Genomic DNA, 87,612 nt, shown 5'->3' with positions numbered 1-87,612 from the left:
GCACTTTGGCTTGCTGATACAGATGCTGAAGCTGATTGGCTTGAGCTTACAGAAGCCGAAGCTGAGCGACTTGCGCTAAGTGATGCACTCTGACTAGCACTCAAGCTTGCTGAGTGAGATTGACCGGCGCTAAGTGAAGCACTCGCTGAAGCACTTTGACTTGAACTTACTGAAGCTGAAGCACTTTGACTTGCAGATACAGAAGCTGAAACTGATTGGCTAAGGGATCCGCTTTCTTTAACATTTACTTGAATGTCCTTAAAGTTAAGCTGTCCCGCTTCGTCAGTGATCTTATATTTGAGTGTTACAGATCCTGTTCCAGTAGGCGTTCCAGAAATTTGGATAGATGGGATATAGCCAGTTTTACCAGCCCCTGGTTCATTGCTTTTAGTAGTAACTGTTAATCCAAGAGCTTCTAGTTCTTTCTTACCATGAATCAGTTCAACTGCTTGATCCGCAAGGTAAGAACTTTGCCAAGAACCAACAGACTTATCTCCTTTGTTATTACCATCATGAACATATAAAGTTTCATTAACTCGTTTACCGACTTCAATCTCAGGAACTAGTGGTTCAGGGGAAGGAATTAGTGAGTCTTTGCTCTTGTTGATAATTGACTCCTGCGCAGCCTCAGTTACAACTTCTTCTGGACGGCCTAGATAGGTAAAGAAATCAGCATCCTTACCTCCCGATCCATTAGTATGTCTGACGAGCATATTAGGATTTTCAGTTAAAACCGTCCCTGTAATAGTGAGTTTTGGAACATAGGTGAAATCAGCACGCCTTTCCACCCCTGGAACATACCTCAAACCACTATATTTGGTTGTACCACCATTACCAGTGTACAAAACCATAGAATTTTTAGCATCTTGCTCATATCTATACTGTTTATCATTATGGAAATATAAAGTTTCATTAACTCTATCGCCTACTTTATATTTTGCAAGAGGAGCCAATGCTTCTTTTTTCCCCTCAGCATCATACGTTACAGCAGGTCCCTTAAACTGAGTAGTAGTAAGGTTCATGAATATGCTGGTTTGAGGAAAGCTACGTCCATCAAAGGTCACATCCAGATTGACACTACTATTAAATGCTTTTGGATTATCACTCTTGAAAGTTACATATGGAATATAACGTCCAGGAGCCACTTCCACACGACCTGTTTCCGAGGTAATATTATATTTCTCTTGTGCTTCTTGCCAGTTTCGAGTCTCTAGAGTTGTTCTTGCAGAAAGTCCTGCAAACTCACTATCCTTATATGAACCGTAAGGATATTCGTCCGCATCAAATTGAGACTTATGCATGTAATATGTTACCGAGAAAGGAACACCTGCTCGTCCCAGAAAGACCCGTTGTCTATTTAAACGACCACTTGTTTCTGGAGAGTTGATGCTATATGGATCGGTATTTAGAAAGAAAGGTTCTTTTGATCCAGTATCGATCGGATTTGCTCTAAATCCAGAATACCCTGTCTTTGGTGCAGTCGCTACAGTATTGTCAACCTTTTGGTTTTTCTCAGCTTGCTTGGTTGTATCCTTACCTTGGGCTTGGTTCTTATCTGCTACAACACCAGCTGCGATGTTGTTGCTTGTTGTTGCTGCTTGGCTTGTGCTAAGAGCTGCACTTGCCAAACTTTGGTTAGCACTACCTGATACAAGACTTGCCGCAGGGTTGACCTTAAGGTTGAGCGATGTAGAAGTTGAGACAGATGCTTGTACTTCTGATCCACTCGTTGCACTAGTGCTCTCAACTAGTGAAGTTGAAGCTTGAACGCTCGCTGACGCTGATGGTGTAGAGCTTACTGATGCAGATGCTTTTGCACTTGCTGAGACTGATGTAGGAGCTGATGCTGATTGACTTGCTGAGGCAGATTGACTGACTGAAACTGACTGACTTGCTGAGGCAGATTGACTGACTGAAACTGACTGACTCGCACTCGCTTGATCCTCAACAGATTGACTGACTGATACAGAAGCTGTTGCAGATGCTTGTTCTGCTTGAGCTTTCTTTACTTCTGCTTGCGCTTGAGCGATGATTGAGTTGGCACTTGTTTCAGTTGTTTCAGCCGCTTTCGGTTCAGCTGCGATGACTGTTTTATCCTTTTCTGTATACTCAGATGTTTCATCCGCATAAACAGTTTGCTCTTGAGTCATCACAAATCCTGCAGCCCCCGCGGCCAGGATTCCCCCTATACCCGCTAGCGTGTTAAAACTAAGGTGTGCGTGATCAAGTTCTTCAGTGTCTGACAGGGTACTAGAGACAACTTCGCCCATCCCACCGATACGGAAGAGATCCAATTGAGAGTTCGAGGCTTTTACCCAGTTTTTGCCCGACTTGTAAAGCTTATAACGCTTTTTCTCATCTACGATCTCGAAATCTTTGTTAAATTTTTTACTTCGAAACATTCGATTCCTTTCTTTTATCCAATTGCGACCCTTTGTTAATCTCATGACCATTAACAAAGTGTAGATTGCGCTGCCTCCCAAAACCAGAGTTAATAAAAGTTGCAGTCAGTTTCAGTTTTTATCCCTTTGACTCAGAAAAAGCAGATTCCATCTGGGATATACCAGCCGTTTTTATCCAGTATATACCACTCATCATTTTACCAAAACGGATTCCCCTTTTCAAGTAATTATATGTGAAATAACAAATGAAAATAGCTAATTTTTTCAGAAAATCCGCTTTTAAGTTTCAAATTGTTGAAAGCGTTTTATTATCTTTCGAACCCCCTACTCCCCCTTTCACACTAGTTCAATTAGATAGAGGCAAAAAAACCTTGACGATTTGCTCGTCAAGGTTCATCTTTTCCAGAGACCTCCTCCATCCAGAAAAAATCCTAGAAAAAGTGTCCCAACTGCATGATGATTGTGACCAAGAGGGTGATCAGAAAAAGAACGCCACCTAGAACTGCAATCATACTAAATTCTTGCTTCTCCCTTTTTAGGGGTTTCTTTCGATTATCTAGCTGTTCTCGTATATGTTCTTGTAAAATGCCATTATCCTTGTTAGACATCTGCTCCTCCTTTTCTGTTGATAGAAAGGAATTTGCTTTCATCGAAAGCAAGCCCTTGTCTTCTTAGCTTATAAAATTGCCTTGTAGGCTTCCAGATCAGCCTGATTCGCCACCTGTTTTTGCTTAGCAAGAGCAGCCTCCATTTCAGACGGAAGAGAGAGGACTCCCTGAATCTTACCCACCATGCCTGAGACATTTTCTGGCGCATAAATGTGATCATCCGCAATATATCGACGGCTATGACAAGTGTTTGTAAAACTGAGAATCAGCATGTTATTCTCAAAAGCTGTGCGACAAGCATTAAGGATTTCATCGCTGATATTGATATCCAGATACAAGTCACATCTCTCAAAAAGCTCTGCAACCTTGGCCGGACGAATATTTGGATAAAGCGAAACATTCGGATAACGATTGAGCCCCATCAAATGGCCAGACATTTCTGTGATGGCTCCAATATGGAAATGTACATTTGGTAGCTGAGTCAAGAGCTGCTCTATTTGCTCAAGCTGATCACTATTGGTCAAAATCAAGGCTTCTGGATTCATATTATTAAGACGCTGGTAATCATAAATATAACCAATATTGTGGAAATAGACTTTTTCTTCTGGTGTTGCCAAGCTTTGAATTTTCTCATATACCTGCCTGTCCTGAACGGCGATGCGGATATTGCGATGAGGCATTTTCATAGCTACTTTCATATTTCCAGGTAAGGCTTCTCCGATAGGCTCCTGCCAGAAAAGAACATCTTCTGCACGACCATTTTTAGGACGAAGAGCGTAGGCCACCAAGAAGGGGGTTGCTAGAGAATTATAAATAATACGATCTGTATCATATCCACGATATTGCAGATAAAAGACGACAAATTCTTGTTTGGATTTAAAGATGTGACGCTTTCCTTCAAGTGTCAAGATGATATCACCAGTCAGATGATTTTCCATAATCACCACGACATCATTCTGGTCAAAATAGCGAGTATGGGTCGGACGTTGTGTCTGATCGTAGGTTATTTGTGCGAAAAGGCGTCCTTTGCGATTGTAGATATCTGCTGCTCGAACCTGCCCCTCTGTATCCAGCCATTCGACAGCCCGAACACGTCTTTCATGCGTTGGTTGGCGATAGAAAATATTGGCACGCTTCTTGCCCATATCCAAGATTTCCCCATTTACATTGCTGGAGCGAATCTCCCATAGGTGCGGTTTGGGGACAAGATTAAAATAAATTGGACGGCCTTCTGGTGTATCCAAATCTCCCGTAAAATAACTGTAAGGAGACTCGACATCTGGTGAAAGATAGCCATCGTCTTGCACAACAACAACAGGACAATCAAGTCCTGTTGCTTTTAATGAACGTAATAAATCAAAACTTGCTTGATCATAGCGGTCAAACAAACAAATCATAGTGGTTATGCCTTTCTTTCTGAATCCTACTTAGTTGGTCTGAGCCGATCGAACTAGGTCAGACCAGCGCTGGGCAATATGCTCATCAAGGTAAGGCTCAGCTACCTCATAGGATACACGGGACAAATCTTCTTGAGAGTGTTGAGTTAATAGCTGAACAATCTTTTCCGCATACTCTGTCGTCATGGCATCTAGATCATCTGGACGAGCCTTGGGAATCAGGTAGCCATTTTCTCCATCGCGGATAAAGGTCGGATTGCCATAACGAACATCAAAGCCAATGATAGGCAGGCCAGAACCTACTGCTTCCAACAGAGTCAGACCAAAACCTTCACTTGTCGATGCTGCTAGATAAGCAGAATAATTCTTGTAAATATCCGCCATATGATGATGCCCCATCAGTCGAATATAATCTTCTGCTTGCAGATCCGCAATCAGCTTCCGCAACATAGCTTCCTCACCACCGGTGCCATAGATATCAAAGGTGATTTCCGGTAATTGCTCATGCGCCTTCACTACAGAGTGAATTAGCCAATCGATATGCTTTTCACTGGCCAAACGAGAAGCTGTCATCAAACCAAAAGGTTTCCGCTGACCTTCTGGTCGGCGCAGCTGATCCAAGCTACCCACAGGAATAGTTAAAATATTCTTCGGCTTGATGTCGGTATATTGAGCAAACTGCTCTTTCAGAAGCTCCGTTTGAGCATCCGTCGAGTTGATGATATAGTCCACTTCTTCAGCATGTTCAAACTGATACTCATAATAGTTATTCCACAAAATATAGTCTTTCTCAGCAGGATTTTCACTAAAGTGGTCTGCATGAACGATAACAGCTAGTTTGGCAGCCCCCTTATTGGCGAAGATTGGCTGGCCAATATCTGTCTCTCGGTCTAGAATCAGTAAATCCTTATCTGTCAACTTCAAACTTCTCATGAAATGAGCAACAAACTCCTGCTTGGAGTAGAAGACCTGATCTGGAAAACGATAAACTTGCGTTTCTTGCTTACCGTCTACCTCATCGATAATCTCTTCGTAAGCCACACTACCGTCTTCATTGAGCCAAGTCCGTTGATAGAGACGAGCCCGACCATCTACAGGACTATAATACTCAATAAAGTTTTTAGTATAAGTATAATATTCTTTCTGAATGAGACAGCCACGCGAAACAATCTCTGCCCGCTCAATCAGTTCATTATCCATATCGCATGAGTAGCACGTTACGAAATCATTATCTCCAAACAGGATCCGAAAGGTTTTATTCTCAGGATTACGAACGATTTCTATAGGTTCTCTATCAAAACTAGCTAAAACATGTGCCAGAGTGTAGGTCGTTGGAGCAATCTTAACATCTGTAAAATACTGATAGAGCCAAATGACCTCAGAGTCTTCAAAGCCGATATTCTTCGTCAAATGTTCAATATTATCGGCTGAAATAAAATCCATAAAGATGAATTTTGCCTCTAAGCCCACACTGCGAAGCAATTTTGCACGATAAATTTGTGCGTACTCAACCCCGCTGCTTGCCCAACCAATTCCTAGGTTGATGTTATAAATTGTCATAAACCATGTTCCTCTTACAAAAGATTATCTTTTTTAATTCTTGAAAGGCGTTTGATGATTTTTCCTTTCTTCTTTTTCCCTTTTTCTTTATCTTCGTCTTTAGACTTTTTGACAGGAGAAGTGAAGTAAGTAACGGGAACAGAGCTATCTGTACCTGTCTTAGCAAATGTTTGCTCAATATTCACAACTTCTTTTTGTGGAGCAGAGATTTCTACTGGGACTTCTTCCTCACCAAAAATATCTGATTCGTTTACTTCTTCTTCGTGCGCTTCAAGAGAAGCTTCATCGAATAGACTTTCAGCTTCAACTTGCTCATTTGGAGCCTCGTCTTCTTCCAAAGGTGTATCAAACAAACGCGTAGCTTCATCTTCCTCTAAAGGAGTATCAAATATGCTTGCAAATTCGTCGTCTTCCGAAGCTTCCTCGATTAGACTTGCGATGTCAATTTGACCCTCTAAAGTTTCTTCGTCTAGAATCTGACCAATTTGACTAAGAAGCTCCTTGATTTTTTCCTTTTGCGCCTTATAGAGTTGTTCCGTTTCAAGACGTTTTTTCGTCAATTCATCGATCTCTTCAAGGATAGACGATCTTACTTGTAAGAAGTCTTTCTGAGCTTTCTCTAGAACCTCTTGAGCCTCTTTTTCTGCCTTTTCATGTGCTTCAATAATCAGCGATTTAGCATAAACAACGGCTTCACCGATTTCTCTTTCTTGGTTCTTTAAAGCATCAATTTTTTTACGTAAAGATTCAATTTTCTCATTCTTTTTACGAATTTCACTATCAAATCCTTCTTCTAACGATTCAATGTATTCTTCAACTTCCTTGGCACGATAGTTACCAAATAGGGTCTTTTTAAGTCTCATTCTGCTCCCTCTATTCTTCATTTATTCTAATTATATACTATCTTATCAATTGTAGCATAAAATGACGCTTATTACCATTGTTTTATAAGTCTCCGAGCAAAAAAATCAGGATACTACAAGAGCAAATAAAATTCTATCCACCTGCTAGTTCCATGGTTCTCTTAGTTTTGTAACCTTATTCTTTTATAAACAAAAATACCTGAATAGATGACATATAATCCATTCAGGTATTTTCTTAAAAGGTAACTAGTTGTAGACGCATCTACTTTAGAAATTGAGATCTACCCAGCTGAGAGGTGTATAGCCAAGAAGCTCAACGCCATCATATTCTACTGTTTTAACGATCTCTTGAATATTCGTTTTTAGCTCTTCTATTGATCGGCTATCTGACTCGTCTAATACTAGATCATCTTCCACAATAAATAGTGGCTTTTGATAGCGGTCATAAAGATTATTCATAGCTAGGCGAAGACCTACAGGATCAATTGGATTCTTATTGGTGTTATTATAGCCATATTTATTGATAAAGACTTCTTGAGAATTACTAGATGCATGGTAACTAAAGCTAACAAAATCAACCTTTCCGACTCGTAAGTCAAAGAAGTCATCATTTTCAATATCCAAAGCAATCTGCTCACGCTCTAATCGGCGCAAGAAATGGTTTGGATAAGAACCACGAACTTGTACATCTGTAAAGACATAGTTTTCACGGTTCTTAACTTCTGCTTCCATCGCATCAATCGCACTATCTAGATTCTGACTATAGTTACGACTGACTACCAACATGCCACCAAATTGAAATTCTGGGTTGATTGATTTTCCAAGCTTAACAGCACGTGCCGAAGCGACCAATTGATAGTGAGCCGCCTGCCAGATTCGTTGGTTTCGATTTTCTCCATCTTCAAAAGACAGACCGCCACCAAGATATGGTAAATGGTGTAAAATATTAAATTCATTAAAGGTAATCCAATATCTTACCTTGTCTTTAAAATGTCTGAAAACAGCTTCTGTATAATGCTCATAAAGTTCAAGCATCTTGCGGCTCTTCCACGCACCGTATTTTTCATACAGATGAAGAGGAAGATCGAAATGACTTAAAGTTACAATCGGTTCAATGTCCTTTTGCAACACTTGATCAATGATAGCTTCATAATATTTCAAACCTTCTTCACTTGGCTGCGCTTCTTCTCCAGTTGGGAAAATGCGTGCCCAAGAGATAGAAATTCTATAAACATTGAAGCCCATCGATTGAATCATATTCAAATCACTAACATAATTCGGTTGACTCGCTAAAGTAAATTGCCCCAGAAGATCATAGGCACCTATTGGTACTTTTTTGTAGTTGATTTCCCCTGTCAGTACTCCTATACGTGGTTCACTAATTGGTAATACATCCGTCGTTCCCAAACCTTTATTGCTGTTGGGCATCGTATTTCTAATCATAATGACTCCTTTTGATTTTGTGAATATATGTGGATACTATTGTATCCTCTAGTATCTTTAAAATTATCGCTGGTCTTTCTTATTTTGAGTGATTGAAGCCAATCCAGATAATGTACTAGCGACATTTTTTAAGTCAGGAGAAATTGGCTGTAAACCTGGTCTTACCATCTGATATGCCTCTTGATCTGTCACGCTCAAGTTTGGAGTTGTAGAGACTTGAACAGACAGGCTTTCTTGAGATAGTGCAACTGCCTCTGAAAGTTCCTGAGATGCAAGGTTCATACTATCAAGCGATTCTTGTTGATAGGAAAGACGCATTGACTCTGTTCGAGACAAGCTAAGTGACAGAGATTCTGAGACTTGTAAACTATGTGATACTGACTTAGACTCTGAAACACTCTGTCTGTAAGAAAGCAACTCTGAGACTGAAATACTATAAAACTCAGATAAGGAAACTCTCACAATACTTTGACTGATTTGCTCTGATTCACTCAGGGAAATCGACTCACTCAAACTAAAGGAAGTTGAGATGCTGACACTATGACTAAGAGATTCGGAAAGACTGATAGAGGTTGAGGTGCTCTGACTAGCCGACTCTGAAACTGAAATTAACTTGCTCTCATATGCAGATTGGGCAACAGAAGCACTAACTGAGAGTGAAGAACTGATCCAATTGTACTCTGAAATTGATTGACTCAAACTTAAAGAAGTTGAAAGACTCGCACTCTCACTTAATGACTCAGAGATACTGAGGCTCTGGCTAAGGCTTTCGGACTCACTCAAACTAAAGGAGCTTAAAACACTCAGGCTTTGACTCAAGGATTCTGAAACACTGAGGCTCTGACTAAGGCTTTCAGACTCACTTAAGGAAACTGATTCACTTAAACTAAAGGCAGTTGAAAGGCTTGCACTCTGACTGAGAGATTCTGAAACACTCAGAGAGAGTGAAGCACTCTGACTAATAGAGTCGGAAAGCGATGTTAACTTGCTTTCCAATTCAGATTGGGCAACAGAAGCACTAATTGAGAGTGACGAACTGAGCCAAGTATACTCGGAAAGTGATTCGCTCAAACTAAATGAAGTCGAAATGCTTGCACTCTGACTCAAGGATTCTGACACACTAAGGCTCTGACTTTCTTGTTCAGATTGACTGACTGAAATTGACTCACTGAGACTCAAAGAGTGTGAAGCGCTGACACTTTGGCTCAAGGATTCTGAAAGGCTGAGACTCTGACTAAGACTTTCAGATTCACTCAAAGAAGCGGACTCACTCAAACTGAAGGAGCTTGATGCACTGAGACTTTCGGATTCACTCAAGGAAATTGACTCACTCAAGCTGAAAGAAGTGAAGACGCTCACACTCTGACTGAGAGATTCTGAGACACTAATAGACTCGGAAATTGATGTCAATTGGCTTTCCAATTCGGATTGAGCAAGAGAGGCACTAACCGATAATGAAGAACTTAACCAAGTATACTCGGCAATGGACTCACTCAGGGAAATTGACTCGCTCAAAAAGATTGACTCGCTGAGACTGAGAGATTCTGCTGTCCACTCACTCAAAGATTCTGAAAGAGAAAGGGACTGGATATGGCTAAGTGATTCTGATAGCTGCTGACTCTCCTTGGCTGATTCAGACTCGAAAAGAAGTTGAGAAAATGCTTCACTCAAGGATAGAGACTGACTGATACTCAAAGATTCAGATGCCGAAAGGCTAAGTGAAGTAAACTCAGACTGAGCCAACCATTCAGAAGTAGAGAGGCTCAGGCTAGTGCTAAGAGAAATCAAGAAAGTATCTGGCTTATTCTCGTTTACTGAAGGTGAATCAGCTTCCTCCTCATAAACTGAATCTGAAAGACTCATAGAAGTCTCTTCTAAGGCACTAAGAGACTCAGATTCTGAAAGGCTCAGACTAGCACTAATGGATTCTGACAGAGAAGCTGACTGACTATCCGCTACCGAAGTTGAAACGAATTCGCTAAGAAGGATAGAAGCCGACTCGGAAAGACTCTCGCTTGCACTGATAGAAGCGGATAACCATTCACTCTCATAAAGTGAATCTGATTCTGATATGCTGAGAGATTCAGATTCAAAGATACTCCAGGATTCAGACTCAGAAAGACTCTCACTGGCACTGATAGAAGCGGATAGCCATTCACTCTCATAAAGTGAATCTGACTCTGATATGCTGAGAGATTCAGATTCAAAGATACTCCAGTACTCAGACTCGGAAAGACTCTCACTTGCACTGATAGAAGCGGATAGCCATTCACTCTCATAAAGTGAATCTGATTCTGATATGCTGAGGGACTCAGAGTCGAAGATACTCCAGTATTCAGACTCAGAAAGGCTCTCACTTGCACTGATAGAAGCGGATAGCCATTCACTCTCATAAAGTGAATCTGATTCTGATATGCTGAGAGATTCAGATTCAAAGATACTCCAGTATTCAGACTCAGAAAGACTCTCGCTTGCACTGATAGAAGCGGATAACCACTCACTCTCATAAAGTGAATCTGACTCTGAGATACTGTGAGAAGAAGAGTCTAAAGAATAAGTCTCTAATGAATCATTCTCCCACAGCGAATCTTGAAGAGGACTCTCGCTTGCTGAAACAGAGTCACTATCGAAATGTTCAGCAGACAAACTCATTGAAGTCGAAACGCTCATTGATAAACTTTGGCTGACATTTTTTATCAGATCATCTACTACCAAGCTATTATTGGCTTGAAAATCCTCAAAGTCTTCCATAATAGAAATTGGCTCTGTCTGTGGTTTTAATTCTTCATTAATACCTAACACAACCTGATTCTGCTCTTGGGGTTTTCGGCTAATCGGTTTTAAGATGGCTGCATCCGGATCATAATAATTATCATCCTCCGTCACCAATCGTTTAAACTTCGATATAACGCGCTTAAACCCTTTTGCTTTATTATTCTTACCCATAAATATACATTTTCTCCCGAATGCAGTTATATCCTTATTATAAAGTCTATGGCACAATCTGTCAAAACTTTAGCCAAAGAAAACCTCTAATTTCCCTGTAGGCTGAACATCGACATAACTAAGCGCCATATTTTTTATAATTTTAAGATTCATGTCTGCATTCATTCTCTTATATGACTCAAAAGCCTCTTTATGAAACTCATATACAGGATTCTTTTGCGCATAACCTTGACTAACCACTAAAGTTTGAAATTGTTGGAGATAGTCAACTTGCTCCACCCAGCAATCATCCACTGCTCTTAACACTGCGATGCGCTGAAGCTGCCCAAACAGTTCTGAATCCTCAATTCTATCGCGTTTTCGCTGATATTCTTCAATGAAAAGCTTAGATAGGAACTTCTTAACTTGACGAATGTTTGTCACATCTAAATCTCTTGGAATGCCTTGACAATAGTAGCTAATATTATCCAAAACAAATCGATACAAATCGGCCTGCTCTTTAAATGGATGCTTCTTCATATAGGCGTCCATAGCATCTGATAAAACAGATAAAAAATATTCTAGTTTAAAGTCAGGACGAGCAATAATGTCATTACGCTTGTTATAAATGATTTGCCGTTGAATTCGGATACTTTCGTCATACTGCTCCGTTGATCGTCTTGAAGCAGCTGCCGCATTATCGCTGTTTCTCTGAGCTTCTGTCACCTCATATTTAATACGAACAGATTTTAGATGAACCTTCTGTTTTTCCTCTGGCTTGGCGACTTCTTTCTGATAAAAATCATTGATCCACTTACTGCCAGTCTTTGTAATAATATCATCTTCAAGTGAAACAAAGAATTTACTTAGTCCAGGTGCGCCTTGACGGCCTGCACGACCACGAAGCTGCAAGTCCACTCGTTCACTGGACATTCTCTCTGTTCCAATAACCGCCAGTCCGCCTAATTTAGCAACACCTTCTTCTAGGATAATATCCGTTCCACGACCAGCCATAGAAGTTGCGACGGTTACCGCAGAACGCCGGCCAGCCTGTGCAATCATCTCTGCTTCTTTTGCTGCATTGTAGGCATTTAGCACGTTATGAGCAATTCCTTCCTGCAGCAGGAGCATGGAGTAAATTTCTGACATTCTTACCGATCCTGTCGCAATCAGAACTGGCTGCCCTTTTTTATGTAGTTTTTTAATATAATCCAAAGAAGCATAAAGTTTTTGAGGGATAGTTAGATAGATCTCATCTGGATAATCAATCCGTTGATTGGGCTTTCTAGTTGGTACAACGACCACTCCCAAGTCATACACCTCACGAAATTCATCTTCACAGACCTTCCCTGTACCCGTCATCCCCGCCAATTTAGGAAACATCTTGAACAAATTTTGATAGGTAATAGAGGCCATAGAACGTGTTTCTAAGGAAATCTTCACGCGTTCTCTCGCTTCCAAGGCTTGGTGCAAACCAGATTGGAGTTTATTCCCTTCTAAAACTCGCCCTGTTGCCTCATCCATCAGCTTAACTTCGCCATTTTCTACAGTATACTGACGATCTTTTTCAAATAAATGATTGGCCCTTAAGGCCAAATTAATTTGGCGGATCAGTTGGTAGTTATTTGGATCGTAGGCATTTTGTACACGGAAGTATACTTCTGCTTCCTTAACACCTTTTCTCGTCAACCAGACTGAAGTCCGAGTCGAATCTAGCTTAAAATCTTCCTCTTCTTTCAAGGTCTTAACAAATTCATCGCAGGAAAGAAACAGATTAGACTGGACCCGAGGAGAACCTGATATAATCAGAGGCATCTGAGCACTATCCAAGAGAGCTGCATCAACCTCATCCACTAAACAGAAATAGAACCTAGGCAAGAATTTCTTTGCTTGAGAGGTCGCTAAATTTTCTTCAAGGTAATCAAATCCCAGCGCACTATGTGTTGTATACACAATATCACTTTGATAAATCCGCTGCTTTTGCGCAACCTTCAATCTTTTAGCTGGATTTTCTGAAACACCAATCCCAACTGTCATTCCTAAGTAATGAAAAACAGGAGCCATTTGTTTAGCATCGCGTATCGCCAAATATTCATTGGCCGTAACCAAGATGGTGCTGTTTCCAGTTAAAGCATTTAAGTACAAGGGCAGAATTGCTGTTAGTGTTTTTCCCTCTCCCGTCCTCATCTCGGCAATCTGATTGTCTTGCATGACTAAGGCACCTAGGATTTGTACATCGTAAGGGTAGAGCCCCAAGACGCGCTTAGCCGCTTCACGAATGGTGGCATAGGCTTCTGGTAAAATTTCCTGCAGCCTTTCTCCCTTAGAAAGACGGCTTTTAAACCATTGAGTTTTAGCCTGCAATTCTTCATCTGACATGGCTGCATAATCGTCAGAAAGCTGATTAATCTTTTCTAAGATTTTTTTATAACGCCTTAGTTTAAAGGAATTAGCTAAATGTAATTTTTTAGGCTTCATTCTTTCTCATCCACTCTTCCGTTTTCTCCAAGTCTATTTTTTGAAGCAAAAAGGACTGATCCAACAAATAATCAATTTTGGTTAGTACCCGTGGCCTATTTTTCAGATGGGCATACTCTTTTACTCTAGCTGAATTGAAGCGTTCCAGTAGCAAATCTCTAAATAAAGGATAATTTACCCTATTTTGATAGCGAACAAGAACATGCTGATAATCCAATTCTGGCATGAAATCATCAGTCACTAAAGCATAGGCATTTTCAAATTGCTGTGAGTAAAGCAAGGCTGCGATATTTGAAATCGGCCCATAGCCAGCAAAAGCGACCTTTTCAAAAGAATATTCTCGAGACAGCTTTTCAATTGTTCCAAGTAAGATTTCGAAGAACTCTTTTTCCATATACAAAAGAGCGTCTTTATAGGAAGAATTGACTACCAACAAATTTGGAAAATGCTCCCGAACAATTTCTGGAATGTAACCCGTCCGATTAAAATCAGGCTCCGTAAAGCAAACGTAAATCGTCTCTTGATTGACGTCCTTATGCAACAATTTCGAAATCCAATAGCGATCGACAGTATAATCTGCCACACCTTCTTCAGCAATATAGATGCTTTCAAACAAGAAACGATGGCAACCTGAACTCACTAATTGAATTTTATAATGATGGGTATTGTTAGGAACACGAACGCTCATTGTCTCACCCTGCTTAATGATTTGATTAAAAATCTCCTCATCACGTGCATTCATAAATTCAATCTTCAAGTAGGTCGAATTTTCAGGAAGAGTCTCCAGATGGCTGCCAAAGATATATTTTTCTCCTCGCTTCAATTCAGGAAGCTGACTTGTATTTCGTAAAGCCTGATAGTTTGCCTGCGAATGCCATTCATGAATGACTGTACCAGACGGCATGAACTGATTCTCATATAAGACATGCCCATCTGCTAGCAGCTTCACAGACGATCCATATAGATACTGTGATACACTTTGCATATCCCAATAAGCAAAATAGATTTCTTCCTTGTATATCACGAATCAAACTTCCTTTCAAAACTATTCACTAATAAAGTTTTATATTGATTAAAGAACCATTCGACAATTCCTTGCGTATCATCATTGTGTCGTCCAGTTAATCCTTTACTAATGACATTAACGCGATAAGCTCGCTTTCCTAGCTCTTCTAGCATATCAGGGTAGGCCGTACCATCGTAGTCATCATGATACATATAAGACACAATAAATTTCGTCCTTGAAAAATTAGCTTCTTTGAACGATGTCCAGAAGTGCTCATTAAGTTGAGCTGTTCCTTCCTCTGATAATTCTCCTGTTGTACGAAGCACCAAATCTAAAGAAGTAGGAAAACCTCCAGGACGAATCGTGGATTCATTCTCTGCAATATCGCCTAAATTTACTAAGGGCTTACCGACAATCACTGCATGAGGCTCTAACTTGGAGGCATAATACAGGGCTCCAAAGGTCCCCATTGATAGTCCGGATAAGGTCAACTGATCCCTTGTAAAGCCTAATTCATCTAAACAGTGATGAATAACCTGAACAAGCTTTTGCTCTAGCTCTTCTGAGCCGAGATAGAAAGCACCACCCTCAGAACGTGGATCTCCAATCAGCAAGAATGGGGCTCCCAAATTGTTCATCATCCAGTATCCCTCAAATCCTTCAGCTGGACGATAACCAGAAAAATAAATATTGAGAGGTGGCTTCAAATCACCAGGATGGAAGTAGTAAATCAATTCCTCCCGATTTTTATCCACAACACGATTTCCACCGATCAATAAATCCCCATAACCCAAATGAGACTGGCGATGGTGGAATGGTCCAATTTTCACAATTCCTTGACCTTTTACTTGAACACTGACGCTTAGGTAATAAGAATCGCTGGTATCCAAAACGAGAGGCTTATCAAAAGATTCTTCATCATAAATCCATTCTTGCATGGGAGAATTGCCAACTGGATAACCCTTGATGACATAACGAATTGCGCAATCTTCAGAATTTCTGAACTCTGGCCATAAATCCAAAGGGGCGTCTGCACTCAGAAAGATATTGTACTGATAGGTTGCTACAGTTTGGTAATCCTCACCATATTGGCCACACAGACGGAGATAGTTAGTTCCTTCATAGTTAATCTGACCTGAAAAGGAGGGATTGACGGCTAGATGATTGACACTGAGCTTAGTACCACTTTGCTTGGAAGAAAAGCCTCTTGAAAATAGATACAGCATCTGAGCTGGATCTTCAAAAGTAGACTGAACGGCCCTTTTGCGTAAAAGGAATCTCTCCAAGGTTTTTGTAGTGATCTGACAGCGCTCATGATAAAACAAGCGATAAACCTGAATTAAGCTGTCCAATACTGTAATGTACTCAAAATGCTCAACAGTATCGACCAATACAACATCATAGGGCTTAGCAGCCTTTGGTTTCTTTCCATCCTTTTTTAAAATACCAATATCTTCGGGCAAGAGAGACATGATATCTTCTGGTTTAACAAATGTCCATGCGATATTACTAGGAATCTCATATTGGTGCTGCCAATTCTCATTGGCAATCTGTAGGACACTAATTCTGTTCATTTAGCTTTAATTCCTTTATCGTATTTTTCCACATTTCGACAATTTCTCCCCTTGTATACAGCTCAATCCTCTTAACCGAATGCACCAAAGACTGATTCCAGTGTTCCAAATCTGTGAGGTAATACAAGAGTGCCTCTCTCAGGTTAGAAATATCATTCATGATCCAACCATTTTCGCCATGCTTCACATAGGAAGAATTATACAAATTCACTTGAGGAATCCCTCCACTGATACCCGCAATTTGAGTTCGTATATCTGCCGGGCTTCCCAAATCCAAGATGACCCGAACATACTTCAGAGCCTTCGCCAAATCGGTATCACTATGAATCACCACAGTATCAATTCGCTCTCTGAGGCTATCATCATCTTCTAAGCGTGGATCACCAATCTTAGCGGCCTTATCTTTGTCAACAAGGAGCAATTTTTCTGCATACTTTGTTGATGATAAAGATTCCTCAAGAAACTGTCGAATAGAAGCTTCTCGACCAAAATCCTGACTCTGCGTCCCAACCAATAAGTCAATCCACTCATGTTGCAACATCATATCAAACAAGGAAGTAAAAACATATTGAAGATGATGTTCTGGTAAAGTATCGAAATTGACATAGATGATCAACTCTTTTTTCCGCTGACTATGCCCAAGATTCAACTGTGTATCATAAGGTGGAATTTCATAATAAGCAGGAAGTTGCTCTTCTTCTACTTCCCCCACTTGTTCTGCAATCTTCACGATTTTATCCAAGCTATCTACCACAAAAAATGGGGTATCTTTTAAATCAGCCAAGAGCTGTTCTGTATTCGTAATCGGATAACGATTGCCAAAGAAGGACAGAACAACAAGATGATCCTTCTTAATCTGTTGGAAAAAATGATTATGCTGCACATCTGCTGAAACAATAATCGAATCATCCTTGGTTAAAACAGAAGCCAAATGCTGCTCTAGCTTTTCTTTAACAAGCTCTTCAATATTCTGATAGACATCCTTAGCAAATGTGCCCTGTGCCTCAGGATTGATAATGACCTGCTGGTTATCAGCTGTCAAAAATTCTCTGAATTGCCATATTCCTTGTGCATTCAGATAGTCCTGATAATAAGGCTGATTATGCTCAAAATAGATAATACTGGAGACAAAGCCACGGTCATCAAAAACAAGCTGATAATCTATCTGATTATTTTCAAAATAGGTAATATCAAAAATATTACCTATTTGTGAAAAATTAATCTGAGCATGAGGTAGGTGATCGACGTGAACATCTATAATAAAAGGAGTATAAAAGATTTCTGCTCCTTGCGGCCATTTCAAATCATCCAAACAAATTTTTCGTGCAGGCACATCTGTCAGACCTTGTATGCTATCAAATAGATTCCACATTTCATCTGATGAAAGTCTTTGTTGATAAAAGAAAGTCCGAATATGAGGTGAATAATTCAAAATCAAGACAGAATTGGCTTCTCCTGATTGTTGAAACATCCGCAATAAATTTACGGCATCGTCAAACATCATATTTTTCGGTTGCAGATAGAAAGGTAGGGCAGTAGAATACCATTTTCGATCTTGTTTATACCAAGAAGGTACAAAGTAAAACATATCCCTCTATTCTCCTTTTACTTCTAGTTCTTTATGATAATAAGTCCCGATTCTTAAGATTCGTATTTCTTCACGCAAGGGCAAGAGCATGCTGATCAAAATGACTAGTGTGCTTGGCAAGGTCAAAAAGAAACTTGGCAAAGGCAAGAAGAAATTAATAAAATAGGGCAGGCCGACATACAAGATGAGATAAATAGCTCCTATATTTGATTGCAAAGAAATATAGTGTTTTAACACTTTTAAGGTTTCTTTCCCAGGCTGAATATAGTCAAAATATTCTCCCTGACGCTGCAAGCGCTTGGCAGTCTCTTCCGGTTCTAAATTGATATAGGCAAACAAAATACCCAACAAGTAAATCGCAACTAGATAAACAAGGAGACCCAAGGGCTTTGTAAAGTCAAACAAATTCCCAAATTTTAGTGAAAGTCCTTTCCCCGTCCAGTCTAGTAATAATTGGAATAACATCAAGACACTTGTTGCATACATAATGGGCATTCCACCAGAAGGAATGAACTTAATTGGCAAATAAGATTTATCATTGTAACGACTGCTTAACATGATCCGATTAAGAGGCAGACGTATCTCGGCTTTCTCACATACGACAGCAACAAAGGTCAAGAGAAGATAGGCTAATAGAGCCACAACTAACATCATTCCTCCTCGGACAGAAGACAAGGATTTCCCAAGCAAGACTATTAATTGGTCAGCAAACTGGAGTAAAATCCCTGAAATGATAATAATGGTTGACCCTCCCACTCCTTTACGAGTATTAAGACTTGACAACCAAATAATGATAAAACTACCTGTCACAACTGTAAGTAAAACTGCTAGATTATAGAGCCAATCATCCACGAGAAGTAGAAAGCGACCATTTCCTCTATAAGCCGTGTACATAATGGCCAGTCCCTGCACAATCGCAAAGAACAAGGTTAAGATTTTTTGAAAGAAATCCGTTTTTTTAAGGGACCAAGATTGTATATTCCAGCTTTTCTTTAGATTCATGACTTGCCATACAATCATCGTCGTAATCCAAGGTCCTAAACCCAAAGAAAATACTGAAATCTGAGAAACATCAATTCCTGCCAGCAAATACAAAGCGGCCAAGGGATTGTCTTCCTTTATCCGAAAAGCTTCCATACTGCCATTGTAGCCTGGAAGCAAGATATGTCTTCCTAATATATAAATAGCAATAATGAACAGTGTAAAGAAGATTCTCTTTCTAAAAATATTCTGATGCTTCTTTTTCTTAAGACCAAAGTGCTCCATTTATTATCCTTTATTTGTATTTTGGACTTGCCCAGAGTCCTCTTTTCATACATAAACTTGTCTTTTAAGCCAAAGACTTAAGAAAGCAAGCCCATTCCATAGAATTATAGATAAGGAATCAACTTGCTTTCTCTATTTTGATTACAAAATGTGGGGCAGTTCGTCATTTAATTAAAATCTGATCGAATTTTTTCCACCATTTCCTGATAATTCTCATGTGAGAATACTCGCTCTGAAACCCCTTCTGTTTGTACATTATCAAAGGCATAAACAGGCTTACCAGACTCTTGAAACTCTCTAATTACAGTATCGAATTTCTGATCGTGATTGATATCAAGATAAATGTCGCTGCTCGCAAGTAAATCTCTCAAAGGATATGGCAAAATTGCAGGGTGCAAACGAACATTTTCATAAGCCATCAGTTTGAGTAACTTATCAGACATCTGTGTATAGGCAGCAATATGAAATAGACAGTTTGGTAATGCATTCACCAAATCTTCAATTCCCTCTAACCTATCTGAGTTTGTCAAGGTTACACAGTGGAGAGCAAAGCCTTCATCCCTCTGTTTAATAGCCTTCTCGACATCAAATTCATCTGTCTCAATAATTGTGGACCAATCGAGAGAATTGTAAAACCACCATACTTCACGCAGACGCATGTTGGAAACAGTGTTCCATGGTTTTTGACCAGAAATATAATGCAAAACAGCAGGTAGTGGAGAAAGTGGAATTTCGAAAATCCAGTCATGCTTATCTAGCGCAGCTCCCATGTCAAAACCGATTTGAAAATTGTAAGTATCTTCCAAATCAAGTTTTTTGCCCTCAAACATCAAATTCAAGATAGACTGATCACCTTCAGTAAAATTAGCTAATTCTCTATCTGTCAACTCGACCAATTGCTGAGCCATGTTTTCTTCACGCCAACGCTTATTATTAATGAGCATCATTCCAGAATTAAAGCCAAAGCCTACTCCATATGTCGCGCGAATCGTTGCTACATAATAATCCTCCAGATCTATCTCAAAAAGATGGTCCAGATTTCGTGTCACAACAATATCACAATCTAAATATAAAACTTTATCTGCTGCAACATAATTCGGTATAAAATAGCGCCCATAAGCCATGTAGTTAATGTGAGCGTAAGTTCCAGCTTCCCATTTTGATTTCACCTGATCATCAATCTGATCATTGAATAATTTCACATCGTTCAACTGACTGCCAGCTGCTTCTACCTTCCGACGCGTATAGTAAAACCATTCTTGAGGAATATCCTGATTAAAAACATAAATATCTAGATTTTTATGATGACAGCAAAGAGATTTTATGGTCGTCTCGATCTGTCTAATATACCCATAATCTCCCGAAACCACAATGGCTTTTTTCTTTTCCAAAACACTACTCCTTCTACGCTTATTCTATTCTCTTAAAAAATCGCTATTAGGCCTTATTATACCATAAATTCCGCCTTTATTCAAACACCTTCTTGAAAGCTAGACCTAACTTTTCTAGCCTTAAAATAGAGGTGAAAGCTAATCAGGCAAAAAGAAGAAAGCTTGCTATAAGCTCTTCTAATATATCCATCCTTTTAAAATCAGACAGCCACTACCTGCAACGTACTTAAATGTGTGCTTTCATGCTATCAAATCTTATAAAATTAGGCCATACCGGAGGATTAGCAGGTATTTTATTAAGAAAAATGGACTGGTTTCTCTCCAGTCCACTTACCCTACTTACATCACTTAGTTATTATGCACCCGATTCATGTATTCGGTGTAGGATTCTGTTTGCATCAGTTCCTTGGCATTCTTGACCCGGTCAGCAGTCGGTGGCTTCACACCTTCCAGTGAATAAGGAATGCCCAGCTCCCGCCACTTGAATTCTCCCATAGTATGGTAAGGAAGGATTTCAAACTTATCAACGTTCTTGAGTGTTTTGACAAACTTACCTAACTCAATCAAGTCCTCATCACGGTCCGTTAAGCCTGGCACCAGAACGTGACGAATCCACACTGGCTTTCCAATATCTGAGAGATATTTTGCACAGGCCAAGATGTTTTTATTGGTCTGGGTAGTCACGATTCTATGCTGCGCCTCATTAATTTCCTTGATATCCAGCAAGACCAAATCCGTCACCGCCATCAGTTTATTAAACTTTTCTAGATAACGAGGCGTATTTCTAAAAGGCAGAGCACAAGTATCCAGCGTACAGTGAATCCCCAGCTCTTTGGCCTTGGTAAAGAAGGCAATCAAAAAGTCGATTTGCAGAAGGGCTTCTCCCCCGCTGACGGTAATGCCACCTTTATTGCCCCAGAAACCTTTGTAACGAAGGGCTTCTTGTAGGATATCATCCACAGTCCGCAGCTGAGACTTGTTAGTCTCCATCTCCCAAGTATCTGGATTGTGGCAATATTGACAACGCATATGACATCCTTGCAAAAAGACGATGAAGCGGATACCTGGTCCATCCACTGCTCCAAAACTCTCCGTAGAGTGCACCATTCCTGTTACTTTCCCATAATCAATCGCTTCTTCAACCATAATAATCCTCTTGTACCTGAAAACGTTTTACTATAACTACATTATACCACGATTCGAGTGAAAATAGATAGATTCTGCCTATTTTTTAGAAAATAAACTGTTTTTCAGTTTCATTTTCATTGTGTTACAACAGATAGAGTTTTTCAGTTTTTCTTGAAATTGCTTTTCTCCGTTTCCAGCTTTCTCCATAAAAAAAGCCGCCCTAGAGGGCGACCTTTTCGGAGATTGTTATGAAAAAAAGTGCGGAACTATAGCTATAACAGCTGCTCATCTGTTAAACTAAAGGATTCCTTCTATCAAATAAAGTTAAGAGGTCTTCATTTGATGCTTTTAGTATACTGCACCATACTTAAAAGAAGCTTAAGCTGGTTTTAATCATTATTTCACTAGAATAGCTAACGTTTCATAGGGTTTCAAGGTCATAGTCGCGGCTACTGCTGGCTCCTCGTAATTCGAAATCAGCACCTGGCCATTTTGATAGTCTGGTAGGATATCCACGGTAATTGGGTCAGCATAGAAGTTGTTAAAGACTAAAAGTTTTTGTCCTTGCCACTCCCGCTCAAAGGCATAGACCTGAGGACTGTCCTCATAGGCTGGCTGATAGCTGCCCTCTGCGATGATCGGCAGTTCCTTACGCAGGGCAATCAATTTCTGATAAAAGGTAAAGATCGGACCCTTGATTTCATTTTCCACATTGATGAGAGGATAGGATTTGCCCGCCTTCAGCCATGGAGTTCCTGTTGTAAAACCTGCATTGACTGAATCATCCCACTGCATAGGCGTTCGAGAATTATCACGAGATTTAGCCTTGATGATCCTGAAGGCTGCTTCTGGCGATTGACCTTCAGCAAGTAAGCTCTGGTAAGCATTGAGAGACTCGACATCCACATAATCTTCCATGGAGTCGTAGTCAGGATCCACCATGCCAATCTCCTCACCCATGTAGATATAAGGCGTCCCACGCGACAGATGAATACTGGCTGCAAGCATAGTCGCTCCTTCATTGCGGAAATTTTCTACATCAACAAAGCGGTTGAGAGCTCGCGGCTGATCATGGTTGTTCCAAAAGAGAGCTGACCAACCGTCGTGATTGCTCATTTCCTTGCCCCAAGTATGGAAGAGGCGTTTTAACTCTTCAAAGTCAAAGGCCTTAAGCGTCCACTTCTGTCCAGCTTCATAGTCCACCTTGAGATGATGGAAATTAAAAGCCATGGACAGCTCCTGCCGGTCTGGTGCGGTGTAAAGGATGCAATTTTCAATCGTCGTAGCACTCATTTCACCAACCGTCATAACGGATTCGTCTTGCCCAAAAGTTGCTTCGTTCATCATACGCAGATAGTCATGCACGATTGGCTTATCAGTATAGGCTGGCTTGCCATCCTGCTCTGGACAGTCCGCCAGAACCTCATCTTTTCCGATAACATTGATGACATCAAAGCGGAAGCCCTTGACTCCTTTGTCTCGCCAAAAATTCACCACTTTAAAGAGCTCTTGACGAACATTGGTGTTGCGCCAATTGAGGTCAGCTTGAGTGACGTCATAAAGATGCAGATAATATTTGCCCGTATCGCCAAATGGCGCCCAGGCACTGCCGCCAAATTTGGACAGCCAATCCGTCGGCTCATCTCGCAGGATAAAGAAGTCCCGATAGTAGGAATCCCCAGCCAGTGCCTTTTGGAACCACTCATGTTCAATCGAGCAGTGATTGAGAACCATGTCCAGCATGAAGTCAATACCATGCTGCTGACCAACCTTGACCATCTCTTCAAAATCTGCCATATCTCCAAAGATAGGGTCTACCGCAGTATAGTCAGAAATATCATACCCATTGTCCCGCTGCGGACTCGGATAGAAAGGATTGAGCCAGATCATGTCCACTCCCAGCTCTTTCAAGTAAGGAAGTTTTTCAATAATCCCGCGAAAATCTCCCAAACCATTGCCAGTCGTGTCTTTAAAAGACTTTGGATAAATTTGGTAGATAACCTTTGTTTTATCAAGTGTCATATTTTCTCCTTTTTTGATAAAAGGGAGGGGCTCAGAGCCGCCATCCCATGAGTTAACTATTCCTAGATGCGTTTTGCTGTCATCAACTTATCGCCGCGTTTGACATGGCTAGGATATTCTCCACTCATATCTGCTACGAAAGCATCCTGATTGGTGATAATGACAGGTGTTTCTGTCACGAGACCTGCAGCCTTGATAATATCCATATCAAAAATAATCAGTTTTTGTCCAATAGCCACATGATCGCCTTGCTCAATATGGGCTTCAAAGCCCTTGCCGTCTAGACCGACCGTATCCATACCGATATGCATAAGCATTTCCACACCCTCGTCCGATACGATGCCGACGGCATGTTTGGTTGGAAAGAGAACAGTCACCGTACCATTCACAGGTGACACCAACTCACCTTCACTTGGCTCAATCACTAAACCTTGTCCCATCACACCTGATGAAAATACTGGATCTGTTGCCTGACTGAGTTCTTTTACTTGACCCGCAAGAGGACTAACGATTTCTACTGGTGCGACAATCTTTGTTTCCTGATGGGCGAATTCTGCTTCTTCTTGAGCTGCAAATTCTGCTTGTAATTCTGTATCGTCTTCCGTTTTTGTGAAAAATCCTGCTTTGCGGAAGAAAAAGGTCAAAGCCATTGGTACAACGATTGCGACAAGCATCACTCCTGCAAATGGAAGCATATATTTTGCTTGGATAGAAAGAATACCCGGTAAGCCACCAATCCCGATAGCATTGGCTGTGATATTAAAGGTTACAGAGAGCAGACCAGCAATAGATGAACCAATCATTCCCGCAACAAATGGATAGATATATTTGACATTGACCCCGAAAAGGGCTGGTTCCGTAACACCAAGGTAAGCCGAAATAGTAGCCGGCAAGGAAATTTGTGCTTCCCGTTCATCATGACGATTCATAAGGTAATAAGCAAAAACAGCTGAGCCTTGAGCGATATTTGACAGAGCAATCATTGGCCAAAGACCAGTACCACCAGCATCCGCTACCAACTGAGTATCAATCGCATTGGTCATATGGTGAAGACCTGTGATAACAAACGGAGCATAAAGGGCACCAAAGACAGCACCAAAGAGCCATTTAACAGGACCAGTCAAACCTGCAAGTACGACTGTTGAAAGTCCCTGACCAATTACCCAACCGATAGGACCCAAGACTGTGTGAGCCAAGATCAAGGCTGGAATCAATGATAAGAAAGGCACAAAAATCATATATACCACTTCTGGAATATGTTTCCGCCAGAAGATTTCTAGATAAGACAAGGAAAGTCCTGCCAGCAAAGCTGGAATAACCTGCGCTTGGTAACCGATACGATTAACAGTGAAGAAACCGAAATCCCAAACCCAGTCCTTAGCAATTTCCGCTGCTGGTGTGGATGCCACGGCGTAAGCATTGAGCAACTGCGGTGACACCAAGCAGATACCTAATACAATCCCTAGAATCTGGCTAGTCCCCATCTTACGAGAAACAGACCAAGTAATTCCTACTGGTAAGAATTGGAAAATCGCTTCACCTGGAAGCCACAAGAAATGGTTGATCCCAGCCCAAAATTGAGACACTTCTGTGATGGTTTTCCCATCCAACATAGACCAATGCACGCCTTCAAGAACATTCCGAAATCCGAGGATCAATCCACCGACAATCAAGGCCGGAATGATTGGAGTGAAGATTTCAGCTAGAGTCGTCATGACCCGCTGAATTGGATTTTGATTGCTCTTAGCTGCTGATTTAGCTGCTGATTTGGAAACACCCTCGATACCTGATATAGCTGTGAAATCATTATAAAAAATCGGTACATCATTTCCAATGATGACTTGGAACTGCCCAGCATTGGTAAAGGTTCCTTTTACGACCGGAATGGCCTCAATGGCCTTAACATTAGCTTTCTTTTCATCACCAAGTACGAAACGCATCCGAGTCGCACAGTGAGTGACCGCTGTAACATTCTCTTTGCCGCCAATCGCCTTCAGCAAATCCTTAGCTTCCTTTTCAAATTTTCCCATTTGACTTGTGGCTGGAAATCATCCAGCACTCTCCTTATATTTTTGATGTCGCTAGTTTCTTAACTAGCTTACAAACTCAATTGTAATCGATAACAATCCTGTATGCAACTTGTTTGTTGTAAAAATAGAAGATTTCTGCTAAAATTTTGATAGTTGTATGGTGAAAAGAATACAAGAGAGGGATTTATGAAGAAATACAAACAATTATTCAAACAACTTGAAAGAGATATTCTAGGCGAAAAATACCAGCTTGGTGACTTTCTTCCTAGTGAACATCAGCTAATGGAAATCTACCAAGTCAGTCGGGATACGGTCCGCAAGGCTCTATCGCTCCTGCAAGAAGAGGGGCTGATCGAAAAAGTGCGGGGGCAGGGCTCCAAAGTCGTCAAACAGGAACAACTAGACTTCCCTGTTTCCAACTTAACCAGTTATCAAGAATTAGTGGCACAGCACCAGCTTCAGTCCAAGACCAATGTCATCAGCCTTGATAAAATCACTGTAGATAAAAAGCTCTCAAAAACAACCAGCTTTCCAGAGTACCGCTTGGTTTGGCGCATTGTCCGGCAGCGAGTGGTCGACAACATCGCTTCTGTCTTGGATATTGACTATCTAGATAAAAGCTTGGTGCCAGATCTGACCAGAGAAATCGGGGAGCATTCTATCTATGCCTACTTAGAAGAAACCTTAAAGCTTAACATTGCCTATGCCAGAAAAGAAATTACCATTGATCATGTTAGTGACCAAGACCAGATCCTTCTGGACATCGGCCGAGACCAGCATGTCGTTTCCATTAAATCTCAGGTCTATCTAGCTGATGGCCGCCAGTTTCAATACACGGAGAGTCGACACAAATTAGATAAATTTCACTTCGTGGATTTTGCTACACGGCAAAAAGAATGAAGGCTTGATTCAGCAAACATAAAAAATCTCCTCTGTCAGCTAAAATCTAGCGAGCAGAGGAGTTTTCCTGTTCTTTGGTTTGTTGTTTAGTTTTATACGTTTTTTATATTTAGGAGATGATATGAAAAATTTATGAAATGTTGATACGAGAATCTATTTCTTGCTTCTATTGCTAGTACTGGTTAGGCTGCTTCGTTTAACTTGGAGCAGATGAATGATTTCTGATATGTTACATTTACTTTATATGTCATTGGACTGTCCTCATTTCTTATTTGTTGAGACCAGTATAAGACTTTCAGCTTAAGCATTCCTTATAAAAATCTTGCGGAAAACTTAAAACAAAAGAAGCTGAATTTATTTTTCAGCTTCTTCATCTTCTTCAATCATTTCAGATATTTCCACTTTCACCTTAGTGACACGGCCATTTTTAACCTTGTCATTGGTCAAAATCATTTTTTTATTCTGGCTTTCCACTTCATAGCTGAGCCGTTCTGTTGGATTTGGAATGGTTCCAACACCAGTCAGATAATAACCAGCAATAGTATCCACATCATCACTATCGATTTCAACTTCAAAATATTCATTAAAGTCATTGAGGGTCATCGTTCCTAAAACAATGTAGGTATTCTCACCAATTTCATGAACTTCGATGGCAACCTTGTCTGTTTCGTCTTCGATTTCACCGACGATTTCTTCCAACAAGTCTTCAAGCGTCACAAGACCCGCCATACCACCATACTCATCCAGCAGAATCGCCATTTGATTTTGAGTATTCCGGAGAGATTTGAGCAAATCATCCACAAAAATCGTTTCAGGCACAAAAAGTGGCTCTTGCAGAATCTTGCGGAGATTGAGATTGTCGAATCCATTAGCGAAGGCTTCATTTAACAAGCGCTTGGTATGAATCAAGCCGATCACATTATCCTTATCGCCATCATAGACAGGAATTCGTGAGAAATTTTGCTTGAGGATACTTTCAATGATTTCCTTGGTATCATCCTGAATATCAACCATAAAGGCATCTGTCCGTGGCACCATGAGTTCACGCGCCACCATTTCATCCAGCGAGAAAATCCCCTGCAACATTTCGATTTCATCTGCATCCAGCGTCTCCTCACTATTGGTCAGCATGTACTCAATCTCATCTCGGGTCATTTTTTCATCTGCATCATCAAACTTCATCGGTGTCATCTGACTGAGAAGATTGGTAGAAGCTGAAAGCAACCAGACAAACGGACTGACAATTTTCCCGAGAAAGATAATCACTGGTGCAGTCCGAATAGCCAAACTATCCTTAAGATTCATAGCGATTCTCTTCGGATAAAGCTCCCCTAAAACAATAGAAATATAGGTAAGGAGGGCAAGAGCCAAGAAACTAGCAACTGCATGTGCCGTCTTGGAATCACCCATCCAAGAAGCAAAGATTTTCCCTAGATTATCCGCAAAGCTTGCCCCCGACAGGATATTAATGACGGTGATACCGACCTGAATCGTTGACAGAAAGTTATTAGGGCTTTCAAGAACTTTTAATAAACGAACATATTTGGCATCGCCTTCCTCGGCTTTTTGCTCGACGCGAGCTCGATTGAGCGACACCATCGCCATCTCAGAAGCTGAGAAAAAGGCATTTAGTAAGGTTAAAACAAATAGCAGTATTGCTTGCAATAAAATACTCTGACTGCCAGGGTCTTCCATGGATTCTTCTCCTAAAAATTATAATCAGCTTTGATTATAACATATTTTTGGGATTCGTGCACAAGGATTTATAGGAAAGCGTTTTGCAGATTAATCCTCTAAGTCCTGCAAGACTTTTTCTAGCCGGGAAATAGCTCCAACAGGCAGGGCTGTCTTGGGATATTTCTGATTAAAGGCCAATAGAAAGTTTAAACGAACCTGCATTCTTTCACGAATGAGCTGTCTGTATTTGTCGTCAAAGTTTGGAACAGCATAGCCCTTATAATCCAAGTATTCAAAACCTTCCAAAGGACCAAAAGGCTTAAATTGAGCCCTTCCCTCTACAATCTGCTCGATAATATCTAAAGATACTTCCTTTGATATACCCTTGCCCATATAAAAACCAGTATTGATAATGTAGCAAGCGACCCCTGACTCAAATAAACGACGGAATTTCCGATAATCTTCCACCAATGGATAGACTCGGAAAGGATTGGCATAAGGCTCAATAACCAGGTCTTCGTGCAAGCCAGTGACATTCTCGGCATTGGAGCGCTTGGTCATCAGGGTGCAGCCCATTGTGGAAGCCATCAGCGGATCATTGATCTTAACCAGAGGCGGCAGAGAGTCATCTTTCATAATCCAGAAGATAGCGTTGATGGGCTCATCAATTCTGTCTACTCGATTTGGAGTCGCAAAGCGCGATTTGACAGTCCGTCCATTCCCGTTACGGATGTCCTCTGTTACTAGCTTTTTCCGCCCATTTTCATCCAGCGTCACTCCACAGTTCTGCACGGTGACAAAGAAATCCTGCTCACTATGACCTGTAGGATAGTCATTGGTCTTGTCAAAGTAAGACGGTTCGAGGGCAATAGAGGAGCCATCCTTGACCGAGATAATGAAGGCATCGTCATGGAGAACCTTAATGTCATATTTATGGTCATGTTTAGCATGCGTCAATGTAGATTTTCCTGAGCCTGATAGCCCAAAGAAAGATGCAACATAGTCTTCTTTTTCCGTCTTCTGCTTGAAGATTTTCAGACCTCCGTGGCAGGCAACATAGCCATTTCTAGCAGCCGTTCCCCAAGCCAAAGTCAAGGTTGCCTTTTTCAGCTCCCCGAAATAATTTAAGCCCAGAATAACAGCGCAATTATGATTGGTATCAAAGTAAACCAAACCTTCTGGATAGTCTGGATGCTTCCATTTAGGGTCAAAAAAGACAAAGATATCATTTTCCTCGTACTTTTTAGAAGCTCGTAAGCGGTTCTTAAATTCCTCGTCCAAAATCTGGAAATTCAAGAGCCAAGAATAGAGATTATTGATTTCTTCCTGAGGCACCATCAGATGGGCGCAAACCATGAAGTCCTCATCCAGCCCTACGACTGCATCTGCCTTATAAAAGGTCCTCTGATGTGCCTGATAAACAGCACTACGAACCAGAAACAGCAAGTGCTCATCTTCCTGACGATCTCTGCCATAAATTCGTCTAGCCTTGGCAGTTCGGCCGACAACAGCCCCCGAGTTAGTTAATAAAACGCGGGCATAAGAAGGAAGTCCCAGCTCCTTAGTATGAATCACTGGCATGTCCAGCACAACCGTTCCAGCAGCTACCGAGGCCAGTTGATAGGCCTCTTCTACGGTCTTGATTGCCTGCACCTGATTCTCATAAAAGGCTGTCTCTACAATGGTCTTCAAGGGCGAAAAATAAGAAGAATCTTTTCTTATTTCTTGCGGAGAAAATTTACGACGTGTTACCATAACGATACCTCCTTTATGCTATTACTATTATTTTAGCATAAATATCCAATGATGAACCATGAAAAATGCAGTAAAAAAGAGTTTGGGACAAAAGTCCGAAATCAAATATAAAAAGCGAACAAAACTAGTTTTCTGGTAATCAGAATTCTGCTTTGTTCGCTTTTTGCATTTAATAATAGATTTGAAGGGCTTAATAATTAAGATTTTTAAAAATTAAATTCTCTTTGTTCCAGACTACTCAATTGTCTATGGATTGTCGAGTAAGACGCCGTGGTTGAGTGGGCTCTACTACGCTGATTTCATCAGCTTTTATAGCCCTACTCAACTGTGCGGAGGTGAGACGACGAAATAGAATTCTAACGAATTACCGATTTCTGTCTCACTCTCCTATTTTTTTATAATACCAAATTCTTCATTCTTCTTTTGTTGCTGAGCTTCCTTGTGATTGTCATAGAGGTTGGCGAGGAATTTCACAATTTCCTTGAGGATGGAGTAGGTCGGAATCGCTACAATCATGCCCATAATACCATAGATATTACTTGAAAGAAGCAAGAGAACCATAATCGTAATAGGGTGCACTTTCATAACACTCCCAACAATACGAGGATAGAGGATATTCCCATCAATCTGCTGGATAATCAACATATAGATTAAGGCTGCCAGCATTTTATTAGGGTCAGTAAAAAAGTAGGTAATCAGCATGGGAATCAAGCCGATACTAGGGCCCACATAAGGGATCAAGTTAGCCAAAGCTGAAAAAATAGCAAAGACCAAGGCATACTTGAGTCCAATAACACTGTAACCAATATAAGCTAAGGTCCCAATTAGCAAGGCGTCTATCGAAATTCCGCTGATATAACGGGCAACGGTCGCATTGAGATTGGTCAAGAGACTTGATATATTGAGCTTATCGCGCTTGAGAACGGTCCGCTCCAACATAGGCAAAAGCTTATGTCCATCCATCAGGAAGTAGACCAAAAAAATCGGCGTCATGATGAGAATCATGAGGGTATTGATGACAGCAGACACCACACTACCCAGACTATTGGTAACACTATTTAAAATATTTTGTAGAATATCTACATAGGACAGATTGAGTTGCTGAATAGTAGACTGAATATTTAAACTCTTAAATAAAGGATTTTTGGATAATTGATTGACAAAACTCTGAATTTCCCAATAGAGATTTTGCGTCGAATTAATCAAACTGGACAGCTGATTAATCAAAATCGGCAAGAGGTAGATTACTCCGATTGTCACTAGGCCAAAGAGTAGGAAAAGAGTGATTAAAATCCCGAAAATTCGATTGATTTTCAATTTTTTTTCGAGCAGTGTCACCAAAGGATTTGTGATATAGTAGAGAAATCCTCCCATAACAAAAGGAATTAAAATCGTATTGATAACGTTCACCACTGGCGTAATCATATCTCCCATCTGGCGCCAGATAAAAAAGATAATCGTCAGCAGCAAGACTTCACTGGTCCAAAACATTAACTTACTTTTATGAAACATCTTTACTCTCCTCCAAGTTATTTTACCATAATTTATCATAAAATAAAGGTGATTTCATAAAAGAAAGAATAAAAATGGAAACATTATTAAGTTCGAAGAACTTTGCTAGTCAGAAAAGATCACACAATTCAAAATCTAAATCAGACAAATAAAAAAACACCTGAAAGCAAGAGCTGAAAAGCGGAGGCTTTCAAGTGATTTTGCTATTACCTCCATCGGGAAGCAAAGAATACAATTGAGAATGTAAAACTGTTTAAACCCGTAAACAAGTCATTATCCTTTAATCGGGATCGAAATCTCAATCAAACTATTGGCATAGATCGTCCGAATGGCAGAGGCGTCAATATTCTTTTGGTCAATTTTTCGTTTCAAAAAGAATTCTCTAATTTTTTCAATTTCTTGCTCTCGTATCGCACGATGCTTATTTGAAATAAGAATTTCGTAATGGCTAGGGGCCTCTGTGAAAATAACATCACTATTGCCCGCAGAATAAACTTCTACAAGCGTTGCGTCTGTGCTTTCCAATTGATTTTTTACTAATTCTGCATGGGTATTCGTCGTATTTATAAGCTTCATTCATTTGCCTCCTACCTTAAATCGTCGCTATTATTATAACATGTTTTTCAGGAATTGTGAACGATTACCTGTAATTTATATTATTTTACATATAGCAGCTTAGTTATTCTGATATTTGCGCTTCCACTGCTCAATTCCCCATTTATGGCTGCCACGTTTCAATTTTTCTATTGCAAGTTCGACAGGAAACCATGCTAGATTATTAAAATCTTCCAGTGGCTTTTCTACTGCCTGATAAGAAAGGGCTTCGTAAATATAGGCAGGATTATAAAAATGCGTGTCCCGATGGCGAGAATAAAAATACTCGTCCGCTTGACCAAAGTAATCTCCTACTTGAATGCTAAAACCAAGCTCTTCCAGCAATTCCCGCTCGAGAGTAGCCAGCTGGTCCTCTCCTTCTTCCATTTGTCCTCCAGGAAGAAACCACGCACCATTAGGTGCCTGCACCAAAATGATATTTTCTTTCTCTTCATCCGGAATCACTGCGTAAACTCCATAGCGTGTCACATACTCGACATTTTCCTCATGAACTCCAAAAACTGGATGGGTCATTATCTTTCCTCATTCCTTCTAATCTCTACTACTATCATAAATAACTTATACTAGCCTGTCAAGAGTTTAAACTTATTTTTTCAGCTTTCACAAGGAAGCTGAAGTCCTTTGTTCTCAAGTAAAAAAGCCCGCCTCAGTTGAGACGGGACTTCTTCTACTAACCATCAGTCAAACCCAGTCATATTAGACTGGATTATTTTTCTTCAAATCCTTCTGCGACTGCGTCTGCAAAGTTTTCTTCTACGATGCTTGCACAGTGGTCACAGATAACTGCATGATAGCTACGGTCTGCAGTAGTTGGATCGATACGACGGCAACGGTCACATACTTCACCTGCAGCACGTTCAACTGTAAAGGCAACATCCTCAAAGCTAACTGCGTCTTCTGGGGCTGATCCTTCAGCAATGGTCAATTCTGACACGATCAAAAGTTGAGCTACATTGCTATCCACTGCTCCAAGGAGAGTTTTCACTACTTCATTTGGATAAACTGTCAAGTGTGCTTCAAGTGATTTACCGATCACTTTGGCATTACGGGCTTCTTCCAAGGCTTTTTGAGCTTGTCCACGGAAATCCATGAAGGCTGCCCATGTATCCAAGATTTCTTCTTGGTTAGCAAAGATTTCCGCTTCTGGTAGTTCTGACAATTGAACGAATTCTTCTGCTTCATGCTCTAGGTAAGACCAGATTTCCTCTGCTGTGTGTGGCAGGATTGGTGTTAAGAGTTTCGTGATTTTGACAAGAATGTCATAGAAGACAGTCTGCATTTGACGGCGCTCAAGTGATTTCGCACCTTCGATGTAGACAACGTCTTTAGCGAAGTCAAGATAGAAGGCTGACAAGTCAACGTTGATAAAGTTCACCAATGCCTTGTAGATTGTCAAGAATTCGAAGTTGGCATAAGCATCACGAATGGTCTTAACAAGCTGGTTAAAGCGAATGGTCATGTACTTGTCAACGGAACGAAGCTCATCGTAAGCGACTGCGTCCTGAGCTGGGTTAAAGTCAGAGGTATTGGCAATCAAGAAACGAAGGGTGTTACGGATCTTACGGTAAGTTTCAGAGACTTGACTCAAGATATCCATAGAGATACGCACGTCGTTGCTTGAGTCAACACTTGTTACCCAGAGACGCAAGATTTCTGCACCAAATTGTTTTTCAACATCGCTTGGAGCAATGGTATTTCCAAGAGATTTAGACATCTTCTCACCTTTACCGTCAAGGGCAAAACCTTGTGACAAGATTTGTTTGTAAGGCGCTACGCCATGGTTGGCAACAGATGTGATAAGAGATGAGTTGAACCAACCACGGTATTGATCAGAACCTTCTAGGTAAAGGTCTGCTGGGTATTTGAGTTCTGGGCGGTTTACTACAACTCCATTCCATGATGAACCTGAGTCAAACCATACGTCCATGATATCCGTTTCTTTCTTGAACTCGCCATTTGGTGAACCTGGATGCGTAAATCCTTCTGGCAAGAGGTCTTTAGCATCACGTTCCCACCAGACAATAGAGCCGTATTCTTCAAAGAGTTGAGCCACATGTTCGATGGTATCAGCTGTCATGATTGGTGTACCATCTTCAGCGTAGAAGATAGGAAGGGGAACTCCCCAGGCACGTTGACGAGAGATCACCCAGTCGCCACGGTCACGAATCATGTTGTAGAGACGTACTTTCCCCCATTCTGAGTGGAACTTCACTTTTTCAATTTCATCCAAGATTTCTTGGCGGAATTTAGATACAGAAGCAAACCACTGTGGCACTGCACGCCAGATGATTGGTTTTTTCGTACGCCAGTCAAATGGATATGAGTGAGAGATTTCTTCTTGCGCAAGGAGTAGATTGCCAAGTTTTTCGATAACAGTTGGTACCACCTTGTCGTAGAACTGACCTGCAAAGTCAGGACCAGCATTTTCCATCATGATCCCGCGTTCGTTTACAGTTACAGCAACTTCTAGTCCATTAGCAACACCAACATTGTAGTCATCCTCACCAAAACCAGGAGCTGTATGGACAATACCTGTACCAGAGTCAGTCGTAACGTGGTCACCAAGGATCACCAACTCATCTACAGCTGTATCCCATGGGTGGACTGTCACAATGTGGTTCAATTCTTGACCACGGTAGGTCGCCAAGACTTGCACATCAGCCCAACCAAATTTCTCAGACAAACTATTCAACAACTCTGCAGCAACCACAAACTTACGAGCTTCACCAGCAGGTTGGACCAAAACGTAATCAATATCTGCTCCAACTGTCAATCCACGAGAAGCTGTGATGGTAAATGGCGTGGTTGTCCATACAACAATATAGGTGTCTGTATCTAGAACACCTTTCCCATCTTTAACTGGATTGGCATAATAAAGGGAAGTTGAAAGCAAGTCATGGTATTCAATTTCCGCTTCAGCAAGGGCTGACTCAGAAGACCATGACCAGTAAACTGGCTTGGCACCACGATAGATATAGCCTTTCTTAGCCATTTCACCGAAGACACGGATTTGAGCTGCTTCATAGTCTGGAGTCAAGGTCACATAAGGGTTTTCCCAGTCACCAGAGACACCCAAACGTTTAAAGTCTTCTCGTTGTTTATCTACTTGGGAAAGAGCGTACTCGCGGCAAAGTTTTAAGTACTCAACCAAGTCCATTTCTTTGCGTTTAACACCTTGTTTAGCCAAGACTTGCTCGATTGGGAGACCATGAGTATCCCAACCTGGGATGTAAGGCGCGTAAAATCCTGACATCGATTTTGAACGAACAATAATATCTTTAGAAATCTTGTTCATAGCGTGTCCAACGTGGATATTTCCGTTTGCATATGGAGGTCCATCATGCAAGGTGAAATGCGGTTTTCCTTGGTTCAATTCTTGACGACGTTGGTAAAGTTTTGCTTCTTCCCATTCTTTTTGCCAGATTGGCTCTTTATTTGGCAAGCCAGCACGCATTGGAAATGCAGTTTTCCCAAGATTCAGGGTTTCTTTGAGTTTCATTTAGTCTCCTTATTCCATCATAATTTTCAAAATAAAAAACCACAAACTTCTCCGAAAGGACGAAAATTCGTGGTACCACCTTTGTTTAGACAGGAAAAAGCCTGTCCCTCTTAGCCCGTAACGTAGGCGGACGTCGTTTCTTACTCGATTCAGAAACGATGAAGCAGAATGATAAGCCAAACAAAAGGGATTACAGGTCTTTCACCACCACCTGCTCGCTAAAAATATTTTGCTTGCCTTGTGTTTCTGCACTTATAAAAGATCCACTTGAACTTTAGAATCTTCATCCAAATCTGAAAGTTCTCCAGATTCTAAAATTTCTTTCTGTTGTGCTTGGATCAACTCTTCATCTATGGTCTGAAGCGTCTGTGTTTCTGCCAATTCTCGATTTGCTTGCTCAATTCGTTCTTGCAATTCAGCTAATTCCTCAGGTGAGAATTGACGAGTAACATCTACTTCTTCCTCAAGCTCTATTTTTTCACCAAGCGCTTCTTCAACCACTACTTTAAAGGCTTCATCACTGGTTTGGAGATAGGTAGCAGTCGGACGAAGAATGTCTTCCCAATCTGGAGAGTCAACAATACTTAGTTGACTTTCAATTGTCGATTTGAGACGCTGATGGAAGACACGCGTTTTATTTTTCAATTCTTCTGTCTCAACAGCTACTCTTTTGGCGTTATCTGTAGCCTGACGAAGAATATCATTTGCCTTATACTTGGCCCTATCTAATAAACGTTGCGCATCTTGCTCTGCTTGCTGCACAATATTTCCTGAACGTTCTTGTGCTGCCTGTTTGACCCGCTCTGCTGTATCTTGTGCAATCAAAACAGATTGGCTGAGCGAGTCTTTCATTTCATCAAAATAAATTAGACGCTCTTCAAGATTACGGATTTTTGCTTCTTTCTCACGATTCTCACGGATTAATTCCTCATAATCATTGACAATGATATCAAGAAATTCTTCAACTTCATCGATATCGTACCCTCTAAATCTGGTCGAAAAAGCTTTATCTCTAATATCTAATGATGTTAGTGCCATATTTCCTCCTTATTTGCTAGGTAATAATTCAACTGTTAGTTTATGCTTCCCATTTTTGGAAAAACCATTTTCTGTTAAAATCTTAAATCTTCCATATTTCCTAACGCTAATCAAATCCCCCAGAGAGAGCTGTTGACTAGGATTATCAATGGTTCTGTAGTTCTGCTTTACCTGCTTCCCCATGATTAGTTCCACAGCTTGACTACGTGATAACTTAAACACTGTCGCTACCAGCTTATCCAATCTGAGACTAGAGACCAAAACATCTGTTGTTTTAGTCGCTGGTGACTCTTGTAGCTGCTCTCTGAAATCAACTCTTCTTAGCCGAACTGGAACTTTAGCTATTTTAGAAACATTCGTAATGAAATATTCTTCTAATCTTCTATCCACAAATACTTGTACACGGTCATCCACAACGATAATATCGCCAAATGTCCGCCTCTCAATCCCTAGCTGATGCAAAAGAGTTCCCATAATTTGTGAATGAGTCACCTTATAGAACTTACTTGCATAGGTAATCTCTAGCAAGACCACATCGAAATCTTCGAGTTCTAATTGATAATAGCTAGGTGCAATCAACACTTTAGCAAACTCACTTGGAAAATAATCTGAACTAGCAAATACTTGCACATCATATTGCTTACTCAAATTTTTGAGAATATTGACCTGATGAGGATTCAAAAAAGCAGTCGTCTCATAGCTATATTGATTTTCTACTCTTTGAAGCAATTCCATGCTTTTATCCAGAAAATCTTGATCATCCTGAGAAAAATGCTGATAGATCTTGTTTACCATAGCAATAACAAGGAGGCGAGGAAGTGTAGAAATAAAGTATCAAGCACTCTCAAGGCAAAAAGTGCCACCAGAACAGTAAAGTCTAATCTACCAAACTGCAAAGGCAACCTGCGGAACAAACGCAAAAATGGTTCAACCAGAGAACCAACAAGCCTTCCTAGGGCTGTTTGGTAAGCTCCAGGGAACCAAGACAAGAGTGCATAGACGAAGACGAGAAGGGAGTAAAGATCAATTAGATTAGAAACTAATTTTAAAATAAAGTAAATCATTAATTATCTGCTGCGTTTCATATCAAAATCGTATTCACTCAGGTCCACATCGTTGGGAAGGCGAATATCTTCTACATTGACGACAACATTGATTGGAGTAAGCAAGTACATGGTACTAGCAACTTTTCTCAAGTTCCCAGCCAAAACATAGCGTGCTCCATCAAGATAATCCAAGCAACGTCTTGCTTGTACCTCTGTCATATATTGAAAATCAATTAAGATACTCTCATTCGCCACAAGTAAATCAACAACCTCTGTCGCTTCCTCATATTTTTTCGGATAGCGAACATCAATCGTAACCTTCTCACTAGATTTCACTCGATGCTGAGCCAGTTCTTGTTGGCGAGCATGCAATCTAGTAATATTTTCCGTTGCAGGCTTTTGTTGGACTTGTGAAGAAGCTGAACGAGTACGTGCGTTTTCCTTTGCTGATGCAGCCGGAACTGGCTCAACCTCTGCCTGCTTCAAAACAGAATCAGGTTCATCTAAAGGCTGTACTGGTAAGTCAGACTTTTCTCCATCTTCTGTAAAGTATTCTATAAATTTATTAAATTTATCTTTAAATGACATAGTTCTTTCCTATTTAAAAAATGCTGTTCCGATTCTGACATAGGTTGAGCCGTTGGCAATCGCTTCTGGATAATCACGGCTCATTCCCATACTCAAATCAGAAAAGGGCATGTTTTTTAACTGTTTGCTTTGTAAGTTTAATTGAAGCTGATGTGCCTCTGAAAAAATCTGATTCAGCTCTTGATGATCGGCTTCGAATGGAGCCATGGTCATCAGGCCAACAATGCAAATATTTTCTAAGGCTGCAAGCTCTGGTAAAACACTATCTAGTTCTTCAACTAAAAAACCGTGCTTGCTTTCTTCTTTTGAAATATTGACTTGCAAGAAACAATTAATCACATGATCTGCTCGCTTGTTGATTTCTTGAGCCAATTTGACAGAGTCTAAAGCATGGAAATAATCAACATAGTTGATCACATCTTTCACTTTTCTTCTCTGCAAACTACCAATCAAATGCCAGGTAAGGTTTTCTTCCTTTAAAGCATGATATTTTTCAAGAAACTTATCTACTCGATTTTCTCCAATATGTTTGATTCCTGTATCCACGAGTTTTTTCGCTGTTTCACAGTCAACATATTTAGTAACCGCAATGATGTTTACGGAGTCCTTCAATCGATTTTCTTTTTCAACTATTTGAGCAACATTTTGAAAAATTAAATCTTTATTTGCTTGAAAATCCATTTAATTAGCGATTTCTAAAGAATGGCGGTGTTTCAAGTTCGTCATCTTCTTCCTTAATATCTGTAAAGCGCTCAACACGGCTAGAAGGCACAGGTTCTGCTTGACGAACGATTGATTCACGACGTAAATCCCAATCTCCAAAGGCTGAAGCTCTAGAAGTTTCTACAGTTGAGCGATGAGAAGGAGCTGGCATTTCTCTTGTTTCTGCCATATCGAAGTTTCGATCATAATGAGCAGATGATTGTGCTGAGCGTACTTGATTAGCTCGGCTCGCAGGTTTAACGCCTTGCAATCCACTTACCTTATCAACCTTATCTTCTTTAACACCTGTTGCAACAACAGTCACACGGATTTCATCCTTCATAGACTCATCAATAGAAGTACCAAGCCAGATGTTGACACCATGACCAGCTGCCTGATTAACGATTTCAGAAGCTTCTTCTGCTTCAATCAAAGTCATATCTAGGCCACCAGTAACGTTGACGATCACGTCTTCTGCACCGTCAATAGTTGTCTCAAGAAGTGGAGAGTAGATAGCTTTGCGAGCTGCTTCGATAACACGTTCTTCACCGCTTCCGATACCGATACCCATCAAAGCATTACCTTTGTTTTCCATAACAGTCTTCACGTCTGCAAAGTCAAGATTGATCAAGCCAGGGCTGGTAATCAAGTCAGTAATACCCTGAACCCCTTGGCGCAATACGTTATCAGCTTCACTCAAGGCTTCGAGAAGCGGAGTTTTCTTGTCAACAATTTCCAAAAGATTGTTGTTTGAAATAATCAAAAGAGTATCTACATGTTCACGCAGTTCGTTGATTCCTTCAACGGCAAAATTACCACGCTTGCTTCCTTCAAAGCCAAATGGACGTGTCACAACTGCTACAGTTAGGGCGCCTACTGATTTAGCGATGCGAGCAATAACTGGTGCAGCACCTGTACCAGAGCCACCACCCATACCAGCAGTGATAAAGACCATGTCTGCTCCTTGAAGGGCTTCTGTCAAAACTTCTTCGCTTTCTTCAGCTGCTTTACGACCAACCTCAGGTTGACCTCCAGCACCCAGACCACGAGTCAACTTAGGACCAAGCTGGATAACTGTTTCTGCTTTTGCACTGCTAAGTGCTTGCACATCTGTATTTGCTGCGATAAATTCTACGCCAGCAAGACCTTCATCGATCATTCGGTTAATAGCGTTTCCGCCGCCGCCGCCGACACCAATTACTTTAATGACTGCGCCTTGTGCAGCAGCCGCATCAAATGAAAATGTCATAATCTATTTATTCTCCTTACTCAAACATATTACCAATTAAATTGCGCATCTTATCTGTAAGACTAGCTTTTGGTTCCTCTTGTGGTACTTCATTTCTAATAGGTGCAACTTCTGGTTCCACCTCTTGAACTGGTTGAACTGGTTCAACCGGCTGATGATCAAAGCGAGGTACTCTATGGCTTGGACGTTCAAAGCTAGTTGCTTGATGACGCAACTGCTCGTCTCCACGAACAGCAGCTTGTGCAATTCGATCCACTTCGGTCAGATTGCCAGCATACTCTGAAAGACTAATCACGTGAGCAAAAGCTGGATTACGGATACCGATTTGATTTGGTACATATAATTTAGCGTGAACGCCAAATACTTCCTGAGCTAATTCTACAACGCCAGGCAAGATCGCTCCACCACCAACGATGACGATACCACCAGGAAGATCTAACACGTGTCTTCTATCTAAATCTTGCTTGATTTGTTCAAAAACATGTTTGATACGAGCAGAGATGATTTCAGCTAGATAGGTTTCTGTTATTTCAACTGGATTAACTTCCCCGATGACTTCAACTGGGAAAGATTCTGTGCCTGCAAATGGTACATAAGCTACACCATAGTTAAATTTCAAGCTTTCTGCCAATTTCTGAGAAGTTTTCAAGACTTTTGAAATGTCTTTTGTGACATAGTCACCACCTTCTTGATAGATATTGGTAAATTGTAATTCTTGATTTTTTACAGAAGCAACTGTAGTTTGTCCGCCACCCATATCAATGACTGTCGCACCAAACTCTCGTTCTCCTTCATTCAAGATGGATTTTGTCATCGCTAAAGGAGAAATAATAATATTCTCCAATTTTACTCCTGCACGCTCCACTGTTTTACGGAGATTATGCAGGATTGTACGAGGACCAGTGTAGAGTAGGCCACGCATTTCTAGGCGAATCCCCATCATACCACGAGGATCACGGATCCCTTGGAAGCCATCAACAACAAACTCTTCTGGGATGAAGGTAATTACTTCACGGTCAGGAGTCATGCTCTTGGTCAAGGCAGATCTTACAACGCTCTCGACATCTTCATCGGTAATTTCTTTGGAGTCACTAGTCACAGGAATCATTCCTTGAGTTGGCTCAATTTGCAGTAGATTTGCAGGCAAGCCAACATTCACTAGTCCAATTGAAATCCCCGCTTTTTCCTCCGCTTGAGAAATTGCTGATTTAATAGCCGCTGCTGCTGCTTCAATATCGACAATAATCCCATCTTTAACGCCAGCACTCTTTGCATTGCTGACTCCAATAACATTCATTTCACCGTTGATGTGCTCTGCCACCAACACTTTAATTGTGCTACTTCCTATATCTAATCCAGTAAAAAAGCCATCTCTAGCCATTACATCAGTCCTCTCTGTCTTCCACGTTTCCATTCTAATACAAATAACTCTAGAAAATAGGGTTATCCAAACTTTATTATATCATAAAAATACGAAATTGGCGCAGTTTTTTATCTATAATAATTAGTTATTTTCAGAAATCTCTGGCTTTTCTGCCTGAGATTGAGCAGAATGCTCGGTAGATTGCTCTGCATGTTGAGTTGAAGATTCTGTATCTTGCGCATCGTTACTAGCTTCATGGATAACTTCATTTTCTGTGCCTTGCGCATAGCTAAAAATACCAGCCTCCATATCGACCACGCTTGGCACTTCCAACTGAGGATGAATTCCTTCATAGTAGGGAAGTTTCTTAGCAATATGAGAAATAGGAACTAAAACTTGATGTTCATCAGACATGGTAATAGTCACTAAATCCTCTGTCACCTTGCTAGGAGTTAAATCAACCCTTCTCATACTTTTTTTGATCGAATCAGGAACATTCTTCAATTGTTGAACGAATTCCTTGATCAAGCCTGCATCCGAAAAGGTCACATCCATCCGCTCTTCGGGCAAGGCATCAGCCGCAACCTCATTTTTTACGTATTCTCCACTGGTTAAAATAGGATAATACTTAGAATCTTTCTGCAAATAACCTAAAATGCCATATTCCTGAACATCGATTTTGAAAGTCAGTGGGAATTGATAGGTCATCTCTACATTTTCAATCCAAGGGCTGGAAGCTTTCAGATTTTTCTCGTAATGATGGCGATTTTTATAAACAGTAACAGTATAATCGCGCTGATCGATTTTGCTACTGCTTTTTAGTTCCTCCTGACTCACCACCTTGTTTCCAGTAAATTCAATGGTCTTCATAGTTGCCAGCGGTGTGAGAAAATAAAGGGAAGCTAAAAAAACCAGGGAGCTTGTCACTAAAACTGGCAAAGCTCGATACCAGTGGATTTTCTCAATTGGAACTTTTGGTAGCTCAAGCTGCTCTACTTCTTCTTCATCTTGCTCTTGGTCCTGAGCTTCAGCTTCATCTTCCTCCTCAACTTCAGACTCACTTTCAGAATCTTGAACTGCAGTTTCTTCTTCACTTGTAGGAGAGTCTGTGTCAATTTCTTCGGAGACTATATCTTCTTCATTAGAAGGCTCCTGATTTTCCAGTTCCGCCTTCATTTCTTCTTTTTTCTGCTCTAGTTCAGCTCTTTTTTTCTCTAACTCAGCTTGCTTTTTTGCCTTTTCTTGAGCTTTTTTCTCAAGATACTCTTTGTTTCTGACTTGCCATTCAGAAAGAGAAAGTTGAGCCGTTTCTTGCTTGTCTTCCTTGCTTTTTTTCATTTTTTCCCTTTGTTAATATCTTGCTTCAAAATTTCATAAAAATCATCTACAGATTTTAATTCCGGCGCTTTTTCCATTCGTTGATAATAAGCATCCTTTTCTCTTAGTAAATCATCCACTGCTACTTGGAGATTGACCCGATTCAAGTTTTCTTCATTGATTTTAAGCGCATAGCCTTTTTCCAAGAAGTAGTTGGCATTTTCAATCTGATCTCCTCGACTTGCCCCCAGCCCCAAAGGTACAATTACTTGCAACTTCTTCATCGCCAGTAATTCAAAAATAGTATTGGAACCACCTCGTGTCACGACGACATCTGCCATAGCCATCAACGGCTGATACAGATCTGTCACATAGGACACTCGGTAGATACGGTGGGAAAGCTCATCCAAGCTAGCATCGCCCGTCAGATTGATAATATTATATTTTTCAATCAAGCGATCCTTGTTTTTGGTAATAAAATCATTGAAAACTTTCGCGCCTCCTGAGCCACCGACAAAGAGCAAGGTAGGTTTTCCTTCTGTGAAATGAGCCTTGATTTTCTCAATCTCAGCCGGTTCCGTTTGAGGGAGGGCAGCAATCTTGGTCACCGCTCCAACATGTTCAGCCTTGCTCAAGCCTTCAGCTTGCTCAAAAGTCGTGAACATCTTTGTCGCGCATTTATAACCGATTTTATTGGCCAGACCAAGCGACAAGTCAGACTCATGAATAAAAACTGGAACGCCCGTCACCTTCGCCGCTATCACTGGTGGAACAGATACAAAGCCTCCTTTTGAAAATAGAGCTTTGGGACGGACTTTTAGCATGATGCCCAACGACTGGAGAATGCCACCTGCCACTTTAAAAACATCCCAGAGATTCTGCCAAGAAAAATAGCGACGGAGCTTGCCAGTTGCAATCGAATGGAAAACAACAGGTAGACCTGATTTCTGAATTTCCTTGTACTCAATCCCATGGCGGTCACCGATATAATGGACTTCCCAGCCCTCATCGATAAATTTAGGCATCAGCAAAAGATTGAGGGTCACATGACCAACTGTCCCTCCGCCTGTAAATACTATTTTTTTCATTTTATTCCTTTAATTCTTTAAACACGGCAAGGAATTCATCGCCCCGCACTTCAAAATTCTTATACATATCCCAGCTGGCATTGGCTGGACTGAGAAGGACAACATCCCCAGGCTCCGCCACAGAAAAGGCTTTGCGAGTAGCATCTCTGACATCTGAAGCATCCAGATAACTTACTTCTGCTTGATCCGCAGCCCGTTTAACACGCGCAGCCGATTCGCCCAAAATCACCATCTTTTTCAGCCCCTTGATATCTGGCACCAATTCATCAAATTCATTACCACGATCCAGACCACCAGCAATCAGAATGACCTTACTATTGTCAAAGCCTGACAAAGCTTTTTGTGTCGCTAAAATATTAGTTGATTTACTGTCATTGTAAAATTTGACTTGATTGATTTCGCCCACATACTGGAGGCGATGCTTGACACCACCAAAATGAGCCAGAGTTTCTCTAATAACTTGATTGTCAAGCCCGCGCAGTTTGGCTACTGCAATGGTTGCTAGAGCATTTTCTACATTGTGGCTACCAGGCACGCCTAGTTCAGAAGCTGTCATAATGGCTTCCCCACGGAAAGTCAGCACATCGCCGTCCAAGTAAGCTCCATCGATCTTTTCTTTAGTTGAAAAAGGAAGCACTTTGGCAACTGTCTTCTTAGCTAATTCTTTCGCCAAGTCTTGATTGAAATTCAACACGACATAGTCAGAAGCTGTCATATTTTTTTGGATATTCCACTTGGCTGCCACATATTCCTCAAAAGAGCCGTGATAGTCCAGATGCGTTGGCATCAGATTTGTAATAACCGCTATTTCTGGATGGAAGGCTTCGATTCCCATTAGTTGGAAAGAAGAAAGTTCCATGACCAATGTGTCTGTTTCACCCGCATCTTGGGCAACTTGACTAGCTGGAAATCCGATATTTCCTGACAAGAGGCCATTTTGTCCGCCTGCTGTTAGCACCTCCGCAATCATGGTCGTGGTGGTAGTTTTTCCATTTGAGCCAGTAATCCCGATAATCGGTGCATCCGAAATCAGATAAGCCAGCTCGACTTCAGTAATAACAGGAATCTTCTTTTCCAAAGCCCTCATGACCATAGGATTATTGTAAGGAATACCCGGATTTTTCACCATCCATTCAAAATCTTCATCCAATAACTCCAATGGATGACCACCTGTCACGACTTTAATTCCTTCTTCTAGCAAAGATTGGGCTGCTGGATTTTCCTCGAAAGGTTTCCCATCATTGACCGTCACAATCGCTCCCAGCTTATCCAAAAGACGGGCAGCTGACTCCCCTGATTTAGCTAAACCCAACACCAAGACTTTCTTATTGGCAAATTTTGAAATAGTCTTCATCATGTACCTCTTCATTCATACTACCTTCTATTTTACCTTTTTTTGCGAAAATAAAAAAGTCATATCAGGCTTTTATTTTAACTGTTAGCAGCTTTTAATAAATAAGAAGAAATGTTATTCTATTTGAAACCTTCGAAAAACCTATTTATACAGTCGATAACTGTCCAGAACATCTGATTTCCCGTGCCTTATCAAACCTGATTTCCTCACTGATAGTGAACAGAATTCAAAAGAATCGGGCCTTCTTTAAATGAAATACATCGGTATCTGTATTATCTTTCTACTCAGCCAAAACCACCATCGAAGAATCTTGCTTTAGATAAACAAAAGGAATTAGGGTACCAAAAGTCTACACGACCTTTGAAATCCTAATTCCTTCCTTATAGTTTATGGGCTTAAAGTTCTTTTGATTTCTGAGATGGTACTAGACGCTCGATGTCCATCAAGGCCCACACTGTAATAATAATCAAAAAGATACTCACAAATAATTCTCCAGGCAATTTAAAAATTTGAAAAATTGCCAAAGCAAGCAAAATGATCAAGGCAACCAGCAAAAGTACAAATGTCAAGACATTCAGCGTTCCCTTAATACTAGTTGGAATGGCAAATACATAGAAAAGCAGGATCAATATTCCAATAATCAGGTAAATCATGCTGCTCCTTTCTACCACCAGTCAACTCAATGATTTATTCTGCTGCTTGTTTTTTCTTGTTTTTATTAGCTTTTTCGCGTTCCTGTTTGTTCAAGATTTGTTTACGCAAACGGATAGACTCTGGTGTTACTTCCATATACTCATCGTCGTTCAAGAACTCAAGTGACTCTTCAAGGGTCAAGATACGAGGTGTCTTGATAACAGCTGTTTGGTCCTTAGTAGCTGAACGAACGTTGGTCATTTGTTTGGCCTTGGTGATATTAACAGTCAAGTCGTTTTCACGAGAGTTTTCACCGATGATCATTCCTTCGTAAACCTCAGTACCTGGGTTAACAAAGATAGTACCACGTTCTTCGATAGACATGATAGAGTATGTTGTAGCCTTACCAGCATCGATAGAAACAAGGGCACCACGGTGACGTCCACCAATTTCACCTGGGATGAGTGGCAAGTATTGGTCGAAGGTATGGTTCATGATACCGTAACCACGCGTCATTGACAAGAACTCAGTTGAGTATCCGATCAAACCACGCGCTGGAACAAGGAAGACCAAACGAGTTTGACCATTACCAGTTGAAATCATATCCAACATTTCACCCTTACGTTCAGAAAGGCTTTGGATAACAGATCCTTGGTATTCTTCTGGAGTATCGATTTGAACACGTTCAAATGGCTCACATTTAACACCATCAATCTCTTTTACGATAACTTCTGGACGAGACACTTGAAGTTCATACCCCTCACGGCGCATGGTTTCGATAAGAATTGACAAGTGCAATTCTCCACGACCTGAAACGGTCCACTTATCTGGTGAGTCCGTTGGGTCAACACGAAGGGAAACGTCTGTTTGTAGCTCAGCCTGCAACCGTTCTTCCACCTTACGAGACGTTACCCATTTTCCTTCACGACCTGCAAATGGTGAATTATTTACCAAGAAGGTCATTTGAAGGGTTGGTTCATCGATGTGAAGGATTGGAAGTGGTTCAATAGCATCCGTCGGCGTAATAGTTTCACCGACAAAGATATCTTCCATACCAGATACGGCAATCAAGTCACCTGCTTTGGCCTCTTGGATCTCACGACGTTCCAAACCAAAGAAACCGAAGAGTTTTGTTACACGGAAGTTCTTCGTTGTACCGTCTAGTTTAGAAAGAGTAACTTGGTCCCCAACTTTCACACTACCACGGAAGACACGTCCGATACCGATACGACCTACGAAGTCATTGTAGTCCAAGAGTGATACCTGGAACTGCAAAGGCTCATCTGAGTTATCGACTGGAGCTGGGATATGGTCGATGATGGTATCAAAGATTGGTGCCATTGTTTTTTCTTGATCAGCTGGATCATCTGACAATGAAGATGTTCCGTTGATAGCTGAAGCATAGACAACTGGGAAGTCAAGCTGGTCATCATCTGCGCCAAGCTCAATGAAAAGTTCCAAGACTTCATCCACTACTTCTGCTGGGCGAGCTGATGGTTTGTCAATTTTGTTGACAACAACAATTGGGACAAGGTCTTGTTCCAAGGCTTTTTTCAACACGAAACGAGTTTGTGGCATAGTTCCTTCGTAGGCATCTACGACCAAGACAACACCATCAACCATTTTCATGATACGCTCAACTTCTCCACCGAAGTCCGCGTGTCCTGGTGTGTCCATGATATTGATACGAGTTCCATTGTAAGCAACAGCTGTATTTTTAGCCAGGATGGTAATTCCACGCTCTTTTTCGATATCGTTTGAGTCCATAGCACGCTCTGCCAACTCTGTACGTGCATCAAGAGTTTCAGATTGTTTCAATAATTCGTCAACGAGGGTTGTTTTCCCATGGTCAACGTGGGCGATAATCGCAATGTTACGGATATCTTCTCTAAATTTTGTCATTTTTTCCTCTAAATCTTATTATTTATTTCCAACTAAAAATTATAACACAGTTTTTTCCAAAAAACACGGGCTAACCAAGTGTAAATGTTTTCATAGGCAAATCGTAAACTGTAGCTATTTTTGCAATTTTACTTCCGAAAGAGTATGATAAAAGGAGAAAAAGAATCGATTCCAACCTTTGAAAGGAAAACTCATGCGCCTTGATAAATTCTTAGCCCTAGCTAAGATTAGCCGAAAAGATATGAAACAAAAACTGCGACTAAGGCAGATTTTAATTGACGGTCAAGCAGCTCGCTCTCTCAGTCAAAATGTCGATAGTGGCCTCCAGTCCATTAGCCTGGCTGGTAAAGCTTTAAACCACCTAGCCCACCATTATTTTCTGATGAACAAGCCCGCCGGTACTGTCACTGCTAATTCTGACTCGGACAAGATGACTGTCCTAGATCTAATTGCCCCAGAAGATTTTAACGACCAGCTTTACGCCATCGGCCGTTTGGATCGCGACACACGTGGCCTGCTCCTGATTACAGATAATGGGCCACTGGGATTTCAACTCCTCCATCCACAATACCATATCGCAAAGACCTACTATGTCGAAGTCAACGGCCCTCTTGACCAAGAAGTCACAAACGCTTTTCAGCAAGGCATTATCTTTCTGGACGGAACTCAATGCAAACCTGCCCAACTTCAGATTCATACAGCCAGCCCCGAGCACTCCACCGCCTCAGTTACTATTTCTGAAGGAAAATTCCATCAGGTCAAGAAAATGTTTCTAGCAGTTGGTGTCAAAGTCACCTATCTCAAACGCACTCATTTCGGTGATTTTCAGCTGGATCCCAATCTAGCAGAAGGCAGCTATCGACCGCTGAATCCTTCCGAACTCGAGATTATCAGAGGCTATTTGGAACAAACTTGGTAAAACAAAAAGGCTTATTCAAGCCTTTTTATTATTTATTACACAAATCCATTCATAGTCAGAAGAATTCCTGCAATCCAGTTGATGACAGAAATAACAATACCGACGATATTAAGAATTCTTTCTGTTTTATAATCTAATTGAGTTTCTTTTTGATGAGAATTGCCTAAAATCAGACCGATTAAATTATAGGTAGTTAACTTTGTATATATTTCTACAAAGAATCAGCTTGTCTTTACCTTGCCACTCCATGAATCAAGACCGTAAGACAGGATATAAATATCATTAAAACCTTGCTTCTTCAAGTAGATTGCCGCATTAGTCACACGTTGCCCACGGCTGTTTTCATATAGAAGAACTGGTTTGTCTTTGCGAAGTGCATTGATACTAGACTTAAGCTGTTGAGACGGAATATTGCGCGCCCCCAAGATATGCTTGCGATGGAAATCCGATGGATCACGCAGGTCAATCAATTGCCCCTGACGAATCAAGCCTTCAAACTCACTATTATCTACTACCTTAGCTGCACGACGAATACGGAAATAATTGAAGCCCATCCAAGCCAACATTCCCAGCAAGATTGCCCATAAAATCCAAATTCCCATTCTAGTTTCTCCCTTTATCTTCTAAATACTTTAACTCTACTTGATGCTCTCTGCGCAGGACCGCCTCAGCCTCCAGATAATCAAGCTTATCCATCAGGCCAGCATCGTAAATCCGCTCCAACTCAATTTTCATCATCTCAATATCATAAAGACGCTTGCCCATATAGATAATGATCCCGAAATTTTTAAGAAATTGCTGCACATCATAGAGTGTTTTCATGAGCTATATTTTATCAGATTTTAGCAAAGTTTTCAAGATGACAAAACAGAAAAGACAGCCACATAGGCTGCCTTTTCAGGAGATTATTATGAAAAAGAAAAGTTTAGGAGTTCTATCAAACAAAGTTAGGAGGTCTTCATTTGATAATCTTAGTATAAGGGAAGAAGCTTAAACAATCCTTAAGAAAAAACAGAGAGTGGGACAGAAATCGGTAATTGGTTAGAATTCGATTTCGTCGTCCTACCTCCGCACAGTTGAGTAGGGCTGTAAAAGCTGATGAAATCAGCGTAGTAGAGCCCACTCAACCACTGCGTCTTGCTCGACAATCCAAAAACAATTGAGAGGCTAGGACTTTTGTCCCAGCCTCTTTATACATCATTTTACAAACCTGGTGCTTGGCCAAGTTCAGCTGTCAACATCCAGATCGTCTTTTCAAGGTCTGCCTTAGCACCAACGAAGATATCATTGGTTACATCGTCGCCTTCTTCATCTGTCACATCCAGAGCTTCTTGGTAAAGATCTGTCAGATAACGGAAGATTTCAATCACGCGCTCCAAGCTTTCTTCAACATTCTTGCTGAATTCGCCAGCTTTTTCTTCAATTTTGCTGTGTTGGATAAACTCTGTCAGAGTTGAATAAGGCTTGCCACCCAGAGTAATCAAGCGTTCGCTGACTTCATCCAAGGTTCCATCAATTGTATCCATGTATTCGTCCATTTTTGGATGCCATACCATGAAGCCTGCACCACGCATATACCAGTGAACTTGATGAAGAGCGATACGAGCTGTATAAAGATCTGAAACCACTTGGTTAAGAACTGCTTTTGTTTTTGGTAAAGAATTTTGGTTAGTGAAAGTTGCTACGTCTGCTGCAGCGCCATGTTTTACTTGAGTCATAATGATACCTCTCTTTTTATTTGTAATCATTCTAATCTTTATTGATTATGTTTTAATTATAATGTTTCTAATTAAGAAAGTCAAGTATTAAAACTCAAAATTTTACTTTATTAGAAAAGTTGTAAAATTTCAAAATTTTTCTGCTCAAAATCGCGAATAAAGAAGTATGATTCATCTATACTTTTTTCTCGTTGGAACGGTTCTCGCCTCCTTTCTAGGCTTAGTCATTGACCGCTTCCCTAACCAGTCCATCATCTCTCCAAGCAGCCACTGTGATAACTGTAAGCAGATACTCAGAGCACGGGATTGGATCCCTATCCTGTCTCAGTTGCTTAATGGCTTCCGCTGCCGTTTCTGCAAGATTCGTCTTCCTGTCTGGTATGCTGCTTTTGAGTTAGTGCTGGGCTTGCTTTTTCTAAGCTGGAGTTTAGGTTATCTTTCGCTAGCCCAGCTCTTACTGCTAACTATGGGCCTGACCTTAGCCATCTACGATCAGCGTGAGCAAGAATACCCTCTCCTAATCTGGCTGATTTTTCAGTTCTTACTGATGGCTACAGCAGGTATCAATCCGCTCATGATTTTCTTTTTGATCCTAGGACTTCTAGCCTTCTTTTATAATCTTCGTATTGGCGCTGGAGACTTTCTCTTTCTAGCGTCCTGCTCAGCTATTTTCAGCCTGACGGAGACTCTCATCCTTATCCAAATCGCTAGTTTCTCTGGCCTCGCCTGTTTCTGCTTCAAAAAGAAAAAAGACAGGCTAGCATTTGTACCCTGTCTTTTGTTTGGTGTGATGGTGATTATTTCTTATAAGCTGCTGCTTCTTGGATGAAGGCTACTATACTAGCGTCCTTTTCATGAAGAGCTTTGACAATCTTAGATCCAACAATAACTCCGTCTGAGACTTGATTGAAACGGTCAACATCCTCTAAAGTCGAAACACCAAAGCCCGTCAGTACTGGAATCTCTGCAATATCATGGAGTCTACTCAAATGCTGGTCCAAATCATCGCGGTAGCTTCCGCTCTTACCCGTCACACCGTTGATGGCTACAGCGTAAATAAAACCTTCTGCATCCTTAATCAACTCCTGCTGACGTTCTAGGCCAGTCGTCAGGCTCACTAAAGGAACAAGAGCGATATCTGAATCTTCCAGCAGAGGCAGGATAAAGTCCCTATGCTCGTAGGGTAGATCCGGAATGATCAATCCTTTAACCGGCGTCGTAGCCAAATCCTTGACAAAATCTTTGAGCCCGTACTGGAAAATAGGATTGAAGTAGGTCATGATGATGAGAGGCAGCTGAGTGTCCAAATTTTGCAAGCTTGCGACTAAAGACTTGGTTGAAGTATGGTGGCCAAGACTTCTCAGACCGGCTTCTTCAATAACAGGTCCATCTGCAACAGGATCTGAAAATGGCAGACCGATTTCAATGGCTGACACACCCAAGTTTTCCAAAAATGAGATGGTTTCTGGTAATCCTGCCAAACCTTTCTCATGATCACCAGCCATGATATATGGAAGGAAAATTCCCTTACCTGCTTTTTTGATGGCTTCTAAATGCTGAGTGAGTGTTTTAGTCATGGGCACCTCCTTTTTGAGCCGCTTCAATTTCCAAGCGTTCCTTTACCTGAACGACATCCTTATCACCACGGCCGGATAGGCAGACAATCATTGATTTATCTGGTCCCAACTCCTTAGCCAGCTTAACTGCGTAAGCAATAGCGTGACTAGACTCTAGAGCAGGGATAATCCCTTCAATACGAGACAGGAGTTGGAAGGCTTCCAAAGCTTCTTCATCCGTGACTGGGACATAAGTGGCACGTTTGATAGCATTAAAATGAGAATGTTCAGGACCGATGCCCGGATAGTCCAGCCCGGCAGAGATAGAGAAAGCTTCAAGAATCTGCCCTTGCTCATCCTGCAAGACATCCATCAAGGCACCGTGCAAAACACCCGGCTGGCCCTTGGTTAAGGTCGCAGCGTGTTCATCTGTATCCACGCCTCTCCCAGCTGCTTCTGTTCCATACATAGCCACTGTGCTATCATCTACAAAGGGATAAAAGAGCCCAATAGCATTGGAACCACCGCCAACACAAGCCACTAAAGCATCCGGCAAGGCACCTGCATTTTGCTCAGCAAACTGGCGCTTAGCCTCACGCCCAATCACGCTCTGATAGTCACGGACAATCTCTGGGAAAGGATGGGGTCCCAAGGCTGAGCCCATAATATAGTGAGTATCATCGACCTGAGCCACCCAAGCTCGCAAGGCAGCATTGACTGCATCTTTGAGGACTCGAGAACCATCGGTCACAGACTCTACCTTGGCTCCCAGAAGTTCCATCCGAAAGACATTGAGAGCTTGGCGCTTGACATCTTCTTCTCCCATATAGATAGTACAGTCCATGTTGAAAAGGGCTGCAGCTGTGGCAGTGGCCACTCCATGCTGACCCGCACCAGTCTCTGCAATGATTTTCTTCTTGCCCATCCTCTTGGCTAATAAAACCTGGCCTAGGGCATTATTGATTTTATGGGCGCCAGTATGATTGAGATCTTCCCGCTTCAGATAAATCTTAGCGCCACCAGCATAGGCTGTCAGATTCTTAGCAAAATAGAGAGGGTTTTCTCGCCCTACATACTGCTTCAGCAACTCATCCAGCTCAGCCTGAAAGGCTGGGTCTTTTTTACTCTCACGATAGGCTTTGTCTAGCTCCAAAACTGCTGCCATCAGCGTTTCTGGAACAAAGCGTCCGCCAAACTCACCGTAAAATCCTTCTTGATTGGGTTGATTATATGCCATCTTTCACTCTTTCTATAAATTCTTTTATCTTTTCTAAGTCCTTCTGTCCGTCAGTCTCGACCCCGCTTGAGACATCAACTGCGTAAGGGGCAAAGTGCTGAATCGCTTCTCGGACATTCCCTGCATTCAAACCACCGGCGATAAAGAAGGGCTGGTGGATTTGACTCTTATCAAAAGCTTGCCAGTCAAAGGTCTGACCACTACCGGCAAGAGGGGCATCAAATAGCAGGTAGTCCGCTTGTTGGCTGACTCCTTTTAACGCTCCCTTGACCTGATACGCTCGAATAACCGGCCGGCCGATCTCAGTCAGAAGATCTTCATTAAAATCGCCATGAATCTGCACCAAATCCAGATTTGCCACTGAAATAGCTTCCTGCAGCTCCGACAAGCTCGGAGAGACGAAAACTCCTACCTTTCGAACAGCAGCTGGCACCAAAGCAGCTAGCTTCTGAGCTTGCTCCAAACTAACTCTCCGACGGCTTTCAGCAAAGACAAAGCCAATGTAATCTGCACCAGCCTGGCAGGCCGTTTCCACAGCGCTGACCGTTGATAAGCCGCAAATCTTAACCTTTGTCAATTTTCAGCTCCTTGATTTTTTCTGCCACATCCTCAGCCTGCATCAGGGCTGTTCCGACTAAAATCGCATGGAAATAAGGAGCTACCAACTCAGCATCTTCCTTGCTGAAAATAGCGGACTCTGATACGTAAACCCTGTCATCTTTGAAATAGGCAGATAGCTGAAGACTTGTATTGATACCTGTCTCAAAAGTGACTAGATTGCGGTTATTGACACCGATTATCTGTGCTCCTATTCTATGGGCAATTTCCAGCTCCGCCAGATTATGGGTTTCGACCAGAACTTCCAAGCCTAACCCCGTCGCAAAATCATAGAGTTCTTGTAGCCGCTTTTCAGGCAAGGCAGCCACGATCAGAAGAATAACCGTTGCTCCTGCATTGCGGGCGCGAACAATCTGCTTCTCATCAATGATAAAGTCCTTATTGAGGGTTGGAATGGTCACTTGACTAGAAATCTCTCTCAGGTAATCCAGATGTCCTTTGAAGAAAATCTCATCTGTCAGGACCGAAATCATAGCTGCACCGCATCGTTCATAAGTGCGGGCTTGCTCCACAATATCCACACCGAGATTAATATCTCCCAGACTGGGGCTGGCTTTTTTGACCTCAGCAATCAGCTGCAGCTCTTGAGGATGACTTTTGAGATACTCATAGAGAGAATAGGTCGAGCGCAGGGGCCGCAGCTCTTCATAAGACATGACTGCCACTTCCTGCTCTTTTTGCTTTAGAATGGTCGGGAGAAATTCTTTGCTCATTTCTGATACTCCTGTAGTTGCTTGAGTTTTTCATAGGCTGCGCCACTAGCGATCACTTGACGGGCCAAAGCTATTCCTTCTTCTATGCTGTCTGTTTTCCCATTGGCAAAGAAGCCTAGACCTGCGTTCAGAACTGTCATTTCCAGATAAGGGCCGGCTTGATTTTGCAGGACAGATACCAGAATATCTGCATTTTCTTTGGCATTACCTCCACGAATCGCTTCAAGAGGAATTTCTTCCATGCCAATATCTGACGGTAGAAAGCTATGCAGGCTGATCTCCCCATCTGCCAGCAAAGCGTACTGGGTACGACCATGAAGACCGGCCTCGTCCAGACCATCTGGACCCGACACGACCACCGCACGCTTGCGGCCCATATTTTTCAAAACTTCTGCCGTGCTCTCCAGCATATCTGGCCGACTGGTGCCCAAAAGCTGGGTTTCTAAAACCATAGGATGGATGAGCGGCCCTGTCAAGTTCATGATAGTGGGAACACCTAGACTGAGACGAGCTGGCATGATATATTTCATAGCTGGATGAAGGTTTTTAGCAAAAAGAAAGACTATCCCCGTCTGATCAAAGACCTTACCCAAGCTGGCTGTATCCATGTTTAGGTTAATCCCTAAAGCTTCTAAGACATCAGCCGAACCTGATTTAGAGGTAATGGATCGATTGCCGTGCTTAGCCATCTTGATCCCACCACCTGCTAATACGAAGGCCGCTGTGGTCGAAATATTAAAACTAAATGATTTGTCACCACCAGTTCCACAATTGTCCATGGCTGTGCGGATTGTAGTAGGGATCTGCGGAGTATGGCCTCGCATAGCCTGAGCCAAGGCTGTCCGTTCCTCTACCGTTTCCCCTTTCATCTTGAGAGCCAGCAAAAAGGCTGCAATTTGTGTTTCCGTTACTCTTCTAGTAACGATGCGCTCTAGCACATCTGACACTTCCGAGCTGCTTAAATCCTTAAAATTTGCTAATTTTGCAATAATTTCTTTCATAATTCTTCCCCTATTTTACTAAGTCGATGAAATTTTTAATGGAAGACAGGCCGTCTGGCGTACCAATACTTTCTGGATGATACTGAAAACCATAAATCGGCAGGTGCTTGTGCTGGATAGCCATGATCGAGTTGTCATCAACTGCCCGAGCTGTCACTTCAAAGTCCTCTGGCATCTCCTCAATCAAAATCGAATGATAGCGCATGACTGGCTGCCCATCCTCTATTCCTTGATAGATAGGTGATTTCCCCTCAAAGCGCAGAATACTTTGCTTGCCGTGCATGACTTTGGGAGCCAAACCTAGCTTTCCGCCAAATACTTCTGCAATGGCTTGGTGCCCCAAGCAAATTCCCAAAATCGGCTTCTTACCAGCAAAATCGCGGATAAGCTCTTCCATCCGTCCTGCATCTGCTGGCCAGCCTGGACCCGGAGACAGCACCAAAGCATCCGCTTCTTCTGCCGCCTGATAAAGGCCTGCATCATCATTTCGCAAGACCTTAACTTCTGCGAAATTGCCGATATACTGGGCTAGATTGTAAGTAAAAGAATCATAATTATCAATCAATAAAATCATTGCATCTCTCCTATCTTGGTCATTGATTTGGCCTTGTTGATGGTTTCTTGGTATTCATTAGTAGGGATCGAGTCATAAACAATACCCGCTCCAGCTTGAACGTAAGCTCTGCCATTTTTCAAAACCATAGTGCGTATAGCGATGGCAACATCCATATCGCCTGTCGCAGACAGATAGCCGATAGCCCCCGCATAAACGCCACGCTTTTCCTGCTCCAGCTCATAAATGCGTTTCATGGCTCGAATCTTAGGCGCACCCGAGACGGTACCAGCTGGCAAGGTTGATTTGAGCGCATCCATAGCTGTCAGTTGAGGCAGAAGCTGACCACGAACTACACTGGTCAGGTGCATGACATAGCGGAAATACTCCACTTCCATGTACTTAGTGACTTCCACGCTGTTATTCTGAGCAATTTTACCGATATCATTACGCCCCAAATCAACTAACATGCGGTGTTCCGCCACTTCCTTCTCGTCAGCCAACAACTCCTTCGCCAAGGACTTATCCTCTCTCTCATCCTTCCCGCGCGGTCTGGTTCCAGCGATAGGATTGGTCGTAACCTGACCTTGCTTGACAGACACCAGACTTTCCGGGCTGGCTCCGATAATCTGATAATCCCCGAAGTCATAAAAATAGAGATAATTGGAAGGGTTGGTCACACGCAGATTTCGATAGTAATCCAGCGGTCTACCAGAATATTCTGCTGAAAAGCGCTGACTGAGCACGCATTGGAACATGTCGCCCTGCCGAATCAAGCTGCGCGCTTCTTCCACCATTTTTTCAAAAGCTGCCTGCTCGATATGACTCTGGAAGTTCAAACTGGACAGTTCCAGCGGTGAAAATTCAGCTCCCGCAGGATGCGCCAGCTCAGCCATGATACGCTCCAGACTAGCAGCCAAATCAGCTTCGCTTCTATCACTGTAGAGCGCCTCCTCAACGATATAGACCTTGTCTTTTTTGTGGTCAAAAACCATGTGACTCTCATAGACGAAAAAGTGCATATCCGGCGTTCCAATCACATCAGCTGGTATCTGGCCAATCTCCTCATAGAGGGAAATCATATCGTAACCGACAAAGCCGATGGCTCCACCACCAAAAGGCAGGTCTGAATGATGATCTTTCTTTACTGCTAACTCATGCAGATAGTCCAATGGGTCTGCCTCAATTACTTGCCCGTTCTTTGTTAACTGGCCATTTTCATAGCGGACTTCAAAGACTGGATTATAAGCTAGGATAGAAAAACGAGCTGTCTCGCTATCTCTCGGAATGCTCTCCAAAATCACCTTGTGGTCGCCCTGAATCCGCATATAAGCTAGAATCGGCGATAAAATATCAGCTGGTAAAATCTTTTGCATAATGTTTCTTTCTATTTAATCAGAAGCGTTCAAGGAGGTGCAATCTGCTAGTTATGACTGCATTTGCAAGAACAGATAGCACCTGTCCACTGTCATAACTTGCTCCAGAACTACAGAAAAACGCCCACACAGTTCATCCTGTGAGGGCGTGTCATCGCGGTGCCACCTCAGTTATGGAGTTTTTAGGCTCCACATCTCATTTGCTATTATAGTCATTTAAGTTACTTTTAGTACAAGGCAGCATACTGGTTTACAGCAAAGTAGGCTAACAAAGTAATAAAAGATCAACTAAAGGACAAAATATTGTCTCCAGCAGCCCATTTCATAACTTCTCCTGCCTGTTCTCAGCAACCACAGACTCTCTGAAAGGAGGGATGTTATTACTCTTCTGCTGGGTATTTTATTTTCGTTTTTCTAGATAGTCGGCAATGGCTGCCACATCCTTGTCTCCACGACCAGATACGTTGATAACGATGATTTGGTCAGATGACAATTGCGGAGCTCGCTTGATAGCTTCAGCAATGGCGTGAGAGCTTTCAATTGCCGGCAATATTCCTTCCTTTTGTGTCAAGAGGAGCAAGGCATCCACAGCTTCATCATCTGTCGCTGCTACGTATTCTACTCGACCAGAATCTTTAAAGAAAGCATGTTCGGGACCAACTCCAGGATAGTCCAAGCCTGCTGAAATGGAGTAAACCGGCGCTACCTGACCATCTTCAGCAAAGACAGCGTAAGTCTTCATACCGTCCACCACTCCGACGCTTCCCTTGCTCATGGTCGCCGCATGCTGGTCTGTATCAAGACCCCGTCCAGCCGCTTCAACACCCACCAGCTTGACTTCTTCATCCGCCACATACTGGGAGAAAGCACCGATAGCATTGGAGCCGCCGCCTACACAAGCAATAACATAGTCTGGCAAGCGGCCTTCCTTGTCCAAAATCTGACGGCGAGATTCTTCACTAATCACCTTTTGGAACTCATGGACAATGGTCGGATAGGGGTGAGGTCCGACAGCCGAACCCAAAACATAGAAGGCTTCCAAATCACTCATCCAAGCTCCAAAGGCTGCATCCACAGCATCCTTGAGGGTTTTGGTTCCTGTTTCCACCGCGTGAACAGTCGCCCCCATCATTTCCATGCGAAAGACATTAAGGCGCTGGCGTTCTACATCCTCTGCCCCCATGTAAACATCGCACTTCATACCAAACTTAGCTGCTGCTGCCGCAGTTGCCACACCATGCTGACCAGCTCCAGTTTCAGCGATGACTCGGGTCTTGCCCATGCGCTTAGCTAGAAGAATCTGCCCCAAAACATTATTAAGCTTATGGGAGCCCAGATGATTGAGATCTTCCCGTTTCAGATAAATCTTCGCTCCGCCCAGATGCTGAGTCAAACTTTCTGCAAAGTAGAGCGGGGTTTCCCGACCTGAATAATCTGCCAAATAATGTCGGTATTCATTTAAAAATTCTGGGTCATCCTTATACTTCTCAAAAGTCGCTTCCAATTCATCCAGCAAGGCTTGGATAGGCTCCGGTACGAAGGAGCCGCCGAATTGTCCAAAATATCCTTTAGTTTCTGTCATCTTGATTTCCTCTTTTCTTTATTTTCAAGCAAAACAAAAACCCACACACAGAAAAACTCTGTGTGAGGGCGTAAAATCGCGGTGCCACCTCAATCATGGAGTCAGTATAGACTGCCTCCATATCTCTGCCTTGTCTAACAACAAGCTGCACTGTAAGGTGTGCTCACCGAATTTTTATTGCTTCAAATTCATTTTTTTGCATCAGCCCACTTCATAACCTCCCACTACCTGTTTCCACCAACCACAGGCTCCCTGAAAGCAGAAAAAATTATTACTTTTCTGATGATTGTCTAGAATTATAAAGCTTCCAAAGTCTTTTGTCAAGAGAAAAAACGGAAAAAGAATTATTTTTTATAAAAAATTCTATAAAATCCGAACATTTCCTTTGCTAATCTTTCTTGAAAGCGTCGTCTTGACGTTTTTTCCAGATTTTCTGACCGAGCTGAAAAGTCCGCCAAGCCAGATAACCGCCCAAAGTATTGGTCCAGAGATCATCAATCTCAAAGACTCGATTGGCGTTGATAAGAAGGTCCAGCAGAATCTGAGTCATTTCGATAGACAGACTCATCCCGAAGCTCAGCCATACAACCTTCTTGGTATTCCGCAATTTCGGAAAGAGGCAAAGCAATTGAAAGATTAAGGGTGATAGCAAGAAGATATTGGCTAGATTTTGGATAAAGACCTTGACCAGCTGGATCCAAGAAGTAATCTCGCCAATATTAACAAAGGAATTAAAAGGAACCAAGAGAACCACTACTCGACCAAAGTACTGGATACCTGGCGTCTCCATTCCCGGCTCTGGAACCTGAGGAATAAAGCACAGGATGCAGAGCATCAAGAAATAGAGTCCGCATCCTCCTGCTAGCAATTTCCAGCCTCGAGCCGTCAGCTCACCATCTGAAGTCAAATAATTCTTAAGGCTGAACATTCTCAACAAGTGCTTTCTCACGATCTCGCTTCATAGTATTGGAACGCAACTGGCCGCAGGCTGCATCAATATCTGTACCATGTTCCTGACGAACCACGCAATTGACTCCGTTTTTCTTGAGGGTATCGTAGAAGGCCATCACGCGCTCTTTGGGACTGCGGCTGTATTGGTCGTGCTCGCTAACTGGGTTGTAAGGAATGAGATTGACATAAGACAGCTTCTTAATGTTCTTGAGCAGCTCAGCCAGTTCCTTGGCCTGCTCTACCCCGTCATTGACTTCATTGAGCATGATGTACTCAAAGGTCACCCGGCGGTTAGTGGTCACGATATAATATTCAATGGCCGCAAAGAGCTTCTCAATCGGAAAGGCACGGTTGATTTTCATGATACTAGAACGTAGTTCATTGTTGGGTGCGTGCAGTGAAACAGCCAGATTGACCTGAACGCCTTCATTGGCAAAGTCACGGATCTTATGAGCCAGCCCTGAAGTCGAAACGGTGATATGGCGGGCACCGATGGCCAGACCTTTATCATCATTGACCGTCCGTACAAACTTCAAGACATTCTTATAGTTATCGAAAGGCTCGCCGATTCCCATAACGACGATGTGGCTGACCCGCTCGTCCTGACCACGCTCGTCAAAATACTTCTGCACCAGCATAATCTGCGCAACAATCTCACCATTATTGAGGTCACGTTGCTTTTTAATCAAGCCGGAAGCACAGAAGGTACAGCCGATATTGCAGCCAACTTGGGTGGTCACACAGACAGAAAGTCCGTAGTGCTGGCGCATGAGCACCGTCTCAATCAGCATACCGTCCGGCAGCTCAAAAAGGTACTTGACCGTTCCGTCAGCAGACTCTTGGACGATGCGCTGTTTAAGCGGATTGACAACAAACTGATCATTGAGCTTAGCAATCAAGTCCTTGGACAGATTGGTCATCTCTTCAAAAGACTGGACCCGCTTACGATAGAGCCACTCCCAAATCTGACTAGCACGGAATTTCTTTTCTCCCTGAGCTTCTGCCCATTCAATCATTTCTTCTCGCGTTAAGCTATAAATCGATGGTTTCATGTTTCTCCTTTATTTCTGACGAATGACAAAATGGCGCTGCGATTGGCTAGATGCCGCTTGCTTTGCCTGTTTGCCTTGTTTCTGTTGTTTGTTCTTGTTTGCCTTTGGACGATGTTTTTGCTGATCGTCCTTCGTTTTTTTAGAGCCACGTTCCCTAGAAATTTCTAAATGTTTTTTGCCATCCGATTTTCTCTTATGGTGGGATTTTTTGTCAAAGGCGGCCCGTCTTGGCTGAGCATTTTCCAAAACAAAATAGGCGCAGCCATAATTACAATATTCTAGCAGATAGTCTTGCAAACGGCTGATTTTCTCTGCATTTTCCTTGGCTTTCTCATCCCGATAAAAACCGCGCAATCGCAACTGTTCATTGCCCCAATCGCCGACAATATAGTCAAATTTGTTCAGAATTTCTGAAAAGCGTTGGTGAAAGGCCGTCAAGTCAAAGGCCTCTTTATAATTCTCAACCAATTCAAACTCAAATTTTTCTGCAATTATCTTGCTGCCCATTTGCTTAAATTCTGGGCCAGGGAATTTATTGTAATTATATAACTCGGGTGAAATCTCTTTACGCATACCTATCCTTTGTCACTCATCTATCTTACTTCATATTATTTTATCACAAAACAAGGGGAATTTATATTTTTTCAGAAGAAAAAGATCTTTCTGTAAAAAGTCAGACGATTTAATAACAAACACCCTTCGTTCGTCTCTAAAAGACAAAAATCTTAGCTGAAACTAAGATTTTTTGGTTTTTTCTAAATAATCAATCGCGTCCTGAAGAGTCTTAACCGGTACGATTTTCATATCTGTTTTGATTTCCTTAGCTGCTTCAAGCGCCGTTTCATAGTTGGTCTTGGCTTTGGGATTAGCCTTTTTTTCTTCCTCGCTGACAGGATTATCCGGAGCAAAGAAGATTGTTGCTCCGATCTTAGCAGCAGAGACGACTTTTTTGTCAATCCCACCAATATCACCGACCTTGCCCTCTCTGTCAATGCTGCCCGTTCCCGCAATCACGCGGCCGTCTCGCAGGTCTGGATTGGCCAGCTGAGTATAGATGGCTAGGCTAAACATGAGGCCAGCACTGGGACCACCGATGCCTTCGGTCGAAAATTCAATCGGAACACTGCTGTTGACTTCCGTGCGGTCAATCAAACTAATGCCAATTCCGTTTTTGCCATTTTCCAGCTTGATGATTTTCCCCGTCGCCGTCTTGGTTTTTCCATCTTCTTCGTAGGTCACTTTGACACTATCGCCCAAGGCCTGAGAATTGACATATTTGACCAAATCTTCCGAGCTTTCAAAGGTCTTGTCATTGACTCCCGTCACCGTATCCGCAATATTCAAAATTCCTTTAAAGGTCGAATTCGGAGCTACTTTTAGAACATAGACACCCAGATAGTTCATCTTGATGTCTTTTCCTGCGGCTTTGAGACCTTGATATTTGGCCATATTCTGCGACGTTTCCATATAAAATTGGTTAATGCGCATATACTCAGCATCACTTGAGCCACCCGTCATATCCTGAGCCGAATAAATATCCGTAAAAGGCGTCAGCCAAGCGTAGACCAGGTGGGCAAAGGTTGCATGCTGGATTCCAACAGTTACAAAGTTATAGGAACCTGCTGCCTGGTCCTCTTTTCCGTCCACAGTCAGAACCTTCCGAATGTCTTCTGCGCCTCCAGGCACCTCAATATAGTAAGGCAATGGAACAATGAAAGAAAATAGGAAGAGCACAAGCACGATAATCGAGGCCACTCCAGCACAACCAACTACTGTTAAACCACGTTTATTTTCCTTCGTCATCTTTTTCGGATTTGTCATGTCATTATTCATTTTTTTTTTCTAACTCCTCAATCACACTTGCTGGCACATAGGCAGAAAGATCCTGCTGAAAAGCGATCAATTCCCGCATCGCTGAAGAACTGATATATCGGTAAGCCGGCTGACTCAGCAGAAATACGGTCTCCAAATCAGGTGCCAATTCCTTATTAAAAAAATGCAGGCCAGCTTCATAGTCCAAGTCCTGACCGTTGCGTAAACCGCGGACAAGAGTAGTCACACCCAGCCTTTTTGCCACATCGACCGCCAATTCATCATGGGAAGTGATGACTTCCACATTTTCCAAATGCGCCAAAGCCGCTAGAACCATTCTTTTTTTCGCATGGATGCTAAAAAATCCTGCTTTGTGAGGATTGTAGAAGATTCCCACATACAAGCGATCAAACAACCGACTGGCCCGCTCAATCAAGTCCACATGTCCATTAGTAATGGGATCAAATGACCCTGTAAAGAGCCCAATTTTATCTGACATAGACCGTCACCTTTGAAATTCCATATATTTTTTGCTTCCAGATACCCAAGTCTGCGATTTCTTCTGGCAAATCAACCGACTTGTCCGTCTCACAAACAACCATAATCTCCTCGCTCAAGAGCTTGCGCTCCGCCATTTTTTCAATATCCGCAATAATCTGCTCCTTGGCATAGGGCGGATCTAGTAAAACCAGATCAAACTGGCCAGTCAACTGCTCCAGTGCCCGACTCGACTCCATCTTGAGCAGTTCAAAGCGCGCTGCTTCCTTGGTCATGGCAATATTTTCTGCCACGATAGCTTGTGCCCGCCGATCTTTTTCAACCAAAACAGCAGACTCCATGCCACGAGATACCGCCTCAATCGCCAGACTACCGCTGCCTGCATACAGATCCAGCACCCGACCGCCATCGAAATATGGCCCAATCATATTAAAAATCGCGCCCTTGACCTTATCTGTCGTAGGTCGCGTTGTCTTACCATCTAATGTCTTAAGGGGTCTGCCCCCGTACTTCCCTGAAACAACTCTCATAAAAAACATTATAACAAAAATATTGAAAAGCTGATAGTAATTGCTAAGGCTGAACTTTATTCTCTAGCAAAAAACGGAAACGAGGCTATTTCCGTTCTAAATCTGTTTTAGAGTTATTTCGCCGAAGACTAAAATGGTCTGGGACTGGATCGTCCCCTTCCTCGGACCAAGGATGGCAGCGACCAATTCTTGCCAAGCCCATCAGCACCCCCTTGGCTCCGTGTTTTTCGATGGCTTCAATCATGTAATTGGAACAAGTCGGCCGAAAGCGACAGGAAGGCGGAAAGGCAGGTGAAATAAAGCGCTGGTAAAATCGAACCGGCGCTATCAATATTTTCTTAATCATTTTTTCTTAGTCTTGGTCACAGCTAAGTTATGCAACTGGCTGACTTCCTTTTTACTTAATCGACGTGCCTCACCCGGCTTGAGGCCAGTCAAATCCAGATGTCCAAACTGAGTCCGTGAAAGCTTGTCCACTGGCAGCCCCACCGCTTCAAACATCTTCTTGACCTGATGATTACGCCCTTCGTGGATGGTCAGCTGAACAATCGAGCGATTTTTCACTGGATCGACCTTGAGAATCTCATAGACAGCTGGCTTGGTTTTCTTGCCCTCAATGACCAGACCGCGGGTCAGCGGACGCAGAACTTCCTTATTGGCTACACCCTTGACACGCGCTACATAGACCTTGTCAATTTCATTTCGCGGGTGAATCATTTCATCTGTGAAGTCACCGTCGTTGGTCAAAATCAAGGCACCAGAAGTGTCCCAGTCCAGTCGACCAACAGGATAAATCCGCTCCTTGACCTGTGGCAGCAAATCAACGACTGTCTTACGCCCCTTGTCATCGGTCACACTAGAAATCACCCCACGCGGTTTATTGAGCAGGTAGTAGACCTTTTCTTCATTGTAGATAGGCTGGCCTTCTACTTCCACTCGGTCGCCCGACTTGATGGTAGTTGCTAGCTCACGCACTACCTGACCATTAACGGTCACCAGCCCCTGCTTAATCAGCTCCTCAGCCTTTCTCCGACTGGCAATTCCCGCATGGGCAATGTATTTATTGATTCTCATCGATATTATCCTTTCACAAGATACAAAGACCATTTTCACAACTTTAACAGCTGGAAAAATGGCAAATAGGGAAAGCAGTGTCTCCCTCAAAACTTGGAAGCGTTCAGAAAACGTCCCTTTAGGATTAAGTTATCACTCTCCGAAAAGCTGACTTTCCTCAGCAATGAGCTCCGCTTCGTCCACAACTGGCAGCTCGTCCAAATGATTGATGCCCATGTAGTCCAAGAAATAGTCCGTCGTCACATAGAGATTGGGACGACCAATGACTTCCTTCTTACCATCTTCCCGAATCAGCTCAAAGGCTAGTAACTTCGAAATCGCCCCGCTGGAATTGACCCCGCGAATATCATCAATCTCCACCCTTGTAATGGGTTGCTTGTAAGCAATGATCGACAAGGTTTCCAGTGCAGCACGGGATAAGCTCTGGTTAATTGGAGCCCGCGAATACTCTCGTAAAATCTCAGCAAATTCAGGCTTGGTGACCAACTTATAAGTCTTTGACGTTTCCAGCAAGGTCAAGCCGGAGTCAGGATTTGCCCGATAGTTCTCCGCCAATTTTTCCAAACTCTGGATGACACCAGTCGGCGGTAAGGAGAGGATTTCTGATAGCTGATGAACTTTCAGACCGTCTTCCCCCGCCACAAAAAGCAGGGCTTCAATCTCTGCTAATTTACTCATTCTTTCTTCCTACTAAATAAATATTTCCAAAGTTTTCCTCCTGAATGACCTGCACCTCCTGAACCTTGACCAACTCCAAGGTTGCTAGAAAGAGCGTAATCACTTCATTCATGTCTTTGGTTTCTGCAAAAATATCCTGCAGGGCAAAACGTTTATGAGCCCGACAGCGCTGGCGCACTACTTCCATCATGTCCTCGATCTTGTACTCATCTCGCACAATGGTCGTATGACTCTTGGAAAACTCCTCCTGCTTCTTGGTCATCACCTTGGAAAAAGCTAAAAAGAGATCAACGGCTGTCTTGTCGTGCAGGAGCTCAGCGTCTTCATAGACCAGTTCCAGCTTGGGCTTGGAGTAGTAAAGAGCCCGGTCCTCATGCTGGAGGGACATTTTCTGGCCTAGCAGCTTGAACTTCCGATATTCCTCAATCTGACTCAGCAAATCCTGCTCCAGATCGTCCTCCGGGTCCACCTGATCCACCACCTTGGGCAAGAGCTTGCGACTCTTAATCAGCATGAGCTGGCTGGCCATAACCATGTATTCTCCCGTTACTTCTAGCCGCATAGCCTGCAAAGTAGATACATAAGCCAGATATTGCTCGATGACCTCGGTAATGGGCACATCGTAAATATCCATCTGATACTTGGATACGAGGTGGAGCAACAAGTCTAGCGGCCCCTCAAAATCTTTTAACTTGATATCCATTCTTATCTGTATTTTTCTAATGTAATCACTGTCTTTAAGCCCAGATCACGAGCGATGTCGTAGATACCGACACCCTTTTCCCGCTGGCGCAGGATAAATTGCTCCCGCAGGCTTTGGGCTGACAAGCTGGCCTGCCCCTGCTCGATCAAGAAAGCCTCCAGCTGGCGAAAGCCCCATTGGCGCGAATAGGACTTACCATTTTTTTCAAATAAATAAGTCCCTGACAAATAAGCGCCCAATTCACTCGTCAGACTTTCAGGAATCTTAATAATCCGCTTCTGCCCAGCCTTTTCGATCCGCAAAACCTGGAAATCAAGATTGACATCTTCAACCTTGACCTGCAGGATTTCACTTGGCAAGAGACCCATTTCCAAAATCAAGAGCGCTATCAGCCGGCCTTGTGGTACCGTAGAAGTTTCCCAAAAGGCTGATAAGTCTATCAGCTCGCTTCCCAGTTCCTTGGAAATAGCGACTTTGGGCAGAGTCAAGCGGTGAAATTCACCAATCATCTTGTTCTCGTAAAGATAGTAAAGAAATTGATTGACCGCTGAGAGCTTCCGCTTCTGGACAGCCGCCTTGAAATCCTTGATAGAGGCTTGATAAATCCGCAAATTGGTTTCCGTCACCTTGCTGTGGATTTCATTGATGAATTGCTCCAAATCGTAGGAATAGGCTAATTTTGAATTTTCCGAGATATTTTTTTGTTCTAAAAAAGGAGTGATATGTTCTTTCATTTTTTGGAAATCTCATACTGACTCGTGAAGGTATGCATCAACGAGTTTACAGCTTTTAAAATCGACTTTCTAGTAATGATGCCATAAAAATGTTGTTCTTTATCCACAACAGGCAGGAAAGACTCATCCACCAGCTTGTGCAAAACGTCCGCAATCTTGTAATCTGGCTCGACAGTCAGACCATCCTTTCGTGTCATGTAGACAATGTCCATAGACATAAACTCTTCCTCTGCCAGCTCATGCTGCATCCGATAGGCCATGATATCTGTCAGAGAAATGGTGCCAACGAACTTTTTCTCCGCAGTCACCACTGGAATGCGCGAATAGGTCATCTGGCTAAGCAAGAGAATAGCATGATCCACATTGTGCGTGTCAATCATGACCGCTAAATTCTCCCCAGGTGTCAAAAAAGTGGCTTCATGTTGCAGCAGATAATCTTCAAATTCCTTAGCAATCATCGGGAAAACTCCTTGGACAAGCTTGGATAGAGTTCATGATTTCGCGTATAGAAATCAATTTTAAAACGGTCATCATCAATCTCTACCTTAGCATAGAGACGTTCGTTGATTGAGCCGCGAGGTTGGCTAATGGAGCCCGGATTGAGGAAGAGAGTCTTGCCTTGCATCCAAGCATCTGGAACATGCAAATGGCCATAGAGACAGATATCTGCCCCTACTTCCTGAGCCCAGAGATCCAGCTTTTGAAAGCTAAAGTTGATATTGAAAAGGTGCCCGTGGGTCTGGGCAATAATAGTCCCATCCAAGTCTGTCACCAGCCGCTCTGGATAACCAGGATAAAAGTCCATATTCCCCGCTACGACATGGATTCCTTCCCAGACTTCATCCTCAAAAGGTAATTCTGAGTCTCCATCATGGAAAATAGCATCGACTTTTCCTAGATAATGATGTTTCATTTCTTCGACAATGGCACGATCCCCATGGGAATCGCTCATTACGATGATTGTTTGCTTTGCCATGCTGGAAATACCTCCATTAATTTTTGCACTGCTTGCGCACGATGGGACTGGGCATTTTTCTCTTCAATTGTCAGCTCAGCTGACGTTTTTCCTGTCTCTCCGACTAAGAACAAAGGATCATAGCCAAAGCCATTTTCACCTTTGGGCTCATGGGCAATGTAGCCCGGCCAATCCGCTTGGACAACTAAGGATTCCTTATCTGGACTTGCGACCACCAGAGTCGTGTGGAAATGAGCAGAGCGGTCTTTAATATCAAAGACCATAGCCAGCTCATGCAAGAGCTTGATATTGTTTTCATCATCCGTCGCACCAACGCCAGCAAAGCGAGCAGACCAGACGCCTGGTAGGCCGCCTAAGACATCTACTTGCAAGCCGGAATCATCTGCCAAAACCATTTTGCCAGTCAACTGGCTGATCGTTTCAGCCTTGAGGCGGGCATTTTCTTCAAAGGTCATACCCGTTTCAGCCACTTCTGGCAAATCAGGATAGTCATTCAGATTTTCCACCTCATAGCCCAATTTCCCGAAAAGCTTGCGAAACTCTGCTGTCTTGCCCTCATTTCGAGTCGCAATCAAGAGGGTATCCTTGACATCTTTTGCTCCTAGAAAGGCTTGTAAATCCACACCATTTTGGGGCAGATGGACATAGAGGAGTTTTCCTCCTTCAGCCAAGAGAAGGGCTCCCTGTCGCTGCAACAATTCTAACTTTCGACCCGTTTCCTGATTTAAAACATCCAGCAAGAAGGTCAAAAAGCGAAAGGCTGAACCATAGCGAATGACCGTGATATTTAAGGGCAGGCCTAGCTCTTCTTCCGCCAAAATACTCTCTAGGCGGTCTAAAATCTCAGAAGCTTCAGCTGGCACCTGCTCGAATTCACTATAAGAGGCACTCTGCCCCCATTCAGCTACATACCAGTCAGAGGCATCTTTGTATTCATAAATGTTCTTTGTCATAAGGTCACATGCTCCACATTGACTTTCAGATTCAGCCAGTTTTCAGCGATTTCCGCAAATCTCTTAGCATTGGCTGTAGTATAAAAACGATGGTTCAGTTCGTGCTTTTCACGACTACGATTGATTTCGAAATAATTGAGCAGGACAGAAATATCCCGTACACACTCAGCCCCGCTGTCAATCAGCTTGACGCTTGGCCCCATCATATTTTGAATAATCGGCCGAAGCAAAGGATAATGAGTACAGCCCAAGACAAGGGTATCCACCTTGCCCGCCAGAGGATGGAGAGTCTCATAGACCACCTTTTTAGTCAGGCTGGACTGGAGCTCATTTGACTCCACCAGCGGGACAAACTTAGGACAAGCCAGACTCTGAACCTCCATCTCAGGAGAGAGAGCCTCAATCTTTTTTCGGTAAATGTCGGACTGAACCGTCATAGGAGTCCCGATGACCCCAATCTTGCCACCAGTCGTAGATTTGATGGCAGCGCTAGCTCCGGGCAAAATCACACCTAGGACAGGAATGTCCAACTTAGCCTTGACTTCCTCCCAGACAACAGCTGTGGCAGTATTGCAGGCAATAACAATCATCTTGACATCCTTGGTCAAGAGAAAATTGACCAACTGCCAAGTATAGTCCCGAATCTGCTCCGCCGGCCTAGGACCATATGGAGCCCGAGCCGAATCACCTATATAAACCACTTCCTCGTGGGGGAGTTGCCGCATCAATTCACGGACAACAGTCAGACCGCCCACCCCAGAGTCTAAAAATCCAATCGGTCGGTTATCCATACAGTCTTCTTTCTAAAACAAGGGATTGGAAGCCTAGCCCAAATCCCCATTTTTTATATATAAATCTCCGTATGCCACCAAAGGACGGCTAAGAGAAGCTTATTTTTTGTTTTTATTTTTAGCAACTGCTGCTTTTTGTTGGTTGATGATTTGACGGTAAACTTGTTGAACACGTGCTTCACTTGGTTTTTGACCATTGGCACTGAGCAACATCCGCACCGCTTCTACATTTAGGCGTGGATTTTCCGCAAATTCCTTCTCGACCTGACGGCGAAGCAAGTACATACCAAGTAAAATCCCACCAAAGAAAGCCAGCATAATCAATAAAATTGCTAACAATGTATTCATAATAATCCGAACTCCTATTTCATTTTTTACATTACTCTTTATTATACCAAATTATCTCTATTTTTCAAAATCAAAGCCATAGAGAGTGGCGAAATAATCTTCTGGTCTCTCTGCCCGACGAATCATGCGAGCCTGACCATTTTCCTCTAGGAGAATCTCGCTAGAGCGCAATTTGGCATTGTATTGGTAGCCCATGGAGAAGCCGTGGGCACCGGTATCGTGAATGACCAGCGTATCGCCAATCTGACTGACAGGTAGCTCCCGCTGGATGGCAAATTTGTCGTTGTTTTCACAGAGGCTGCCGACCACATCGACAATCTCCGTCGGTCCTTCTGGCCGATCCATATTGGTAATATGGTGATAAGCTCCATACATAGCGGGACGCAGGAGATTAACCGCAGAAGCATCCACTCCCAGATAGGTCCGATAGGTTTGCTTTTTGTGAGTCACCTTGGTCACCAAGAGACCGAAAGGCGCCAGCATAAAACGGCCCAGCTCTGTGAAAATCTTGACCTGCCCCAGACCAGCTGGTGTCAGAATTTCCTCATAGGCTTGACGGACACCCTGACCGATAACCGCAATATCATTTTCCTCGCCATCAGGCTGATAATTGACCCCGACACCGCCAGACAGATTGATAAAGTCTAGCTCGACTCCTGTCTCAGCCACGACTTCTACAGCCAGCTCAAAAAGCTGACGCGCCAGTGCTGGATAGTAGTCATTGCTGACAGTATTAGAGGCTAAGAGGGCATGGATGCCGAATGTCTCCGCGCCCAGCTCCTTGAGCTCTTTGAAGGCCTGAATCAGTTGCGCCTTGGTCATACCAAACTTGGCTTCCTCTGGATGATCCATGATGCTGGTCCCCAGCTCAAAGACACCGCCGGGATTATAGCGGCAAGAAATCACCTTGGGAATCCCAGCCACTTCCTTCAAGAAAGCCACGTCTTCGTAAGCATCTAGATTAATGGTCGCTCCCAGCTTCCGCGCAAAACGAAATTCCTCGGCTGGCGTATTATTGGACGAAAACATAATTTCATCCCCAGCAAAGCCCAGCTTTTGGCTCATGAGCAACTCCACATAGCTAGCACAGTCCACCCCGCAGCCCTCTTCCTTGAGGATTTTTAAAATAGCAGGATTTGGTGTCGCCTTGACAGCAAAATATTCCTTAAAACCAGAATTCCAAGCAAAAGCCTCATGCAAAGCCCGCGCTCTCGCTCGAATTCCCTTCTCATCATAAAGATGGAAAGGCGTTGGAAACTGCGCGGTCAGCTCCGCCAAGCGCTCACGACTGATAAATGGAGTTTTCATACACGCTCCTACTTTCTCTTTTACTGACAATATTATAACACAAGTGTGAGTTTGGGAGGAGAAAAAATAGGCTCCAGAATTTCTACAATGGTTTTATCCATCACAGAAATCCTAGAGCCTTTAAATGAATCCTATTTTGGCAAATTATATTCCTCTTTAGTTTTATCAATATTATTTACTAATTCTGGTTGTCGAAACTTCACCTCGCTAATATTACTCTCATTTAGTCTATTAATTTTCATATAATAATAAATATCATCTTTGTAAGGAGATAAAAGTTTGTATTGAGGAAATCTTATCTGAATAGGATTCTTTTGTCTTGTTCTTACTATAGTCTTTCCTTTATCATCAATCAAAGCAATATCATAAGTTATTAAACTTGCTTTGTCGACTAAAATGTTAAATTTGAAATAATTTTTTCCTTCCACTAGTTTTTGATCAATAATAAAGTTATAATCCTGTTTATATGGCTTAACTAATTCAAGCACTGGGACAATAGGTTTATCGAGCGGTCCTCCATTAAATCCAAGATTTCTACTGAATTTTCCCTCTGAACTTAAATATGGTATGACTATCTGACTTTCTTCATGATCAGAGTGTATAGTAATTTTAATATCTTGTTTATAATCAGGAATTTTATCATCAAAATATTTTTTTATTTTAGAATCGGATAAGTCAATTTTAAATATTGATTCAATATCACCTCCCATTAATGGTTTACCAGCTATTGATCCACTCCTAATGATACTGGTACTATTATCTATTGAATTATGGTATATAATATCAACTTTATATTCTTTTGTGTTACTCTGCTGAGTTCCATTATTAAATCTGTAAAAATCTACAATCTGAGTATCATTATTAAAACCATTCTGAATAACTAAATCAACATATTGATAAGGTTCGACAGATACATTTGTTAAAATAAACTTGTGAATTGTACTCTCAAATTTATTATTTTCAATAATAAATTTAGCTTGAACATAATTTTCTAAAACATTTGTATCATCACTTCGTAATTCCTCACCATTAACAATTTTGGGAACATTTATAAAGTTCTTGTTTGTTATTTTAACGTTTCCAAAATATTTTCTAACGTTACTAAAAATAATAGGAAGAACAATTAAAATCAATCCAACTATTATAGGAGCAATTATCCAGTTAATTAGTTTCTCGTGTTGATTAATCCATTGCCTCAAATTAGCAATCATATTAGAAATTGCAGTCATATTTTCCTCATCTCATCAATACGTGCGACGGTCGCGTCGTATTTTGCTTGGTAGTCGGCTTGTTTGTCGCGTTCTTTTTGGACGACTTCTGGTTTGGCGTTGGCTACGAAACGTTCGTTAGAGAGTTTCTTGCCGACCATATCCAGTTCTTTTTGCCATTTAGCCAGTTCTTTGTCGAGGCGAGCCAGTTCTTCTTCGACATTGAGGAGGTCTGCCAGTGGCAAGTAGATTTCTGCTCCTGTGATGACGCTTGACATAGCGAGCTCAGGTGCAGGGATGGTTGATGCGATTTCCAAGTGTTCTGGATTTGTGAAGCGTTTGATATAGTTGACATTGCTGTTAAAGAAGGCTTCCAAGTCGCTATCGCTAGTCTTAACAAGGATCGTGATCGGCTTGCTTGGTGCTACGTTTACTTCCGCACGCGCATTACGAACAGCACGGATCAAGTCTTTGAGACTTTCCACACCAGTGTGGGCCGCAAGGTCTTCAAAGGCTGGGTTAACAGTTGGGTATTCTGCTGTAACGATAGAACCTTCTGAGATTTGTCCAAAGATTTCCTCTGTCACAAATGGCATGATTGGGTGAAGGAGACGAAGGATCTTGTCCAAAGTGTAAAGGAGAACAGAACGTGTGATGACTTTCTCTTCTTCATTGTCGCTATAAAGGACTTCCTTGGTCAACTCAACGTACCAGTCCGCAAACTCGTCCCAGATAAAGTTGTAAAGGATATGACCAGCCACACCAAACTCAAACTTATCAAAGTTTTCAGTGACTTTGCCGATGGTTTCATTGAGGTTGTGGAGAATCCAGCGGTCAGTAACGTTTCCAGCTTCCTTGTTGACAACTTTTTCGACATTGGCAGTTGCTTGCTTGAGGGTCAAACCTTCGTTATTCATGAGAATGTAGCGAGAGATGTTCCAGATCTTGTTAATGAAGTTCCAAGATGCATCCATTTTCTCGTAAGAAAAGCGCACATCTTGCCCTGGTGCAGAACCGTTTGAAAGGAACCAACGAAGGGCATCGGCACCGTATTTCTCGATGACATCCATTGGGTCAATCCCGTTACCAAGAGATTTAGACATCTTGCGTCCTTGCTCGTCACGGATAAGACCATGGATAAGGACGTTTTGGAATGGCTGACGGCCAGTGAATTCCAAAGATTGGAAGATCATACGAGACACCCAGAAGAAGATGATATCGTAACCTGTTACCAAAGTTGAAGTTGGGAAGTAACGTTTGAAGTCTTCTGAGTCGACATCAGGCCAGCCCATGGTTGAGAATGGCCAGAGGGCAGAACTGAACCAAGTATCCAAGACGTCTTCGTCCTGAGTCCATCCGTCACCTTCTGGAGCTTCTTCTCCGACATACATTTCACCCTCGGCATTGTACCAGGCAGGGATTTGGTGACCCCACCAGAGCTGACGAGAGATTACCCAGTCGTGAACATTTTCCATCCACTGGAGGAAGGTATCGTTGAAACGAGGGGGGTAGAATTCTACCTTGTCCTCTGTGTCTTGGTTGGCAATGGCATTCTTAGCCAATTGGTCCATCTTAACGAACCATTGAGTAGACAAGCGTGGTTCAACTACGACACCAGTACGTTCTGAATGACCAACACTGTGGACACGTTTTTCGATTTTAACGAGGGCGCCGATTTCTTCCAACTTAGCAACGACTGCCTTACGAGCTTCAAAACGGTCCATGCCTGCAAATTCGAAGGCCAAGTCATTCATGGTTCCGTCGTCGTTCATGACGTTGACTTGTGGCAAGTTGTGGCGTTGACCAACCAAGAAGTCGTTTGGATCGTGGGCAGGTGTGATTTTCACGACACCAGTACCAAACTCAGGATCTGCGTGTTCGTCTCCAACGATTGGGATGAGTTTATTAGCGATTGGAAGAATGACGTTTTGACCAATCAAGTCCTTGTAGCGTGGGTCTTCTGGGTTGACCGCAACGGCAACGTCCCCAAACATGGTCTCTGGACGAGTAGTGGCAACTTCAAGGGCGCGTGAGCCGTCTTCTAGCATGTAGTTCATGTGGTAGAAGGCACCTTCGACATCCTTGTGAATAACTTCGATATCAGAAAGGGCTGTACGAGCTGCTGGGTCCCAGTTGATGATAAACTCACCACGGTAGATCCAGCCTTTCTTGTAAAGATCCACAAAGACCTTGCGAACGGCTTTTGACAAACCTTCATCAAGAGTGAAACGCTCACGAGAATAGTCTACAGAGAGCCCCATCTTGCCCCACTGTTCCTTGATGGTTGTCGCATATTCGTCTTTCCATTCCCAGACTTTTTCCAAGAATTTTTCACGGCCGAGGTCATAACGACTAATGCCCTCACCACGCAAGCGCTCCTCAACCTTAGCCTGCGTGGCAATCCCCGCGTGGTCCATCCCTGGCAGCCAAAGCGTATCAAAGCCTTGCATGCGCTTCTGACGGATGATAATATCCTGCAAGGTCGTATCCCAAGCGTGACCAAGGTGAAGTTTACCAGTCACGTTTGGTGGTGGAATAACGATTGAATAAGGCTTAGCCTTTTGATCGCCTGAAGGCTTGAAAACATCAGCATCAAGCCATTTTTGGTAACGACCAGCCTCAACCTCGGCTGGATTGTATTTAGGTGAAAGTTCTTTAGACATGTGTTTGCTCCTTTATTTCTTGTTTTATATATGATTGAAGTATGTGTCTATATTGAGGTAAACTCTCCAATTCCCTTAATTTTGATATATATATAACCTCATTTTTATATATTTTTGTTTGTATCCATACCAATGACAGATAGAAAATTGAAGATAGACATAAAGCAATAATGCTTAAATTATATATATTTTTCACTAACTGTCTTCCAATAAAAAAAACTAATATACAGAATATTATTGATAACATTAACAATATCCAATTTAACATCGTAACTTGGAATATTAGAGGAAACTTTACTCTGTACTTTGCGATTACTCTTTTTAGATAATTTTTTTTCATTTTATTCGGAGAAACATTATCTATAATTTGTTGATTGAGTTTCTTATTAATTCTATTGTCAATAAACACTCCACATGCAAAACAAAAAAATAATGCTAATAATACGAATAGGGTTTCTATAAATAATCTACATGAAGATATTTTATTTTCATTTGAAAAGTAGTATACCCCAAATGTTAGAATTATAGAGATTCCTAAAATAATTCTTATAATTATAAAAATTGTCCTAGCAATACCATATTTAACTTCATACTTGGAAAATTCCCAATCTCTTTTCTTTAAAAATCTTAAATACTCTCTCAATAACTCTAGTTTTAGAATGTTATCTTCATTACTAATATCTTCAAATTCAATTGTTTTTAAAAGATTCCAAATATGAACATTGTTGAGATAATAATCAATAGGTCTATTTGTTTTCTTTCCGATATCTATTATCCCAAATGCAGTTATCAAATCCCTTGTTTTTTCGATAATAGTTTCCCTATAGTCTTTGAGGTCAATATCATAAAACTTTATATCTTTTAACTTTAAGTTCTCAGGAATTGACTTTATCTGTATTATAAGATCCGAAACTTCTAATAATAAATTTTCAATTTTTTTACGCCACTGTGATCTTTCACTTGTAATATTAGTAACACTATTTTTCTTACCTTCTTGAGCAAACAATAAAATAGCTGAAATAATAGTCCCCAATCCAAATGCAGCCAACAGACTAATAAATGAACTATGAGTCCACAGATCTTCAGTAGCGCCTCCATTAAATAAAAAACAGCACCTCATAACTTACTTTCCCACTCCTTCCTCAGCAATCCATAAGCCAACTCTGCACAGCGATTGCCTTGGGCATCTTTGCGGTCTCGGATGCGAGCTTCAAGGGTGAAACCAAGTTTCTCAGCGACTCGTTGACTTTGTTTATTGTAATCAAAACATCGAATTTCAACCTTGTGGAGTTTAAGAATGGTAAAAGCAACTTCTATCAAAGCACTGACGGCTTCTGGTACATAACCCTTTCCCCAATAATCTGGATGCAGTAGGTAGCCAATTTCAAAGACATCGTCCTCATGACGGTGATTGAAGTCACAAGAGCCAATGACTCGGTCATCCCCCTTAACTGTAATGCCATAGCCAGATGGAAGTTCCTTCTTTTCTAGATTTTCAAAATAGCGATTTTCAAAATAGTCACGCTCTGCTTCCAAGCTATCTACAGGAGGAAATCCAGCTGGATAACAGACTTCAGGCAGACCAGCATAAGCAAACATATCCTCCACATCATCTGCCGTTCGCTGACGCAATATCAACTGTTCAGTTTCCAACTTTGGCAACTCTTTGCCATTATAAGATTCAAGAAGTTTCATTCAAACCTCCTTTCCGCAACATAAAAATAATCCCTTCCTAGTCAGACTAGAAAGGGACGAATGTGTTTATCCGCGGTACCACCCAGTTTCGGGCAGATGCCCGCTGCTCTGTTTATTTCAATTTATCATCTCATCAGCAACCAGTCTTGACACATTTGTGGACTTCTCAGCATCGCCACTTTCTGTAAAATGCTTGACTCAAAACACCTCTGATGAACTTATTCTATCACCTTTCCAGTGAAAAATCAATAATTTCTCTCACCCAAAAGTCCGTCTGGCAGGTCGTGGAAGCCTTTGCCCGCCTGATAGTTGGCGAATTTCCCCAAAAGGAACTGGTAGGCATCTAGACGACTTTCATAGCGAATGGCCGCTTCCTTAGCTCGCTCGTCCTGGTCCGCCTCGTAGACCGCCTGACTCTCCTTGAGCGCCATCTCGTTAATCATGACCTGGGTCTTGACCCAAGCTTCAAAGTCCTGTAAAAATTCCTGTTCGTAACTCATGTTTCTCACTTTCTAACTGCAAATACCTAGTCCAAATCTCGGTAAAAATCACTGTCAATATCACGGAAGGGCTGAATGTTCTGTACATACTCCAGTACCCCTTGAAATTCACCAGCCTCATCCCGCACCGCCGCATAGGTCACATGGACAAACTTGCCCCGTGATTCCGACTTGAACCACATCTCAAACTTGTCCCGCTCTCCCTCGCGCAGAGCCTTGAAAATCCGCCGCACCTTGTCTAAAAACTTGGGCGGATGACAGAGCTCGACATTGCGCCCTATCTGGGACGGTGTCCGCTTGAAAATCATCTCGTCTGCTGGCACGCTGTCATTATAATACTGGAAAATATCGTCCTTATTGACAAAGGTAATCTCCATGGGCAGATGATCCAAAATCAGATTGGCCTCCGCCACCGACAGATAGCCATGACCAAAAGGCTGCTGGGAGTCCCGATTAAAGGCTTGCTCCTTCTTTTCCTTAGGCTTAAAGGAAATGGTGACCTGACCATCTGGTGTATCAATGACCTGTTGAAACCTGCCATCACTAGTCTGCTCTGTGCTGGCTGGCGCTTCGCTTCCTTCATCAGCAGCATCCCCAGCTTCCTCCTCCGAGAATGAGTGCCGCGCAGGAATCCATTTCTCCGTCGGCTTAATGATGGCATAGCCATAAGCATCGCTCTCCTCAGCAATCTTGAGCCAGTCATCCTGATGAAAGGACTCGAGGAGTATCATGAGAAGGATAGACTCTTCCTTGAAAATCATAGCTTCAAACTCAGCGGCAAAAGTCTCAAACTTGTCCTGGACTTTTTCAATCGAAGTATCTGGTAGCTGCTCTGCAGCAATCTGAGCCTCTTGGAAAAGGTCACGAATCTGGTCATCTACCCCCCACATGACCTTGGGCGGCGAATCGTGACCGTAGCTTTCCATGATAGGAAACATAAGCTCTTCCTTGCGCTGATAGTGTATATCAAACTGCCCCACCAAACCCAGCTGGCGCTGGAGTCCCTTGCGGATTTCAGGAAGAAGCTCCTCATCTTCTGTACTTTCATAGGTGGATAGGAGCCTGCGAACCCGCATAAGGGCAGCCCGCAGCGCTAAATTTTCCTGTTTGAAGATCTGAACAGGATGGCCTGGATGGTCGGTATCAGCCACCTCCACATCCTGAATGGCACCTTTAAAGAGGTTGGCATGGACATTGCAGAGGGACATGACATCTTCGAAAGTCACTCCCGTATCCGAGTTCATCAGCTCATGCTCCATCAGGCTGATTTCGATAGCGGACACACCAGCAAAATACTCGTTGAAAAGCTCCTGAACGGACTCTGCTGAAGCTCCATTATGTAAATCTAGCAAGATAGACTTGAGGACTTCAATGCGTTCAGTAGCCATTTCTAAATCCCCACCACTTCATAGCCGTTCAATTCCAGAGTTTGCTTGATTTTATTCAGGTCAATACCGTTCATGCTGGCTCCTTTTTTGATAGAAACCACGCGCCCGACTGTATTGCGCATAACAGGATTGGCCAGAGGCTTAAAGCCCAACTCGACCAAGACATCTAAAACTTCAGGCTGCTTCTCAATCACTTCTGCCACTGGAATAGACAAATCAATCACATTATCCATATGCCCTACCTCCGTGTATTTTTTATTATTATATCACAAAAGATGCGTCCAATAAAAATCCTTTCCATCACTTGCTCAAATCCAAGCTTGGAGTATATAACAAATTCTAATAGGCTATAAGTTATTGTTATAAGGACACTGATAAATTTAGTTTCACAAGGAAAAGTCAGTCCTATCAAGAATTTCTGAGATTTCTTTCACAAACTTCTATCTTTTGCCAAGTCACGGCTTTATTGAAAACGCTTTATTATAGTGATATAATGATTTTAAATACAGAATAAAGGAGATGCCCTATGTCTATTACAAAATTGTTGAACATTAAGTACCCTATTTTCCAAGGAGCTATGGCTCAGATTTCCCACTACCAACTGGCGGCAGCTGTTTCAGAAGCTGGCGGACTGGGAATCATTGCTTCAGGTGGAATGACGGGTGAGCAGTTGCGCGAAGAAATCCGTGAACTGCGTAAATTGACTGACAAGCCATTTGCCGTCAATGTCATGCTCATGATGAAAAATATCAAGGAGATTGTGACGGTCATCATTGAAGAAAAAGTTCCTGTCGTAACGACTGGGGCTGGTACACCAAAATTCATCATGCCTTATCTGAAAGAGGCAGGTATCAAGGTAATCCCTGTTATTGCCAGTGTCAAACACGCACAAAAAATGCAAGAGCTCGGAGTTGATGCCGTGATTGCTGAAGGTTCTGAAGCTGGTGGCCACATCGGTGAAACCAATACTATGGCTCTCATTCCTCAGATTGTTGACTCCGTTGATATTCCAGTCATCGCTGCAGGTGGCGTTGCCGATGGTCGTGGTCTCGCTGCCGCTTTTGTCTTCGGTGCACAAGGGGTTCAGATGGGAACTATCTTCCTAGCTTCTGAAGAATGCCCAATTTCAGCAGGTTACAAGGATGCCATTGTCGCAGCCAATGACACTGCTACTGCCGTTACTGGTCGTATTGCTGGTGCGCCGGTTCGTTGTATCCGCAATGAAATGACCGACCACTATATCGAACTAGAAAACAAAGGCACCAATCGTGATGAACTCGAAGAAATCACCATCGGTTCGCTTTCTAAAGCTGTTTACGAAGGAGATACTGTGCACGGCTCTATGATGAGCGGTCAAATCGCAGGCTTAGTCAAGGAAATTCGTCCATGTAAAGAAATCCTCGACACAATCGTTGCCGATGCCCAAAAGGTTCTCCAAAACACTGAAATAAAGCTATAATCCTCTAACTCAAAAGAGAGTGGGACAGAAATCGGTAATTCGTTAGAATTCGATTTCGTCGTCCCAACTCCGCACAGTTGAGTAGGGCTGTAAAAGCTGATGAAATCAGCGTAGTAAAGCCCACTCAACCACTGCGTCTTGCTCGACAAGCCAAAGACAATTGAGAGGCTAGGACTTTTGTCCCAGCCTCTTTTGCTGTTCATTTAGACTTGTTTTTGTCGTTGCCTCAAATATGCTTCAACAAATCACTCTGTTACTTGTCTTTTTTGACCAATTTCACCACTGCTTCGGTCCGAGCGGTGTGAGGAAACATATCAACCGACTGGATGTAGTGGACATCGTAGACCTGACTGAGCTTGACCAAATCGCGAGCTAAAGTTGAGACATTGCAGGAAACGTAGACCATCTTTTCAGGTGCATAGCGGACAATCGTCTCCAGCAACTTATCGTCCAGACCTGTTCGTGGCGGATCGACAATCAAGGCATTCGCTCGATAGCCCTCAGCATACCAGCGAGGAATGATCTCCTCTGCCGTTCCAGCCTCGTAGAGTGTATTGTCAAAGCCCATCCGTTTCGCATTGCGCTTGGCGTCTTCAATGGCCTCAGGGATGATGTCCATGCCCCGCAAAGACTTGACCTTTTTAGCAAAGGCAAAGCCGATAGTCCCCACTCCGCAATAGGCATCAATCAAATGATCTTCTTTCGTCACATCCAGCGCCTTAACCGCCTCCCCGTAGAGCACCTCTGTCTGCTCAGGGTTGAGCTGATAGAAAGCTCGAGGCGACAAAGAGAACTCATAGTCCAGCACTCCTTCTTGGATGGCCTTCTTGCCCCAGATAATCTCTGTCTTATCCCCATAAATCTCACTGGACTTGCTCGTATGATAATTGACCGCCACTGTCTCCAGCTCGGGAAATTCAGCCACTAGGTCTCGGACGACTGGAGAAAAGTCTAGCTTGCGACCTGTTACAAAAATCATCTGCACCTGACCCGTTTTTCTGGCCCTGCGAATCATGACGGTACGCACTCCAGTTGTCTTGCGCTCATCGTAGATGGGCAGCCTGTATTTACCTAAAAGCCGAGCTACCTTATTGACAATAGCCTGCGTTACCTTGTCCTGAACCAAACAGTTTTTCAGCGAGACCAGATAGTGGGAATTCTGGGCATAGAGCCCTGCCTTGACCTCATCCTTAAACTTCCGAGTCTGAAACTGCAGCTTGGCCCGGTAATAGAGCGGCTCCTGCATGCCAATGGTTGGACGAATTTCATAGTTTTCGTAGCCAGCTGGCGCAAATTTTTTCAAGGCCTGACGCAGCAAATCTTCCTTAAACTCCAACTGCTTGTCATAGTGGAGGTGCATGATTTGACATCCTCCACAGCTTTCATAAATCTCACAAGGCGCTTCCACCCGAAATTTTGACCGCTTGTTGATTGTGAGGAGCTTAGCTTCAATAAAATTACGCTGCACCTTGGTCACCTGACAGTAGACTTCTTCACCTTTCAAAGCCCCCGGCACAAAGACCAGCGTTTTCTTATAAAATCCAATTCCTTCCCCATTGATTCCCATTTTTTTGATTTTGAGAGGGATTCTTTGCTTCACTTTTACATTCATGCCTCTATTATACCACGCTAGAGTCGATTCGTTGAGAATATGTTACAATAAAAGTATGAAAACAGAAAAAATATCTCTTCCACTCGCACATTTCCCTGAGCAAATCCGAACTTATCTAGAGGGAGCCAACTTTTACGACAGCTCCTCACATTCAAGCGCCCGTGTTTTCTATGCCGATACGGGCTATTATTTGAAAATCGACCAAAAAGGCAAGTTATCCCAAGAAGCCACACTTGCCAAATGGTTTGAGAAGCAAGAACTCGGTGTGCCTGTCATTCACTACCTGTCAGCAGATCATGACTACCTGCTGACTAGAGAAGCCGAGGGCAAGGATGCCCTAGCCTTTCTTCAACAGCCAGAAGAGCTTTGCCAAACAATGGCTGCCGCACTCAAAAAACTTCACAGCATCCAACCCCAGCATTTCCCAATCCAGCATCGCCTCCAACACTATAAAAAGCAGGCAGAGGAAAATTATCAGAAAGGTTGCTTTTATCAAAAAGCCTTGCTGCCTCAATTTCATATCCAAAGTCGAGAGGAAGCCTACCAGCTTATCCAAGAACAGGGACACCTACTGACGTCAGACTCCTTGATTCACGGAGACGCCTGTTTGCCCAATTTCATTCTGAAAGACGCAGCAACCTTCTCCTGCTTTATTGACGTTGGACTCGCAGGCTTTAGCGATCACCACATTGACCTTTACTGGTCGATCTGGTCCCTTACTTATAATTTATCTGACCCCCAATACGCAGAGCTCTTTCTTGACTACTATGGCCGGAAGGATGTTGATACAGACAAACTGCGCTTGATAGCTGCCTTTGAAGCATTTAGCTAAAAGAAAGGATTCTACCAAAATCTCTTATGAAAATCACAAAAATCGAAAAGAAAAAACGGCTCTACCTCTTGGAGTTGGACAACAGTGAAAATCTCTATATTACAGAAGACACCATCGTCCACTTCATGCTGTCTAAAGGAATGGAAATCACGGAGCAGGAGTTAAAAGAGATTCAAACTTACGCCCAATTTTCCTATGGAAAAAATCTAGCCCTCTACCATCTCTCCTTCAAGCAAAGGACTGCCAAGGAAGTTAAAGACTACTTAATACAGCACGACATCCAACCAGAAATCATCAGCCAAGTCTTGGACGCTTTGAAAAAAGAAAATTGGATCAACGACATAAAATATGCCAATTCTTATATCCAATCCAACCTTCTCACTGGTGACAAGGGCGCTTTTGTTCTCAAGCAAAAACTCAGCCAAAAAGGGATTTCTAGCACTATTATCGAAGAAGAGCTAAGACGATTTGATTTCACTGAAGCAGCTGAGCGAGTTGCTGAGAAACTTTTAAAGAAATACCAAGGAAAACTGCCCAGCAAGGCCTTGCAAGATAAAATTCTCCAAGCCCTGATAAACAAAGGTTTTTCCTATGGACAGGCCAAAGAAGCCTTCCAGCATTTAGACATCGAAGAAGACCAAGAAAACCAGCAAGAACTGCTCTATAAAGAGCTAGACAAGCAATACCGCAAGTACTCCAAAAAGTACGAGGGCTACGACTTAAAACAGCGTCTGACCCAAGCTCTGGCTCGCAAAGGCTATGATTTTTCGGACATTGCCAGCGCTCTAAGAGAATATCTTTAAGATTTTCTATGAAAACTTAGGCATTTTTATGAAAATATGTTACAATAAAGAGGATAAACTTAAAAATTGTAGAAAGTTGGTAGGTTATGAAGCTTCCCAAAGAAGGCGACTTTATTACAATTCAAAGTTATAAGCATGATGGGAATCTTCACCGCACTTGGCGAGATACCATGGTACTAAAGACAACAGAAAATGCCATTATTGGCGTTAATGACCACACACTGGTAACAGAAAGTGATGGCCGGCGCTGGGTAACACGAGAGCCTGCCATTGTCTATTTTCATAAGAAATATTGGTTTAATATCATTGCCATGATTCGTGATAATGGCACTTCATACTACTGCAACCTTGCCAGCCCCTATTATCTGGACAATGAAGCCCTCAAGTACATCGACTATGATTTAGATGTTAAGGTCTTCACAGACGGAGAAAAACGGCTGCTTGATGTAGAAGAGTATGAGCGTCATAAAAGGCAAATGAACTATTCGGATGATTTGGATTTCATTCTTAAGGAAAACGTCAAGATTCTGGTTGACTGGATCAACAACGAACGCGGTCCCTTCTCCGATGCTTATGTGAAAATTTGGTACAAACGTTATGTTGAACTAAAGAATCGATAAAGTTGTCAAAGAGCGCAAGCTCTTTTTTCTTGTTTTCTTTCTCAAAAGACCTTCGTCCAGCAAGGAAGCAATTTCTTGCAATTCCTACTTATTTCTTGTATGATAGAACCATCAATGCTGCTAGTAAAGCACTAGAGGATCAATTTCTGGTCCTCCACAGCAAATTTCTAGAAAGGAGTGAGTCTCATGGCTTTTACCAATACTCGTGGTCGCTATGCCAGCTTTGGCGCTATCACTAGCCTTCCAGATGATGTGATTGACACTTTCTGGTACATCATCGACAACTTCCTTAAAGATGTCTTCCCTTTGAATAATCTGATTCGCTTCGAGTTGATCAATAACGAAGGAAAGCTGACTTTTCGTTTTTCTGAGGACCATCTCGATACACTCATCTCCTTTGATTTCACCTATAAATTTGACCCATTCTACCCTCGCATGATCTACGTTGTGGATAATAACGGCAGAGAGACTGTCATGTTAGCCGATGAATACTCTATGTTTTAAAAAAATAAAATCCAGTTGAGACACCATCACTATGAGCGGTTCTTCAACTGGATTTTTTTATTTTTTGTAAATCATTTTGATATGAGGCGTTGATTCAAAGATAAAAGGCTCTCCTTGAGTCACAAAACCGAATTTTTCATAAAGCCCCACGACTTGCTCCTGAGCTTCAATTTCAATCATTTTTCCCGGCCACTTTTTCTCACAAAGAATCAAAATTTCCTCTACCAATCTATTCCCTAGACCCTTTCCTCTGGCTGACGGGGCTGTCACAAGGCGACCAAAAACGACTTTTTCATCTTCCTCAAACACACGGGCATAGGCGTCTACTTCCTCTTGCTCATTAACATGAAAAATATGAACAGCTTTCAAGTCTTTTTCGTCCAATTCATGATAGATTCGCTCTTGCTCGACGACAAAGGTATCGATCCGCAGTTTTAAAAGCTTGTAAAATTCTAGTATATCCAATTCTTGCAAATATTTTTTATACCACATACTTGTTTCCGTCCTTGCTTTATTATATAATCATTGTAAATGCAACTATCAAAGGAGTTCTTATGGATTACCGTCAGTTATTTCGTCAAATGGGATTCATCTCCCGTCAAGCCATGATGAGAATGAACCAAGAAGCTAGCCAATACGGGCTTGATAATAATCTCTTTCTCATTCTTACTCGCATTGTCGAACACCCCGCCATCCATCAATCTCAGCTAGCAGAGCTGGTTCAGATTGACAAGACTACCCTGAGCCGGTCTCTAAGAAAGCTGGAAGAAAGAGGCTTGATTGTCAAAAAGACCAAGCAAGAGAATAAGAAATTCAAGGAGCTCTATCCACTGACTCCTGCACTAAAAGTATATGATAAGCTGATTGGCTACGAGGACAGATATATTCAGGCTAGTCTGCATCAACTGACTTCATCTGAACTCTTTCAGTTGGATCATATCTTACAGAAAATCCAAAACTCCCAACAAGAAGAAGTATAACACAACATAATTGCATTTGCAACTATGTGATATTAAAAACTAAAGCTATTAAAAGCGGCTGCTTGCAAGTAACTGAGAAGACACCCTCGTCTCTGCATGCAAAACCGCCTTAATAGCTTTTTAAGTTAGTTGATTGAAGTCCCAGATTTGATCCATCCAGCCTTCATAAAAATCGGGCTCGTGGCAGACCATAAGGATGCTGCCCTTGTATTCTTTCAGAGCGCGCTTGAGCTCCTCTTTGGCATCTACATCCAAGTGGTTAGTCGGCTCGTCCAGAACCAGAACATTATTTTCTCGGTTCATGAGGAGGCACAGTCGGACCTTGGCCTGCTCGCCACCTGAAAGAACCTGGATCTGGCTCTCGATATGCTTGGAAGTCAATCCACATCTAGCCAGAGCCGCTCGGACTTCTGCTTGATTTAGAGCTGGAAAGGCATTCCAAACCGCTTCGAGAGGTGTCTGACGATTGCCGCCCTCTACTTCCTGCTCGAAATAGCCCAGCTCTAGATAGTCCCCACGTTCGACCTGACCTGCGATAGGCGGGATAATCCCCAGCAAACTCTTGAGTAGGGTTGTTTTCCCAATCCCATTTGCCCCGATGATAGCCACCTTCTGATTGCGCTCAAAGGTAAGATTAAGAGGTTGAGTTAGAGGCCGGTCGTAGCCAATCTGCAAGTCCTTAGCTTGGAAGATAAAGCGGCCAGGTGTACGGGCAGGCTTGAAATCGAAGGATGGTTTTGGTTTCTCGCTTTGCAGCTCAATAATGTCCATCTTATCCAGCTTTTTCTGGCGGGACATGGCCATATTACGGGTCGCTACACGGGCTTTATTGCGAGCTACAAAATCCTTGAGGTCTGCAATTTCCTTCTGCTGGCGCTCGTAGGCTGCTTCCAGCTGAGATTTTTTCATCTCATAGACCTCTAGGAACTGATAATAATCACCAGAATAACGAGTCAGTTGCTGATTTTCCACATGGTAGACGATATTGATCACGTCATTCAAGAAAGGAATATCGTGCGAGATCAGGACAAAGGCGTTTTCATAGTTTTGGAGGTAGCGCTTGAGCCAGTCAATGTGCTCCGCATCCAGATAGTTGGTTGGCTCGTCCAAGAGCAGGATATCTGGTTTTTCCAGAAGCAGCTTAGCCAAAAGAACCTTGGTCCGCTGCCCACCAGATAACTCTGTCACATCGCTTTCCATACCGTAGTCCATGACACCTAGTGCTCGTGCAACTTCGTCAATCTTGGCATCTAGCGTATAGAAATCCCGGCTCTCCAAGCGGTCCTGCAGTTCGCCTACTTCTTCCATCAGGGCATCAACATCGGCCCCTTCCTCAGCCATGCTCATATAGATTTCATTGATACGAGCCTCGGTCTTGAAAAGCTCGTCAAATGCCGTACGCAAAACATCACGGACAGATTGACCTTGCTCCAAAACTGCATGCTGGTCCAGATAGCCAGCCGTCACATACTTGGACCACTCGACCTTCCCTTCGTCCGGCAGCATTTTGCCCGTCACAATGCTCATAAAGGTTGACTTCCCTTCACCGTTGGCACCAACCAGACCGATATGCTCTCCCTTGAGCAGACGGAAGGATACATCCTCAAAAATAGCCCGGTCCCCAAAACCGTGGCTGAGATTTTTTACTTCTAAAATACTCATCTTTTCTCCTCTACATTGATTGCAGTTTCTTGATTATACCATCTTAGGAAGCCAATTGGCAAGAAAATAAAAGAGGCTGGGACAAA

General features: G+C 42.4%; 81 protein-coding genes and 1 pseudogene. 9 read left to right on the top strand and 73 right to left on the bottom strand.

The genetic code is table 11. The features are described 5' to 3' along the window. From O3651_RS08320 to treP, 16 genes are all read right to left on the bottom strand, one after another. A partial coding sequence (locus O3651_RS08320) for a KxYKxGKxW signal peptide domain-containing protein (RefSeq protein WP_371610170.1) occupies window positions 1-2,402 on the bottom strand: 2,402 nt, incomplete at its 3' end. 431 nt (window positions 2,403-2,833) lie between these two features. Next, window positions 2,834-3,010 (bottom strand): hypothetical protein, encoded by a 177-nt coding sequence (locus tag O3651_RS08315; RefSeq protein ID WP_061911271.1) that lies wholly within the window; start codon window positions 3,008-3,010, stop codon window positions 2,834-2,836. 68 nt (window positions 3,011-3,078) lie between these two features. Further along, entirely contained in the window at window positions 3,079-4,407 is a 1,329-nt protein-coding gene (gene gtfB, locus O3651_RS08310) for an accessory Sec system glycosylation chaperone GtfB (RefSeq protein ID WP_005592401.1), read from the bottom strand. 30 nt (window positions 4,408-4,437) lie between these two features. Then, window positions 4,438-5,967: an accessory Sec system glycosyltransferase GtfA gene (gene gtfA, locus O3651_RS08305; RefSeq protein WP_005592354.1), complete on the bottom strand. Its 1,530-nt coding sequence runs from the start codon at window positions 5,965-5,967 to the stop codon at window positions 4,438-4,440. 14 nt (window positions 5,968-5,981) lie between these two features. Next, window positions 5,982-6,830: a hypothetical protein gene (locus O3651_RS08300; protein ID WP_005592329.1), complete on the bottom strand. Its 849-nt coding sequence runs from the start codon at window positions 6,828-6,830 to the stop codon at window positions 5,982-5,984. Between the two features lie 267 nt (window positions 6,831-7,097). Next, on the bottom strand, window positions 7,098-8,273 hold the full coding sequence (locus tag O3651_RS08295; protein ID WP_005590779.1) for a family 1 glycosylhydrolase: 1,176 nt from the start codon (window positions 8,271-8,273) through the stop codon (window positions 7,098-7,100). Between the two features lie 63 nt (window positions 8,274-8,336). Beyond that, entirely contained in the window at window positions 8,337-11,219 is a 2,883-nt protein-coding gene (locus tag O3651_RS08290; protein WP_371610169.1) for a hypothetical protein, read from the bottom strand. Window positions 11,220-11,288: 69 nt separating this feature from the next. Continuing rightward, entirely contained in the window at window positions 11,289-13,676 is a 2,388-nt protein-coding gene (secA2, locus tag O3651_RS08285; RefSeq protein WP_005590781.1) for an accessory Sec system translocase SecA2, read from the bottom strand. Continuing rightward, a complete protein-coding gene (asp3, locus tag O3651_RS08280; protein WP_045499132.1) occupies window positions 13,666-14,700 on the bottom strand; it encodes an accessory Sec system protein Asp3 in 1,035 nt (344 codons plus the stop codon). The genes secA2 and asp3 overlap by 11 nt, the downstream gene beginning before the upstream one ends. Beyond that, window positions 14,697-16,256: an accessory Sec system protein Asp2 gene (asp2, locus tag O3651_RS08275; RefSeq protein ID WP_005590783.1), complete on the bottom strand. Its 1,560-nt coding sequence runs from the start codon at window positions 16,254-16,256 to the stop codon at window positions 14,697-14,699. The genes asp3 and asp2 overlap by 4 nt, the downstream gene beginning before the upstream one ends. After that, window positions 16,243-17,844, bottom strand: a complete 1,602-nt coding sequence (asp1, locus tag O3651_RS08270) for an accessory Sec system protein Asp1 (RefSeq protein ID WP_371610168.1) — start codon at window positions 17,842-17,844, stop codon at window positions 16,243-16,245. The genes asp2 and asp1 overlap by 14 nt, the downstream gene beginning before the upstream one ends. Window positions 17,845-17,850: 6 nt before the next feature. Next, a complete protein-coding gene (gene secY2 / locus O3651_RS08265) occupies window positions 17,851-19,110 on the bottom strand; it encodes an accessory Sec system protein translocase subunit SecY2 (protein WP_125446254.1) in 1,260 nt (419 codons plus the stop codon). 167 nt (window positions 19,111-19,277) lie between these two features. Continuing rightward, window positions 19,278-20,501, bottom strand: coding sequence for a glycosyltransferase (locus tag O3651_RS08260; protein WP_125446253.1), 1,224 nt, complete (start codon window positions 20,499-20,501; stop codon window positions 19,278-19,280). A 348-nt stretch (window positions 20,502-20,849) separates the two neighbouring features. After that, window positions 20,850-21,647: a pyruvate formate-lyase-activating protein gene (pflA, locus tag O3651_RS08255; protein ID WP_005590787.1), complete on the bottom strand. Its 798-nt coding sequence runs from the start codon at window positions 21,645-21,647 to the stop codon at window positions 20,850-20,852. Window positions 21,648-22,025: 378 nt separating this feature from the next. Further along, window positions 22,026-23,651 (bottom strand): alpha,alpha-phosphotrehalase, encoded by a 1,626-nt coding sequence (treC, locus tag O3651_RS08250; protein WP_125446252.1) that lies wholly within the window; start codon window positions 23,649-23,651, stop codon window positions 22,026-22,028. Between the two features lie 62 nt (window positions 23,652-23,713). Further along, entirely contained in the window at window positions 23,714-25,681 is a 1,968-nt protein-coding gene (gene treP / locus O3651_RS08245) for a PTS system trehalose-specific EIIBC component (RefSeq protein WP_371610167.1), read from the bottom strand. Window positions 25,682-25,867: 186 nt separating this feature from the next. On the opposite strand from treP, the gene treR reads away from it, so the two are divergent. After that, window positions 25,868-26,581, top strand: a complete 714-nt coding sequence (treR, locus tag O3651_RS08240; protein ID WP_371610166.1) for a trehalose operon repressor — start codon at window positions 25,868-25,870, stop codon at window positions 26,579-26,581. A 354-nt stretch (window positions 26,582-26,935) separates the two neighbouring features. Here treR and O3651_RS08235 read toward each other — a convergent pair whose 3' ends face one another. From O3651_RS08235 to typA, 18 genes are all read right to left on the bottom strand, one after another. After that, on the bottom strand, window positions 26,936-28,276 hold the full coding sequence (locus tag O3651_RS08235) for a hemolysin family protein (RefSeq protein WP_371610165.1): 1,341 nt from the start codon (window positions 28,274-28,276) through the stop codon (window positions 26,936-26,938). A 90-nt stretch (window positions 28,277-28,366) separates the two neighbouring features. Further along, window positions 28,367-30,013 (bottom strand): phosphoenolpyruvate carboxykinase (ATP), encoded by a 1,647-nt coding sequence (locus O3651_RS08230; RefSeq protein ID WP_005590793.1) that lies wholly within the window; start codon window positions 30,011-30,013, stop codon window positions 28,367-28,369. A 387-nt stretch (window positions 30,014-30,400) separates the two neighbouring features. Continuing rightward, complete coding sequence (locus O3651_RS08225) at window positions 30,401-31,525, bottom strand: AI-2E family transporter (protein ID WP_371610164.1); 1,125 nt, start codon at window positions 31,523-31,525, stop codon at window positions 30,401-30,403. A 273-nt stretch (window positions 31,526-31,798) separates the two neighbouring features. After that, complete coding sequence (locus O3651_RS08220) at window positions 31,799-32,101, bottom strand: DUF1827 family protein (RefSeq protein ID WP_005590795.1); 303 nt, start codon at window positions 32,099-32,101, stop codon at window positions 31,799-31,801. A 99-nt stretch (window positions 32,102-32,200) separates the two neighbouring features. Continuing rightward, on the bottom strand, window positions 32,201-32,653 hold the full coding sequence (locus O3651_RS08215; RefSeq protein WP_371610163.1) for an NUDIX domain-containing protein: 453 nt from the start codon (window positions 32,651-32,653) through the stop codon (window positions 32,201-32,203). A gap of 193 nt (window positions 32,654-32,846) precedes the next feature. Then, on the bottom strand, window positions 32,847-35,639 hold the full coding sequence (ileS, locus tag O3651_RS08210) for an isoleucine--tRNA ligase (protein ID WP_371610162.1): 2,793 nt from the start codon (window positions 35,637-35,639) through the stop codon (window positions 32,847-32,849). Window positions 35,640-35,891: 252 nt separating this feature from the next. Continuing rightward, complete coding sequence (locus O3651_RS08205) at window positions 35,892-36,677, bottom strand: DivIVA domain-containing protein (RefSeq protein WP_371610161.1); 786 nt, start codon at window positions 36,675-36,677, stop codon at window positions 35,892-35,894. Between the two features lie 9 nt (window positions 36,678-36,686). Then, complete coding sequence (locus O3651_RS08200) at window positions 36,687-37,472, bottom strand: RNA-binding protein (RefSeq protein WP_371610160.1); 786 nt, start codon at window positions 37,470-37,472, stop codon at window positions 36,687-36,689. Beyond that, on the bottom strand, window positions 37,466-37,741 hold the full coding sequence (locus tag O3651_RS08195; protein WP_061910824.1) for a YggT family protein: 276 nt from the start codon (window positions 37,739-37,741) through the stop codon (window positions 37,466-37,468). The genes O3651_RS08200 and O3651_RS08195 overlap by 7 nt, the downstream gene beginning before the upstream one ends. 3 nt (window positions 37,742-37,744) lie before the next feature. Then, window positions 37,745-38,311 carry a cell division protein SepF gene (locus tag O3651_RS08190; RefSeq protein WP_314044304.1) on the bottom strand — a complete coding sequence of 189 codons (567 nt, stop codon included), beginning with the start codon at window positions 38,309-38,311 and terminating at the stop codon, window positions 37,745-37,747. A gap of 9 nt (window positions 38,312-38,320) precedes the next feature. Continuing rightward, window positions 38,321-38,992 (bottom strand): YggS family pyridoxal phosphate-dependent enzyme, encoded by a 672-nt coding sequence (locus tag O3651_RS08185; protein WP_371610159.1) that lies wholly within the window; start codon window positions 38,990-38,992, stop codon window positions 38,321-38,323. A 4-nt stretch (window positions 38,993-38,996) separates the two neighbouring features. Beyond that, complete coding sequence (gene ftsZ / locus O3651_RS08180) at window positions 38,997-40,262, bottom strand: cell division protein FtsZ (protein ID WP_062004489.1); 1,266 nt, start codon at window positions 40,260-40,262, stop codon at window positions 38,997-38,999. Window positions 40,263-40,278: 16 nt separating this feature from the next. Then, window positions 40,279-41,643 carry a cell division protein FtsA gene (gene ftsA / locus O3651_RS08175; RefSeq protein WP_371610172.1) on the bottom strand — a complete coding sequence of 455 codons (1,365 nt, stop codon included), beginning with the start codon at window positions 41,641-41,643 and terminating at the stop codon, window positions 40,279-40,281. 123 nt (window positions 41,644-41,766) lie between these two features. Continuing rightward, entirely contained in the window at window positions 41,767-42,963 is a 1,197-nt protein-coding gene (locus tag O3651_RS08170) for a cell division protein FtsQ/DivIB (RefSeq protein ID WP_371610158.1), read from the bottom strand. Continuing rightward, on the bottom strand, window positions 42,960-44,030 hold the full coding sequence (locus tag O3651_RS08165) for a UDP-N-acetylglucosamine--N-acetylmuramyl-(pentapeptide) pyrophosphoryl-undecaprenol N-acetylglucosamine transferase (protein WP_371610157.1): 1,071 nt from the start codon (window positions 44,028-44,030) through the stop codon (window positions 42,960-42,962). The genes O3651_RS08170 and O3651_RS08165 overlap by 4 nt, the downstream gene beginning before the upstream one ends. 1 nt (window position 44,031) lies before the next feature. Continuing rightward, window positions 44,032-45,384 carry a UDP-N-acetylmuramoyl-L-alanine--D-glutamate ligase gene (murD, locus tag O3651_RS08160; protein WP_371610171.1) on the bottom strand — a complete coding sequence of 451 codons (1,353 nt, stop codon included), beginning with the start codon at window positions 45,382-45,384 and terminating at the stop codon, window positions 44,032-44,034. A 395-nt stretch (window positions 45,385-45,779) separates the two neighbouring features. Further along, the gene (locus tag O3651_RS08155; RefSeq protein WP_005590808.1) at window positions 45,780-46,037 is read right to left on the bottom strand and encodes a DUF3165 family protein; all 258 of its coding nucleotides are present in this window, start codon (window positions 46,035-46,037) and stop codon (window positions 45,780-45,782) included. A 34-nt stretch (window positions 46,038-46,071) separates the two neighbouring features. Beyond that, window positions 46,072-47,919, bottom strand: a complete 1,848-nt coding sequence (gene typA / locus O3651_RS08150; RefSeq protein WP_125387525.1) for a translational GTPase TypA — start codon at window positions 47,917-47,919, stop codon at window positions 46,072-46,074. A 193-nt stretch (window positions 47,920-48,112) separates the two neighbouring features. On the opposite strand from typA, the gene O3651_RS08145 reads away from it, so the two are divergent. After that, the gene (locus O3651_RS08145) at window positions 48,113-48,838 is read left to right on the top strand and encodes a 16S rRNA pseudouridine(516) synthase (protein ID WP_371610156.1); all 726 of its coding nucleotides are present in this window, start codon (window positions 48,113-48,115) and stop codon (window positions 48,836-48,838) included. 35 nt (window positions 48,839-48,873) lie between these two features. Here O3651_RS08145 and O3651_RS08140 read toward each other — a convergent pair. The 4 genes and pseudogenes from O3651_RS08140 to O3651_RS08125 form a co-directional block, all read right to left on the bottom strand. Further along, a pseudogene (locus O3651_RS08140) lies at window positions 48,874-49,020 on the bottom strand (DUF4190 domain-containing protein); the annotation flags it as partial. A gap of 39 nt (window positions 49,021-49,059) precedes the next feature. Next, window positions 49,060-49,440 (bottom strand): rhodanese-like domain-containing protein, encoded by a 381-nt coding sequence (locus O3651_RS08135; RefSeq protein WP_187422018.1) that lies wholly within the window; start codon window positions 49,438-49,440, stop codon window positions 49,060-49,062. A gap of 1 nt (window position 49,441) precedes the next feature. Beyond that, window positions 49,442-49,660 (bottom strand): YqgQ family protein, encoded by a 219-nt coding sequence (locus O3651_RS08130; RefSeq protein ID WP_005590812.1) that lies wholly within the window; start codon window positions 49,658-49,660, stop codon window positions 49,442-49,444. A 380-nt stretch (window positions 49,661-50,040) separates the two neighbouring features. Beyond that, window positions 50,041-50,556 carry a DNA starvation/stationary phase protection protein gene (locus O3651_RS08125; protein ID WP_371610155.1) on the bottom strand — a complete coding sequence of 172 codons (516 nt, stop codon included), beginning with the start codon at window positions 50,554-50,556 and terminating at the stop codon, window positions 50,041-50,043. Window positions 50,557-50,722: 166 nt separating this feature from the next. On the opposite strand from O3651_RS08125, the gene O3651_RS08120 reads away from it, so the two are divergent. Then, a complete protein-coding gene (locus O3651_RS08120) occupies window positions 50,723-51,385 on the top strand; it encodes an A24 family peptidase (RefSeq protein WP_371610154.1) in 663 nt (220 codons plus the stop codon). On the opposite strand, the gene trpA is transcribed toward O3651_RS08120, so the two are convergent. The 32 genes from trpA to O3651_RS07960 form a co-directional block, all read right to left on the bottom strand. After that, complete coding sequence (trpA, locus tag O3651_RS08115; protein ID WP_371610153.1) at window positions 51,354-52,133, bottom strand: tryptophan synthase subunit alpha; 780 nt, start codon at window positions 52,131-52,133, stop codon at window positions 51,354-51,356. The two genes, O3651_RS08120 and trpA, sit on opposite strands and share 32 nt — an antisense overlap. Further along, entirely contained in the window at window positions 52,126-53,349 is a 1,224-nt protein-coding gene (gene trpB / locus O3651_RS08110; RefSeq protein WP_371610152.1) for a tryptophan synthase subunit beta, read from the bottom strand. The genes trpA and trpB (O3651_RS08110) overlap by 8 nt, the downstream gene beginning before the upstream one ends. Beyond that, entirely contained in the window at window positions 53,339-53,926 is a 588-nt protein-coding gene (locus O3651_RS08105; protein WP_371610151.1) for a phosphoribosylanthranilate isomerase, read from the bottom strand. Before O3651_RS08105 ends, trpB (O3651_RS08110) begins: the two co-directional genes overlap by 11 nt. Further along, window positions 53,913-54,680: an indole-3-glycerol phosphate synthase TrpC gene (gene trpC / locus O3651_RS08100; protein ID WP_371610150.1), complete on the bottom strand. Its 768-nt coding sequence runs from the start codon at window positions 54,678-54,680 to the stop codon at window positions 53,913-53,915. Before trpC ends, O3651_RS08105 begins: the two co-directional genes overlap by 14 nt. Beyond that, complete coding sequence (gene trpD, locus O3651_RS08095; RefSeq protein WP_371610149.1) at window positions 54,677-55,681, bottom strand: anthranilate phosphoribosyltransferase; 1,005 nt, start codon at window positions 55,679-55,681, stop codon at window positions 54,677-54,679. The genes trpC and trpD overlap by 4 nt, the downstream gene beginning before the upstream one ends. 10 nt (window positions 55,682-55,691) lie before the next feature. Further along, a complete protein-coding gene (locus O3651_RS08090; RefSeq protein WP_371610148.1) occupies window positions 55,692-56,255 on the bottom strand; it encodes an aminodeoxychorismate/anthranilate synthase component II in 564 nt (187 codons plus the stop codon). Then, the gene (trpE, locus tag O3651_RS08085; RefSeq protein ID WP_371610147.1) at window positions 56,252-57,610 is read right to left on the bottom strand and encodes an anthranilate synthase component I; all 1,359 of its coding nucleotides are present in this window, start codon (window positions 57,608-57,610) and stop codon (window positions 56,252-56,254) included. The genes O3651_RS08090 and trpE overlap by 4 nt, the downstream gene beginning before the upstream one ends. A 400-nt stretch (window positions 57,611-58,010) precedes the next feature. Continuing rightward, window positions 58,011-59,192: a tryptophan synthase subunit beta gene (gene trpB / locus O3651_RS08080; RefSeq protein WP_371610146.1), complete on the bottom strand. Its 1,182-nt coding sequence runs from the start codon at window positions 59,190-59,192 to the stop codon at window positions 58,011-58,013. Window positions 59,193-59,580: 388 nt separating this feature from the next. Then, the gene (locus O3651_RS08075; protein ID WP_371610145.1) at window positions 59,581-60,120 is read right to left on the bottom strand and encodes a VanZ family protein; all 540 of its coding nucleotides are present in this window, start codon (window positions 60,118-60,120) and stop codon (window positions 59,581-59,583) included. After that, on the bottom strand, window positions 60,107-61,195 hold the full coding sequence (rlmN, locus tag O3651_RS08070; protein ID WP_371610144.1) for a 23S rRNA (adenine(2503)-C(2))-methyltransferase RlmN: 1,089 nt from the start codon (window positions 61,193-61,195) through the stop codon (window positions 60,107-60,109). The genes O3651_RS08075 and rlmN overlap by 14 nt, the downstream gene beginning before the upstream one ends. Before the next feature lie 9 nt (window positions 61,196-61,204). After that, on the bottom strand, window positions 61,205-61,768 hold the full coding sequence (locus O3651_RS08065; protein WP_371610143.1) for a YutD family protein: 564 nt from the start codon (window positions 61,766-61,768) through the stop codon (window positions 61,205-61,207). Between the two features lie 162 nt (window positions 61,769-61,930). Continuing rightward, the gene (locus O3651_RS08060) at window positions 61,931-62,998 is read right to left on the bottom strand and encodes a SepM family pheromone-processing serine protease (RefSeq protein ID WP_037586341.1); all 1,068 of its coding nucleotides are present in this window, start codon (window positions 62,996-62,998) and stop codon (window positions 61,931-61,933) included. A 22-nt stretch (window positions 62,999-63,020) separates the two neighbouring features. After that, window positions 63,021-63,506 (bottom strand): pantetheine-phosphate adenylyltransferase, encoded by a 486-nt coding sequence (coaD, locus tag O3651_RS08055; RefSeq protein WP_371610142.1) that lies wholly within the window; start codon window positions 63,504-63,506, stop codon window positions 63,021-63,023. Further along, entirely contained in the window at window positions 63,496-64,035 is a 540-nt protein-coding gene (rsmD, locus tag O3651_RS08050) for a 16S rRNA (guanine(966)-N(2))-methyltransferase RsmD (RefSeq protein WP_371610141.1), read from the bottom strand. The genes coaD and rsmD overlap by 11 nt, the downstream gene beginning before the upstream one ends. Before the next feature lie 85 nt (window positions 64,036-64,120). Beyond that, window positions 64,121-64,381, bottom strand: a complete 261-nt coding sequence (yidD, locus tag O3651_RS08045) for a membrane protein insertion efficiency factor YidD (RefSeq protein WP_081108142.1) — start codon at window positions 64,379-64,381, stop codon at window positions 64,121-64,123. Continuing rightward, the gene (locus O3651_RS08040) at window positions 64,378-65,109 is read right to left on the bottom strand and encodes a pseudouridine synthase (RefSeq protein ID WP_371610140.1); all 732 of its coding nucleotides are present in this window, start codon (window positions 65,107-65,109) and stop codon (window positions 64,378-64,380) included. Before O3651_RS08040 ends, yidD begins: the two co-directional genes overlap by 4 nt. A 132-nt stretch (window positions 65,110-65,241) precedes the next feature. Continuing rightward, on the bottom strand, window positions 65,242-65,787 hold the full coding sequence (scpB, locus tag O3651_RS08035) for an SMC-Scp complex subunit ScpB (protein ID WP_371610139.1): 546 nt from the start codon (window positions 65,785-65,787) through the stop codon (window positions 65,242-65,244). Further along, window positions 65,780-66,490 carry a segregation/condensation protein A gene (locus tag O3651_RS08030; protein ID WP_371610138.1) on the bottom strand — a complete coding sequence of 237 codons (711 nt, stop codon included), beginning with the start codon at window positions 66,488-66,490 and terminating at the stop codon, window positions 65,780-65,782. The genes scpB and O3651_RS08030 overlap by 8 nt, the downstream gene beginning before the upstream one ends. A 2-nt stretch (window positions 66,491-66,492) precedes the next feature. After that, on the bottom strand, window positions 66,493-67,224 hold the full coding sequence (gene xerD / locus O3651_RS08025; RefSeq protein ID WP_371610137.1) for a site-specific tyrosine recombinase XerD: 732 nt from the start codon (window positions 67,222-67,224) through the stop codon (window positions 66,493-66,495). Then, on the bottom strand, window positions 67,221-67,682 hold the full coding sequence (cbpB, locus tag O3651_RS08020; protein WP_371610136.1) for a cyclic-di-AMP-binding protein CbpB: 462 nt from the start codon (window positions 67,680-67,682) through the stop codon (window positions 67,221-67,223). The genes xerD and cbpB overlap by 4 nt, the downstream gene beginning before the upstream one ends. After that, on the bottom strand, window positions 67,679-68,200 hold the full coding sequence (locus O3651_RS08015) for a metallophosphoesterase (RefSeq protein ID WP_371610135.1): 522 nt from the start codon (window positions 68,198-68,200) through the stop codon (window positions 67,679-67,681). The genes cbpB and O3651_RS08015 overlap by 4 nt, the downstream gene beginning before the upstream one ends. Then, window positions 68,176-69,153 carry a nucleoside-triphosphate diphosphatase gene (locus O3651_RS08010; protein WP_371610134.1) on the bottom strand — a complete coding sequence of 326 codons (978 nt, stop codon included), beginning with the start codon at window positions 69,151-69,153 and terminating at the stop codon, window positions 68,176-68,178. The genes O3651_RS08015 and O3651_RS08010 overlap by 25 nt, the downstream gene beginning before the upstream one ends. Further along, a complete protein-coding gene (racE, locus tag O3651_RS08005; protein ID WP_125371384.1) occupies window positions 69,150-69,944 on the bottom strand; it encodes a glutamate racemase in 795 nt (264 codons plus the stop codon). Before racE ends, O3651_RS08010 begins: the two co-directional genes overlap by 4 nt. 99 nt (window positions 69,945-70,043) lie before the next feature. Continuing rightward, window positions 70,044-70,292 (bottom strand): YneF family protein, encoded by a 249-nt coding sequence (locus O3651_RS08000; RefSeq protein ID WP_015605536.1) that lies wholly within the window; start codon window positions 70,290-70,292, stop codon window positions 70,044-70,046. A 57-nt stretch (window positions 70,293-70,349) separates the two neighbouring features. After that, window positions 70,350-71,600: a diaminopimelate decarboxylase gene (locus O3651_RS07995; protein WP_371610133.1), complete on the bottom strand. Its 1,251-nt coding sequence runs from the start codon at window positions 71,598-71,600 to the stop codon at window positions 70,350-70,352. 131 nt (window positions 71,601-71,731) lie between these two features. Further along, a complete protein-coding gene (locus O3651_RS07990; protein WP_371610132.1) occupies window positions 71,732-72,829 on the bottom strand; it encodes a hypothetical protein in 1,098 nt (365 codons plus the stop codon). Beyond that, complete coding sequence (locus O3651_RS07985) at window positions 72,826-75,471, bottom strand: valine--tRNA ligase (RefSeq protein ID WP_371610131.1); 2,646 nt, start codon at window positions 75,469-75,471, stop codon at window positions 72,826-72,828. The genes O3651_RS07990 and O3651_RS07985 overlap by 4 nt, the downstream gene beginning before the upstream one ends. After that, complete coding sequence (locus O3651_RS07980) at window positions 75,464-76,519, bottom strand: hypothetical protein (RefSeq protein WP_371610130.1); 1,056 nt, start codon at window positions 76,517-76,519, stop codon at window positions 75,464-75,466. Before O3651_RS07980 ends, O3651_RS07985 begins: the two co-directional genes overlap by 8 nt. 68 nt (window positions 76,520-76,587) lie before the next feature. Then, entirely contained in the window at window positions 76,588-77,166 is a 579-nt protein-coding gene (locus tag O3651_RS07975; protein ID WP_371610129.1) for a GNAT family N-acetyltransferase, read from the bottom strand. Window positions 77,167-77,411: 245 nt separating this feature from the next. Then, window positions 77,412-77,666 (bottom strand): DUF1912 family protein, encoded by a 255-nt coding sequence (locus O3651_RS07970; protein WP_061911354.1) that lies wholly within the window; start codon window positions 77,664-77,666, stop codon window positions 77,412-77,414. A 26-nt stretch (window positions 77,667-77,692) separates the two neighbouring features. Continuing rightward, the gene (locus tag O3651_RS07965) at window positions 77,693-79,054 is read right to left on the bottom strand and encodes a DUF438 domain-containing protein (RefSeq protein WP_371610128.1); all 1,362 of its coding nucleotides are present in this window, start codon (window positions 79,052-79,054) and stop codon (window positions 77,693-77,695) included. Window positions 79,055-79,056: 2 nt separating this feature from the next. Next, complete coding sequence (locus tag O3651_RS07960; RefSeq protein WP_005590851.1) at window positions 79,057-79,287, bottom strand: DUF1858 domain-containing protein; 231 nt, start codon at window positions 79,285-79,287, stop codon at window positions 79,057-79,059. A 293-nt stretch (window positions 79,288-79,580) separates the two neighbouring features. Here O3651_RS07960 and O3651_RS07955 point away from each other — a divergent pair, with 293 nt between their 5' ends. After that, window positions 79,581-80,513 (top strand): nitronate monooxygenase, encoded by a 933-nt coding sequence (locus O3651_RS07955; RefSeq protein WP_371610127.1) that lies wholly within the window; start codon window positions 79,581-79,583, stop codon window positions 80,511-80,513. A 253-nt stretch (window positions 80,514-80,766) separates the two neighbouring features. Here O3651_RS07955 and rlmD read toward each other — a convergent pair whose 3' ends face one another. Next, a complete protein-coding gene (gene rlmD, locus O3651_RS07950) occupies window positions 80,767-82,125 on the bottom strand; it encodes a 23S rRNA (uracil(1939)-C(5))-methyltransferase RlmD (RefSeq protein ID WP_371610126.1) in 1,359 nt (452 codons plus the stop codon). Window positions 82,126-82,180: 55 nt separating this feature from the next. Here rlmD and O3651_RS07945 point away from each other — a divergent pair, with 55 nt between their 5' ends. From O3651_RS07945 to O3651_RS07930, 4 genes are all read left to right on the top strand, one after another. After that, a complete protein-coding gene (locus O3651_RS07945) occupies window positions 82,181-82,957 on the top strand; it encodes an aminoglycoside 3'-phosphotransferase (protein ID WP_371610125.1) in 777 nt (258 codons plus the stop codon). Between the two features lie 26 nt (window positions 82,958-82,983). After that, window positions 82,984-83,760 (top strand): recombination regulator RecX, encoded by a 777-nt coding sequence (recX, locus tag O3651_RS07940; RefSeq protein ID WP_371610124.1) that lies wholly within the window; start codon window positions 82,984-82,986, stop codon window positions 83,758-83,760. 86 nt (window positions 83,761-83,846) lie between these two features. Continuing rightward, entirely contained in the window at window positions 83,847-84,380 is a 534-nt protein-coding gene (locus O3651_RS07935) for a DUF402 domain-containing protein (RefSeq protein ID WP_005590859.1), read from the top strand. Window positions 84,381-84,566: 186 nt separating this feature from the next. After that, on the top strand, window positions 84,567-84,884 hold the full coding sequence (locus tag O3651_RS07930; RefSeq protein WP_045498988.1) for a DUF960 domain-containing protein: 318 nt from the start codon (window positions 84,567-84,569) through the stop codon (window positions 84,882-84,884). A gap of 57 nt (window positions 84,885-84,941) precedes the next feature. On the opposite strand, the gene O3651_RS07925 is transcribed toward O3651_RS07930, so the two are convergent. Continuing rightward, window positions 84,942-85,376, bottom strand: a complete 435-nt coding sequence (locus O3651_RS07925; protein WP_371610123.1) for a GNAT family N-acetyltransferase — start codon at window positions 85,374-85,376, stop codon at window positions 84,942-84,944. Window positions 85,377-85,438: 62 nt separating this feature from the next. Here O3651_RS07925 and O3651_RS07920 point away from each other — a divergent pair, with 62 nt between their 5' ends. Next, complete coding sequence (locus O3651_RS07920) at window positions 85,439-85,864, top strand: MarR family winged helix-turn-helix transcriptional regulator (RefSeq protein ID WP_371610122.1); 426 nt, start codon at window positions 85,439-85,441, stop codon at window positions 85,862-85,864. 120 nt (window positions 85,865-85,984) lie between these two features. Here O3651_RS07920 and O3651_RS07915 read toward each other — a convergent pair whose 3' ends face one another. Beyond that, a complete protein-coding gene (locus tag O3651_RS07915; RefSeq protein ID WP_125378813.1) occupies window positions 85,985-87,526 on the bottom strand; it encodes an ABC-F family ATP-binding cassette domain-containing protein in 1,542 nt (513 codons plus the stop codon). Between the last annotated feature and the right edge of the window lie 86 nt (window positions 87,527-87,612).

The organism is Streptococcus sp. 27098_8_73 (genome assembly GCF_041432495.1).
Taxonomy (GTDB): domain Bacteria; phylum Bacillota; class Bacilli; order Lactobacillales; family Streptococcaceae; genus Streptococcus.
The sequence above is the reverse complement of the archived record's forward strand: the minus strand, read 5'-3'. Positions and strand labels throughout refer to the sequence as shown.

Coding starts and splice junctions, on each gene's coding strand:
- O3651_RS08225 (WP_371610164.1), bottom strand. CDS start 31,525: ATGTTTCATAAAAGTAAGTTAATGTTTTGGACCAGTGAAGTCTTGCTG.
- secA2 (WP_005590781.1), bottom strand. CDS start 13,676: ATGAAGCCTAAAAAATTACATTTAGCTAATTCCTTTAAACTAAGGCGT.
- O3651_RS08060 (WP_037586341.1), bottom strand. CDS start 62,998: ATGACGAAGGAAAATAAACGTGGTTTAACAGTAGTTGGTTGTGCTGGA.
- O3651_RS07920 (WP_371610122.1), top strand. CDS start 85,439: ATGGATTACCGTCAGTTATTTCGTCAAATGGGATTCATCTCCCGTCAA.
- O3651_RS08125 (WP_371610155.1), bottom strand. CDS start 50,556: ATGACTCAAGTAAAACATGGCGCTGCAGCAGACGTAGCAACTTTCACT.
- O3651_RS08220 (WP_005590795.1), bottom strand. CDS start 32,101: ATGAAGCTTATAAATACGACGAATACCCATGCAGAATTAGTAAAAAAT.
- trpB (WP_371610152.1), bottom strand. CDS start 53,349: ATGGCATATAATCAACCCAATCAAGAAGGATTTTACGGTGAGTTTGGC.
- O3651_RS07930 (WP_045498988.1), top strand. CDS start 84,567: ATGGCTTTTACCAATACTCGTGGTCGCTATGCCAGCTTTGGCGCTATC.
- O3651_RS08015 (WP_371610135.1), bottom strand. CDS start 68,200: ATGGCAAAGCAAACAATCATCGTAATGAGCGATTCCCATGGGGATCGT.
- O3651_RS07925 (WP_371610123.1), bottom strand. CDS start 85,376: ATGTGGTATAAAAAATATTTGCAAGAATTGGATATACTAGAATTTTAC.
- O3651_RS08145 (WP_371610156.1), top strand. CDS start 48,113: ATGCGCCTTGATAAATTCTTAGCCCTAGCTAAGATTAGCCGAAAAGAT.
- O3651_RS08200 (WP_371610160.1), bottom strand. CDS start 37,472: ATGGTAAACAAGATCTATCAGCATTTTTCTCAGGATGATCAAGATTTT.
- O3651_RS07995 (WP_371610133.1), bottom strand. CDS start 71,600: ATGAAAACTCCATTTATCAGTCGTGAGCGCTTGGCGGAGCTGACCGCG.
- O3651_RS07955 (WP_371610127.1), top strand. CDS start 79,581: ATGTCTATTACAAAATTGTTGAACATTAAGTACCCTATTTTCCAAGGA.
- treC (WP_125446252.1), bottom strand. CDS start 23,651: ATGACACTTGATAAAACAAAGGTTATCTACCAAATTTATCCAAAGTCT.
- gtfB (WP_005592401.1), bottom strand. CDS start 4,407: ATGATTTGTTTGTTTGACCGCTATGATCAAGCAAGTTTTGATTTATTA.
- O3651_RS08000 (WP_015605536.1), bottom strand. CDS start 70,292: ATGAATACATTGTTAGCAATTTTATTGATTATGCTGGCTTTCTTTGGT.
- O3651_RS08235 (WP_371610165.1), bottom strand. CDS start 28,276: ATGGAAGACCCTGGCAGTCAGAGTATTTTATTGCAAGCAATACTGCTA.
- O3651_RS07915 (WP_125378813.1), bottom strand. CDS start 87,526: ATGAGTATTTTAGAAGTAAAAAATCTCAGCCACGGTTTTGGGGACCGG.
- xerD (WP_371610137.1), bottom strand. CDS start 67,224: ATGAAAGAACATATCACTCCTTTTTTAGAACAAAAAAATATCTCGGAA.
- ftsZ (WP_062004489.1), bottom strand. CDS start 40,262: ATGACATTTTCATTTGATGCGGCTGCTGCACAAGGCGCAGTCATTAAA.
- O3651_RS08135 (WP_187422018.1), bottom strand. CDS start 49,440: ATGGGAATTTGGATTTTATGGGCAATCTTGCTGGGAATGTTGGCTTGG.
- asp2 (WP_005590783.1), bottom strand. CDS start 16,256: ATGAACAGAATTAGTGTCCTACAGATTGCCAATGAGAATTGGCAGCAC.
- O3651_RS08090 (WP_371610148.1), bottom strand. CDS start 56,255: ATGATTTTATTGATTGATAATTATGATTCTTTTACTTACAATCTAGCC.
- coaD (WP_371610142.1), bottom strand. CDS start 63,506: ATGTCAGATAAAATTGGGCTCTTTACAGGGTCATTTGATCCCATTACT.
- ileS (WP_371610162.1), bottom strand. CDS start 35,639: ATGAAACTCAAAGAAACCCTGAATCTTGGGAAAACTGCATTTCCAATG.
- trpA (WP_371610153.1), bottom strand. CDS start 52,133: ATGACTAAAACACTCACTCAGCATTTAGAAGCCATCAAAAAAGCAGGT.
- O3651_RS08290 (WP_371610169.1), bottom strand. CDS start 11,219: ATGGGTAAGAATAATAAAGCAAAAGGGTTTAAGCGCGTTATATCGAAG.
- O3651_RS07965 (WP_371610128.1), bottom strand. CDS start 79,054: ATGGCTACTGAACGCATTGAAGTCCTCAAGTCTATCTTGCTAGATTTA.
- pflA (WP_005590787.1), bottom strand. CDS start 21,647: ATGGTTGAAGAAGCGATTGATTATGGGAAAGTAACAGGAATGGTGCAC.
- gtfA (WP_005592354.1), bottom strand. CDS start 5,967: ATGACAATTTATAACATCAACCTAGGAATTGGTTGGGCAAGCAGCGGG.
- racE (WP_125371384.1), bottom strand. CDS start 69,944: ATGGATAACCGACCGATTGGATTTTTAGACTCTGGGGTGGGCGGTCTG.
- O3651_RS08230 (WP_005590793.1), bottom strand. CDS start 30,013: ATGGTAACACGTCGTAAATTTTCTCCGCAAGAAATAAGAAAAGATTCT.
- O3651_RS07970 (WP_061911354.1), bottom strand. CDS start 77,666: ATGAGTTACGAACAGGAATTTTTACAGGACTTTGAAGCTTGGGTCAAG.
- O3651_RS08120 (WP_371610154.1), top strand. CDS start 50,723: ATGATTCATCTATACTTTTTTCTCGTTGGAACGGTTCTCGCCTCCTTT.
- O3651_RS08030 (WP_371610138.1), bottom strand. CDS start 66,490: ATGGATATCAAGTTAAAAGATTTTGAGGGGCCGCTAGACTTGTTGCTC.
- O3651_RS07960 (WP_005590851.1), bottom strand. CDS start 79,287: ATGGATAATGTGATTGATTTGTCTATTCCAGTGGCAGAAGTGATTGAG.
- recX (WP_371610124.1), top strand. CDS start 82,984: ATGAAAATCACAAAAATCGAAAAGAAAAAACGGCTCTACCTCTTGGAG.
- rlmN (WP_371610144.1), bottom strand. CDS start 61,195: ATGAAACCATCGATTTATAGCTTAACGCGAGAAGAAATGATTGAATGG.
- asp1 (WP_371610168.1), bottom strand. CDS start 17,844: ATGTTTTACTTTGTACCTTCTTGGTATAAACAAGATCGAAAATGGTAT.
- trpE (WP_371610147.1), bottom strand. CDS start 57,610: ATGCAAAAGATTTTACCAGCTGATATTTTATCGCCGATTCTAGCTTAT.
- O3651_RS08185 (WP_371610159.1), bottom strand. CDS start 38,992: ATGGATTTTCAAGCAAATAAAGATTTAATTTTTCAAAATGTTGCTCAA.
- O3651_RS08205 (WP_371610161.1), bottom strand. CDS start 36,677: ATGGCACTAACATCATTAGATATTAGAGATAAAGCTTTTTCGACCAGA.
- O3651_RS08170 (WP_371610158.1), bottom strand. CDS start 42,963: ATGAAAAAAAGCAAGGAAGACAAGCAAGAAACGGCTCAACTTTCTCTT.
- O3651_RS08065 (WP_371610143.1), bottom strand. CDS start 61,768: ATGCGTAAAGAGATTTCACCCGAGTTATATAATTACAATAAATTCCCT.
- O3651_RS08215 (WP_371610163.1), bottom strand. CDS start 32,653: ATGACCCATCCAGTTTTTGGAGTTCATGAGGAAAATGTCGAGTATGTG.
- scpB (WP_371610139.1), bottom strand. CDS start 65,787: ATGAGTAAATTAGCAGAGATTGAAGCCCTGCTTTTTGTGGCGGGGGAA.
- O3651_RS08165 (WP_371610157.1), bottom strand. CDS start 44,030: ATGAAAAAAATAGTATTTACAGGCGGAGGGACAGTTGGTCATGTGACC.
- rlmD (WP_371610126.1), bottom strand. CDS start 82,125: ATGAATGTAAAAGTGAAGCAAAGAATCCCTCTCAAAATCAAAAAAATG.
- murD (WP_371610171.1), bottom strand. CDS start 45,384: ATGAAGACTATTTCAAAATTTGCCAATAAGAAAGTCTTGGTGTTGGGT.
- typA (WP_125387525.1), bottom strand. CDS start 47,919: ATGACAAAATTTAGAGAAGATATCCGTAACATTGCGATTATCGCCCAC.
- O3651_RS08010 (WP_371610134.1), bottom strand. CDS start 69,153: ATGACAAAGAACATTTATGAATACAAAGATGCCTCTGACTGGTATGTA.
- trpC (WP_371610150.1), bottom strand. CDS start 54,680: ATGAGCAAAGAATTTCTCCCGACCATTCTAAAGCAAAAAGAGCAGGAA.
- O3651_RS07935 (WP_005590859.1), top strand. CDS start 83,847: ATGAAGCTTCCCAAAGAAGGCGACTTTATTACAATTCAAAGTTATAAG.
- ftsA (WP_371610172.1), bottom strand. CDS start 41,643: ATGGCTAGAGATGGCTTTTTTACTGGATTAGATATAGGAAGTAGCACA.
- trpD (WP_371610149.1), bottom strand. CDS start 55,681: ATGAAAGAAATTATTGCAAAATTAGCAAATTTTAAGGATTTAAGCAGC.
- O3651_RS07975 (WP_371610129.1), bottom strand. CDS start 77,166: ATGAAACTTCTTGAATCTTATAATGGCAAAGAGTTGCCAAAGTTGGAA.
- O3651_RS08300 (WP_005592329.1), bottom strand. CDS start 6,830: ATGAGACTTAAAAAGACCCTATTTGGTAACTATCGTGCCAAGGAAGTT.
- O3651_RS07990 (WP_371610132.1), bottom strand. CDS start 72,829: ATGACTGCAATTTCTAATATGATTGCTAATTTGAGGCAATGGATTAAT.
- trpB (WP_371610146.1), bottom strand. CDS start 59,192: ATGACAGAAACTAAAGGATATTTTGGACAATTCGGCGGCTCCTTCGTA.
- treP (WP_371610167.1), bottom strand. CDS start 25,681: ATGGGAAAATTTGAAAAGGAAGCTAAGGATTTGCTGAAGGCGATTGGC.
- secY2 (WP_125446254.1), bottom strand. CDS start 19,110: ATGGAGCACTTTGGTCTTAAGAAAAAGAAGCATCAGAATATTTTTAGA.
- O3651_RS08155 (WP_005590808.1), bottom strand. CDS start 46,037: ATGATTTACCTGATTATTGGAATATTGATCCTGCTTTTCTATGTATTT.
- O3651_RS08040 (WP_371610140.1), bottom strand. CDS start 65,109: ATGAGAATCAATAAATACATTGCCCATGCGGGAATTGCCAGTCGGAGA.
- O3651_RS08195 (WP_061910824.1), bottom strand. CDS start 37,741: ATGATTTACTTTATTTTAAAATTAGTTTCTAATCTAATTGATCTTTAC.
- O3651_RS08075 (WP_371610145.1), bottom strand. CDS start 60,120: ATGTTCAGCCTTAAGAATTATTTGACTTCAGATGGTGAGCTGACGGCT.
- O3651_RS07945 (WP_371610125.1), top strand. CDS start 82,181: ATGAAAACAGAAAAAATATCTCTTCCACTCGCACATTTCCCTGAGCAA.
- O3651_RS07985 (WP_371610131.1), bottom strand. CDS start 75,471: ATGTCTAAAGAACTTTCACCTAAATACAATCCAGCCGAGGTTGAGGCT.
- O3651_RS08190 (WP_314044304.1), bottom strand. CDS start 38,311: ATGTCATTTAAAGATAAATTTAATAAATTTATAGAATACTTTACAGAA.
- yidD (WP_081108142.1), bottom strand. CDS start 64,381: ATGATTAAGAAAATATTGATAGCGCCGGTTCGATTTTACCAGCGCTTT.
- rsmD (WP_371610141.1), bottom strand. CDS start 64,035: ATGAGAGTTGTTTCAGGGAAGTACGGGGGCAGACCCCTTAAGACATTA.
- treR (WP_371610166.1), top strand. CDS start 25,868: ATGAAGAAATACAAACAATTATTCAAACAACTTGAAAGAGATATTCTA.
- O3651_RS08130 (WP_005590812.1), bottom strand. CDS start 49,660: ATGAAAACACTCTATGATGTGCAGCAATTTCTTAAAAATTTCGGGATC.
- O3651_RS08295 (WP_005590779.1), bottom strand. CDS start 8,273: ATGATTAGAAATACGATGCCCAACAGCAATAAAGGTTTGGGAACGACG.
- cbpB (WP_371610136.1), bottom strand. CDS start 67,682: ATGATTGCTAAGGAATTTGAAGATTATCTGCTGCAACATGAAGCCACT.
- O3651_RS08315 (WP_061911271.1), bottom strand. CDS start 3,010: ATGTCTAACAAGGATAATGGCATTTTACAAGAACATATACGAGAACAG.